88 protein-coding genes and 6 pseudogenes are annotated in these 100,754 nt (G+C 60.1%); 30 read left to right on the top strand and 64 right to left on the bottom strand.

All coding sequences use genetic code 11. The annotated features are described in order from the left end of the window. Positions 1 to 171 (top strand): annotated as a pseudogene (locus AC1D1M_RS26175) (pyrroloquinoline quinone biosynthesis protein PqqE); the annotation flags it as partial. 548 nt (positions 172 to 719) lie between these two features. Here AC1D1M_RS26175 and AC1D1M_RS26170 read toward each other — a convergent pair. The 4 genes and pseudogenes from AC1D1M_RS26170 to csiR form a co-directional block, all read right to left on the bottom strand. Then, a pseudogene (locus AC1D1M_RS26170) lies at positions 720 to 887 on the bottom strand (IS5/IS1182 family transposase); the annotation flags it as partial. Further along, positions 881 to 1,405 (bottom strand): annotated as a pseudogene (locus AC1D1M_RS26165) (transposase); the annotation flags it as partial. The pseudogenes AC1D1M_RS26165 and AC1D1M_RS26170, both read right to left, overlap by 7 nt. A gap of 163 nt (positions 1,406 to 1,568) precedes the next feature. Continuing rightward, positions 1,569 to 1,796, bottom strand: a pseudogene (locus AC1D1M_RS26160) (alpha-E domain-containing protein); the annotation flags it as partial. A gap of 206 nt (positions 1,797 to 2,002) precedes the next feature. Further along, positions 2,003 to 2,701, bottom strand: coding sequence for a DNA-binding transcriptional regulator CsiR (gene csiR, locus AC1D1M_RS26155; protein ID WP_477777883.1), 699 nt, complete (start codon positions 2,699 to 2,701; stop codon positions 2,003 to 2,005). Positions 2,702 to 2,893: 192 nt separating this feature from the next. On the opposite strand from csiR, the gene glaH reads away from it, so the two are divergent. The 3 genes from glaH (at position 2,894) to gabD (ending at position 6,706) form a co-directional block, all read left to right on the top strand. Continuing rightward, a complete protein-coding gene (glaH, locus tag AC1D1M_RS26150) occupies positions 2,894 to 3,871 on the top strand; it encodes a glutarate dioxygenase GlaH (protein ID WP_477777882.1) in 978 nt (325 codons plus the stop codon). An 88-nt stretch (positions 3,872 to 3,959) separates the two neighbouring features. Beyond that, on the top strand, positions 3,960 to 5,240 hold the full coding sequence (gene lhgO / locus AC1D1M_RS26145; protein WP_477777884.1) for an L-2-hydroxyglutarate oxidase: 1,281 nt from the start codon (positions 3,960 to 3,962) through the stop codon (positions 5,238 to 5,240). A gap of 17 nt (positions 5,241 to 5,257) precedes the next feature. Beyond that, positions 5,258 to 6,706 carry an NADP-dependent succinate-semialdehyde dehydrogenase gene (gabD, locus tag AC1D1M_RS26140; protein ID WP_477777881.1) on the top strand — a complete coding sequence of 483 codons (1,449 nt, stop codon included), beginning with the start codon at positions 5,258 to 5,260 and terminating at the stop codon, positions 6,704 to 6,706. Positions 6,707 to 6,772: 66 nt separating this feature from the next. On the opposite strand, the gene AC1D1M_RS26135 is transcribed toward gabD, so the two are convergent. The 3 genes from AC1D1M_RS26135 to AC1D1M_RS26125 form a co-directional block, all read right to left on the bottom strand. Further along, a complete protein-coding gene (locus tag AC1D1M_RS26135) occupies positions 6,773 to 7,441 on the bottom strand; it encodes a TetR/AcrR family transcriptional regulator (RefSeq protein WP_477777880.1) in 669 nt (222 codons plus the stop codon). Positions 7,442 to 7,523: 82 nt separating this feature from the next. After that, positions 7,524 to 7,961 (bottom strand): acyl-CoA thioesterase, encoded by a 438-nt coding sequence (locus AC1D1M_RS26130; RefSeq protein WP_477777879.1) that lies wholly within the window; start codon positions 7,959 to 7,961, stop codon positions 7,524 to 7,526. Next, positions 7,958 to 9,109, bottom strand: a complete 1,152-nt coding sequence (locus AC1D1M_RS26125; RefSeq protein WP_477777878.1) for an iron-containing alcohol dehydrogenase — start codon at positions 9,107 to 9,109, stop codon at positions 7,958 to 7,960. Before AC1D1M_RS26125 ends, AC1D1M_RS26130 begins: the two co-directional genes overlap by 4 nt. Positions 9,110 to 9,475: 366 nt before the next feature. Between AC1D1M_RS26125 and AC1D1M_RS26120 the strand changes: the two genes are divergently transcribed. From AC1D1M_RS26120 to AC1D1M_RS26105, 4 genes are all read left to right on the top strand, one after another. Then, positions 9,476 to 10,915, top strand: coding sequence for a phenylacetate--CoA ligase family protein (locus AC1D1M_RS26120; protein WP_477777877.1), 1,440 nt, complete (start codon positions 9,476 to 9,478; stop codon positions 10,913 to 10,915). A 4-nt stretch (positions 10,916 to 10,919) separates the two neighbouring features. Further along, positions 10,920 to 12,377 carry an acyl-CoA reductase gene (locus tag AC1D1M_RS26115; protein ID WP_477777876.1) on the top strand — a complete coding sequence of 486 codons (1,458 nt, stop codon included), beginning with the start codon at positions 10,920 to 10,922 and terminating at the stop codon, positions 12,375 to 12,377. A 59-nt stretch (positions 12,378 to 12,436) separates the two neighbouring features. After that, on the top strand, positions 12,437 to 13,495 hold the full coding sequence (locus AC1D1M_RS26110; protein ID WP_477777875.1) for an NAD(P)-dependent alcohol dehydrogenase: 1,059 nt from the start codon (positions 12,437 to 12,439) through the stop codon (positions 13,493 to 13,495). Positions 13,496 to 13,621: 126 nt separating this feature from the next. After that, positions 13,622 to 14,629, top strand: a complete 1,008-nt coding sequence (locus tag AC1D1M_RS26105) for a zinc-dependent alcohol dehydrogenase family protein (protein ID WP_477777874.1) — start codon at positions 13,622 to 13,624, stop codon at positions 14,627 to 14,629. Between the two features lie 129 nt (positions 14,630 to 14,758). On the opposite strand, the gene AC1D1M_RS26100 is transcribed toward AC1D1M_RS26105, so the two are convergent. From AC1D1M_RS26100 to AC1D1M_RS26075, 6 genes are read right to left on the bottom strand one after another with little or no spacing between them, the layout of a single operon-like run. Continuing rightward, positions 14,759 to 15,589 carry an SDR family NAD(P)-dependent oxidoreductase gene (locus AC1D1M_RS26100; protein WP_477777873.1) on the bottom strand — a complete coding sequence of 277 codons (831 nt, stop codon included), beginning with the start codon at positions 15,587 to 15,589 and terminating at the stop codon, positions 14,759 to 14,761. Positions 15,590 to 15,643: 54 nt separating this feature from the next. Then, positions 15,644 to 16,423 carry an SDR family NAD(P)-dependent oxidoreductase gene (locus AC1D1M_RS26095; RefSeq protein WP_477777872.1) on the bottom strand — a complete coding sequence of 260 codons (780 nt, stop codon included), beginning with the start codon at positions 16,421 to 16,423 and terminating at the stop codon, positions 15,644 to 15,646. Continuing rightward, complete coding sequence (locus AC1D1M_RS26090; RefSeq protein ID WP_477777871.1) at positions 16,423 to 17,595, bottom strand: acyl-CoA dehydrogenase family protein; 1,173 nt, start codon at positions 17,593 to 17,595, stop codon at positions 16,423 to 16,425. The genes AC1D1M_RS26095 and AC1D1M_RS26090 overlap by 1 nt, the downstream gene beginning before the upstream one ends. Positions 17,596 to 17,617: 22 nt before the next feature. Further along, a complete protein-coding gene (locus AC1D1M_RS26085; RefSeq protein ID WP_477777870.1) occupies positions 17,618 to 18,331 on the bottom strand; it encodes a histidine phosphatase family protein in 714 nt (237 codons plus the stop codon). Next, entirely contained in the window at positions 18,328 to 18,693 is a 366-nt protein-coding gene (locus AC1D1M_RS26080) for a DUF6285 domain-containing protein (protein ID WP_477777869.1), read from the bottom strand. Before AC1D1M_RS26080 ends, AC1D1M_RS26085 begins: the two co-directional genes overlap by 4 nt. Then, entirely contained in the window at positions 18,693 to 19,748 is a 1,056-nt protein-coding gene (locus AC1D1M_RS26075) for a phosphotransferase family protein (protein ID WP_477777868.1), read from the bottom strand. Before AC1D1M_RS26075 ends, AC1D1M_RS26080 begins: the two co-directional genes overlap by 1 nt. 250 nt (positions 19,749 to 19,998) lie before the next feature. Here AC1D1M_RS26075 and prpR point away from each other — a divergent pair, with 250 nt between their 5' ends. After that, the gene (prpR, locus tag AC1D1M_RS26070; protein WP_477777867.1) at positions 19,999 to 21,951 is read left to right on the top strand and encodes a propionate catabolism operon regulatory protein PrpR; all 1,953 of its coding nucleotides are present in this window, start codon (positions 19,999 to 20,001) and stop codon (positions 21,949 to 21,951) included. A gap of 82 nt (positions 21,952 to 22,033) precedes the next feature. Here prpR and AC1D1M_RS26065 read toward each other — a convergent pair whose 3' ends face one another. The 9 genes from AC1D1M_RS26065 to AC1D1M_RS26025 all read right to left on the bottom strand — a co-directional run bounded on the left by AC1D1M_RS26065 (position 22,034) and on the right by AC1D1M_RS26025 (position 36,636). Then, positions 22,034 to 23,221 carry an acetyl-CoA C-acyltransferase gene (locus tag AC1D1M_RS26065; RefSeq protein WP_477777866.1) on the bottom strand — a complete coding sequence of 396 codons (1,188 nt, stop codon included), beginning with the start codon at positions 23,219 to 23,221 and terminating at the stop codon, positions 22,034 to 22,036. Between the two features lie 57 nt (positions 23,222 to 23,278). Continuing rightward, a complete protein-coding gene (locus tag AC1D1M_RS26060; RefSeq protein ID WP_477777865.1) occupies positions 23,279 to 25,390 on the bottom strand; it encodes a 3-hydroxyacyl-CoA dehydrogenase NAD-binding domain-containing protein in 2,112 nt (703 codons plus the stop codon). A gap of 54 nt (positions 25,391 to 25,444) precedes the next feature. Continuing rightward, a complete protein-coding gene (locus AC1D1M_RS26055; RefSeq protein WP_477777864.1) occupies positions 25,445 to 27,088 on the bottom strand; it encodes a fatty acid--CoA ligase in 1,644 nt (547 codons plus the stop codon). 17 nt (positions 27,089 to 27,105) lie between these two features. Then, positions 27,106 to 28,884: an acyl-CoA dehydrogenase C-terminal domain-containing protein gene (locus AC1D1M_RS26050; RefSeq protein WP_477777863.1), complete on the bottom strand. Its 1,779-nt coding sequence runs from the start codon at positions 28,882 to 28,884 to the stop codon at positions 27,106 to 27,108. 7 nt (positions 28,885 to 28,891) lie between these two features. Continuing rightward, positions 28,892 to 31,441, bottom strand: coding sequence for an efflux RND transporter permease subunit (locus AC1D1M_RS26045; RefSeq protein WP_477777862.1), 2,550 nt, complete (start codon positions 31,439 to 31,441; stop codon positions 28,892 to 28,894). A gap of 16 nt (positions 31,442 to 31,457) precedes the next feature. Next, positions 31,458 to 32,546 carry a WD40/YVTN/BNR-like repeat-containing protein gene (locus AC1D1M_RS26040; protein ID WP_477777861.1) on the bottom strand — a complete coding sequence of 363 codons (1,089 nt, stop codon included), beginning with the start codon at positions 32,544 to 32,546 and terminating at the stop codon, positions 31,458 to 31,460. A 156-nt stretch (positions 32,547 to 32,702) separates the two neighbouring features. Next, entirely contained in the window at positions 32,703 to 34,058 is a 1,356-nt protein-coding gene (locus AC1D1M_RS26035; protein WP_477777860.1) for a DUF1329 domain-containing protein, read from the bottom strand. Positions 34,059 to 34,097: 39 nt separating this feature from the next. Continuing rightward, on the bottom strand, positions 34,098 to 35,969 hold the full coding sequence (locus AC1D1M_RS26030) for a DUF1302 domain-containing protein (protein ID WP_477777859.1): 1,872 nt from the start codon (positions 35,967 to 35,969) through the stop codon (positions 34,098 to 34,100). Between the two features lie 112 nt (positions 35,970 to 36,081). Beyond that, positions 36,082 to 36,636 (bottom strand): RBBP9/YdeN family alpha/beta hydrolase, encoded by a 555-nt coding sequence (locus tag AC1D1M_RS26025; protein WP_477777858.1) that lies wholly within the window; start codon positions 36,634 to 36,636, stop codon positions 36,082 to 36,084. Between the two features lie 258 nt (positions 36,637 to 36,894). Here AC1D1M_RS26025 and AC1D1M_RS26020 point away from each other — a divergent pair, with 258 nt between their 5' ends. Beyond that, a complete protein-coding gene (locus AC1D1M_RS26020) occupies positions 36,895 to 37,914 on the top strand; it encodes an AraC family transcriptional regulator (protein WP_477777857.1) in 1,020 nt (339 codons plus the stop codon). A 270-nt stretch (positions 37,915 to 38,184) separates the two neighbouring features. Here AC1D1M_RS26020 and AC1D1M_RS26015 read toward each other — a convergent pair whose 3' ends face one another. From AC1D1M_RS26015 to AC1D1M_RS25965, 11 genes and pseudogenes are all read right to left on the bottom strand, one after another. Further along, a complete protein-coding gene (locus tag AC1D1M_RS26015) occupies positions 38,185 to 39,195 on the bottom strand; it encodes a YeiH family protein (RefSeq protein WP_477777856.1) in 1,011 nt (336 codons plus the stop codon). Then, positions 39,192 to 39,518 carry a Rieske (2Fe-2S) protein gene (locus AC1D1M_RS26010; protein ID WP_477777855.1) on the bottom strand — a complete coding sequence of 109 codons (327 nt, stop codon included), beginning with the start codon at positions 39,516 to 39,518 and terminating at the stop codon, positions 39,192 to 39,194. The genes AC1D1M_RS26015 and AC1D1M_RS26010 overlap by 4 nt, the downstream gene beginning before the upstream one ends. Further along, the gene (locus AC1D1M_RS26005) at positions 39,515 to 40,177 is read right to left on the bottom strand and encodes a DsbA family oxidoreductase (RefSeq protein ID WP_477777854.1); all 663 of its coding nucleotides are present in this window, start codon (positions 40,175 to 40,177) and stop codon (positions 39,515 to 39,517) included. The genes AC1D1M_RS26010 and AC1D1M_RS26005 overlap by 4 nt, the downstream gene beginning before the upstream one ends. Next, complete coding sequence (locus AC1D1M_RS26000; protein WP_477777853.1) at positions 40,174 to 41,505, bottom strand: MFS transporter; 1,332 nt, start codon at positions 41,503 to 41,505, stop codon at positions 40,174 to 40,176. Before AC1D1M_RS26000 ends, AC1D1M_RS26005 begins: the two co-directional genes overlap by 4 nt. Positions 41,506 to 41,613: 108 nt before the next feature. Beyond that, entirely contained in the window at positions 41,614 to 42,666 is a 1,053-nt protein-coding gene (locus AC1D1M_RS25995) for a beta-keto acid cleavage family enzyme (protein ID WP_477777852.1), read from the bottom strand. Between the two features lie 78 nt (positions 42,667 to 42,744). Further along, entirely contained in the window at positions 42,745 to 43,593 is an 849-nt protein-coding gene (locus tag AC1D1M_RS25990) for a TauD/TfdA dioxygenase family protein (protein ID WP_477777851.1), read from the bottom strand. A gap of 14 nt (positions 43,594 to 43,607) precedes the next feature. Beyond that, complete coding sequence (locus AC1D1M_RS25985; protein WP_477777850.1) at positions 43,608 to 44,588, bottom strand: quinone oxidoreductase family protein; 981 nt, start codon at positions 44,586 to 44,588, stop codon at positions 43,608 to 43,610. A 581-nt stretch (positions 44,589 to 45,169) separates the two neighbouring features. Then, positions 45,170 to 46,138 (bottom strand): DNA-binding transcriptional regulator DsdC, encoded by a 969-nt coding sequence (gene dsdC, locus AC1D1M_RS25980; protein ID WP_477777849.1) that lies wholly within the window; start codon positions 46,136 to 46,138, stop codon positions 45,170 to 45,172. 161 nt (positions 46,139 to 46,299) lie between these two features. Beyond that, on the bottom strand, positions 46,300 to 47,652 hold the full coding sequence (locus AC1D1M_RS25975; protein WP_477777848.1) for a D-serine ammonia-lyase: 1,353 nt from the start codon (positions 47,650 to 47,652) through the stop codon (positions 46,300 to 46,302). Between the two features lie 43 nt (positions 47,653 to 47,695). Continuing rightward, positions 47,696 to 49,036 (bottom strand): GntT/GntP/DsdX family permease, encoded by a 1,341-nt coding sequence (locus AC1D1M_RS25970; protein WP_477777847.1) that lies wholly within the window; start codon positions 49,034 to 49,036, stop codon positions 47,696 to 47,698. A gap of 205 nt (positions 49,037 to 49,241) precedes the next feature. Continuing rightward, positions 49,242 to 49,552 (bottom strand): annotated as a pseudogene (locus AC1D1M_RS25965) (transposase); the annotation flags it as partial. 309 nt (positions 49,553 to 49,861) lie between these two features. On the opposite strand from AC1D1M_RS25965, the gene AC1D1M_RS25960 reads away from it, so the two are divergent. Beyond that, entirely contained in the window at positions 49,862 to 51,328 is a 1,467-nt protein-coding gene (locus tag AC1D1M_RS25960) for a flavin-containing monooxygenase (RefSeq protein WP_477777846.1), read from the top strand. Between the two features lie 363 nt (positions 51,329 to 51,691). Here the strand turns inward: AC1D1M_RS25960 and AC1D1M_RS25955 are convergent, their stop codons facing one another. Beyond that, positions 51,692 to 51,943, bottom strand: a complete 252-nt coding sequence (locus AC1D1M_RS25955; RefSeq protein ID WP_477777845.1) for a hypothetical protein — start codon at positions 51,941 to 51,943, stop codon at positions 51,692 to 51,694. Positions 51,944 to 52,161: 218 nt separating this feature from the next. Then, positions 52,162 to 52,254, bottom strand: a pseudogene (locus tag AC1D1M_RS25950) (LysR family transcriptional regulator); the annotation flags it as partial. Here AC1D1M_RS25950 and AC1D1M_RS25945 point away from each other — a divergent pair. The 3 genes from AC1D1M_RS25945 to AC1D1M_RS25935 all read left to right on the top strand — a co-directional run bounded on the left by AC1D1M_RS25945 (position 52,239) and on the right by AC1D1M_RS25935 (position 54,295). After that, entirely contained in the window at positions 52,239 to 52,430 is a 192-nt protein-coding gene (locus tag AC1D1M_RS25945) for a cupin domain-containing protein (RefSeq protein WP_238543203.1), read from the top strand. The pseudogene AC1D1M_RS25950 and the gene AC1D1M_RS25945 overlap by 16 nt on opposite strands. Before the next feature lie 317 nt (positions 52,431 to 52,747). After that, on the top strand, positions 52,748 to 53,554 hold the full coding sequence (locus tag AC1D1M_RS25940) for a lytic transglycosylase domain-containing protein (protein WP_477777844.1): 807 nt from the start codon (positions 52,748 to 52,750) through the stop codon (positions 53,552 to 53,554). Positions 53,555 to 53,944: 390 nt separating this feature from the next. Then, a complete protein-coding gene (locus AC1D1M_RS25935) occupies positions 53,945 to 54,295 on the top strand; it encodes a BON domain-containing protein (protein ID WP_046042568.1) in 351 nt (116 codons plus the stop codon). 444 nt (positions 54,296 to 54,739) lie between these two features. On the opposite strand, the gene AC1D1M_RS25930 is transcribed toward AC1D1M_RS25935, so the two are convergent. The 5 genes from AC1D1M_RS25930 to AC1D1M_RS25910 all read right to left on the bottom strand — a co-directional run bounded on the left by AC1D1M_RS25930 (position 54,740) and on the right by AC1D1M_RS25910 (position 60,969). After that, positions 54,740 to 55,507: an amino acid ABC transporter ATP-binding protein gene (locus AC1D1M_RS25930; protein WP_477777843.1), complete on the bottom strand. Its 768-nt coding sequence runs from the start codon at positions 55,505 to 55,507 to the stop codon at positions 54,740 to 54,742. Further along, a complete protein-coding gene (locus AC1D1M_RS25925; RefSeq protein WP_477777842.1) occupies positions 55,504 to 56,163 on the bottom strand; it encodes an amino acid ABC transporter permease in 660 nt (219 codons plus the stop codon). Before AC1D1M_RS25925 ends, AC1D1M_RS25930 begins: the two co-directional genes overlap by 4 nt. 10 nt (positions 56,164 to 56,173) lie before the next feature. After that, positions 56,174 to 56,821: an amino acid ABC transporter permease gene (locus AC1D1M_RS25920; RefSeq protein ID WP_477777841.1), complete on the bottom strand. Its 648-nt coding sequence runs from the start codon at positions 56,819 to 56,821 to the stop codon at positions 56,174 to 56,176. Positions 56,822 to 56,884: 63 nt separating this feature from the next. Further along, positions 56,885 to 57,673 (bottom strand): ABC transporter substrate-binding protein, encoded by a 789-nt coding sequence (locus AC1D1M_RS25915; RefSeq protein ID WP_477777840.1) that lies wholly within the window; start codon positions 57,671 to 57,673, stop codon positions 56,885 to 56,887. Between the two features lie 248 nt (positions 57,674 to 57,921). Further along, positions 57,922 to 60,969: an aminotransferase class III-fold pyridoxal phosphate-dependent enzyme gene (locus AC1D1M_RS25910; protein ID WP_477777839.1), complete on the bottom strand. Its 3,048-nt coding sequence runs from the start codon at positions 60,967 to 60,969 to the stop codon at positions 57,922 to 57,924. A 139-nt stretch (positions 60,970 to 61,108) separates the two neighbouring features. Between AC1D1M_RS25910 and AC1D1M_RS25905 the strand changes: the two genes are divergently transcribed. Together AC1D1M_RS25905 and AC1D1M_RS25900 are read left to right on the top strand one after the other, a co-directional pair. Then, positions 61,109 to 61,549 carry an Lrp/AsnC family transcriptional regulator gene (locus tag AC1D1M_RS25905; RefSeq protein WP_046042440.1) on the top strand — a complete coding sequence of 147 codons (441 nt, stop codon included), beginning with the start codon at positions 61,109 to 61,111 and terminating at the stop codon, positions 61,547 to 61,549. 223 nt (positions 61,550 to 61,772) lie between these two features. After that, positions 61,773 to 62,045: a DUF2790 domain-containing protein gene (locus AC1D1M_RS25900; protein WP_477777838.1), complete on the top strand. Its 273-nt coding sequence runs from the start codon at positions 61,773 to 61,775 to the stop codon at positions 62,043 to 62,045. A gap of 56 nt (positions 62,046 to 62,101) precedes the next feature. On the opposite strand, the gene AC1D1M_RS25895 is transcribed toward AC1D1M_RS25900, so the two are convergent. From AC1D1M_RS25895 to AC1D1M_RS25875, 5 genes are all read right to left on the bottom strand, one after another. Further along, positions 62,102 to 63,034 carry a LysR family transcriptional regulator gene (locus tag AC1D1M_RS25895; protein ID WP_477777837.1) on the bottom strand — a complete coding sequence of 311 codons (933 nt, stop codon included), beginning with the start codon at positions 63,032 to 63,034 and terminating at the stop codon, positions 62,102 to 62,104. A gap of 64 nt (positions 63,035 to 63,098) precedes the next feature. Beyond that, positions 63,099 to 64,049, bottom strand: coding sequence for an aldo/keto reductase (locus AC1D1M_RS25890; RefSeq protein WP_477777836.1), 951 nt, complete (start codon positions 64,047 to 64,049; stop codon positions 63,099 to 63,101). A 23-nt stretch (positions 64,050 to 64,072) separates the two neighbouring features. Next, positions 64,073 to 65,551 (bottom strand): efflux transporter outer membrane subunit, encoded by a 1,479-nt coding sequence (locus AC1D1M_RS25885; protein ID WP_477777835.1) that lies wholly within the window; start codon positions 65,549 to 65,551, stop codon positions 64,073 to 64,075. 19 nt (positions 65,552 to 65,570) lie between these two features. Beyond that, the gene (locus tag AC1D1M_RS25880; RefSeq protein WP_477777834.1) at positions 65,571 to 67,067 is read right to left on the bottom strand and encodes a DHA2 family efflux MFS transporter permease subunit; all 1,497 of its coding nucleotides are present in this window, start codon (positions 67,065 to 67,067) and stop codon (positions 65,571 to 65,573) included. After that, positions 67,067 to 68,203 (bottom strand): HlyD family secretion protein, encoded by a 1,137-nt coding sequence (locus tag AC1D1M_RS25875; RefSeq protein WP_477777833.1) that lies wholly within the window; start codon positions 68,201 to 68,203, stop codon positions 67,067 to 67,069. The genes AC1D1M_RS25880 and AC1D1M_RS25875 overlap by 1 nt, the downstream gene beginning before the upstream one ends. A gap of 260 nt (positions 68,204 to 68,463) precedes the next feature. Here AC1D1M_RS25875 and AC1D1M_RS25870 point away from each other — a divergent pair, with 260 nt between their 5' ends. Both AC1D1M_RS25870 and mug read left to right on the top strand, forming a co-directional pair. Beyond that, a complete protein-coding gene (locus tag AC1D1M_RS25870) occupies positions 68,464 to 69,090 on the top strand; it encodes a TetR/AcrR family transcriptional regulator (RefSeq protein ID WP_477777832.1) in 627 nt (208 codons plus the stop codon). After that, positions 69,083 to 69,604, top strand: a complete 522-nt coding sequence (mug, locus tag AC1D1M_RS25865) for a G/U mismatch-specific DNA glycosylase (protein WP_477777831.1) — start codon at positions 69,083 to 69,085, stop codon at positions 69,602 to 69,604. The genes AC1D1M_RS25870 and mug overlap by 8 nt, the downstream gene beginning before the upstream one ends. A 144-nt stretch (positions 69,605 to 69,748) precedes the next feature. Here the strand turns inward: mug and AC1D1M_RS25860 are convergent, their stop codons facing one another. After that, the gene (locus AC1D1M_RS25860; protein ID WP_477777830.1) at positions 69,749 to 70,831 is read right to left on the bottom strand and encodes a sterol desaturase family protein; all 1,083 of its coding nucleotides are present in this window, start codon (positions 70,829 to 70,831) and stop codon (positions 69,749 to 69,751) included. Positions 70,832 to 70,908: 77 nt separating this feature from the next. Beyond that, positions 70,909 to 71,571, bottom strand: coding sequence for a hypothetical protein (locus tag AC1D1M_RS25855; protein ID WP_477777829.1), 663 nt, complete (start codon positions 71,569 to 71,571; stop codon positions 70,909 to 70,911). A 151-nt stretch (positions 71,572 to 71,722) separates the two neighbouring features. Here AC1D1M_RS25855 and AC1D1M_RS25850 point away from each other — a divergent pair, with 151 nt between their 5' ends. Both AC1D1M_RS25850 and AC1D1M_RS25845 read left to right on the top strand, forming a co-directional pair. Next, positions 71,723 to 72,094 carry a DUF3302 domain-containing protein gene (locus AC1D1M_RS25850; RefSeq protein WP_477777828.1) on the top strand — a complete coding sequence of 124 codons (372 nt, stop codon included), beginning with the start codon at positions 71,723 to 71,725 and terminating at the stop codon, positions 72,092 to 72,094. A 3-nt stretch (positions 72,095 to 72,097) separates the two neighbouring features. After that, on the top strand, positions 72,098 to 73,057 hold the full coding sequence (locus AC1D1M_RS25845; RefSeq protein ID WP_477777827.1) for an HlyD family secretion protein: 960 nt from the start codon (positions 72,098 to 72,100) through the stop codon (positions 73,055 to 73,057). A 55-nt stretch (positions 73,058 to 73,112) separates the two neighbouring features. Here AC1D1M_RS25845 and AC1D1M_RS25840 read toward each other — a convergent pair whose 3' ends face one another. The 9 genes from AC1D1M_RS25840 to AC1D1M_RS25800 form a co-directional block, all read right to left on the bottom strand. Continuing rightward, on the bottom strand, positions 73,113 to 74,624 hold the full coding sequence (locus tag AC1D1M_RS25840) for an aldehyde dehydrogenase family protein (protein WP_477777826.1): 1,512 nt from the start codon (positions 74,622 to 74,624) through the stop codon (positions 73,113 to 73,115). Next, positions 74,605 to 75,678: an aminoglycoside phosphotransferase family protein gene (locus AC1D1M_RS25835; protein WP_477777825.1), complete on the bottom strand. Its 1,074-nt coding sequence runs from the start codon at positions 75,676 to 75,678 to the stop codon at positions 74,605 to 74,607. Before AC1D1M_RS25835 ends, AC1D1M_RS25840 begins: the two co-directional genes overlap by 20 nt. A gap of 5 nt (positions 75,679 to 75,683) precedes the next feature. Then, a complete protein-coding gene (locus AC1D1M_RS25830; RefSeq protein ID WP_007976122.1) occupies positions 75,684 to 76,028 on the bottom strand; it encodes a cupin domain-containing protein in 345 nt (114 codons plus the stop codon). A 90-nt stretch (positions 76,029 to 76,118) separates the two neighbouring features. Then, entirely contained in the window at positions 76,119 to 76,487 is a 369-nt protein-coding gene (locus tag AC1D1M_RS25825; protein ID WP_223455677.1) for a cupin domain-containing protein, read from the bottom strand. Then, positions 76,480 to 77,763, bottom strand: a complete 1,284-nt coding sequence (locus tag AC1D1M_RS25820) for a nucleotide disphospho-sugar-binding domain-containing protein (protein ID WP_477777824.1) — start codon at positions 77,761 to 77,763, stop codon at positions 76,480 to 76,482. The genes AC1D1M_RS25825 and AC1D1M_RS25820 overlap by 8 nt, the downstream gene beginning before the upstream one ends. 32 nt (positions 77,764 to 77,795) lie before the next feature. Next, positions 77,796 to 78,875 carry an ABC transporter ATP-binding protein gene (locus AC1D1M_RS25815; protein ID WP_477777823.1) on the bottom strand — a complete coding sequence of 360 codons (1,080 nt, stop codon included), beginning with the start codon at positions 78,873 to 78,875 and terminating at the stop codon, positions 77,796 to 77,798. Continuing rightward, complete coding sequence (locus AC1D1M_RS25810; RefSeq protein ID WP_477777822.1) at positions 78,868 to 79,674, bottom strand: ABC transporter permease; 807 nt, start codon at positions 79,672 to 79,674, stop codon at positions 78,868 to 78,870. The genes AC1D1M_RS25815 and AC1D1M_RS25810 overlap by 8 nt, the downstream gene beginning before the upstream one ends. Further along, the gene (locus AC1D1M_RS25805; protein WP_477777821.1) at positions 79,671 to 80,531 is read right to left on the bottom strand and encodes an ABC transporter permease; all 861 of its coding nucleotides are present in this window, start codon (positions 80,529 to 80,531) and stop codon (positions 79,671 to 79,673) included. Before AC1D1M_RS25805 ends, AC1D1M_RS25810 begins: the two co-directional genes overlap by 4 nt. A gap of 82 nt (positions 80,532 to 80,613) precedes the next feature. Next, the gene (locus tag AC1D1M_RS25800) at positions 80,614 to 81,669 is read right to left on the bottom strand and encodes a polyamine ABC transporter substrate-binding protein (RefSeq protein ID WP_477777820.1); all 1,056 of its coding nucleotides are present in this window, start codon (positions 81,667 to 81,669) and stop codon (positions 80,614 to 80,616) included. A 199-nt stretch (positions 81,670 to 81,868) separates the two neighbouring features. Here AC1D1M_RS25800 and AC1D1M_RS25795 point away from each other — a divergent pair, with 199 nt between their 5' ends. The 4 genes from AC1D1M_RS25795 (at position 81,869) to AC1D1M_RS25780 (ending at position 86,026) form a co-directional block, all read left to right on the top strand. Continuing rightward, the gene (locus tag AC1D1M_RS25795; protein WP_477777819.1) at positions 81,869 to 82,801 is read left to right on the top strand and encodes a GntR family transcriptional regulator; all 933 of its coding nucleotides are present in this window, start codon (positions 81,869 to 81,871) and stop codon (positions 82,799 to 82,801) included. Between the two features lie 100 nt (positions 82,802 to 82,901). Then, the gene (locus AC1D1M_RS25790) at positions 82,902 to 84,185 is read left to right on the top strand and encodes a nucleotide disphospho-sugar-binding domain-containing protein (protein ID WP_477777818.1); all 1,284 of its coding nucleotides are present in this window, start codon (positions 82,902 to 82,904) and stop codon (positions 84,183 to 84,185) included. Between the two features lie 70 nt (positions 84,186 to 84,255). Continuing rightward, positions 84,256 to 85,653: an NAD(P)/FAD-dependent oxidoreductase gene (locus tag AC1D1M_RS25785; protein WP_477777817.1), complete on the top strand. Its 1,398-nt coding sequence runs from the start codon at positions 84,256 to 84,258 to the stop codon at positions 85,651 to 85,653. Between the two features lie 13 nt (positions 85,654 to 85,666). Then, complete coding sequence (locus tag AC1D1M_RS25780; RefSeq protein ID WP_477777816.1) at positions 85,667 to 86,026, top strand: cupin domain-containing protein; 360 nt, start codon at positions 85,667 to 85,669, stop codon at positions 86,024 to 86,026. Here AC1D1M_RS25780 and AC1D1M_RS25775 read toward each other — a convergent pair. The 4 genes from AC1D1M_RS25775 to AC1D1M_RS25760 all read right to left on the bottom strand — a co-directional run bounded on the left by AC1D1M_RS25775 (position 86,023) and on the right by AC1D1M_RS25760 (position 88,715). Then, positions 86,023 to 87,090, bottom strand: a complete 1,068-nt coding sequence (locus tag AC1D1M_RS25775) for a GGDEF domain-containing protein (RefSeq protein WP_477777815.1) — start codon at positions 87,088 to 87,090, stop codon at positions 86,023 to 86,025. The two genes, AC1D1M_RS25780 and AC1D1M_RS25775, sit on opposite strands and share 4 nt — an antisense overlap. 125 nt (positions 87,091 to 87,215) lie before the next feature. Next, positions 87,216 to 87,341 carry a hypothetical protein gene (locus AC1D1M_RS25770; protein ID WP_477777814.1) on the bottom strand — a complete coding sequence of 42 codons (126 nt, stop codon included), beginning with the start codon at positions 87,339 to 87,341 and terminating at the stop codon, positions 87,216 to 87,218. A gap of 46 nt (positions 87,342 to 87,387) precedes the next feature. Further along, complete coding sequence (gene cobF / locus AC1D1M_RS25765; protein ID WP_477777813.1) at positions 87,388 to 88,143, bottom strand: precorrin-6A synthase (deacetylating); 756 nt, start codon at positions 88,141 to 88,143, stop codon at positions 87,388 to 87,390. Next, positions 88,143 to 88,715, bottom strand: a complete 573-nt coding sequence (locus tag AC1D1M_RS25760; RefSeq protein WP_477777812.1) for a histidine phosphatase family protein — start codon at positions 88,713 to 88,715, stop codon at positions 88,143 to 88,145. The genes cobF and AC1D1M_RS25760 overlap by 1 nt, the downstream gene beginning before the upstream one ends. Positions 88,716 to 89,279: 564 nt before the next feature. Between AC1D1M_RS25760 and AC1D1M_RS25755 the strand changes: the two genes are divergently transcribed. The 3 genes from AC1D1M_RS25755 (at position 89,280) to AC1D1M_RS25745 (ending at position 92,395) form a co-directional block, all read left to right on the top strand. Beyond that, positions 89,280 to 90,296, top strand: coding sequence for an arginine N-succinyltransferase (locus AC1D1M_RS25755; protein ID WP_477777811.1), 1,017 nt, complete (start codon positions 89,280 to 89,282; stop codon positions 90,294 to 90,296). Positions 90,297 to 90,348: 52 nt separating this feature from the next. Then, the gene (astA, locus tag AC1D1M_RS25750) at positions 90,349 to 91,383 is read left to right on the top strand and encodes an arginine N-succinyltransferase (RefSeq protein ID WP_477777810.1); all 1,035 of its coding nucleotides are present in this window, start codon (positions 90,349 to 90,351) and stop codon (positions 91,381 to 91,383) included. A gap of 142 nt (positions 91,384 to 91,525) precedes the next feature. Beyond that, complete coding sequence (locus AC1D1M_RS25745) at positions 91,526 to 92,395, top strand: isocitrate lyase/PEP mutase family protein (RefSeq protein ID WP_150725242.1); 870 nt, start codon at positions 91,526 to 91,528, stop codon at positions 92,393 to 92,395. 80 nt (positions 92,396 to 92,475) lie between these two features. Here the strand turns inward: AC1D1M_RS25745 and AC1D1M_RS25740 are convergent, their stop codons facing one another. After that, positions 92,476 to 93,549 (bottom strand): diguanylate cyclase, encoded by a 1,074-nt coding sequence (locus AC1D1M_RS25740; RefSeq protein WP_477777809.1) that lies wholly within the window; start codon positions 93,547 to 93,549, stop codon positions 92,476 to 92,478. 198 nt (positions 93,550 to 93,747) lie between these two features. Here AC1D1M_RS25740 and AC1D1M_RS25735 point away from each other — a divergent pair, with 198 nt between their 5' ends. The 3 genes from AC1D1M_RS25735 (at position 93,748) to hglS (ending at position 97,964) form a co-directional block, all read left to right on the top strand. Further along, positions 93,748 to 95,202: a flavin-containing monooxygenase gene (locus tag AC1D1M_RS25735; RefSeq protein WP_477777808.1), complete on the top strand. Its 1,455-nt coding sequence runs from the start codon at positions 93,748 to 93,750 to the stop codon at positions 95,200 to 95,202. A 22-nt stretch (positions 95,203 to 95,224) separates the two neighbouring features. Further along, positions 95,225 to 96,181 carry an alpha/beta fold hydrolase gene (locus AC1D1M_RS25730; RefSeq protein ID WP_477777807.1) on the top strand — a complete coding sequence of 319 codons (957 nt, stop codon included), beginning with the start codon at positions 95,225 to 95,227 and terminating at the stop codon, positions 96,179 to 96,181. A 376-nt stretch (positions 96,182 to 96,557) separates the two neighbouring features. Next, a complete protein-coding gene (gene hglS, locus AC1D1M_RS25725; RefSeq protein WP_477777806.1) occupies positions 96,558 to 97,964 on the top strand; it encodes a 2-oxoadipate dioxygenase/decarboxylase HglS in 1,407 nt (468 codons plus the stop codon). 351 nt (positions 97,965 to 98,315) lie between these two features. On the opposite strand, the gene AC1D1M_RS25720 is transcribed toward hglS, so the two are convergent. The 3 genes from AC1D1M_RS25720 to AC1D1M_RS25710 form a co-directional block, all read right to left on the bottom strand. After that, positions 98,316 to 98,894, bottom strand: a complete 579-nt coding sequence (locus AC1D1M_RS25720; RefSeq protein ID WP_477777805.1) for a hypothetical protein — start codon at positions 98,892 to 98,894, stop codon at positions 98,316 to 98,318. Between the two features lie 132 nt (positions 98,895 to 99,026). Next, positions 99,027 to 100,100: a lipocalin-like domain-containing protein gene (locus AC1D1M_RS25715; protein WP_477777804.1), complete on the bottom strand. Its 1,074-nt coding sequence runs from the start codon at positions 100,098 to 100,100 to the stop codon at positions 99,027 to 99,029. Further along, positions 100,090 to 100,754 (bottom strand): ABC transporter permease (locus tag AC1D1M_RS25710; protein WP_477777803.1); only part of this gene is annotated, 665 nt, incomplete at its 5' end. The genes AC1D1M_RS25710 and AC1D1M_RS25715, both read right to left, overlap by 11 nt.

The following is a 100,754-nucleotide window of genomic DNA, read 5'->3' as shown; positions in this document are numbered from 1 at the left end:
GCGTTCATGCTCACCGGCGATGCAAGCAACGCCGACCCGGTATGCAGCAAGTCGCCACAACATGGCGTGATCCTCAAGGCTCGCGAAGAAGCCGAGCACGCGACCCAGACCATCGACCAACTGGCCTTTCGCAATGAACGAAACTCACGGCTGATCGCCAGGCTTCGATGAATCGCCGCATGGCGCGGTCCTGCCTGACCATTTAGAGCTTCACAGGCTTTAGCTCGCGCTTGAAAAACAACGCGTTTATCTCGGCTCGAATGAAGAAAAACCTATGATGCTTTTGCACAACACACTAGATTTATCGCTGGGCTGCTCGAGAACTCCAAGAAGAAATCGGGCTAAATGTTGATCAGCTCCTGTACATTTTTGATGTTTGATGCAGGCAACACACGCCACCATGTTTTCGAAGCCTCTGTCCCAGATACCGAAAACGCCACGCCTCAAAACGAGATCATCGAGTGCATTTGGCATTCTCTGAACACGTTTCATGACTCAGACACAAGCGATGCTACGAAATCGATTGTCAGATCATTTCTACGTCGCGTTTGACTCCCCCCTGGATCGCTCTGGTTCGCACAAGGGTTAATCGTCTCTTCGCATCACTCTGAGTGCCCGCAATGGGTCCAGGCTGTGTGAAAACGCACTGAATACGTCGAAAACTGAGAGTTGCGTGTGTTACCTGCGAAACCGGCAGGCGAAAGCACGAATTGCCCTAGCAGGAAGTGGGTGGCTCCCATCCAATATTTGAGCGTTCCAAAAGGATGCTCAACAGTCTGTCGGCGAACCTTCATCTTCCCTGGATCATGGTCCAATCGGATCTGCAGGGCATCGACCACCGCTTCATGTTCCCAGCGCTTTACACGGCGCTCCTTACCGGTCGTACAATGCTTTGCTCGATCTGCTGCATGCGTGCCTTCACTGTGCCTTGGGTGAAGTTACGGTCGCGGTTGTTGACGGCTTTGAATTTGCTGCCGTCGATGGCGATGATCGATTGGGAGAAGAGATTAAGGTTGCGGCAAAGCACTACGAATTTCCGGCAGACGCTGCGAATGGCTTTGCCGTTGTCCTTGCGAAAGTCGGCAATGGTTTTGAAGTCTGGGGCCAAACGCCCCGTCAACCACATCAACTCGACATTGCGCTCGGCCTCCCGTTCAAGCCGGCGGCTGGACTGAATCCGATTGAGATAGCCGTAGATATAGATCTTCAGCAAGATCGCTGGATGGTAGGCCGGACTCCCCGTTGCAGCAGGATCAACACCTTCAAATACAAGTGCACCCAGGTCGAGATCATCGACGAAAACGTCGACCACTCGCACGGGATTTTCTTCGGCAACGTAATCGTCCAGGCACTCCGGCAGCAACGTGACTAGCGTCCGAACCTCACCTTCAATAAAACGCTTCATGATCGTCCCCGCCACGATCTCGACGATCAGAAGGTAAGACAATCGCAGGTGTTTTCACACAGCCTGGGTCGGTTGCTGCCCTTAGTGACAGGCAGAAACCGGCCAAAAACAGCCTCTCACTGGGAATAGCGCAAACAGAGATATTGAATGACTAACACAGCCCCCGCTCAAGGAAGGCCCCCAAGCGAATGAAGCAGTAGGCATCGTTGCGCATGATGGTGCCCGAGATTGCGCTACGGTACAGGAGCGAGGGCTCTTTGACCCATTCGCAGAAATGGCTGATGCCATTACGCGCCAGACCGTGGCTGGAGATACTGCGAATCTCCAGCTACGTGGAGTTGATGTGCTCCCACATGTCGGCGGTGATGCGTACGCGCACGGCGTGAGCATTGCCATCGGTGCGCCCGGTGTAGGACATCAAGGTGCTCGAAACGATTGTCGAAGGTAAATCCATCTACTAGGCGCCCACCTGATCAAAGTTTGAAGCGGACAGGTTGCCAGGGCGCACCGGGTAACCCGTCATCTCTGCTGCGATCATCTGTTCGGCTTCCTGAGCAATCTGGGAGCTTTTTTTTCGTTGTATTGGTTTGCCCATTGTCAGGAAAGCTTCGCCCACTCGTCGCGCTGCATCACCTCGACAATGATGGGTACTGGCGTCATCAGGTGGGTGCGCATCAAGGTTGTCGCCCGAACGGTATCGCGGGCAAGAATGGCCTCAACCAGCGCGGCATGTTCCTTGCGCTTCAACGCCAGGGCCTCTTCGGAGAACACCGTTTGCGTCAACCACAAGTGACGATAGCGCTCGGCCTGGTCGAACAGGTAAGTACGCGCCTGAAGTAAATGCTTGGAACCGCAACCCGCCGCAATGGCGCTGTGAAAGGCCTTGTGCCGTTCATCCCAAACGTCGAGCACCTTCTCGCGGGTGGTCACGTCCATGACTTTTGACAAGGTATGAGACTGGGCCACGATCTGGGCTTCCCAGGCGTCATCACCCCGCTCGATGGCCAGGCCCACGATCATCGCTTCAAGATTGGCGCGAGCGTCATAGATGTCCTGCATCTCCTGCAGCGACATGGGGGCTACGCGATAGCCTTTCTGACTGATGACCACCACCAGGTGTTCTGCCACCAGTTGCGAAAGTGCTTCACGCAGTGGGCCGACACCCAGGTCATAGCGCTCCTTGAGCCCGCTCATGAGGAGTTTTTCACCGGGCTTGAATGTGCCACGGATGATGTCCAGCTTGAGCCGCTCATACCCGCTGAATGCAGAGTTGAGCCTGGGGGTGACGCTATCCAAGGTGCTGCTCCAAAACTGGCCAAACCCCAATCATACCCAAACATCTACCAGACGAAAAACAATAGACAAATACATGTTTTGTCGTCCAATTATAAAAATGTAGACATTTTAATATTGTGGCGATATTTTTCACCTGCCAGATCCAGACACTGCTGGAAGGCGCTATTCATTACCTTCTGACCCGGAGTTGCCATGAACGCCTTTACGCAAATTCAGGACCTTGTGATGCCACTGCCATCGGAAACCAAGGGTTTCACCCTTACCCCTTCCAACCAGTCGCCGCGCCTGCTTGAGCTGAAATTCGCCAGGGAAACCGTCGACGCGTTTGTCAAGGCGGTGGCCGAATGGCCGGTTCAGGCACTGGAGTACAAGTCGTTCCTGCGCTTCCGGGTCGCTCAGATCCTTGATGAGTTGTGCGAAGGCACCCTGCGCCCGGTGTTGATCAACACCATCCTCGATCGCGCCACCGGCGGCATGCTGATCACGCCTGAAGGTTTGAACGACGTATCCCAGGCCGATGACATGGTCAAGTTCTCCTCTGCCGTCGCCCACCTGATCGGTCGCTCCAACTTCGATGCCATGAGCGGCCAGTTCTACGCGCGCTTTGTCGTGGTCAACACCGACAACTCCGACAGCTACCTGCGTCAGCCACACCGGGTCATGGAACTGCACAACGACGGCACCTTCGTCCAGGAGCGCACCGACTACGTGATGATGATGAAGATCGACGAGCAGAACATGGAAGGCGGCAACTCCCTGCTACTGCACCTGGATGACTGGGAAGATCTGCACCACTACTACACTCATCCACTGGCTCGTCGTGAAATGCGCTTCACCGCACCACCGAGCAAGAACGTGCGCGAAGATGTGTTCCACGCGGTGTTCGACAACGATGCCGAAGGTCGCCCGACCATGCGCTACATCGACCAGTTCGTGCAGCCCAAAGACTTCGAGGAAGGAATCTGGCTTAACGCCATGAGCGAATCCCTGGAAGGTAGCCCGCAGAAACTGTCGGTACCGGTGCCGGTTGGCAGCTTCGTGCTGGTCAACAACATGTTCTGGCTGCACGGTCGTGACCGCTTCATCGCCCACCAGGGCCTGCGTCGTGAGCTGATGCGCCAGCGTGGCTACATCAGCTATCAGAAAACCCTGTACCAGCGCGGCCAGTAAGGCTTGCCAAATGTGAACCGGCGAGGGCTACCACACGTGGCGGTGCTTCCAACAGAAATGTAATTCAGGTGGGTGCAAGCGAATGGCTGTGTACGACTTCATCATCATCGGTGGCGGCATTGTGGGCATGTCCACGGCCATGCAACTGACTCAAGTTTACCCGGACGCAAAAATCCTCCTGCTGGAGAAAGAGTCCGGCCCGGCCAGGCACCAGACCGGCCACAACAGTGGCGTGATCCATGCCGGCGTCTACTACACCCCGGGTAGCCTGAAAGCGCGTTTCTGCCTGGAAGGTAACAAAGCCACCAAGGCCTTCTGCAACAAGCACAGCATCCCGTTTGACGAGTGCGGCAAACTGCTAGTGGCCACCAACGAGCTGGAAATGGAGCGCATGCGCGCGCTGTGGGAACGCACGGCGGCGAATGGCATCCGGCGTGACTGGCTGACGGCCGCCGAGTTGCGCGAGCGGGAGCCGAACATCGTTGGTCTGGGCGGTATCTTTGTTCCTTCAAGCGGCATCGTGAACTACGCCCAGGTCACCGCAGCCATGGCCCGTGAATTCGAAGCCGCCGGCGGCGAGATCCGCTACGACAGCGAAGTGGTCGCCATCGACGAGCGACCCGATGAAGTGGTCGTCCGAACAGGCACCCTGGAGCACCACGGGCGTTTCCTGATCACCTGCTCGGGCCTGATGGCCGACCGCGTGGTGCGTATGCTCGGGATCAAGCCCAACTTCATCATCTGCCCGTTCCGTGGCGAGTACTACCTGCTGCCCAAGCAGCACAACCAGATCGTCAACCACCTGATCTACCCGATCCCGGATCCGTCCATGCCGTTCCTCGGCGTGCACCTGACCCGCATGATCGACGGCACCGTCACGGTCGGCCCCAACGCGGTGCTGGCGATGAAGCGCGAAGGCTATCGCAAGACCGATTTCTCACTGTCCGACATGTTCGAAACCCTGACCACCCCGGGCATTCTCAAGGTGCTGAAGAAGAACCTGCGCCCCGGCCTGATCGAAATGAAAAACTCGCTGTTCAAGGGTGGCTATCTCAAGCAGGTGCAGAAGTACTGCCCGAGCATCAACAAGAGCGACCTCACCACCTACCCGGCCGGTGTCCGCGCCCAAGCTGTCTCGCTGGACGGCAAGTTGATCGACGACTTCCTGTTCGTCCACACTGCTCGCAGCGTCAGCGTCTGCAACGCCCCGTCGCCTGCCGCGACCTCCGCCATCCCGATCGGTGCGTACATCGTCGACAAGGTCCGCGAACAGCTCACCCGTTCTGGCGCCAGTTTCGTCAAACCCGCCAGCTCCATCCGACCCGCCCCGATGGCGGCATCCATCGCAGCCCCCATTAACTATAACTAAGCAGCGAGGAATTACGCGTGCAACTCAATGATCCGAAACTGTTCCGCCAGCAAGCCTATATCGACGGTGTATGGGTCGATGCCGACAACGGCCAGACCCTCAAGGTCAACAACCCGGCCACTGGTGAAATCATCGGTAGCGTGCCGAAAATGGGCGCTACCGAAACCCGTCGGGCCATCGAAGCCGCCGACAAGGCATTACCGGCCTGGCGCGCCCTGACCGCCAAGGAACGCGCCAACAAACTGCGCAAGTGGTTCGACCTGATGATGGCCAACCAGGAAGACCTGGCCCGCTTGATGACCCTCGAACAAGGCAAGCCGCTGACCGAGTCCCGTGGCGAAATCGCTTACGCCGCCTCCTTCCTGGAGTGGTTCGGCGAAGAAGCCAAGCGCGTCTATGGCGACATGATCCCCGGTCACCAGGTCGACAAGCGCCTGATGGTGCTCAAGCAACCGATCGGTGTCACAGCCGCCATCACTCCGTGGAACTTCCCTTCGGCGATGATTACCCGCAAGGCCGGTCCGGCCCTGGCCGCCGGTTGCACCATGGTCCTCAAGCCTGCCTCGCAAACGCCCTACTCGGCCCTGGCCCTGGCGGAACTGGCCGAGCGCGCCGGTATTCCGAAAGGCGTGTTCAGCGTGGTTACCGGCAGTGCCGGCGAAGTCGGCGGCGAGCTGACCGGTAACCCGATCGTGCGCAAGCTGACCTTCACCGGCTCCACCGAAATCGGCCGCCAGTTGATGGTCGAGTGCGCCAAGGACATCAAGAAGGTCTCGCTGGAACTGGGCGGCAATGCACCCTTCATCGTGTTCGATGACGCCGACCTGGACGCCGCCGTCGACGGCGCGCTGGTCTCCAAGTATCGCAACAATGGCCAGACCTGCGTTTGTGCCAACCGTCTGTATATCCAGGACGGTGTCTACGATGCCTTCGTCGAAAAACTCACCGCCGCCGTGGCCAGGTTGACCATCGGCAACGGCCTGGAAAACGGTATCACCACAGGTCCCCTGATCGACGCCAAGGCCATGGCCAAGGTCCAGGAGCACATTGACGATGCCGTGAGCAAAGGTGCTCGCGTGGTCGCCGGCGGCAAGCCGCACGCCTTGGGCGGGACCTTCTTCGAGCCGACGGTGCTGGTGGATGTACCGCGCAATGCTGCCGTCGCCAAGGAAGAAACCTTCGGCCCGCTGGCACCGCTGTTCCGCTTCAAGGATGAAGCTGATGTGATCGCCATGGCCAACGACACCGAATTCGGCCTGGCTTCCTACTTCTATGCCCGCGACCTGAGTCGAGTGTTCCGGGTCGGCGAAGCTCTGGAATATGGCATCGTCGGCGTCAACACCGGGATCATCTCCAACGAAGTGGCGCCGTTCGGTGGCATCAAGGCCTCAGGCTTGGGCCGCGAAGGTTCCAAGTACGGCATCGAGGACTACCTGGAAATCAAGTACCTGTGCATCGGCATCTGAGCATCCATGCCGCCCGCACTGCGTAACACCTGACGCCCCGCTTGCGGGGCGTCTTTTTTTCCCTGTTCAAGAGTTCGGGTCAGTCAACAGTGCGTGCAGCATGCGCGCCATCATCCTGGGCGTGTCCTCGTCAGTGAGGTAGCCCGGTCTTTCCAACAGCATGGCCCGTGGAAGCACCGTCCATGTCTGATAAACCAGAAACTCGGCCTTTTCCCGATCCTTCACCCGGATGTCGCTGGCGAAGCGCTTCATCAAGGCTGAACTCGCCGTGGCGGTCCAGAGTTGCTTGGCCTTGACCACATCCAGTCGTACCAGCTCGTCGTAATGAGTGGAACGCACGCTGAACGCCGGATCGTACAAGGTTTTCTTGTGATGGGCGGCCAATACGGCCCGCAAGGCCAGCAAAATTCCGTCCAGCAGGCTGGTGCCAGGCGGCAGCGCCATAATGTCGGCGAACAGTTCGATGCGGGCTTCAGTCCGGTAATCATCGAACACCGCAGCGATCAATGCCTCCATCGTCGGGAAGTACTCGTAGATCGAACTGATCGCCACCCCTGAGTCTTCGGCCAGGCGCATGGCATTCAAGGCTTCCCGCCCCTCGCTTTCGAGAATTTGCCGACCGGCCTGTTTCACGGCCGTGACCAGCGCGATCGAGCGTGCCTGGCGCGGCTCCTTGCGCGGCTGGGCAGGTATTTCGACCTGCACGCCCGGTTTGTCAGGGGTTGGTTTGATCATGATGTCCTCTCCAGAATGCTGCTCATTGCCACTGCGGCAGAACCGACAAGCAGCAAACTGGAGTATGACCGAGGCGGCTCGCTTAGTCAGTGAGTCTGGCGAGTGCAGAACGCACCGTTTGCGGGATGGGCACCGAGGTGTTGCTGGCGCGGTCGACGTACACATAGACGATATGGGCCGCTGCGGCCGCTACGTGCTCATCGTTGCGAAACAGTGCCAGCTCGTAGCGTGCGCTGCTGTTGCCCAGGTGAGATATTTTCATCGCGACAGTGATCTGGTCGGGGAAGCCGATGGACGAAAAATAGGTGCAGCCCGAATTGACGATCAACCCGATCACCGGACTATTGGCAATGTCCAGGGTGCCCTGTTCGACCAGGAACGCCGTGACCGCCGACTCACAGTACGAGTAGTAGACCACGTTGTTCACATGCCCAAAGGAGTCATTGTCACCCCAGCGCGTCGGCATTGAGGTGAAACGACGAAACTCGTCCCGGCACGGCCGTTTGAACTTGTTGCTCATAGAATCTCCCTGTAGATCGCGCGCACATCGGCCAGGCAGAGCTCCCGGGGATTGTTGCCGAGCAGGCGCTGCTGCTTCATCGCATCGATAGCCAGCGCCTCGATGTCGGTCTCGACGATGCCCAGGTCACGCAAGCGGGTCGACAGACCCAGCTCACCGGCCAGGGTGCCGAGGTAGTTGGCCAGGGTAGAGGCTTTTTCAATATCGGTACCCAGGATGCCTGGCAGGACGATATCGGCCAGTTGCGCATACAGCGGTGCCACCGTCTCGAGATTGAAGCGCATCACCGGCCCCAGCACCAGGGCATTGGAAAGGCCGTGTGGAATATGGAAACGTGCGCCGAGGGGATAAGCCAGGGCATGCACCGCCGCCACCGGCGCGTTGGCGAACGCCATGCCCGCCAGGCAGGCACCCAGCAACATGTTCTCCCGCGCTTGCAGGTTCGTACCATCCACGCAGGCTTGGAACAGACTGCCGGACAGCAGACGCAGCGCCTCGCGTGCCAGGCAATCGGAAATCGGATTCTTCAGGTTTTTGGTGGTGTAGGCCTCGATGGCATGGACCATGGCATCGATACCGGTCGCTGCCGTGACGTGGGGCGGCAGGCCAAGGGTCAGCTCCGCGTCCAGCACGGCCAGGTCGGGCAACAGCATCGGCGAGTAAACCACGTTCTTCTCACCGGCACCGGTGGTCACGACCGAAACCGACGTCACTTCGGAACCGGTTCCTGCCGTGGTAGGCACCAGAATCAGCGGCAGGCGCGGGCCCTTGGCGTTATTGATCCCATAGACCTCGCTCAAGGACTCGCCACTGCGCGCCAACAACGCGGCCAGCTTGGCGGCATCTAGAGAGCTGCCGCCGCCCAAGCCCACCACGCACTCGGCGCCACAGGCTTTGGCGGCACCCACCGCCGCCAGAATCACCGACTCCGGCGGGTCGGCCTGTACCTGAGAAAACACGGTGACGGCTATCTCCTGGCCCTCGAAGCCAGCGAGCACTGCATCCAGTAGTCGAGCCGCAATAACCCCCGCATCGGTCACCAACAGAACCGATTTGCAGCCCTTGGCACGGACATGATCGGCGAGCCGGGTCGAAGCACCGCGTTCGATGATCATTGATGGAGTGGTTTGAAATACCATTTTCAACATGGAAGCCTCACGAATAGGTGTTTTGCGCTGAGTTTTTCTGGCGATTGCAAAGCACATGCGCCAACCGCAAGCCCCTCACAAATAGTGGTCTGAGCGGCAGCTCGCTCCCCCATTGATATGAGTGAGCGAGACCGAGTGTATGCCAGCCCGCCACCTGATCCCGCCTGAAATCCGGTCACCCGCCCCGAATCCGGAAAGACCTCCGGAAGCATCTCAAAACATTGATTTTTTTCCTTGTATTTCAGCTACTTGAATCAAGTATTCGAGTAGCTGAATCCGGAACAAAATCCACGTCGGCATCCCCATACTTGAGCCACACCTCCCCCGGCCTCGCCGGTTCCCACTAGTCGAGTAGCGAGCCAGAAAATGCCCACTGCACAACTGTCGATAGAACAAAAAACCCAGCAGCTGCTGAACAACCCGGCAGAATTGGTCAACTATTCCCAGCAAGCCTGGAACCATTTGCCCCGCGCCGAAATCGACGCGCTACAGCTCAATGCCCTGAAGCAACGCTTCGAAGAACTTCGCGAACGCATACCGGTACTCAAGAAACTCGCCGACGCCCAGGGCGTGGAAAAGATCGAGCAACTCGACGACGTGGTACCGCTGTTGTTCGAACACACCGTCTACAAGTCCTACCCACCATCGTTGCTGGAGAAGCGCAGCTTCGGCCAGATCAACAAATGGCTGGGCAAACTGGTGACGCCAGAGGTGGCCGACGCCATCGCCGCGGTTAACGTCAGCGATTGCCAGGGCCTGGATGACTGGTTCGAAACCATGGACGAGGGCGTGCCGCAACTGCGCATCAGTCACACCTCGGGCACTTCCGGCACCCTGTCGTTCCTGCCCCAGGGCGTACATGAGTGGGAAAAATTCGCTCAACTGCGCAAGATGATGGTGTGGAACATGGAGGGTCCGGACACCCCGGAGCCCAACTTGCACACGATCTACCCTTACTACCGCAAGGGCTACCTGAGTCATGTGCGCGTCCACGCCGCCATGATTCCAGCGCTGCTGCCGGACGAATCGCATTTCCATGCGGCTTACCCGACCACCCTCAGCACCGACGTACTCCACCTTGGCGCCAAGCTGCGCGCGGCACAGGCCAAAGGCACCCTCGATCGCCTGGTGATCAGCCCGGAACTGCTGGAAAAGAAGAAGGCGTTCGACCAGTTGCAGGCCGAGATGCCACAGCATCTGGCGACCTTCTTCGATCACATGTCCACCCAGCTCCAGGGCCAGCGCGTGTACATCGGCGCGACCTGGAATTTGCTGCACAGCATGGCCAAGGCGGGTCTGGAGCGAGGCCTGGAAGGTGTCTTCCACCCTGACTCGTTCGTGCACACCGCCGGTGGCGGCAAGGGTGTCGTCCAACCCGAGGGCTGGCGCGAAGACGTGCTGCGCTTCACCGGTGCCAAGACCCTCAACGAATCCTATGCGATGTCCGAAATCGTCGGCGGCGCTCATGCGCGCTGCGAAGAGGGGCATTTCCACTTCGCCCCCACAGTCATCCCTTACCTGCTCGATCCAGAGACCAGCAAGCCACTGCCGCGCAAAGGCCGCGTAACCGGTCGTGCAGCCTTCTTCGACCTCGGCGCCGAGATCCGTTGGGGCGGCTTTATCACCGGCGATGAAATCACCGTCGAATGGGACAAACCGTGCGCTTGCGGCCGGCCGAGTTGCTACGTCGTCGGACCGATCCAGCGCTACAGCGAACTCAATGGCGGCGACGACAAGATCACCTGCGCAGCAACAGAAGACTCCCATCGCCAGGCGATGGATTTCCTGAACACATTAGAGGGCTAACCCCATGAGCAAACCGATTGCGCCAATGATCATCCGTGGCAAAGTCATCACCGACAACCTGATCGACGTAGGCGGCCGTGGCGGCGACCTGGTGTTCCAGACCCCGGATGCGCACAAGTACATCGACCAGTTACCGCTGGGTAATCCGGCCAGGCTGGCCGACCTGTACACTCTCAGTTTCAAGGACATCCTCGACTACGCCGAAGCCCTCGGCGAACGTCTTGAATTCGACAAAAACCCCTACCTGCAGGAAGCCTGCGAGCTGTCGTATCTGACTGCGCCGGTCACTCCGAGCATGGTCAAGGGCAGCTACATGGGGCTGCGCCACATGCTCACCCGTGAGTCCGTCACCGAACAGGTGGAGAATTCAGTGGGCGTCAAATACCTGGAAGGCTGGGTCAAGCAGCGCTTGATCGACGGCACCGAACTGGATGTGCGCTGCTTCGGCGCCCGCACGCTGCATATCGTCGCTGGCAATGCGACCGGGCTGTCTCTGCTGACCATCCTGCGCAACATGGTGCTGCGCAGCGACGCGATCATCAAGGCTCCGTCCAACGACCCGTTCACCGCCCTGGCCATCGCTCGCACCATGGTCGAGATGGCGCCGGACCATCCACTGACCAAACACCTCAGCGTCGCCTACTGGAAAGGTGGCGACCAGGCCTTCGAAGAACGCCTGTACCAGCCGCAGAACCTGGAGAAAATCGTTGCCTGGGGCGGCTTCAATTCGATGAAGCATGTCACCCGCTACATCCAGCCGGGTCTGGAGCTGATCTCCCTCGACCCGAAACGCAGCGCCAGCATCATCGGCAAGGGCGCTTTCGACAGTGAAGCCACCATGCGCGAGGCCGCCCTGCGCCTGGCCAGCGACATCGGTGCATTGAACCAGAAGGCGTGCGTGTGTGCCCGGGTGGTCTATGTGCAGAGCGGCACCGACGAGGCCGGCCTGGCGAATCTGAACACCTTCGGCCGCTATGTCTACGACGCCATGCAGACCCTGCCCAACACCCTCAGCACCGTGCCCAAACGCTACGACCAGGGCCTCAAGGCCGAAGTCGACGCGCTGCGCCTGGATGATGAGTGGTACCAGGTGATTGGCGGCCAGGACGGTGAAGGCGCGGTCATCTGCTCGCAGATTCCGGAGTCGGTGTCCTTTGCCACCCGGCTCGATGACCGCACCGCCAACCTGGTGCCGGTCGATGACCTGACCGAGATGATGGATGCCGTGGATGCCTATACCCAGACCGTCGGCGTCTATCCGGAAAGCATCAAGGAAGATCTCAAGGACATTCTGCCTCTGTATGGCGCTCAGCGAATCGTCTCGCTGGGCTACGCGGCGGGGCTGAAATGGGCGGGTCCGCAAGACTCCATCGAGCCACTGCGGCGCATGGGCAAGTGGATCGTCAACCAGATCGCCTCGCCGGAAACGACCCCGGCGCCCTGGTTGCGCCCGTCGATCTAACCCCTCCTGTACCCCTGGCCATTGCCGGGGGTACGCCTTGATTCCTACAGGACTTACCCATGACCACTTGCCTGGGATTTGCCGCCCATGAGGCCCACTCCGCCCTCGCGCCGTTTCGTTTCGAGCGCCGGGCCTTGCGCGCCGATGACGTCGCCATCGATATCGCCTATTGCGGTGTCTGCCATTCCGATGCCCATCAGGTGAATAACGACTGGAACAACACGGTCTATCCCATCGTACCCGGCCACGAGATCGTAGGGCATGTCACTGCCGTCGGCAGTCACGTCAGCCGTTTCAAGGTCGGAGACCGGGTCGCCGTCGGTTGTCAGGTCGACAGCTGCCTGCAATGCGCACCTTGCGAAGAGCATCAGGAACAACTGTGTGCCCATGGTCCGACGCCCACCTACAACGGCAAGGATCGTCACACCGGAGAGATCACCTATGGCGGTTACTCCGAGCATATCGTCGTCCGTGAGCAGTTCGTTCTGCGCATGCCCGAAAGCCTCGATCCGCGTTTCGCCGCACCGCTGCTGTGCGCCGGTATTACCGTGTGGAACCCGATGCGCCGCTACGGCGTAGGCAAGGGTTCGAAAGTCGCGGTGGTCGGCCTCGGCGGGCTCGGGCATATGGCGGTGAAGCTGGCCGTGGCGCTCGGTGCCGAGGTGACCGTGATCACCACTTCACCGGGCAAGGCCGACGATGCCCGCGCCCTGGGTGCCAAACACGTACTGTTGTCCAACGATTCGCCGGCCATGACGGCGGCGGCCAATGCCTTCGAATTCATCATCGACACCATTCCCAGCCGGCACAACGTCAACCCCTACCTTATGTTGCTGGGTCGCGAAGGCGTACTGGTGCTGGTCGGCGCCATCGAACCGCTGGAGCCCATCCATGGTGGCTTGCTGATTCGCAACAACCGCAGCATCGCCGGCTCGCTCATCGGTGGCATCCAGGCGATCCAGGAACTGCTGGATTTCTGCGCCGAACATCAGGTATTGCCCAGTTGCGAAATGATTGATATCAAAGACATCAACACCGCCTTTGACCGCCTGCAGCGCAACGACGTGAAGTATCGCTTCGTGATCGACATGAACAGCATGCGTGACGTTATGCGCTAATCAAGCTCAGGCTGCGGTGCGCATCGCCGCAGCCTCCCCTTGAGGCAAGGTTCTGCAGGTGGGTACGGTTGTCGCAGACGAACAAATTCCAATCCTCCCGTCGCACGGACTGACTCAAGGACCATCATGAAAGCCATTCAACTCCAACACCCCGCTGGCCTGGACAACCTGCGCCTGGTCGACATGGCCGCCCCCGGCGCACCCGCAGTCGGCGAGATCCAGGTACGCATCCATGCCAGCTCGCTCAACTACCACGACCTCGGTGTGGTCACCGGCCACGCCCGTACAGAGGATGGCCGCATTCCCATGTCCGACGGCGCCGGCGTCGTCACTGCCGTGGGCGAAGGCGTGACGGAATTTGCCGTGGGTGATTGCGTCGTGTCGTGCTTCTTCCCCCACTGGCAATCCGGCCGCGCCGTGCCCACCACCTTCCAGACCGTGCCGGGCGATGGTGTGGACGGCTTTGCCCGCAAACGGATCAACCTGCCCACCGAGGCCTTCACGCTGGCGCCCAAGGGCTACACCCATGAAGAAGCCGCCACGCTGACCACGGCCGGCCTGACTGCCTGGCGTGCATTGGTGGTCGACGGTCACATCCAGGCCGGCGATACCGTATTGGTGCTGGGCACCGGCGGCGTGTCGATCTTTGCCTTGCAAATGGCCAAGGCGATGGGCGCACGGGTGATTGCCACGACGTCGTCCGAGTCCAAGAAAGAGCGCCTGCTGGCATTGGGGGCCGACCATGTCATCAACTACAAGGATCAGCCCGAATGGGGCGATGCGGTTCTGGCCGCCACCGATGGCCGCGGTGTCGACATCGTGGTGGAAGTGGGTGGTCCGGGCACGCTGCCGCAGTCCATCCGCGCCTGCGCAGCCGGCGGCCACATTGCGCTGATCGGCGTGCTCACCGGGTTTGCCGGCAGCGTGCCGACCCTGGAGTTGATGCGCAAACAGCAAACCCTGCGCGGGCTGATCGTCGGCAGCCGTGAGCAGCAACGAGACATGGTGCGGGCGCTGGAGAACTTCAGCTGGCGCCCAGTCATCGACAGCCGCTATCCGCTGGAACAGATTGCCGAGGCCTTTGCCCATCAGCAGGCTGCCGGGCATTTTGGCAAGATCTGCCTGCACTATTAACCCTGTAGGAGCGAGCTTGCTCGCGATGGTCTTCAACGAAAACGCGTGTTTACCGGTAAAACGCGGCGCTCTTGAGTCCATCGCGAGCAGGGCTCGCTCCTACAGATGCGCCGCTGGCAGGCAGATACTTCAGCGCGAAGTTTTTCCCGGGCTGCGTTCTTCGAGGATGTCACCCATGCGCACCTCGATCAGGCTCTTGATCTTTTGATGCGGCAAAATGTAGAAGTGGTTTTCCTTCACCGCATCAAGGGTGATGCGCGCGATATCGGTCGCGCTGAGCTTGCCGGCCTGGGTTGCCTTTCGCGTCTGTTCTTCGTACTTCTCTTTCAGCGGATTGGCGGCAGCCAATTCGGCCGGCCTATTGCGTCCGGCATCGGCGATGCCCGTCGGGACGAAGGCCGGGCACAGCACCGACACGCCGATCGACGCGTTTTCCTCCTGCAATTCAAGCTGCAGGCATTCGGACATCGTCACCACCGCATGCTTGGTCGCACAGTAGATGCCGTTGCCCGGCACCGACAGCAGGCCGGCGACCGAGGCGGTATTGACGATATGGCATCGATCCTTTTGCGCCAGCATCCGCGGCACAAAACTGCGGATGCCATGGGCGACGCCCATCACGTTGATACCGAACATCCACGCCCAATCCTGTTCGGTCGTGGTCCACAGCGGGCCGCCGACCAGAACCCCCGCGTTGTTGAACAGCAGGTGCGCGGCGCCGAAGCGCGCGTAGGTGGCAACCGCCAATTGCTCGACTTGCTCGGCACGGGCGACATTACAGGTCATCGTCAGCACTTGCGTGCCCGCCGGCAGCAACTCAACCGTGCCTTGCAGATTCTTCTCATCGATATCGGTCAACGCCAGGCGCATGCCTTCGTTGGCGCAGACTATCGCCAGTTCGCGACCGAAGCCGCTGGCGGCCCCGGTGATCACCGCGACTTTGTCGTGCAGTGGGTTCATGTTGGTTTTCCAGTCCTGTCAGTTCAAGGCGTGCGGCATTCGTTAAAAATCCCGCTACAACGTGCTGCACAAGTGCCCGGCATCCACGACAATTTCACTGCCGGTCATGCCACGGCTGGCATCGGAGGCAAGCAGTAGCAAGGCACCGTCCAGGTCGGCCGGCGTGCAAAAACGCCGGGTGGGAATACGGGCGCGCAACTTTTCGCCTGCCTCACTGCGCAGGAAATCGCTGTTGAGTTCAGTCATCACATAGCCGGGGGCGATGGCATTGACCCGGATCTCGTGACGCGCCAATTCCAGGGCCAGGGAACGGGTCAAATGGCTCAAGCCGGCCTTCGCCGCGACATAGGGGCTCAGGCTGCCGGCAACGCGGCTGGCCAGGATCGACGTCACGTTGATCAGACTGCCGCCGCGCTGCGCCTCGACCATGCGCCGCGCCACTTCCTGGGCGACGATCCAGGCCCCCTTGAGGTTGGTGCCGACCACCCGGTCCCAATCATCATCGGTGTACTCCAGCACATGGAGGCTGTCGCTGACGCCGGCGTTATTCACCAGAATGTCCAACGGCCCCAGTTCCTCGGCAACCCGCGCCAGGCAATTGTTGACCGATCCCCGGTCGGTCACGTCCAGGGCAAAGGCACGGGCGCGCCCGCCCTCGCCTTCGATTTCTTCGACCAGGGCTTGCAACTGCTCGACCCGACGCGCCGCAACCGCCACCTCGGCCCCCGCCGCCGCCAGCGTCCGGGCGAAATGCCGGCCAAGCCCGCTGGAGGCGCCAGTGACCAAGGCTCGACGGCCAGTCAGATCGAAAAGCTGAGTGATTGCAGGTTTCATCAGGAAAACTCCTTGTGTCCGTCGAGGATTTTTTTCGCCAGGCTCATGCGGTGAACCTCGCTTGGACCGTCGTAGATACGGAATGGCCGGATGTCGCGGAAGATGCGCTCGACCACGGTTTCCCCGGTCACACCGCGTCCCCCCAGAATCTGTACGCAGCGATCGACCACATGCCACAAGGCTTCAGCACTCAGCACCTTGGTCATGCTCGACTCGACATTGCCCCGACCGCCTTCGTCCAGGACCCAGGCGCAATGCCAGATGGCCAGGCGGGTGCTGTGCAGCGCCATCTGGTTGTCCGCCAGCATGAAGCCGACACCCTGGTGCTCCCCCAGGGTTTTACCGAACGAATCGCGGGTCCTCGCGTAGTCGCAGGCGATATCGTGGGCACGGCGGGCAGCGCCCAGCCAACGCATGCAGTGGGTCAGCCGCGCGGGCGCGAGGCGCACTTGCGCATAACGAAAACCCTTGCCGATTTCGCCCAGCACATCGGTGGCCGGAATCCACACATTTTCGAATCGCAGTATTGAATGGCCGCCTGCGAAACAGCTGTCCAGGGTCTTGAGTTGCCGTTCATGGATAATCCCGGGCGTGTTCATGTCCGCCAGGAACATGGTTGCCGAGCCATCCTCCATGCGCGCCATGATGATCGCGAACCCGGCCCCGTCGGCCCCGGTAATCAGCCATTTACGACCGTTGATGACATAGTGGTCGCCGTCGCGCACGGCGACAGTCTGCATCATCGACGGATCGGAACCTGCACCCGGCGCTGGCTCGGTCATGGCAAAACAGGAGCGGATCCGGCCACTGACCAAGGGACGCAACCAGCGATCTTTCTGCGCCGCGGTGGCCACCTCGTCCATCAGGTGGATGTTGCCTTCGTCCGGTGCATGGATGTTCAACGCAATCGGACCTAGCGGCGAATAACCGGCTTCTTCGAAGACGATTGCCTTGGCGAAGTGGCTCAAGCCTGCACCGCCCATTTCACGACTGGCGTGCGGGCACAACAGACCGGCACGACGGGCCTTGTCCAGCAGCTCTTGGCGCAACGCTTCGCTGGGACCGTGCGCTGTGAGGCGCGGATCGGTCTCCATGGGGATCACCTGTTCGGCGATAAAGGCGCGAGTCTTTTCGCGCAGGTCCAGCAACTCTTGGGGGATGGTGAAGTTCATGGTGGTCCTGGTTTCTGTTCGACTAGGGTCGTTGTTCGGCAAGAGGCGCGAGCTGCGCGTAGATGCGCTCCATCACGGTTTGTCGCTGGCGGGTCTTGGGGAGGTCGTAAGGCGTCAGGTTCACGACACGCACGTAGCAGCGCAGGACGCGACCGGCCTGCATGTCGATATCGATGATGTTCAGGCAGGCGTTGTCCTGTTCCAGGGCCGCGGCGCAACCACTCGGGCCACCCAGAGCCCAACCCAGCAGCAGGCGATTGACGGCGTCATGAGTGACCAGCAGCAAGCTCTGCCAGTCGGGCTCGGCCAGGACCTCTTCGAAGCGGGCCATGATGCGGCGGTCGAAATCGCTCCAGCGCTCCCCGCCCATGAAGCTGCCCTCAGGATCGGCAAAGCTGTCGTAGGCGTAGCTGACCTGCTGTTGCAGTTGCTGCGGGGCAATCTCGCGCAGACGGCCGGCACGCACTTCCCGTAGCTGCGCGCACGCCTGCAGTTCGATCTGGCGATCGCCCAGCAGCCCTTCAGCGGTCTGCCGCGCGCGTGGGTAATCGGAACACAGCGCACGGTCGAAACTGATCGACTTCATCACCTGCGCCAACTGCCGCACCTGATCTTCTCCCAGGTCGGAGAGCGGCACGCTGCGCGGGTCCAGCGGCTGGCCTTCGGGGGAGAAATAGTCCACATGGCCATGGCGTACCAGGTAGCAACGACGTCGCAAAACCGCTGGAGCACTCATTGGCCAAGCGCCTTCGGATTGCTGATGGACAGCCGTGCACGGGTGATCGCCGAGAGCGCCGACAACAGGCGATCCTGTTCACTCCCGGGCTCATCGAAACGACCCAGGCGAATAGCCCGGCACAGCGCCTGACGGGCATCCATCAGTGACGCCTGGTCATCGTCCGACAGTCCCGCAAGCAGTCGAGCCTCGGTAGCCTGCGCGGTCTCGCCATCAAGGTATTCGCGCCCGGCAATGGCCATGGCCTTGGCGACCATCAGCGCCTGGTAGCGCAGGTCACCCGGTAGCTGCGGCAGTAACTCATCGAGCAGGGTCTGGCGGGCAATCGCCAACAGTTCATTCGCATCGGGACGGTTGTTCATCAGTGCAGCCCTCCGGTCATTCGCAATATGTCCAGTTCCAGTTCGGGGACCAGCGTGCCGGTCAGGGCCAGTTCCAACGAAGGCTCCTCACCGGACAAATGCCGCTGAGCTTGCTGCTGGGCGATGACCGCCCAACGCAACGTCGCCATGACCTGCCAGAAGATCAGCTCTTCAGGCTCGATATTGAGGGCAGACACCTCGGTGTAACCCCGCATGAAGTGTTCCAGCGTGCCGATACCGCCCGCCTCCAGGTCGGGTCGGGCGAACCGCCAGCAGCGGGCGGTGAACCAGCCGATGTCTTCGCGCGGATCGCCCCAGCCGGTGAACTCCCAATCCAGTACCGCCTGCAACCGGCTGGATTCGGCCAGGTAATTACCGGTGCGGAAGTCACCATGGAGCAAACAGCGGGCTGTGCTTTTCGGCGCGTTGGACTCACACCAGCGCAGGCCCCACTCCAGCACAGGCTGAACCGCCCCGAGGCGGTCCAATACGGCACGCAGGGCATCAATCGACGCTTGCACCGAGACCCGCTGCGGATCACCAAGGAAATCCAGGCCGGCCTCGCCAGGCGCGATGCAATGGATACGTGCCAGGTTGGCGCCCAGGTCGGACACCAACTGCATATCGCCTTGCGCTCCCAGCGCACTGGTGAGCCGATGGCCAGCCGTGATACCGGACACCCACTCCATGATGAAAAAGGCCCGCCCGTGCACCGCGGTGTCTTCGCACAACCAGAGTGGTCGGGGCACCTTTACCCCGACACGGTGGACCGTGCTCAACACCGCGAATTCCTGGGCGCGGCTCAGGCTCTCCTGCACGGCCGATTGCGCGTCGCTGCGCAGGACCCAGCGCTGGCGGCCGGCATACGCGCCGCCCTCCACATTCACGTCAAGCAACCAGTTTTCCTGGATGGCGCCGCCAGACAGGCGCTGCTGATTGTCGACGGTCACCCGTTGTGCGCCAGCCTGGGCGCACAGGAAGGTTTCCAGCCTGGTTTTTTTCAGTTGTGCTTCGGGCTGCGGCACTGTCACCGCTGCTACGTTCGGACCACTCATTAGACGCCGCACCTGACCTGTTGGAATTGTTGTTGAAGAGGATGGCTTCACTGCAATCATTGACGGAGCAATTGCCGGGCCAGCTTTTGCTGCATGTCCTGATCGTCTGCTGGACGCCAGGTAACGCAGGCGCTGCAGCCATTTCACCGGGTGGCGGCGAGGCGTTATAGCGCCGACAAACGTTGCATTTCTGCAACATCTGCATTCAACTATGAAACCTTCCTGCAACACTCATCAGAGCTCGCTCGCCATGCAGCCCCGCCAACCCCGGATCATCGTTCTCATCAGCCATCTGGAACGCCCGCTGCAACAAAGCCGCCTGGCGCGCGTGGTGAACAGCGTGATGGCTGACTATTCGGCCGAAACCAGCATCCGCGTGCTGGACACCACCGTCGCCGAGTCATTGCAACTGGCCCGCGAGCTGGAGCAGAACAACGAAGTCGAAGTCTTTATTTGCGCAGGCGCTACCGCTGCCTACCTGCGCAGGCACCTGACCCGCCCGGTGCTGTCGATGCGCGTGGGCGGCGCCGATCTCCTGCGCGCCCTGGAACAAGCACGCCTGCGTTCACCGCACATCGCTGTCATCAGCTATGCGCGAATCAACGCCGACCTCGAGTCGATGGCAGCGCTGTTCACGGTGCAGATCCACCAGGCGTGCTACCTCACGCTCGAAGAGGCTCGACAGGCGGTGGAGCACGCCCGCAGCCTGGGTTACCAGACGGTGATTGGCTCATCGACCGTGGTTGAACTGGCGGAACGTATCGGCTTGCACGGCGTGCTTTCATTAAGCCAGGACACCGTGCGCAAAGCGCTGGAAGAAGCGCTGGGCATCTTGCACAGCCAGCGCCTCGAAATTGCCAAACGCCGGCATTTGAACGGTGTGTTGCAGCACATTCCGACAGGCGTTGCAGCCGTGGACAACCGGGGAATCGTGCAATCGGCGAACCCGGCACTGGAAGCCCTGTTGGGCATGCCGGCAAACCTCATGCTGGGCCGTCCCCTGCAGGAGCTCTGTCCGGAACTGGCGCTGGACGAAGTGCTGCGCAGTGGAGTCGGCGAAGAGAACACCGTCATCCGCCTGGGCCAGAACCTGGTCGTCAGCAATATCCTGCCGATCCTGGAAGACGGCCAACGCACCGGGCTGGTGTTGACTTGCCAGGATACGTCCGCGGTACAGCGCGCCGACCAGCGCATCCGCTCGACGCACCGTCCTGGCGGGTTCTCGGCCAAATACCGCCTGGAGCAAATCAACGGCAAAAGCCTGGCGACCCGACAGCTGCTGAAACTGGCCGAACGCTATGCAGCCACCTCCTCTACCGTGCTGATCACCGGCGAAAGCGGTACCGGCAAGGAGTTGCTGGCGCAAGGCATGCACAATGTCAGCAACCGCCAGCGTGGTCCGTTCGTCGCGATCAACTGCGCGGCGTTTCCCGAATCGCTGCTGGAGAGCGAACTGTTCGGCTATCAGGAAGGCGCCTTCAGCGGCTCACGCAAAGGCGGTAAACCCGGGCTGATCGAAGCCGCCCATCGCGGCACGTTGTTCCTCGACGAAATCGGCGACATGCCGGTGTCACTGCAGACCCGCCTGTTGCGCGTCTTGCAAGAGCGTGAAGTCCTGCGCCTGGGCGCAACAGAACCGATCAGCATCGACATCCGAATCATCGCCGCCACCCATCAGGACCTCTCCCGATCCATCGAGGCCGGAGAGTTTCGCAGCGACCTTTACTATCGCCTGAACATCCTGCGTCTGCAGACGGTGCCTTTGCGGGAACGCGGTGAAGACATCGCAGACATCGCCCGCGCCATTCTGCTGCGCCTCAATGCAGACAAACGCCCGCCGCGATTGCAGGAACGAATGCTGGATGCACTGCTGCCCAAGCTCATGGCGTATGCCTGGCCAGGTAACATCCGTGAACTGGAAAACATCGTTGAACGTGCGGCGCTTTCGGCACAGGACCTGCTGCAAGGCGCCGCGATCGATGAGCCGGGCCTCGCCCTGGTAATCCCCGAACTGCTGAAAAGCCAAGCCCTGCCCCATGCATCAGGTCAGGCAACACCGGCAGTCAGCGACTTGAAAAACATCGCCAAGGAAAAGGAAAAGCAGTACATACGCGAAACGCTTCTGGCCTGTAACGGCAATCTGGCGCAAACGGCTATTGAACTGGGTATCAGTCGCTCCACGCTGTGGCGGCGCCTGCAATAAAGACTCTGCGCACAGGGTGTGAGCCGTGTGCGCAGTGATTGGATTTACCGTCGGCGTTGCCGCAGGCCTGGCACCCGAGTGCTTACTGGAACACCTCGAAGAGTCCCGCCGCGCCCATGCCGCCGCCAACGCACATGGTCACCACCACATACTTCACGCCGCGTCGACGGCCTTCCAGCAAAGCGTGCCCGACCATACGTGCGCCACTCATGCCGTAAGGGTGGCCGATGGCGATGGAGCCGCCATTGACGTTCAATCGGGCGTCGTCGATGCCCAAGGTGTCGCGGCAATAAAGCACCTGGCAGGCAAACGCCTCGTTGAGCTCCCACAGGCCGATATCGTCGACCTTCAGGCCGTGTTGCTTGAGCAGTTTGGGAACCGCCAGCACCGGGCCGATGCCCATTTCTTCCGGAGCCAGGCCGGCGACCGCGATGCCGCGGTACAGACCCAGCGGCTTGAGGTTGCGCTGCTCGGCCAGACGCGCATCCATCAGCACGCAGGCGCTGGCGCCGTCCGACAGTTGACTGGCGTTACCGGCAGTGATGCAGCCGCCCTCGATCACCGACTTGAGGTTGATCAGGTCTTCCAGCCGGGTCTGTGGACGATTGCCTTCATCCTGACGCAGGGTGACTTCCTCCAGGCGCGCCTCGCCAGTGGCTTTGTCGATCACCTGGCGCATACTGCTGACCGGAACGATTTCGCCGTCGAACAGCCCGGCCTGCTGCGCCGCTGCAGTGCGTTGCTGCGATTGCAGGGCGTAGGCGTCCTGCGCCTCGCGACTGATGCCATAGCGTTGAGCAACCAGCTCGGCGGTTTGCAGCATGGGCATGTAGGCGTGGATGGCGTTGCGCTCCACCTGCAGGTCGCGCTCGGCGTAGGCCCATTCCATGTTGCGGTTCTGCACCGCGCTGATGTTTTCCTGACCAGCACCGATCGTGGCCGGCATGCCGTCGACGATAATCTGCTTGGCGGCCGTGGCGATGGCCATCAGGCCCGAGGCGCACTGGCGATCCAGGGTCTGCCCGCTGACCGACAACGGCAGGCCCGAGGCCAGTGCCGCCATGCGTGCGAGGTTCAAACCGGCAGTGCCGCTGGTCAGTGCGGTGCCCATGACCAGGTCTTCGATCTCCCCGGCTTCGATACCGGCACGTTCGACCGCCGCACGGATCGCGTGGCTGGCCATGGTCGGTGACTTGATGGTGTTGAACGCGCCCCGGAAAGCCTTGGCGATGGGGGTACGGGCGGTGGAGAGAATGACGGCTTCTTTCATGTTGCAACTCCTTGCGTGACGGGTCGGGGCGGCCAATGTGCAGTGGCCGCCGAAAAGTCAGATGCGTTCGATGCGGGTCTTGCCGCTGGCCACCAGGCGCTCAAGCAGTGCTGCCGGCTGGAACCACATCGCTCCGTATGCGCCGAGTGTCTGGCGGTAATGGTCGATACGTTCCAGCACCTGTGCCAGCCCCAGCCTTTCGGCGTAGTGCAGCGGGCCACCGCGCCAGGCCGGGAAGCCGTAGCCGTTGATCCAGACCAGGTCGATATCGCTGCTGCGCCGAGCAATGCCTTCGTCGAGCAACTGGATGCCTTCGTTGATCAGCATCAACAAGCAACGGTCGTGAATTTCCTGATCGCTGATGACGCGGCGCTGGATGCCCAATTCGCCAGCGATCTGCCCGGCCAGTGCGACCACTTCAGGGTCATCCTTGCGCTCGCGGCCTTCGTAGCGGTAATAGCCGCGACTGCTCTTCTGGCCAAAACGGCCCAGTGCGTAAAGCGCATCGGCAAGCTTGCAGTAGCCGGGATCGTGGGCGATGACGTCACGGCGCGATTCGCGTACCAGGAAACTGACATCGATGCCCGCCAGATCGTGCATGGCCATGACCCCCATCGCCATGCCAAGGCCGGTGAGCACACTGTCAATCTGCGCAGGCGTGGCGCCTTCCAGCAGCAAACGGTGGGCCTCGCGGGAATAGGGTTCGAGCATGCGGTTACCGATGAAGCCGAAGCACACCCCGGACACCACCGGGATCTTGCCGATGCGCCTGGCGATTTTCAGCGTGGTGGCCAGAACATCGGCGGCCGTGGCCGTGCCGCGTACCACTTCGAGCAGGCGCATGACATTGGCCGGGCTGAAGAAGTGCAGGCCGACGACCTCCTGCGGCCGGCGCGTGACGGCGGCAATGGCGTTGACATCCAGGGTGGAGGTATTGCTGGCGAGAATCGCGCCTGCCTTGCACACCTCGTCCAGAGTGCGAAACACCTGCTGCTTGATCGACAGGTTCTCGAAAACGGCTTCGATCACCAGGTCCGAGTCGGCGATATCGGCGTAGTCCAGGGTGCCGTGGATCAGCGCCAGGCGCTCGTCCATCTGCCCGGCCGTGAGCTTGCCGCGCTGGATACTGGTTTCGTAGTTTTTGCGAATCAGCTCAAGGCCACGTGCCAGGGCATCGGCCTTGAGCTCCAGCAACGTTACCACCATGCCCGCATTGGCGAAATTCATGGCAATCCCGCCGCCCATGGTGCCGGCGCCGATCACCGCAACCTGAGTGACAGGACGGATCGGCGTACCAGCATCCAGCCCCGGCAATTTGCCGACTTCACGCTCGGCGAAAAACACATGGCGCAGGGCCTCGGACTCGCTGGAAGCCTCGGCCTCCTTGAACAGCTCGCCCTCCCTGGCCAGGCCCTCGGCCAACGGCAGGTTGCAGGCTGCTTCGATCGCCGTCACCACTCGCTGCGGCGCGCTCTGGCCTTTCCAGCGAGCCTGATTGGCGGCGCGATAGTCGGCGAAATAATTCGCCGGCAGGGCTGCGCCCGGGTTTGTGTGCGGCCAGGTCGGGCGAGCCGGCGCCTGCCCGGCAATCAGTTCTGCGGCCAACGCCTTGGCCGTGTCGAGCAAGCTGTCAGCGCTATGTGCCACGCGATCAAGCAGTCCCAGCGCCAGTGCCCGATTAGCATTGATCGGCTGACCGGAGGCAATCATCTCCAGCGCCGCCTCGGCACCGATCAGACGCGGCAAGCGCTGAGTACCACCGGCACCGGGTAGCAAGCCAAGCTTGATTTCCGGCAGGCCAAGCCGAGCTCCGGCTTCAGCCACGCGGTAGCCGCAGGCCAGGGCTAGCTCCAGTCCACCGCCGAACGCCAGACCACCGATGGCGGCGATCAGTGGTTTGTCCAGCTCGGTCAAACGGATCAGCAGGCCTGGCAGGTCTGGCCTGGCGAACGACGCCGGGCTGCCGAACTCGGAAATATCCGCGCCCGCGCTAAACGGCAAACCCTCGCCGTAGAGCACAATCGCTTTCACGCTGGCATCGGCAGCGGCGCGGTCACAGGCCTCCAGCAATTGTTCGCGCAAAGCCTGGCCCAGGGCGTTGACGGGGGCACGGGCGAGGCCGATCAGGGCCAGAGGACCTTCGTTTTGATAATGGATCAAGTCATTCATGGATGTTTTCTCGTTCGGAAAAAGCAGTGGGTGCCGTGGAATAGCTCGATTCCCTCAGCTCAACTCGCTTTCCCGAATCAGCTTCTTGTTGATCTTGCCGACGCTGGTCTTGGGAATTTCCGCGACGAACTTGAACTGCTTGGGGATTGCCCATTTGTTGATGCGGCCACAGGCCACAAACTGTTGCAGGTGGGCTTCGAGCATCTGTTTGTCGACGAACTGCCCCGGTTCACACACCACCAGAGCCATGGGCCGTTCGCCCCATTGCTCATCGGCAATGCCCACCACGGCAACAGAGGTGACCGACGCGTGCTCGCTGATCAGGTTCTCCAGGTCCAGCGAACTGATCCACTCGCCACCCGTCTTGATCACGTCCTTGATGCGGTCCTTGATTTCCACCCTGCCTTGCGAATCGATGGAAGCCAGATCGCCGGTGTGCAGCCAGCCGCCGTGCCACAGTTCTGCACCCTTTTCCGGGGCCTTCAGATAGCCTTGGGTCAGCCATGGCGCGCGGACGACGATTTCGCCCAGGGACTCGCCGTCATGGGCGACCGCATGGCCGTTGGCATCAATGATGTTCAGGTCGACCATGGGTATCGGCATACCGGTCTTGATGCGAGCGGGTAACTGCGCCGGCATGGACTGTTCAAGTTCCTCGCCCCGCAGGAAGCTCAGGCAAAGCATCGGACAGCTCTCGGACATGCCGTAGCCACTGTGGACCTGAATGCCTTTGGCACTTGCCTGACTGGCGATGCCCAACGTCAACGCACTGCCGCCCAAGAGCATTTTCCAGCCGTCGAACCGGGTCGCCTTGCCTTCCTCACAGTTGAGGACCATTTGCAGGACTGTCGGTACGCAATGAGAAAAGGTGACCTTCTCTTCACGAAAAAGCCGCACCAGACTGTTGGGCTCGTAACGGCCGGGGTACACCTGCTTGATGCCCATCAAGGTCGCGACATAGGGCACGCCCCAGGCATGCACGTGGAACATCGGCGTGATCGGCATGTACACATCATTCGAACGCAGCAATGGCAGGCTTTGGTAAACGCCCAGGGTGCCCACGGCATTCAGGGTATGCAGCACCAGTTGGCGATGACTGAAGTACACCCCTTTCGGCTCGCCAGTGGTGCCGGTGGTGTAGAACAGTGTCGCCACCGAGCTCTCATCAAAATCGGCAAAGTCATAGTGGCTAGCTGCCTGGGACAACAGGCTTTCATACTCCCCCAACACGGGCAGTCCGGTGCTGGTCGCGACGTCGTCAGAGAGCCGGATGTAGCCCTTGACGGTGCTCAGGCCAGCATGAATCTGCTCAATCACGGGCAGGAAATCATCATGCACCAGCACCAGGTCATCCTCGGCGTGGTTCATGGTGTAGAGCACCTGCTCCGGCGACAGGCGAATATTCACCGTGTGCAGCACCGCGCCGATCATTGGCACGGCGAAGAAACATTCCAGGTAGCGATGGCTGTCCCAGTCGAGCATGGCCACGGTATCACCGGCCTTGACCCCGGCCGCCGTCAGCGCATTGGCCAGGCGGTGGATGCGCTCGATAAGGGTCTTGTAGCTGTAGCGTAGCTTGTCGGCGTAGACGATTTCATTGGCGGGCTCGTATCGAACCCCCGATAGCAACAAGCTCTTGATCAGCAGCGGGTAGGTGTATGCGCCTTGTGCTGGCGGAATTATTTTTGTCTTCAGCATGGTCGTGACTTCCTGGTTCAGAATTGCGCCGCATCCAGCAAATAGAGGCTTTCGCTACCGGCCATGACCGAAGCGCTCAGAGAATGGATACGCGGTAGCAGGCGGGCGAAGTAGAAACGTGCCGTGCCCAGCTTGCTGGCGTAGAAGTCATCCTTGGTCTGTTTCCCCAGCGCCGCTTTGGCCATCAGGGCCCACATGTAGGCATACGCGGTGTAGCCGAATACCTGCAGGTACTCGACCGAGGCCGCGCCGATTTCATTCGGGTTGCCCTGGGCCCGGTCCAACAGCCACGCCGTCAGTTCGTCGAGGGTGTCCATGGCGGCGTTCAGCGGTTGGGTGAACTCGCCAAGCTCTGCGCTGGCGTTGGCGGTGAAGTGGCGAACTTCAGCGGCAAACAAACGGTAGAGCGCCCCGCCGCTGCCGACGATCTTGCGCCCGGCCAGGTCCAGGGACTGGATACCATTGGTGCCTTCGTAAATCTGGGTAATGCGCACATCGCGCACCAACTGCTCCTGACCCCACTCACGAATGTAGCCATGGCCGCCGAAAATCATCTGCCCATGCAGGGTGGTTTCCAGCCCCATGTCGGTGAGAAACGCCTTGGCGATCGGGGTCAGCAAGGCCACCAACTCTTGGGCGCGGGTACGCGCCGTCGGGTCTTCGCTGTACTTGGCGGTGTCCAGTTGCAGGGCCACGTAGCTGGAGAACGCCCGCCCGCCCTCGTTCAGGGCTTTCATGGTCAACAGCATGCGCCGCACGTCCGGATGCACGATGATCGGGTCGGCGGCCTGATCCTGGTGCTGCGCACCGGTTGGCGCACGGCTCTGCAGACGATCACGGGCATACTCGACGGCGCTCTGGTAGGAGCGTTCGCCCTGCGCCAGGCCCTGGATACCCACGCCCAGGCGTTCGTAGTTCATCATCGTGAACATCGCCGCCAGGCCCTTGTTCGGCGCGTCGACGATCCAGCCCGTCGCCCCGTCAAAGTTCATCACGCAAGTGGCGGAGGCCTTGATCCCCATCTTGTGTTCGATGGAACCGCAGGACAGCGAATTACGCTCGCCCAGCGAACCGTCGTCATTGACCATCACCTTGGGCACCAGGAACAGCGAAATGCCTTTGGGCCCCGCGGGTGCATCCGGCAGTCTGGCCAGTACCAGGTGAATGATGTTTTCGGTCAGGTCATGCTCGCCACCGCTGATGAAAATCTTGCTGCCGCTGATCTTGTAGCTGCCGTCGGCCCGGGGCTCGGCCCTGGTGCGGATCATGCCCAGGTCGGTGCCGGCATGGGCCTCGGTCAGGCACATGGAGCCGCTCCAGACGCCGGCGTACATGTTCGGCAGAAAGCGCTCCTTGAGTGCCTCACTGGCGTGGGCGTTGAGCGACAGACAGGCACCCGCCGTCAGCATCGGGTAGGTGCCGAAAGACAGGTTGGCCGAGGTCACCATCTCCTCGACCTGGGCGGCGATCGCCTTGGGCATGCCCATGCCACCGTACCGCGGTTCACCGCCGACACCGACCCAGCCGCCTTCGGCAAAGGCCTGGTACGCCGCGATGAAACCATCCGGGACTTTCACCGCACCGTTGTCCCAGGAGCAACCTTGCTCGTCGCCACTACGGCGCAGCGGGGCAATGCTGCCTGCGCTGATCTTGCCGGCCTCTTCGAGGATGGCGGCGGCCGTTTCTTCGTCGACCACCTCGGCAAGGCTGGGCAGTTGAGCCCATAGCCTGGAGACCTCGAAGACTTCATTGAGCACGAAGCGCATGTCGCGCAAGGGGGCTTTGTAATCAGACATGGTGGGCTTACTCGGTCAATTTGAGGGCATGAGGCATGCCTGTTTTTTGGGGATGGCCGGTCTCACTGACGGGCAGCAGCGACTCATGCACCACTGGCTCATCCGAGGCCGTACGACGGTTCAGCGAGGGCCCGCGCAACAGGAAGTACGACAGGGCAGGAATCAGAATCAGCGCCCCCAGCATGTTCCACAGGAACATGAAGGTCAGCAGGATGCCCATGTCGGCCTGGAACTTGATCGGCGACCAGACCCAGCACACCACGCCGGCGGCGAGGGTGATGCCCACCAGCCCGACCACCCGACCGGTGAACGACACCGCTTTTCGGTAGGCATCCGCCAGCGATAGCCCCTGGCGCTGGTGGTACAGCTGCACGCTGAGCAAATACAGCGCGTAATCCACACCGATCCCGACGCCAAGGGCGATCACTGGCAAGGTCGCGACCTTCACACCGATGCCCATCACCACCATCAAGGCTTCGCAGAGGATCGAGGTCAGCACCAGCGGCAACAGGGCCACCAGCGTGGCGCGCCAGCTACGAAAGGTGATCAGGCAGAACAGCGTCACCGCGGCATACACGTAAAACAGCATGGTGCGATTGGCTTCGCGCACCACGATGTTGGTCGCGGCCTCGATGCCGGCACTACCGGCGGCCAGCAGGAACTGGCGATCCTTAGTGCTGTTTTCCTTGGCGAACTTGTCGGCAATCGCCACCACGGCGTTCAGCGTCTCAGCCTTGTGGTCAGTGAGAAAAGCAATCACCGGCATCAGCGAGCAGTCGTTGTTGAACAACTCAGGCGAGTTGACCGAGGCTTGTTGCGCGGCATAGTTCAGCACGTCCTGGTTGCGCTGGATGCTGTTGAGCTTTGGATTGCCTTCATAGGTGCCGGCGGTGATCTGCCGCACCGCGTTGACCAGCGAAGACGTCGCCTGCACGCCCGGATACTGCTGCAGCTCCCAGGCCAGACGGTCGGCGAGGACCAGGGTCTGGTAGTTCAGGCAGCCTTCCGGCGCGGTCTTGATCATCACCGCGAACATATCGCTGGACAGTGCGTAGTGGCTGGTGATGTAGGCGTTGTCGCGGTTATAGCGCGAATCGGCGCGCAACTCCGGCGCCCCGCTGTCGAGGTCGCCGATTTTCAGTTGCAGGCTGATCATGAAGCCGCCGATGCCCATCAGCGTGGCCACCAATACCGCCCCCGTGGCCCACTTGCGCGTGGTGAAGCGATCGAGCGCGTCCCACAGTTTGCCGAAGCCTTTGTGCTTTTCTGCACGGTTGTCGATTTTCAGCGCACGCTCGGCGGCCTTGGCGCCGACACCGATGTAAGACAGCGCCACCGGCATCAACAACAACGAGGTGAAGATCAGCACGGCGACACCAATACTGGCAGTGATCGCCAGATCCTGGATCACCGGGATATCGATCAGCATCAGCACGGCGAAGCCCACGGCGTCAGCCAGCAGCGCAGTGACGCCGGCGATGAACAGACGGCGGAAGGTGTAGCGCGCGGCGATCAGCTTGTGGGTGCCGCGGGCGATGTCCTGCATGATGCCGTTCATTTTCTGCGCGGCGTGGGACACGCCGATGGCGAAGATCAGAAACGGCACCAGCACCGAGTACGGATCGATGGCGTAGCCGAGCCAGGCGACGATGCCCAGTTGCCAGACCACCGCAATCAGCGAGCAGCCGACCACCAGCAAGGTGCTGCGTACACAACGGGTGTAGGCATAGATAATCACCAGTGAAGTGACGACCGCCAGACCGAAGAACATCATCACCTGGATCAGGCCGTCGATCAGGTCGCCCATGAGTTTGGCGAAACCGATCACCCGCACCTTGTACTGTCCCGTGCCCTCTGCCCCGGCCTTGCGCGCGGCGCTGTCGCCAGCGAACTCGATCTTGTCGCGCAGCTGTTCTTCGAGCAACCGCGAGAACTGGTGGTAGTTGATGCTCTGGCCAGTGGCCGAGGCCTTGTCCAGCAATGGCACGATCAGCATGCTCGACTTGTAGTCGCTGGCCACCAGGCTGCCGACGATGCCGGCGCGGGAAATGTTCTGGCGCAACTGTTCGATTTGCTCAGGCTTGCCCTGGTAGGCGTCGGGCATCACCGGCCCACCCTGGAAGCCTTCCTGAGTGACTTCGGTCCAGCGCACCCCAGGGCTCCATAGCGACTTCATCCAGGAGCGGTCGACGCCTTCAGTGAGGAACAACTGGTCGTTGACCTGCTTGATTACGTCCAGGTAACCGGGGTCGAAAATATCGCCCTGGGTGTTTTCGACCACCACCCGCACCGAGTTGCCCAAACCGCGCAGCGACTGGCGGTTCTCCAGAAAATTCTGGATGTACGGCTGGCTCTGCGGAATCATCTTCTCGAAGCTGGGACGCAGTTCCAGACGGGTCAGCGCCATGTAGCCCAGCACCACGGTGGCCAGTGCCATCAACAGCATGAACAGCGGGCGGAAGTTGAACACCAGCCGTTCCAGCCGGTTGCCGGAGCACCGATCGAAGTCACGCAGCTCGCGGATCACCGGCATGGCGTCTTGTTTGATATTGCCCATGTCTGGGTTCTCGCTCTTAGGGTTCGAGGGCTGGGTCGACGGACAACGTCCGCGTACCACGGCTGCCGGCCAGCACCAAGGTGCCGGCCGCGGACTGGCTGGCGCCGGCTATCGGGGTCGGTGCCGGTTGCTGCACCAGATGCAGTTGCGCGCCCGTCCCTTGGCTGACCAGCATCTGCCCACCTTGGGTGAACAAGCGGTAATGGCCACGGGCATCGATCAGGCCGGCGGTGATGCTGACGTGCAGGCCGGTGTCCAGCGCGGTCCAGCTCTGGCCGCCATCGGTGCTGCGCAGCACATTGCCGCGCAAGCCGTAGACCAGCACTTCGCCGGGCTTGCCGAGCACGCCGAAGAAGCTGCCCTGATAAGGCGTCGGCACGGCGGCGAAGCGTTGGGCGCTGTCGTCCCATTTGAGCAACAGGCCTTGCTCGCCGGCGATGTACACACTGTCGCCGGTGGAGGCGATGGCGTTGAGGTGGAAACCCTGGGGGTTGTCGGTGTGATCCTGGAACGGGGTCCAGCTCTGGCCACCGTCCTCGGTGCGCAGGATCAGGTTGAACACACCGACCACATAGCCAAGCCTGTCGTTGGCGAACCACACATCAAGGAACGGCTTGTCGGCGCCCTGCTCGACCAGACGCTGACCTTCAGCGACCAGCAGCGGCCATTGCTCGTTGGCCGGCTGGGCACTGGCCAGCGCTGCATAATGCTTGACCAGCAAGGCGCCGATCTGACGACCGTCGAGCTGCTTGCGCCAGGTGGTGCCTGCATCGCTGCTATGCAGCACGACACCGTCGTTACCGACCGCCCAGCCCTGTTTGGCAGAAGGAAAAAACACCGCGGTCAGATCGCTGCTGACCGGGACGCCAGCCTGCAGCCAGTGCTTGCCAGCGTCATCGGAATAAAGAATATGGCCACGCTGGCCAACGGTGACCAGGCGCTCACCCGCGCGAGCGATGCCGATCAAGGGGTTACGCACGGCCAAGGGACTCGGCTTGGCTGGCAGATCCAGCACATCAACATAACCGGCCGCCTGAGCGACACCCTGCAATAGCGCCAGCATCGAACATAGCAGCGCCAGCACGAAATTTTTCAAGGAACCCATACCGCACCTTCTAGGAAAACGGCACCGCAAAGTACACGAGGTACAGTCCGGCGTCGGAGTCGGTAACCCAAGACGAACGACGCTCAGGCCGTCCATCTTCCAGTCACTCTGCCGGGGGATCTCTACCGATCGCCCCGGTCTTTTATCGCCTGACGCTTAGCGGATACCGGACGCTGCCAGCGCATCCGGAGCCCACTGCGCCTTCGATAGAGACTCGATGTACTTGATGCCGCCGTACGCGCCCGTGATGCCGTTGATGTTGTAGGAGCCGCCCACCAGGTCGTAGATCATGAAAGGCGAGACATCAGGGATGTTTTTGTCGTAGCTCTGGCTGAGGAAGGCGAAGGAGCCACGGTAGAGTTTGCCGCTCGAGTCATACTGGTCAGAGGCCAGAGCGATCCAGCTGTCTTCATCCAGGTACATGCGGCGCTTCTGGTAGATGTGCCGCGCAGAGGATTTGAGCGTGCCCTCCACCACCCAGACGCGGTGTTTCTCCCAACGCACATAGTCAGGCGCGATGTGGTTGGGGGTCGTAAGCTGCTTGGCGTCCACGGCGTAGGTCAGCTTGTAGGTGTTGTAGGGGATGATCACTTCCTGCTTGCCCACCAGCTTCCAGTCGAAGCGGTCCAATGCGCCATTGAACACAAACACATCGTCGTAGGTACCCGCACCGCCCGTACCGGGGTTAGGCGTGTCGTAGGCCAGGTCTGGCGCCAGCTTCACTCGCCGCTGGCCAGGCAGGTACTGCCAGCTGCGGCGTGGCTGCGCCAATGGGTTGGCCGTGTCCTTGAGCATGATGGCCTCTCCCGCACGGCGCGCGGGACCGGTGTAATACAGCTTCATCTGAAAGAACACGTCAGTGCTGTTGAACGGCTTCGACATGTCGTCGTAGATCGGATAGTTCGAAAACGACAGCGCCGTGGTGGACAGTGTCGGCACACCCGCCGAGTCGACGTTCCAGGAGTCATACTTGACGTTGCGGTTGCCACCGACGCGCAGCAGGTGGTTCCACATGGCCTCACTGCCGGAGGTCGGGATCGGGAACGGCACGCCAGGCAACAGGTTATCGATGGCCAGGCCGCCATCGAGGGACTTGGTACCGATGGCATTTTTCACGCTGTTGTCCAGCACCGCCTGAGGCAGGGCGACAGTGCGATGGGTCGGATACACATTGATGTGGTACGTGGGATAGCGCTTGGCAAGCTCTGCCGTGGTGGCCGTCAACTGGCCCTTGTACTGGTCAAGGTTCTTGCCATCGATGACCAGCAGCGGCTTCTCGTCGGCAAACGGATCCGGACGCATGCCGTCGCCCGCCTTGAAGCCGGCTGGCGGAGTGGTCAGGCCGCCTTTGTAGGCTGGAATCGAACCATCGGCGTTAGCCGCCATCTCGGCGCCCACACGGGTCAGGCTGGTGCCCAATTTGGCGGCTTCCTGAGCCGATACGGCCGCTTGGGCCTGACCGGCAATGATAGCTGCCAGGGAAGCTGCCAACACACTATTTAGCAATCTCATCTGAATTCTCTCCACTTGTATTTGTAATCCGAGCGTCAGTCAGAAGGTGGTTTTGAACGAGGCCGTGAGCATCCCGCGATCCTTGAGCAGCGGCGCCAGGCCGGCCTGCGAAGTGATCTGGCCAGGAATGCAGCGGTACTGCCCACTACTGCCGGGGGTGTTGTTATCGATCCCGGTTTCACAGGTATTGAAAGGACCAAAAGAATCCACGTACTTCAGGTCGAACTTGTACTTTTGATAGACGTCTGCAGCGACGCCTATGGAGTAGCTCCCGGCGTTTTCGCTGCCACCGAGCTGGACGGCCGAGTTGCCCTTGAGGCCGACGTTGTAGGAAACGGGCATGGACATATCCACCCCCGGGAACACCTGGAACCAGGTCGGGGTGAAGTTGGTCGCGATGGAGTAGGCATTGGTGTCGACTTTGTCGACGCCCTGGTAACTGGAGTTACCCTTGAAGGACTGCTGGCCCTTGTCGACGCTGACCAGATGGGTCATGGCACCTTCTACTGCCAACGAGGACGAGTCCCACAACGGGGTATTGCCAAAGCTCACCAGACCGTTGAGTACCACGTCGAAAGTCTTGCCACGGGCCGTTCCGGTGTCACCTCTGCCCGGCACGGCACCGATAAGGTTGTCGCCGTTGACCAGCCCCTGCGCAGCCTGTGCACTCAATGTCGGGTTGATGGTGGTGAAGTTGCTCAGCAGCGGCATGTTTTCGCGATAGTTAACATCAAGCCCGACGCTGACCGGCCCCACATTTTTCGACAGGCTGATGCCATAGATGTCGATGTCATCGGCATAAGCGGCCAGGTATTCAGCACCCGCGAGCCCCGGCAGGCCTGGCTGTTGCAGGTTGGGCGCATTGACCAGTACCACTGGCATCGGGTCCGAGGTGTTGCGGTAGTAGAAGCCCAGGGTGCCGTCCAGCCATTGCGGGCTCCACTTGGCCATGAGCCCGAAGTCGCCGGTGTTGTGCGGCTTGACGTCGTGCCCGCGCGGAGTGCCGTAAAAAGCACCGGCCCCGCCCAGCGCCGTCGGCACCGGCAGCCAGAACACATCCCCGCCTTCGCCGAACATGTCATAGCCGCCCATGTAGGTCCCACCCTCAGGCAGACGGGTGTTGCGGAACTCCAGGAAGTACTGCGCGCCCAGGGTCAGTTCCGGATTGACCGTGAACGACATGGAAAGCTGGTTGCGCGGCAGGAACAGTTCCTTGGTTTCGGTGCCCGGCACGTTGTACAACTTGGCCAGGTCCAGGGCCGACTGACCGTAGTTGATACCGTTGGCCGCGTTGAACAGGGTCTCGCCCCAGAACATGTTGTGCCTGCCGAGCTTGGTGCTGAACATCGACTCCTCGCCGACCTCGGTGCTGTAGAACACAAAGGCATCAAGGATCTCACCGGAGGGGCCGTTGTAATAACGGTCGGTGTAGCTGCTCAGCCCATGCTTGCGTGCAACGTGGCCATTCAGCGAGTCGCCCGGCTGGATGGAACCGGACTGACGCGCCGCTACCAGGTTACCCGCATTGCCCGCCTGCCCTGGAAAAGGGTTGGAGTTAGACCCGACATCGTCATAGGCATGGTCATACCAACTCGCGGCACTGACACGAAAGCCCATCTTCCGTTGGTAGACCACATCGAGCTCGGTCAGCAGATCGACCCGCTGGGTCACAGCACTGCCGACACTGAAGTTTTTGTCGCCGTCGTTATAGTTGGCGGCGTTGGCAATCTTCGAATTCTGACCTTGCACCCGTTGACCGTAACTGGCCTTGAGGGTGTTATCGAAGCGCACGGCCCAATCTTCACTGCCATTGCTCAGTTCAAAGGCATGGGCAGCCGGCATGGAGGCGAGCAGCATGGCATTAGCCAGCAGACTGCGACGCAAAGGGCTATGCCCTGTCGTGGTATGCATTACGTTGTCTCCGTTTTTTGTTGTTTTTGTTTTTTTTGCTCTAACAACGGCTCACATCAGATCCTGGCAGTGATGCGAGCTTCTTCAGGCGGTTCTATTCAGGTGTTTGCGTCTAGCGATCCAGCGTGCGGATAAAGTCTTCGGCCTGCGGCCACGCGCCGTAGCCGGCGGCTGGATTGAGGTGGCCTACAGCACCGAGGTTGACCAGTTCACTGCCCCATTGACGGGCCATTTGGGTCACCGACTCCAGGCTCGCAAGGTGGTCGTTGGTACTGGCCGCGACAATCGTCGGGAACGGCAGCGGCCCTTTTGGTAGCGGGTCCCAGCCATTGGCCCGCAGGCTTTCAGGGGGCGGATAACCGGCTGGCCATTTGGCCTCGAGGTCCGGTGGTGCGGCCAGCAAAGCGCCCTTGATCGGGCGGTCATGACAGGCGGCCCAGTGCACCACCATCAGCACACCGGCACTGTGGGCCACCAGGATCACCGGACCGGAAATCTGCTCCAGCTCGCCCTGGATCGCATCCACTCGTGCTGCCAGACTGAGTTTGTTCTCTCCCAGTGGTGGTACTGAGCGGACCTTGTCCAACCTGGCTTCCAGCAGCGTTTGCCAATGCGCTGGCACGTGATCGCGCAAGCCCGGAACTATCAAAATCGTGGTGTCATTCATCGCGCTATTCACCCTTGAACAATCCATCGAGCGGGTCCGCGAATGTTTCGAACCCTGCCAGCAGCACAGTAGGATTCGCCTTGTCGGAGCGGGTTACATTTAGCGTCAGCCACTTCCCTTTTGATGACAGCGTCCGTGAGTCGGCCCGGTTGGATTTACCGCACCCGGCGCTTTTCATTTCACGATCAAGTCTCTATAACTGGCAGGCAACTGCGACAGCGAGATCTCATTTGTCACAACGTGGAATGTATGCACGCCATGCCCGCACAAGCACGAACCGCCGTACTGACCAACTACCTGGATGTGGCTCACCATCTACGGCTGAACGCGATCACGCTGTTAGCCGAGGTGGGCTTGAGTCCCGCGCTTCTGAGCGATCCGAGCCAACGCATCCCGGCCACCGCCAGCATCATCCTGCTGGAGAAGTCGGCGCGCCTGAGTGGTTGTGAAACCCTCGGCCTGCGTATGGCCGAGCTGCGTCAACTCGCGGACTTTGGTGAAGTGAGCCTGCTGCTCAGTCACCAGAACACGCTTCGCGATGCGCTGAATGTGATCGTGCGTTACCGTCAGCAGATCAATGAGTCACTGGCGATTTTCGTAGAGGAAAGTGGCAGTACGGTGATCATTCGCGAAGAACTGGTTACTGACATGGGCACGAACAACCGCCAATCCATCGAACTGGCCATCGCCGTGATGCACCGCTTTTGCGCCGCCATGCTCGGCGCGCACTGGCACCCGATCAATGTCTGTTTCTCCCACGACGCTCCGGCAGATCTCTCCGTGCATCGACGGATCTTCGGCTGCAAGGTGGAGTTCGGCTGCGAGTTCAACGGCATCGTTTGTCCCGCCACCAACCTCGACGCCGCCAATCCTCTGGCCAATGCGGCCATGGCCCGACATGCGCAGCGCTACATGGATTCGCTGCTGGGCAAAAACGACCATTCCGTGGCGTTTGAGGTGCGCAAATCCATTTACCTGTTGCTCCCCATGGGTCGCGCGACCATTGCGCAGACTGCTCAGAGCCAGGGCATGAACGTGCGCACCCTGCAGCGCCGCCTGGACGAAGAAGGGGCCAGTTTCAGCGAGTTGATCAATAGCGTGCGCCGCGACCTGGTGATTCGCTACCTGGAAAACCCCGGGTACTCGCTGGGACGGATCGCCGACATGCTTGGCTACTCCATGCCCAACTCATTCACTCGCTGGTTCGTTTCCCAGTTCGACATGCCGCCAGCCGCCTGGCGCAGCGAACACAAGATCGTGCCGCGCAAAGACAACTGATACGCCCTGCAGCCACCCGGTCATGATTCGACAGCAGCACCTGCGTCGCCAGCGGACACCGGATACATTCATAAAAAACGAGTCGGCTGTCAGGCCGCCATCGCTGGCAAGCCAGTTCCTGCAGGGGAACTCGTACACCTAGGGATCGTGCCAAAAAAAACGGCCATCTGCCGAAACGGACGACCGCAAAAAGGAGCATATCCGGGGGGTGACGCTTCACTCACGCTCAACCCGTGTGCTGAATTCCGCAACCCTCGATAGAGCGCCCGTCTATAAGCCCCAGCGCATCAGCAACAGCACCAGAACAACCAGGAAGACAGTCTCCCCCACCATCAGCAGGATGGGCTTGATACCCACCGCAGCAAGCTCCTTGAGCTGGGTCTTCATGCCTAGCGCGCTGATGGCGATGACCAGGCACCAGCGCGACAGTTCGTTGGTGAATCCCTGCACGGCCGGTACGACCCAGCCGGTACTGTTGACGCACGCGAGAATCAGAAAGCCCACCGCGAACCAAGGCAGCAACGGCGGTCGTTTGCCCGTCGGGTCGACGCCCTGTCTGCGGGCAATCATCGCTGCGCAAACGATCACCGGCAGGAGCATGGCCACACGCATCAACTTGACCACCGTGGCGGTATCGCCGGTCTCGGTAGACAGGCTGTAACCGGCACCCACCACCTGGGCAACGTCGTGAATGGTGGCGCCGAGGAACACCCCGGCCATCTGCGGATTCAGCTCGAGCCAGTTGGCGATCATCGGGTAGAGAATCATGGCCAAGGTCGACAGTGCCGACACGCCAATCACCGTGAACAGCGTGGCACGCTCTTTCTGCGGATGGCTGGGAAAAGACGCCGCCAGCGCCAACGCCGCGGAGGCACCGCAAATGGCCGTAGCGCCACCGGTGAGCATGCCGAACAGACGCTGGAACCCCATGGCCTTGGCCGCCACCATCGAGACGAGGATGGTCACCACAACCGAGATCACCACCAGGGCCGCCGGTTTCCAGCCAAGCGCGGCGATCTGTTCGAGGGTGATGCGCATACCCAGCAACGCCACGCCGATGCGTAACACGGTACGTGAGGTGAACTCGATACCGGCCTTGCACTTGCCGTCGCCAGCGAGAAAATTCAGCGCCATACCGAGCAGCAGCGCGAACAACATCACCGGCGCACCATAGTGCTCGGAAAGGAAACTCGCCGCTGCGGCAACAATCAGACTGACGATAAAACCGGGGACCCGTTCTTGTACACGGCAGTGAACATAGGCCAAAGCAATGGCACTCATGATGCGGGTTCCTTGGCAGCGATGACGATGAACACCTGGCCGTCGACCACCTCGACAGGGTAGTTGCCGACCTTCACACTGTTTGAGTTGAGCAGGTAGCCGTTCGCCAGGTCGAAGCGCAGGCCGTGGGCACAGCACTGGATCACCCGCCCCTCAAGGCGGCCACCACATAGCGAGGCGCCCTGATGCGGACAGCTGTCATCGATGACGTAGAGCTGGCCGGCGACATTGAACAGCGCCAGGCTGTTGCCCTCAGGCTCGAACAGCGAACGCATGCCCGGTGTCGGGACTTTCTCGGCCGGTACTGCAATGCGCCGACTCATGCCGATTGACTCCCGGTCGCGTCCTGCTCAAGGGTCTGCTGCATCGCCCGCAACAGTACCTCGGCCGGCTGCGCACCGGACAACGCCTGGCGACGGTTGAAGATGAAATACGGCACCCCCCTGGCGCTCATCCCACCATCGTTGTAGGGGTTGCGAGCGCCCTCCAGGCAGTCGACCAGCGCCTCGCGCGGGTAGCCACAGGACTCGGCGATCGACAGCAAGGTGGCACTGTTTCCGAGGTCCTCGCCTTGATGAAAATAGGCGGCGAACAGCCGTTCCAGCAAGGCATCGCGCTGCGCCACGCTGCCCAGTTCAGCGGCACGCTCTAGCAGACGATGGGCATCGGCGGTGTTGGGCATGGTGTTGATGCCACTGAAGTCGATGCTCAAGCCGACGCTGGCTGCGGCCTGCCGGACTTGCGCCTGGCGCGCTTGCACCGCCTCGGCACTGCCCAGTCGCTGGCGGTAGAACTCGACAAAAGGCGCGCCCTGCGCCGGCAGGTGCGGCAGCAGCTGCACGCCATGCCAGGCCAGTTCCAACTCGACTTCCGGGTAGCTGGCGCGCAACTGCGTGAGTGCGCGTTCGAGTTGACGCTTGCCAATCAGGCACCAGGGGCAAATGAAGTCGAAGAACACATTGATACGCAATGTCCCCGTCACGACGACACCTCCATCGCGGCTTTGGTGGGCGCCTCTGCGACCGTCTCACCCTGCACACGGGCAATGTCGTCGAGATAGTGACAGCGGATAAAGAAGAACACCGCCGCTGCCGCGATGCTCATCAGCGGCACCAGCTGGAAGGCCCCGTGCAGGCCGATAAGGTCCGACACCTTGCCGGTGATGAAGGGCCCCGGGGCCAGGCCGAGCAAGTTATTGACCAGGGTCAGGGTGGCAAAAGCAGTGCCATGCACTTTGTAGTGGGTCAGGTTCGCGATCGTGGCAATGGTCGGGCCGTTGACGCCAGTCACCAATAGCATGGCCAGGCCGATCAGCCCCAACTGCACAGGACCGGTCGACTGAACCAACGCCAGCGACATCAGCAGGCAACTGCCCAGGCAGAACACCATGGACATCTCGATCTTGCGCAATGGAGATTGACGGCACAGGCGATCACTGAGCATGCCGCACAGAATCGCCCCGGCGCCGCAGCACAGCACCATGACGCCTGCCACAACCCCTGCCTTGCCCTCGCCCATCCCGTAATAGCGGTTAAAATAGCTCGGCATCCACACAATCATGCTGCCGGCAACGAACGTCTGCAGGCCGCTGGCGACATAAGCGGCGATCACCGAACGCGTGCCGTACAACGTGCGCAGCGGACGCTTGACCGCCGTTTTGGCATTGCTCCCGACCGTGGCGAGGCGCTGCGGGGCAATACGCGCTTCCTTGACGATGATCGGGTAAAGCGCCGCCAGCAGCAGGCCAAACAGCGCCATGCTGGCGAACGACCAACGCCAGCCCAGCTTGACCGCAATCGCCCCGCCGATGGAGATGCCCAACACCGAGCCGAACATGGCACCCGCCATGAAGGCACTGGCGAGGGTCGCACGCATGTTTTTGGGGAACACCGACACCACCACGGCGATGCCGACGCTACCGTAGGCAGCCTCGCCGACGCCCACCATGAAGCGCGCAAACAACATTTCCGGGTAGTTCTGTGCCAGGGCGCAGCCCAGGGTGGCCAGGCTCCAAAGCATGGCCATCAGCGCCAGACTCTTGACCCGGCCAAAGCGGTCGGCCAGCAGCGACAGGGGAATGGTCAGGAGGCCCACCATCAGCGCGACAATGCCGCTAAGCAGGCCGAGTTGGCCGTCGCCCAGCGTCCACTCGTTCTTGAGAATCGGGAACACGGCATTGAGTACCTGCCGTGACATGTAATCGGAAATCAACAAGCCAAAGGTCAGCACAAACACAATCCAGGCGTACCGTCGCGGAATGCCAATTGAAGTATCCATTTCATCGGCCACTGTACTGTGGTGAATCGCCATGCTGCCTCCTCGGTGTCTAGCACCCGTTTTGTTATTGTTTTTGGTCTTGCTCACGCGTTCAGGTGGGCAGGGGCAGAACGCCATTGGCTTCCTGCCCCGTCATCTGGATTACCCGCGCTGTGGTACACCCTTCTGACTCGGCTTGCGGTTCGGTGCCATGCCGTTGGCCAACAGGGTTTCTTCAACAGTCTTGTACTGCACACCGATACGGTAGATGTCGCGCGCCTCTTTACCGGTGGCGATTTCACGCCCCAGCTCGTGAGCGATACGCACCGTCTGCTTGACTTGCTCAACGGAAGAGAAGCGCTTGCCGTGTTGATCGATAATGGTGTCTTCATTACCGAGTCGTGGGTGCAAGCCCATGGCCAGGGCAATGGTGTTGAGTGGCAGGACGTTCTTGAGCAGCGACTCGGCAGTCAAGGTGCAACGATCCGGTACGCGATTGATGAAGTTCATCAGGTTCATCGGGTTCGGGCCGTCGAAACCACCGCCAATGCCGATCCAGGTCAGGTTCAAAGGGCCCTTGTAGATGCCCTTGCGCACCAGGCGCTCAAGGGTTTCGTAGGCATGAATGCCGGTCAGCTGGAAGTGCGGCTGGATATTGCTGGCTTGCAGGCGCTTGAGGTGTTCGGCGACCCAGGCAGGACCTGCCGGTACGGTCATTTCGCTATACGCGGCATTGGTCACCGGATCAAGCAGGGAGGTGCCTTCAATGCCTTGCGGGAACAGCAGCTCCGCGATATTCATCTGAATGGTGTTGATGGCGATGGTGACCTGATCCGGCTTCGGCGTCAGGTCCGCCAGCATGTGCCGGGTATCATCGGAGAGCCACAGGGCTTCTGCGCCTTCGCCTTCAGGGGCAAAGGAAATCGAGCCGCCGACCTGGATGATCATGTCTGGGACGGCTTCACGCACACCGGCGATCAACTCGTTGAACTTGGACAGGCGCTTGGAGCCTTTACCGTCCAGTTCGCGCACATGCAAGTGCAGCACCGTGGCGCCTGCTTCATAGCAGTCGACAGCCGCCTGCACGTGCTCGTCCATGGTCATCGGAATATCTTCAGGGAAGTCTCCCGGCATCCACTGTGGGGCGTAAGGGGCGACGGTAATCACCACTTTTTCCATGTTTTCCGGGTGCAGGGAATCGTCGAAAAACTGCATGCTAATCTCCTGTTTTTATTGTTGCCCGCCCGACGATCTGTACGGAGCGGGCGCTTGCACGGGTGTCGGTGAGGTTGCTCAGTAGGTCTTTTCGCCAATGATCGTGGCACGCTCCATCTTGCGATGGCAGGGTGGGTAATCCATCACGGCGTAGTGCTGGGTGCTGCGGTTGTCCCAAATGGCGATGCTGTTAGGCTTCCAGCGCCAGCGCACCTGATACTCCGGAATGTGGGCTTGGCTGGTCAGGTGACGCAGTAGCTCGGACGAGCCCTGGGTGAAGTCCTGGCCGACACGCACACGCTCGGCCGTGTGGAAGTTGGTGAAGTGAGTCGTGAAAGAGTTGACGAACAGCACCTTCTCGCCAGTCTCTGGATGAGTGCGCACCACGGGGTGCTCAGCGTCCGGGTACTGGGCCTTGAGCGCCAGGCGCCGTTCGATCGGCATCGCTGCACCGAAGGTCGCCTCGATGCTATGACGGGCACGGAGACCTTCGATCTTCGCTTTTATCTCATCCGGCAGATGCTTGTAAGCTTCCACCATGTTGGCCCACATGGTGTCACCACCGACTGGCGGGCACGCCAGGCAACGCAGCACGCTGCCCAGCGGCGGCGCCTCGCGCCAGGTGGCGTCGGTGTGCCAGGAGTTCTCGTAACGGTCGATCGGGCTGTCCGGGTTCTTGTAGACCTGGACCAAGCCCGGGTGATCTGGGTGGCTGCCGATGACCGGGTGATCCTCCAGCTCGCCGAAGCGACGGGCAAAAGCCACGTGTTCAGCGCGATTGATGTCCTGGTCGCGCAGGAACAGCACGCGATGCTTGAGTAATTGCGCGCGGATCTCGGTGAACAGGCCGGTGTCATGAATGGCATCGGCAAGGTTGACGCCAATCAGCTCTGCGCCAATGCTGCAGGTTAGTTGTTCGACTTGCATGGCGGCAGACCTCCTTAAATGACAAAGATCGATGAGCCAGTGGTCTTGCGCGACTCAAGATCACGGTGAGCCTGCACGGCGTCCTGCAAGCAGTAATGCTGGTTGATCTCGATCTTGATCTTGCCACTCCCGACCAGGCCGAACACCTCACCGGCCAGGTCAGCCTTCTCTGCCGGGTCGGCAATGTAGTCAGCCAGTGCCGGACGCGTCATGAACAGCGAGCCTTTCATTGCCAGTTGCGCTGGACTGAAGGGTGGAATCGGACCGGATGCTGTACCGACGCAGACCATCAGGCCACGACGTTTGAGAGAGTCCAGCGAGCCCTCGAACGTGCTCTTGCCAACGCTATCGAACACCAYGTTGACACCGACGCCGTCGGTCAATTCACGCACGCGCCTGGCCACATCCTCATGACTGTAATTGATCACATGATCGCAACCATGAGCACGGGCGAGTTCAGCTTTGGCCTCGCTGGACACGGTACCGATCACGTTCAGGCCCTGCAGCTTGGCCCACTGCGAAACGATCAGGCCGACACCGCCGGCGGCGGCGTGCAGCAGGATGCTGTCACCGGCCTTGAAATCATAGATGCGACGCATCAGGTACGCCGAGGTCAGCCCGCGCATGGTCATGGCCGCTGCGGTCTCGAACGAAATATCTTCCGGCAGTTTGATCAACGGCGCGGCCGGGATCAGTCGCTCGGTGCTGTAGGCGCCGAGGGTGTTGATAAAGCCGGTATAGGTGACCCGATCGCCGACCACCACATTGCTCACGCCCTCGCCCACTGCCTCCACCACACCGGCGGCTTCAACGCCGATGCCATTGGGCATCGGGATCGGGTAAGTACCATTGCGAAAATAGGTGTCGGCATAGTTGAGGCCGACCGCTACGTGGCGAAGTCGAACCTCACCAGGACCTGGGTCGCCGACCTCTACCTCTTCAAAGCGAAGAACCTCGGGACCACCGGTTTCGTAAAATCGTACGACTTGGGCCATGCTTTTTTTCTCCAATCAGCGTTCTGGGTGCACTACGGCGATGACGTTGACTGGAATGTAAGCTGCAGGCCTTTTGAGCGCGTCTCATCAGACGACACCGTCGGCACATTTCATGACAAACGGCGTCGCCCGACACCTTCCCCCTCCGCGACTTCCATACCTGCATACCTGACTCAGGCCGGGCGCTCGATAGCTGCGGCTTGATTGCCAGCCTTGTTATCGCCCAATCAGACTTTGGACTGAGTGATCAACTCGCGTTGCTGGTCGGCCAGAGTAGCCAACTCAATACGGTATACCATAATACGACACACCTCACAGCCACTTTGCTACGCGGTCGTCTGTGCGTACCAGCGGGCAGCGGACTGCTGCGCCAATCAGCTTATGAAACTGGATCGGAGCAGCGAATTGGAGGTCATCAAGGTGAAAGAGGATCGGGCAAAGTACGGCTCAACGGGCATGATCCGCAGGCTTACTTGAAGGTCGCGCTCTTCGTAGTCGTAACGCGGCGAAGCAATCGAAGGACAGGTAATGAGCAAACCGACTGGAGGCTGGCCTGACCGCCCACCTGTACGCATGCCTCATCAGAACAGGTCGTCGTTCTCATCCAGAGGTGATGATTGATGTGCGCATTCTCGTAGCCAGTTCATGAAAACCAGCAATCGCTTGGGGATAGTGCCGAGCGACGGGTGAACCAGATAGTAATCGTAGTGGCCTGAGCGGCTGAATTCAGCGAGCGGCAGAACGAGCTCGCCGCGATCAACCCGCTTCTGCACAAGCTGCTGACGGCCAATCGCAATGCCGGCGTGGTTCATGGCTGCGGTCACACATAAATCAGAGCGATCGAAGGTCAAGCTACGTTTGGGAAGTGCCGTGAGCATGTTGTGTTGCTCTGCCCAAAGCGTCCACTCGGCATCATAGGCCGCATGATCCCAGGCCAGGGAGTCATGCAAGGTTGTGCAGTTCCTTAAGTTGTCCGGGTTCTCCTCCAGGCGATGGCGTCGCGCATACTCGGGACTGCACACCGGGGCCAGCCGCTCGCGCATCAACCGATGGCTCGTCAGCCCGGGAAACTCGCCATTGGCGTAGTACAGGGCCAAGTCGATTTTACGGGTTCGAAAGTCGACATTGTCATTGCCTACCCGCAGGTCCAATGACACCAAGGGATATCGCTCGATAAAGTCCGCCAGCCTGGGAACCAGCCAGCATTGGGCAATGGAAGGCCTGACATAGAGCGCGATCGAGCCGGCAATTTCCGCCTGTGACGATTGCTCGAGTGCCTCGGACAATTCTCCCATCGCATTCTGGAGTATATCGAAGATACGTTCGCCTTCGTCCGTCAGGCTGACCTGCCGGGTCAGGCGCTGGAACAGCTTCATGGATAAGGCGGTTTCCAGCCGACTTATACGGTGGCTCACGGCGCTTGCGGTCAAACACAGCTCCTCTGCCGCACGGGCGAAGCTCAGATGACGAGCGGCAACCAAAAAGGTGTGAAGGTTCGCGAACTGGCTGCTGTTGAGCCTGGAGCTGATACGTGGAGGAAGGTTGAGCACGACAGTTTTCCCTCAAACCCAAAAGCCGCCTTGCGTTGTACGCATTTCCAGCGGGCAAACGTAACGTATGTGGCAAGACGTTCATCTTGCCACATTCGGTTTACGCTTAAATCAGCGAGAACTCTGTCGAGTCCAGACAATTCGGGACCATTCAGGCCCGATTAACCTTCGGCGAGCAATTTACGGCCCTTGGCCAGATAAGCCTCCATCTCGTCGCAAGGCACCATATTGCCGCCCGTTGCCCAAACCAGATGGGTGGCTTGCGCCATGGCCTGGCGGTCCAGGCGCGCGCGCGCCAAGTAGCCCTGCTGGTCGGCCTGGACTCTGGCGATGCCGGGCACGCCGGCGAGCGCGGATGGCTCCAGGCGCATACCTTCGCTGCGCTCCATCAGTGCCAGCAGACTGTACATTTCCTCGTCGCTGACCGTGTAGAAACCATCAAGCAAGCGCTGCATGGCCTTGCCGACAAAACCTGAAGCGCGTCCGACGGCGAGGCCGTCAGCAGCCGTCACGTTGTCAATGCCGAAGTCTTGCACGCTCACTTCGTCGTGCAGGCCGGTATAGACGCCCAGCATCATGCATGGCGAGTGTGTGGGCTCGGCGAAGATACAATGAACAGCGTCGCCGAAGGCCAGCTTCAGGCCGAAGGCCACGCCGCCAGGCGCGCCACCCACCCCACAGGGCAGATAAACAAACAATGGATGTTGCGCATCCACGGTGATGTCAGCCGCTGCCAATTGCTTTTTCAGGCGCTCGGCAGCCACCGAGTAGCCCAAGAACAAGTTGACCGAGTTTTCATCGTCCACAAAATGGCAGGCTGGATCGGACTCCGCTTGTTGGCGGCCTTGCGCAACGGCCACGCTGTAATCGGAGGAGTACTCAATAACGGTAACGCCGTGTGAGCGTAACTTGTCTTTCTTCCATTGCCGCGCATCCGCCGACATATGCACGGTCACCTGGAAACCCAATGCCGCCCCCATGATGCCGATGGACATGCCAAGGTTTCCGGTCGAGCCAACAGCTATTTTGTATTGGCCGAAAAAGGCACGCGCTTTATCGCTGTCCAGCACTGCGTAGTCGTCGTCAAGCGTCAACAGATTCGCGGCCAACGCCAGGTCTTCGGCATGCTTGAGCACTTCATAAATGCCACCGCGCGCCTTGATTGAGCCCGAAATCGGGAGATGGCTGTCCCGCTTGAGCCACAGCGCCCCTTCCAACGCCTGACCGTAGCGCTCGCCAAGCAACTGCTGCAGTTGAGGCATGGGCAGAATGTCCGATTCGATAATGCCGCCACTGCATTCCGTTTCCGGAAACGCTCGCCGCAGGTAAGAAGCAAAACGCGTCAGTCGCGCGCTGGCATCGGCGACGTCTTCGGCCGTCAACCCCACATCGCCAATCGACTCCGCGACAGGAGCCACGGCAGGGTTAAACCAAGTGGTCTCTTGCAGCGCGACCAGATCGCGAATCAAAGGATAACTGGCGTACCAGCTTTCAAGGGGTCTTCCCAAAATCATGACGCGGTCCCTTTAAATAATCAGGATGAAAATGCGGGTGAGATCAAACAAATTGCGAAAGCAGCAGGGTCAGCCCCAACGCGATCAATGAAGCCAGTACGGTGGCCGAGGTGAACTTCTTCAACGCCTCGGCTAGCGAGACACCCAGGTACTCCTTGACCACCCAGAAAGCAGAGTCCGTCACATGGGTCCAGCCAATGGCGCCGGCACCGATGGCAATGCAGATAATTTCCTTACTCACGGTTGGATGAGCGCTCAGCATCGGCATCACCATGCCGGCGGCGCTGATCATTGCCACCGTCGCTGAACCGACGGCGAAGTGCATCAACCCTGCCACCAACCACGCCAGGACGATGGGATTCATATTCAATTGCGTCAACGAGCCGGACAGCGCGTTACCCACGCCGCTGTCGACCAGGATGCCGTTAAATGCCCCACCGGCACCGATAATCAGCAGAATGCTGGCCAACGGAGGAAAGCTCTTCTGAGTGTGCGCGAGCAAGTCAGGCATTGATAAGCCGCGGCGCAAACCCAGCGCCCAGTAAGCGAACACCACAGCAATGGACAGTGCTATCAGCGGCGTCCCCAGGAACGAAACGATGCTGAAGAGCCCGGAGTCATGGGGCAGTCCGGCCGCAAAACTTTTGCCGACCATCAGCAGAAGTGGCAACAGGATGGTCAGCAGCGTCAAGCCGAGGCCTGGCAAGTCCCGGGTCGCGCTGTCATCGCAATGTTCGTCCAGAAAAGCTTCTTGAGTGTCAGGCGCTTCACTCTTGCAGACCAGTTTGATCCACAGCGGCCCGGCAATGATGGCGGTAGGCAGCGCGATAATGAGGCCATACACAATAACCTTACCGACATCGGCTCCCAGCAGCCCGGTAATGGCCATCGCGGCAGGGTGCGGGGGCAACATGCAATGAACCGCCATTAGCGACACGGCCAAGGGCACGCCCAGGTACAGAAGGTTGATCCGGGTCTCTTTGGCGACCACATAGATCAGGGGAATCAGCAGAACGAATCCAACCTCGAAGAACACAGGTATGCCCGCGATAAACCCCACAAGCATCATGGCCCATGAGGCACGCTCTTTACCCAGGGCGCTCAATAGCGTCTGGGCAATGCGCTCCGCGCCACCGGATTCTTCAAGCATCTTGCCGAGTATGCCGCCAAGGCCAATGATCGTGGCCAGGAACCCGAGTGTTCCACCGACACCTTTTTCATATGAAGAGGCAATTTGCGCCAGTGGCATGCCTGAACCGATGCCCACCACAAAGCTCGCTGCGGTCAAGGCCAGGAATGCGTGGACACGAACTTTGACGATTAGAAAAACGATCAGAATGATGGCGGAAAACAACACCAGCAATAGAGTGGGACCACTGTGCATACAATCTCCTGAAAGAGCTTTTATTGTTGAAATAAGTGATCGGGGTCACTCAGCTTTTCGGCATTAGAGAGCGCAACACAGGGACCTGACAAAGGATGGATTTTCAAGGGATGGATGACATGAGGTCATCTATGGTGAGTGTATGGCGTGAGGTGATAAAAGTTCGAGCCTGCGGTCCCATCACGCATCAAGCCAAACCTTACGATCTCCGAAAGTAGGCAATGCTTTTGAAATCGGGAGCCAAACGCCCCGTCAGCCACATCAACTCGAGCTTGCGGCTGGACTGAATTCGATTGAGATAGCCGTAGATATAGAACTTCAGCAAGACTGCTGTGTGATAGGCCGGATGACCTGTTGCAGCGGTTCGACGCCCTCAAACCCAAGTGCCCCCATGCCGAATTTATCGACGAAAATGTCGACCCCTCGCACTGGATTTTCCTCGACTACGTAATCGTCCAAGCACTCTGGCAGAAGCATGATTTGCGTCCGAGCCACACCTTCAATAAATCGCTTCATGATCGTCCCCGCCACGATCTCGACGATCAGAAGGTTAGACAGTCACAGGCACTTTCACACAGTCTGGACCCAAAGCTGACGGTCCGCATCGGCAGAAATTGGCCGTTCTCAACCCATCATGGTTACAACGCGTGCTGGTCAAACCCGATGCAATCGGGCGTTCAGAACGAATGCAAATGAATGGTCAGGTCGAATTAAAACGGGTGGACAAGTGTGCCGAACATACTACTTGCGGCGAATCTGGCAGGTATCGGGCTTGTGGTCTTGAATCCATGGATCGCACCCAGGCCCATCGACAGAGAAACCCCCATGTTTGTTGAACATCTGGACGTACTGATCATCGGCGCCGGCCTGTCCGGCGTCGGTGCTGCCTATCACTTGATGCAGCAGTGCCCCGGCAAGAGCTTCGCCGTCCTCGAAGGGCGTTCCGCCCTCGGCGGCACCTGGGACCTGTTCCGCTACCCGGGCATCCGCTCCGACTCGGACATGTACACCCTCGGCTACAACTTCAAGCCTTGGAGCGACCCGCAGGCCATCGCCGACGGCCCGTCGATCCTCAGCTATATCGAGCAAACGGCGCGGGAAAACGGCATCGACCGCAAAATCCGTTACCAGCACAAAGTGCTCAAGGCCGACTGGTGCACCGACAGCGCGACCTGGACCCTGGAAGTGCAGCGCGGCGACGAGCCAGAGCCGCTGCGGCTCAGCTGCCAGCACCTGCTGATGTGTACCGGCTACTACCGCTACGAAGCCGGCTACACCCCCGAATTCCCCGGCCGCGAACAGTTCAAGGGCAAACTGATCCATCCCCAGCTGTGGCCCGAGAATTTCGATTACACCGGCAAAAAAGTGGTGGTGATCGGCAGCGGCGCCACCGCCGTCACCTTGGTGCCGGCGATGACCGACAAGGCCAGGCACGTCACCATGTTGCAACGCTCGCCCTCCTACGTGATCAACCTACCCAAGGAAGACGTGGTCTCCAACGTCCTGCGGCGCTTCCTGCCGGAAAAATGGGTTTACCGCTTGGCGCGCGGGCGCAACGTGGCCCTGCAGATGGTCTTTTTCTACCTCTCCAAAGCCTTCCCCGACCAGGTACGCAAGGCGCTGCTGGACAAGGCCCGGCGCCAACTCGGCCAGGGTTTCGACATGCGCCATTTCAGCCCGAGCTATAAACCGTGGGACGAACGCGTCTGCGCGGTGCCCGACGGCGACCTGTTCAAGGTACTGCGCCAAGGCAAGGCTTCGGTGGTTACCGACCATATTGACACCTTTACCGAAACCGGCATCCGCTTGAAGTCCGGCCAAATGCTCGAAGCCGACGTCATCATCACTGCCACCGGCCTGGACTTGGTGTTGTTCGGTGGTATGCAAGTGGCGGTGGACGGCAAACCCTTCGACGCCGCGCAGAGCATGGGCTACCGCGGCATCATGCTGCGCGACCTGCCCAACGCCGCAGTGGTGCTCGGCTACACCAACGCCAGCTGGACGCTCAAGGCCGACCTCTCCAGCGAATACTTCTGCCGCCTGATCAACCACATGGACGCCATCAGCATGCGCCAGTGCACGCCGTGCAACACCACCGGCGAGGTCAAGACAGCCCCCTTCCTCAACCTGAACTCCGGCTACATCCAGCGCGTAGCGGACAAGCTGCCCAGCCAGGGCGACCGCGCACCGTGGAAGCTGTACCAGAACTACGCCCTCGACCTCGTCCTGTTGCGCTTCGGCAAAGTCGAGGATGGCTACCTGGTGTTTTCCTCGCCGAAAGGACAGCCATAACCGCGAGCTGCGCTGATGGTTCCCACGCTCCGCGTGGTAACCCAACCGTTCTACGGCTACTACCCCATGGCTGCCTCAGGCGGCAGTTCTGCGACGGTATCTGCATTTTCACCTACTGAGCTGCCATTGACTGAATCCGAACGCGCCGATCATGCGTTGGTGCGCGAGACCCGCGAGAGTAGCTTGGCGAACTACGCAGGCAGTCCATCCGAGCTAGGACATGGTCCAGCCCGGTCGGTGTCACCAGTGACACGCAAACCTACGGTTTCAGAGTGACTGCGCCAACAGCGAGCCCGTCGCGAACTATCGTGAAAAGGCCGTCTCGCGAGACGGCCTAGTTTCTCAGGATCGGAACAACCCGACCTATTCGCCACGATGGCTTTCCATGTCGGCAATGACCTGTGCAGATACGTCGAACACGAGGTGGTGGTTGTCGAACAGATCGTCCTGATCCGATACGAGGTCGACGGCGATATGCCCGCTGTTGAACATCAGCAATAGTTGACCGCCGTCCGGCAGCGGGATGATACGAATAGCTTCGGCTTCACCTGTGGTAGAGATGATGGCTTTGGCGATAAGCAGACGGGTGTGTGAATCAATCGAAAGGGTAGGCATGGTAGCTACTCCGCTTTAGCGAGTATTTCTCAAGCGCCCCCGCAAGTAGGATTAAATCGGCGCACCTTTGAGTGTAGCCCATGCGCACAGACTGCCTAGAGGGATCAGGATCGGCGACCGGCAGAGAACGACCCAATATAGACGGTGGCGACAGGCAGAAATCGGCCAGAAGGAGACATTCGTTTGCGTCGGGATGCCCCCTATCCAGTCGTCAGGCATTAAGCACTGTTGAGATGGTCGCGTATGAACACGATGAACCGCTGGGTCTTCGCAGGAAGCAGCCGTGTTTCGGTCAGTGCGTAGACCGAGATGCGAGTGCGACTACGACGAGATGTGCCACATCCTCGAAGGCACCGTGCGCCTGACCGATGCGGACGGCGTGGCGAAGACCTTCGGACCGGGGGATTCGTTCGTGGTGGCGGCGGGGTTCAAGGGAACCTGGGAAAACATCACGCCGGTGCGCAAGGTGTATTTCATTCTCGGATGAGTTCGGCCCGGGCGGATAACGATGACAACTTTGCCGTCGCCTACCTGGGCCTGTCCCGCCCCGGCTCCGGGTCCGTCACCCGCGGATCGGACTTGCGCCCGGCCCTGGCAAGCCGGGACGACGCGTCGTGCGAGCAACCAGGCCTGCGCCTCGCCTGGGAACGCCGGCAGCCCATACGTCAACGCAAGTTCCAAGGCTGGTTACAAGGGGTATAACTATCAGAACAACAGGCGGGTCACCCAGAATAGGCCCTCCAAAGGCAGCGCCCGGGCCAGGCGCTCCAGGCCTGATCGGCGCCTGCGGCGCGGAGCGATGTGATGAGTTCCAGAGCATGGCGATGGGCTCGCAAGAGCCTTCTTGGCTGCATCGAGCTGGCCTTGCTGGTCGCTCCACTGTGCGCCAGCGCCATGTTCAAGTGCCAAGCCAGGGACGGAGCCATCAGCTACACCAGCCAAGCCATCGCCAGCGCCCGCTGCACTCGCCTCAATGGCATGGCGGGCGCCGGTGTCGGCGCCAAGGCAATGGCCCTGCCACGGCTTGTGCGGGACGACAACTCAGGCGCGGTGCGGATTCGGGTGTTCACCTTCATCCACAAGGGTATTCGTCAATATGTGAGCCGGCGCCCCGTCGGGATCTCCGCACGGGTCGATGTCCTTGAGCTCTATTACATCAAGGGCTGCTATCTATGCATGGCGCCGAAGGATTTCAAGGTCGCCTCACTGCGCCTGGACACCCATTCCTATCGGCGGGAGATCGAAGCCGCTTCGGGTCATTATGGTGTCGACAGGGCGCTGGTCCGCGCAGTGATACATGCCGAATCGGCGTTTCGCCCCAACGCCATTTCCGAAGCCGGCGCCCAGGGGCTGATGCAGTTGATGCCCGCCACCGCCGAGCGCTTCGCCGTGGACGATCCGTTCGACGCACGACAGAACATTCGTGGCGGCGTGCGCTACCTGGCCTGGCTGCTCAAGCGCTTCAACGGCAACCAGGTGCTGGCGTTGGCAGGTTACAACGCCGGCGAAGCGTCCGTGGTCGAGTACAACGGGGTGCCTCCCTACGCCGAGACGCAATCCTACGTCACCCTCGTGCAGTCCTTGACCGAACGCTATCGCAACCATCGCTAGTACCGTAGGGCGCATAACCCGGAATAGGTAATACGCCGGCCCCTCCACGGCGGATAGCGCTGGCGCGTTATCCGCCCTGTTTTTCAACAGAATCGGCCGTTTTCTGCCGGTCGAGATCGGCAGCTATGGGTTGATCAGGGCTAATCGCAATAAGGACTGTTTGGAGTGCTCTGTAGGTGTTGCGCCTGGCACAGAGCGACCAAGGCGGACATTCACGGGGACAGCGTTCTGACCGCAGGCAACGGCCGTACTATAATTAATTTCTGTCAATGTTTGCGTGGCGAGCGCTCCAAAACGAATCAGGTATCCATAGCGTTCACCTGACAGGCGGAGGGCGGCACAGCAAATGGGATGGACAGTACGTCTGATTACGCGAGAGAGGGTTCAGCCATGAAAATTCACTCCTTCCAGCATTACTCTCATGGTCTGGAAATGGCCGTTCACGATGCATGGATTACCGCCAGGGTGAAGTCGGCCCTGGCATTTTCCGATCCGACCCTTAGCCTGCATATCAATGTCAAAACCCATGCGGGCATAGTGGGGTTAAGCGGCCGCGTCAACACTCATAGACAGTGTGAACAGGCCATTGGTCTGGCCCGTTCGGTTCATGGTGTCGCCGAAGTCGATGCCAGCGACTTGCAGACCCATGTGTTCACGCCAGGGAGTTTTCCAGAAGCGCCCAACGCCGAAGAGAGCACTGAGCGCCGGCCACAATCGTCAACAAAGATGGACGACAAATGATAATGGCAACTTTGTAGGCGCCGCGCTCCCAGTCGGGAACCGAGGGCGGAGGGAAGCTGAATGCCTGTGTGCCCAAGAGTGAGTCGCACATGGTTTCGTGGACATTTCCGACTGGCTGCTTATGGCTGATAGCTGCCCTCCATGACAGGCAGCTTTGGGTTTTTCTGCTGGTCAGTACTAGAGACTAGTTGCCAAAATCCGATAAAAATTGGCGGTTATGTCAAATACAGATCAGTTGAAAGCCCTGTAACAGTATCCATCTAATCAATGGGGGGGGACGTGCAGCTTTCGTTTTAAATGAGTAGCTTAATCGTCAGCTGCACCAGACGAAGCAGCCATCAGCCACGCAAAAACAATTACCTGTAGGAAAACTCACTAGCACAATACATATCAACGGCGTTGATTCGAATACGTGAAAGGATGTTCGAGAAGTGAAAGCGTAACTTATCTATCGTGCAGGTGCTTTTTCAAGAATGACCGGGTTCGTTCGTGGACAGGGTTTTGCAGGATCTCTTGCGGCGCCCCTTCCTCTACTACAACCCCGCCGTCCATAAAGACAATCCGGTCTGCAACTTCGCCTGCAAAGCGCATTTCATGAGTAACGATCAACATTGTCATGTGCTCCGCAGCGAGTTGCTTCATGACCAGGTTGACCTCTTCGACAAGCTCAGGGTCCAGTGCCGATGTAGCCTCATCGAACAGCATGACTTTTGGCTGCATCGCCAGTGCTCTTGCTATGGCAACGCGCTGCTTCTGTCCGCCCGACAGGCGAGAAGGATACTCATCGATTTTGTTGCCCAATCCAACTTTTGACAAATATTCCATTGCCAGTTCACGAGCTGCTTTTTTCGTAACCCCCTTAAGTTTTATCGGGCCAAGAGCAATGTTTTCACACACGGTCAAGTGCGGAAATAGATTGAAGTGTTGGAACACCATGCCCATCTGCTGACGCACAGCGTTTATGTGTTTTTCAAACGCACGACCTTTCAATGGTCGATTGACTTGCTCACCCTCTAGCCAGATCTCGCCATCGTCAAGCACTTCCAGATGGTTGATCGACCGCAGAAGCGTGCTTTTGCCAGATCCACTTGGGCCGATGATGGCGACGATTTGTCCGCGGGATACGGAAAGATCGATTCCCTTGAGTACTTCAAGTGCTCCGTAAGCCTTACGAGCGCCCTTCACCTCAACCATGAATTCCTTTCTGATCATCGTGACATCTCTACCTTGTTTTCGAGAAGATGCAGGCCGGCCTCGAGAACAAGATTGGCTGCATAATAAATAACCGCAACAGTCAGATAAAACTCAAACGGGCTATAGGTCTCGCTCACGGCAAGCTGCGCGCTGTACACCAACTCCGCAATACCGATTATGGAAACCAGAGAGGTATCCTTTAAAAGGACAATCAGATTATTTCCCAGCGGTGCAATAGTCCTGCGAAGCGCTTGCGGCACGATGATGTAACGCTGGGTCTGCCCACGGCTGAAGCCAATAGACCGGGCACCCTCAATCTGACCAGAGTCTACTGACATCACGCCGGCACGAATGACGTCGGCGTTATAGACGGCGAAATGCAGGCTAAGACCTATGATGCCTGCCACCAGCGCAGGAATATCGATCCCTACTTGCACAAGACCATAATAAATCACGTACAACTGAAGCAGGAGTGGAGTCCCCATGAGCAACCACGTAATGAAGCGCACGGGTAGAGCCAACAACTTAGGCGCATAAAGAACAATGAGTGCAAAGGCTACCCCTGCCATCAAGCTCAATACGCTGGAACTTAAAAACATTACAACCGTCCACCAAAGACCCGTCGCAAGCAGCTCTGAATAAGGTGTAACTATACTAAGATCCAGGCTTTGCATTTTAACGCTCTCACCTTGCCGCGAATCGATTATCGAGATAGTCAACAATAAACCTGACAAAGTAGACCATCACGATGTAAAGCAGCGCAGACATCATGAACATCTCAAAAGGTTTGAACGTTGAACTGATAAAGCGTTGCGCTGTATATGAAAGTTCAACAAGCGAAATCGTCGACACCAGTGCAGAACCTTTGACAAGTGCGACAGCGTTAACGCCTAGCGGCCTTATCATCAATTTTGCAGCTTGTGGCAGCGTGATAAGCCATAAGGTTTGACCACGCCCGAAGCCAATTGAACGTGCAGCTTCTTCCTGGCCGGGGTCAACGTTGATGATTGCGCCACGAATAGATTCCGCCATGTAAGCGGCGATGTTCAGGCCCAAGCCGATTACGCCTGCAGCAAATGGCTCCAACTCAAGCCCGATCTGCGGCCCACCAAAGTAGATGATGAACAGCTGAACCAGGCAGGGAGTGCCGCGGAAAACGCTTATGTAGACTCTTGCGAGGTATCGAAATATGAGAACAGTGGACAACCGCGCAGCAACCAGCACGATAGCGACCAGCAAACCAAGTAGAAGTGCGAGTACAGAGATCTGAACCGTAATCCAGGCTGCCTCCAGGAAAAATGGGAATGTGCGCTGTATGAGTGTCAGATCCATGGGAACGCTCAGAAAAGTCCGATTGGCCGGCTCGACGATCAGTCGAGCCATGCTGAATACGAATTAGCGAATATCGTTGCCAATCCACTTCATCGAGATCTTTTCGTAGGTGCCATCGGCGAGCATATCTTCAAGCGCTTTTTGCATCGTCGCCTTGAGTTCAGGGTTATTTTTGCGCAGCGCAATACCCATTCCCTCAAGAGCACCATCGCTATCCGGTGGAGTAATGATGCGAACCTTCTGCCCTGTTTCCTTGACGGCGACCAACACTGGAACACTGTCCATCACAATCGCATCGATACGTCCGGCGTCCAGATCGACAAGCATTTCGGGAAGACCTTTATACGCTCTCACCTTCAGGTTGCCGCGAGCCCTGGCCCATTTATCGTGTGCATCCCCAAGCGTTACGCCAACAGTTACATCTTTAAGATCATCCAGGCTTTTGATCGAAGAGTTGTCCTTCACTACGATCGTTCGGCCAGCGTGGTAATAAGGCCCAACAAAATCCACTGCTTTCTGGCGTTCCGGGGTAATGGTCATGGAAGCGATGATGGCGTCATATTTCTTCGCGAGAAGGCCAGCAATTATCCCGTCGAATGGCGTCGTAATGATCTTCACTTTTACCCCCATCCGCTCAGCCAGTGCCTCGCTGATGGAAGCGTCGAATCCGACAATCTGGTTCTGCTCGTTTGCAAAGCTGAAGGGCGAGTACTGACCGCTCATCGCGATACGGATCTCTTTGGAATCCTGGATCGACTTCAAATCATCAGCGTGAACAACTGAGGTGGAAAGTAGTGCCGCAGCCGCCACAGTGGAAGCGACAATCAAACCCTTGAGCTCTTTAGTTAGCATTGGATGGCACCTTCGAAGAATTATTTTTTCTTTTCCTTGGGCTATTCACCCAGACTTCACGAAGAGCTTTGCATAGCCCATTTTGGAAAGCACCAAGCAAGGTGCCAGCCTGACTGACACATTGCCGGAGTTGGCCGACACTATGTCGGGTAGCCTTGAAAAGCTCGTTCTGAAACACCGACACATGCGACAAGACTGAGCTGGTAGTTCCCGCCAAACCTCTTGTCGCACGCCCCGACTTCTACGATTTACTCGAGTGCGGCCTTAAAACTTTCGTCCAGGACCTCAAGTAGAAAATCAGCGTTTGTTTGACTGAAAATCATCGATGGGCGCATTTTCAGAACATTGTCATGTGGGCCTTCAGTACCGATCAAAACACCTCGCTCCCTGGCACCATCGGCTACTTTCCTGGCCAGCTCCGTGGCTGGAACCTTCGTTTTGCGATCCGTGACAAGTTCTATTCCAAGAAAAAGACCCAGCCCGCGCACATCGCCTATTGCATTGTATCGCTGCTGCAGCTTACGGAAGCCGTCGAGCAGATAGTTGCCAACGGTAAGTGCGTTGAGTTTCAAATTATCGCGCTCAATCACATCGAGCACGGAGAGCCCCACAGCACATGAAACCGGACTACCGGCGAAGGTATTGAAGTACTCCATGCCATTGTTGAAGCTGTCTGCAATCTCACGCGTGGTCACAACCGCCGACATGGGATGGCCATTGCCAATGGGTTTGCCCATGGATACTGCATCGGGAACGACACCCTGGGCTTCAAAAGCCCACCAGTGGCTACCTACACGACCAAAGCCGACCTGGACTTCGTCAGCCAGGCAAAGACCGCCCTCTGCACGAACCATTGCATAGACTTCTTTCAAGTAGTTTTCCGGGAAGAACAGTTGCCCGGCGACACTTGGAATGGACTCCGCCAAAAAGAACGCCGGGGATCTGCCCTGCTTGCGCATGATCTCGATCTGATCCGCCACGCTTTCAGCGTAACGCTTGCCTAGTTCTTCGAACGGCCAGTGATCCACACCACGATAGGCATCCGGGACGGCCGCCTCAAACACATGGTCTGCACGCCCTTTACCGGCTTTACGCTTGTATTTGTAAGGGCTGAGGTCAATCAGCTCCTGCGTAGTGCCGTGGTAAGCCCAATCCAGCACAATTGCATCGTTACGCCCCGTGTGATTGCGCGCCATACGGAGCATGAGGCTGTTTGCTTCACTTCCTGAACACCCGAAGGAAGCGACCGCCAAACCTTCAGGTAACGTAGCTGTAAGCCGCTCTGCATACTCCACAATATTATCGTGGAGGTAACGCGTGTTTGTGTTCAGGCGTGAAGCCTGCCGCGAAAGAGCTTGTACCACATCTGGATGGGAGTGGCCGAGATGGCACACGTTGTTGAAGCAGTCCAGATACGCTCTACCAAAGTTATCGATCAACCAGACCCCATCACCGCGAACGAACTTGATCGGATCTGAATAGGAAATCGACAAGTTTGGAAGCAACAACTCCTTACGCTTCGCAACAATCTCTGCCTTGGTGCGTCCGTCCTGGCTGTAAGTTTCCGCAGGAATCCCGGCGAGAGCCGATGCATCGGGGAAAAGGTCGGCCCATACCTCAAGATAAGCCCGTTCACCGACACCGATGAACTCGCTCGCTTTCAACTCGGTGTCTGTAGACATTTGAAAATGCACATGGGGAATCCACCCACCATTTTCCTTGTCCGCCCCCATGTATCCTACAAGCGCGCCGGCCTCCAGGCGGTCACCGGGCTTCAGGCGAGCCAGAGCTTCATGAGCCATGTGCCCCCACAGCGTCAGGAATGGCGGGCAACCTTCAGGCGAGTGCTCGAGCATGATCAAACCACCATAGCCAAGCGGCTCATGCTCGACCTCGACGCTCTGCACCACACCGGCAACAGGCGTATAGAGAGGCGTTCCAGCCGGCATGATCAAGTCGACACCAACGTGAATGATCCGACGCTGCCCTTCAATGAATCGCGATTCAAACGCCGTGTCGGTGTAGATGGTCCTTTCCTCGCCCCATGGACCGATGCCGAGCGGCACCTTGTGCTCGGCAGAAAAATCATTCCACCACTTCGTTGCCTCCGCTGGACGCTGCTCGGCTGAAGCGATAGTCATCACATGCGAAGCATCTGCGAACGGAGCAATAGCCTTGTTCATGGTTGCAGCAGATGGACACACGATATCCGCGAAGGACTTACTGTTTTCGGCAACCCAGCGGCGAACCGCGCCAGCGCCTTCGATCGCATCAAAACCACAGGCTTTGCGCAGGATCGCCGTCGCCAGTCGAGGGTTCATGCGATCCATCCTCTCGAGAAGGCGCCAGGCCGGCGCTTCGCTGATGCCAAGGTAGGGATTGTCTTGCGTTCGGTCGTATCGCGATGCCGACAAGGTGACGCTTGTGACCAGGCGCATCGCGATGAGATTGAAGAGGACGTCAAGCTCTTCCGGCTGCAGAGGATACTTCTCATGGAAACCGGCAGTGAGGGCGGCGGCCGCGCCGATTGGATCTTCCATGTCGAGAATGGAATAGGCGCAGGTAATGGCTACTTCGGCAATCAGAATCGTATGGACCGCATCGCCAAAATCGATGACGCCTGAGACTTTCTGATGGTTTTGGGAATCGACGAGGATGTTCCAGTCATTGCCGTCATTGTGAATGACCTGTGCACGCAGACGCGAAAGCTTCGGTTGAACCGTTTTTTCGAAACGCTCAATGAAGCGTTCCAGAATGGCCCTTCTGCCAGGGTCTTTCACGAAGTGCAGGCGTGATCGCGAACGTGCGGCGTGACGCAAATCCCAGTCGAGATCACGTACCGCGCCCGGATGCATGAAGCCTTGAAGTGCACGATCCATCTCACCGAACGATTGGCCAAGGCTGTGCATCAATTCGAACGTACGCTCGACCTCGGCAAGCGGCGTTCCGTGCAACCAGCTGACCAGGCGGACCGCATGGGTTTCGCCGGTGTGCGCTACTGCCGAGGCCAGATATTCACCCGCAAGGCTTTTCTTGAGAAAAGGCACGGTAAGCTCGGGACTGTTACTGGCGAGATGACTGAGAATGGCCGTCTGAAATTCGCTTTCAACTCGCGGCTCGGTCGAGTTGACGACCTTCAGAATCCATCCCGCATCGGTTCCGGTATTCAACCGGTAGTTGCGGTCGCGCTCGCCATCCAGAGGCGTGGCTGTACCAATAACGTTGAAAAGCTGCTCACTCAGTTTTTCGGCATCCCCGGTCGAGAACTGGGGGGCAGGATGGGAAAGATTTGTCATGGTAATTGTTTTCCAAGCCATTTTTTTCAGATAGCTTGGCACGCAACGCCCAGGACGGCAGTAGGTATACGGTCGGCTTCCGCCTGCATATTGCCGGAATCGACCGGCACAATTTCGGTAGCAAAATTAGGGAGTTCTGATGCGCGACCTGGACACGAAAGATCGCGAAATACTCGAAATTCTTTCTAAAGAGGCTCGAATTGCCCTGAAGGCCCTGGCAGCGAGAATCGGGCTTTCAAGAAGCGCTACCAGCGAGCGAGTCATCAACCTTGAACGCAATGGTGTGATCAGAGGCTATCGAGCTGATATCGGCGAAATCGATGCCAACGTGATTCGCGCAATCCTTCTTGTATGCCTGAAACGCACACCCGCAATCAGCTTGCTGGACCTGCTTGCCCAAAACTCGCAGGTACGACGAGTCTCCTCGGTCAGTGGCCAGCTCGATCTGGTCATTGAGGTCGAATCGCGAACTATTGATGACCTGAACCGGGTCAGAGATGCAGTAGCCAGTCACGAATCCGTTGAAGACATCACCACCGCTGTCGTTCTGCGCCGCGATATTGATCGGCAGAGTTCCTGATTTGGCTGGGGGGAGAAGACCTGAGACCGACTCCCCACCAAAGCCCCCCTCCCCTCGATTCATGAGCAATCCGGCAACAGTGTTTATCCCGCCGACCGATATTTGCGCCCCTGCCAAACGCCTAACATCGGCTCTACCCAAGTGAGTAAAGCCAAACAGGCGCAATCCACTCACGCGGGAAAAATCGTTCAAGGGATAACGCTTTAACCACGAGGTGAAGATCATGAAACTGCTGAAAGTCGCACTCTTGTTAGCGCTTGCCACCGGCGGCACCCAGGCCTTTGCAAACGACAGCCACTCGACTGCCGCCACCGGCCAAACGCCGCTTGAAACCTACACATACGGCACCAGGCTTGATATCAAGCGCGTCATCGAAGTATCGGAAGTTGCCAATGAATGCGGACCGGTCCCGGCGCGCATGACCTATGAAGATTCCCAGGGTCAACGCCGCACCATTGAGTACCAAGTAATGGGCACCGGATGCTCGAACGGTTGAACACTGTATGGACGATGGAGGGTCGACACTCCATGCGTACAGCGCCAGCCACAACGCTACACAGATGCACCGACAATTTTTTCATCAGCTGCCAGCAAACCCGGAATGGAATGCTTTAGAAATTCCACCCAGGTTTTTATTTTTGCATCCACGAACTTGCGTGACGGGTAGATGGCAAACAGGTTCAACTCCTCAAGCCGATACCCCGGCAATACCCGCACCAATGTCCCCGCCCGCAGGCCTTCGACGGCCGAAGCAATCGGTTGAATGCCAATCCCCATCCCGTTCTTGATCGCGAAGGTCATGGCGTCGGCCGTGTTGACGTGAAAGGGCGACGCCGGTGTGCTGAACGTTTCTATCCCCTGCGGACCTTCGAATACCCAGTTCTCGGCCGGCATGACCGTGTTGACGATTCGCAGGCAATCATGGCCGCCAAGATCACTTGGCGACTCGGGAGTCCCGCGTTTGCTCAGGTAGGCCGGCGAGGCGCAGAGAATGCTGTAGGTGATACCCAGCCGCTGGGCGACAAACCCGGAATCGGGCAGATCCCGCGCCAGCACGATCGACATGTCATAGCCCTCCTCCAGCAAATCCGGCAGCCGATTGGTCACGGTCAGATCAAACAGAACCGAAGGATAGGTTTCTCGGTAGCGGGCAATGGCACCGATCACGTAATGGTTGCCAATGGCCGACATGGCATGGATTTTCAGCCGGCCTGCGGGCATGACCTGGGCCGTGCCCGCCTCCTCGTCAGCCTCGCGTATGTCCTGCAGAATCCGCTCGCAGCGCTGCAAATAGCGCACACCGGCTTCGGTCAGTGCCAGGCGCCGAGTGGTGCGGTTGATCAGCCGCGTTTGCAACCGGGCCTCCAGGCTGGAAACGGCTTTTGAAACGTTGGTCGTGGTGGTGTCCAACATCGCGGCCGCGGCCGTGAAGCTGCCGCTTTGGGCGACCGCAGTGAAACAGCGCATAGTCTGGAACACATCCATCGTTTTAACCTCAAGGGATCAGCAAACAGGACGGCCCCGTGACGGGCCGCCCTGACGTCAGGCACTACTGCTTGCGCGGAATGAATCCGGGGACGCCGGTCTCAACCACCGAGTTGAAGCGTATACGGGTTGTGATGTCTTGCTGAATCTCCATCATGGCCCTGAGCGGCAAGGTCGAGATGTCGATATTTTCCCGGATATGGCTCGGCGTAGCCGAGGTGGTCAGGAACGCCACCCCGCGTTGTACCGACCAGGCCAGTGCCACCTGGGCCGGGGTTTTCTGCAGGCGCCGGGCGATGCCAGTAATCACCGGGTCCTGCAGCACATTCGGTTCCATGCCATGCCCCAGTGGCGCAAACGCCAGCACGATAATCCCGTGCTCTTTGCAGAATTCAAGCAACTCCCACTCCGGCAAATAGGGATGGGACTCGACCTGCACCACCGCGGGTTTTATCCGGGCAGCGGCGACCAACGTCTTCAGCGCCTGTAGCGTGATATCGGACACACCGATGGCCCTCGCCCGCCCCTCATCCGCCAGCCGCTCAAGCGCCCGCCACGTCTCGATCAGCGTCACGCCGTTGTCGTAGATGACATTGCCCTGCTCGTCACGCGGGTCCTGGTTGTCGCCGGGTTGAAAGGCAAACGGCGTGTGGATCAGGTAGCAGTCGATGTAGTCCACTTGCAGGCGTTGGCAACTGGCTTCGAACGCAGGCTCGACGCGCTCGGGACGATGGTTGGTGTTCCACAGTTTGGTGGTGATGAACAGATCCTCGCGGCGGATCTTGCCCGCTTCCAGCACCTCCATCAGAGCAACACCCACCTGTGCTTCGTTGCGATAACGCTCGGCACAATCGAAATGGCGGAAACCGGCGGCCAGCGCCTCCTTCACTGCTTCAGTCGTGGTACGGAGATCGCGGAACAACGTACCGAACCCAGCCGCCGGCATCTCGACCGCCCCATGATTGAGCGTGAATCGGGTCTCGCGCAGTCCGTCGTGAAAGGCTTCATAAGTCATGTGATTACTCCAGGCCGCAGCCATTATTGATACGAAGGTTTCTGCACGTCGCCCGACGCGACGCGTTGCTCAAAGGCACCGACGGCATTGCCGCCCAACGCGATAAACAGCTGCACGGTGTCGAGGTACTGCGCGGTATTCACACGGATCTGTCCCAGCAGCGCCTGCTCATAGGCACGCTCCGCTTCCAGGACCTGGAGAATGCTGTTCTCGCCTTGCGCGAAGGCCTGCTGGTTCAACTGCAAACTGGTTTCGGCCGCGCGCAATGCGTCGGTCTGGGCCAGATGTTCCTCAGCGTCATGGTTGATCGCCTGCAAGGTGTCGGCGACCTGGCCGAACGAGGTAATGACCGTCTGTTGGTAACCGGCGAGTGTCGCCTTGTAGCCGTCGACGGCAGCTTGTTGTTCAGCCTTGAGCGTGCCGCCATCGAAGAGCGGCCCAGCCAACCCGGCAGCGAAACCCCAGAGTGCCGCGCCGCCATTGCCGGAAGCCGCCTGCGCCAGGGACGCTGACAGCGTGACATGGGGATAGAGATTCGCCGTCGCCACGCCCACCGCTGCGCTGGCCATGTGCAGTTGCGCCTCGGCTTGCAGCACATCCGGCCGGTCATGGGCCATCTCCGAAGGCAGACTCACCGGCATGTTCGACGGCAGGGCAAACTCGCTCAAGTCAAAGTCGGGAGCGATCCAGTCCGCCGGCCCCTTCCCCGTCAGAATCGACAGTGCGTGGCGTGCCGCATCGCGCTGTTGAGCGAGGGGCGGCAACAAGGTGCGGTCCTGGGCGAGACGGGTCTCGGCCAGCGACACATCGATCTGCGTAGTGGAGCCATTGAGGTGGGCCATGCGCACCAGCTCAAGGTTCCTTGCGTCATTGGCCAGCAGCTTTTCTACCGCTTGTATCTGCGCGTTGGCGGAGGCCACCAGCAACGCCTGGCTGGCGACATTGCCGGTCAGGGTCAGGTACGCCGCTTCGTAGCGGTGCCTTTGCAGGTCGGTAAACGCCTGCTGTTGTTCAACCAGCCGCTTATTGCCGCCGAACACATCAAGGTCGAACCCCACCCGTGGACCAATCGCATAGAAATTTGAAATGGAGGGCTCCTTGGCGTTGTGCAGCCGTTGACGACCGGCCACGGCAGCGAAATCGACCTGCGGATACAGCGCACCCTGCGCCGCCGCCACAGAAGACGCGGCCTGGCGGATCGTGGCATCGGCGGCCACCAGATCCAGGTTGCCGTCGATGGCTCGACGAACCACGTGGTCGAGCTTCTGCGAGCGAAAGGCTGTCCACCAGTCACCACTGACCTTCTTGCCCAACTCGATGCGTGGGTTGTGACCGTCAGCAAGGCGCTGCTCGGCCTGTGGGTCATAGTGCTGCGATGCAGTCGCTTGCGGTGCTTTGTAGTCGGGGCCAACGGTGCAGGCCGTCAGCAATACCAGCAGCGACAACGCCGCGAGCTTCGTTTGCATCCGGTAGCGGTTGATGACCAGCGCATAAGATTTCATTTGGCAAACTCCACGAAAACTAATTGGCCGCAACGGGCTTGCGAAGAAACAACACCAGCGGGCTCACCACCAGCATCACCACCATCAAAATCTTGAACTGGTCGATCACGGCGATGAACGCGGCCTGGCCGGTGATCATTTCGTTGAGCCCGCCCAGCACCTGCAACGGCGCCGAAGCCAGCGAATGCGCAGCGGCGCGGTACGGCGTCAGGTCGCTGGCCAGCGCCATGTGCATCGCCTGGGTGTTGTTGAAGAAGAACAGTTGCACGATCGCCACCCCCAGCGTGCTGCCGTAGACACGGGCCAGGTTGAACAGACCAGTGCCTTCGGGGCGCAGCGTAGGGTCGAGCGTACTGAACGCGACTTTGCTCACCGCCGGCATCAGGATGCCCAGGCCCGCGCCCTGGATCGCACCGGCGACCGCCACGGGCCACTCGTCCATCAGCGGCGAATATCCGAGCATCAGCCAGTTGGCATAAACCACGATGGCGATACCCGCGGCCACGAAGAGACGGCGGTCGAAGCGCTCGGGCAGCCGCTCCATCAACAGAAAAGCACCGACCAGGCCCATACCTCGGGGAATGGTCAAGGCGCCGGTGATGTCCGGCGGGTAACCGAGAATCTCGTCCAGCATCGGCGAGGTCAGGGCCATGGTCGACAACAGCACGAAACCGAGGGCGAAAAAGATCACCGTCGACAACACGAAGTTGCGGTCCTTGAGCAGGCGCTTGTTGAGGAAATGCACCTTCGAGGTCAGCACATGCACCACGAACAGGTAGAGCCCCAGCGCACAAGCCACGGCTTCGATCCAGATTTCCGGCGCGGCGAACCAGTCCAGGCGTTCACCACGGTCGAGCAGCATTTGCAGGCTGATCATGCCGAGGGTGAAGGTGCCGAAACCGAAGAAATCGAACGCCGGAGGTTTCTCGGCTTTCTTCTCGGTCAACAACAGCGCCATCACCAGGAAGATAAACGCCGACAGTGGCACGCTGAGGTAGAACATCGGCCGCCAGCCAAAATGCTCGGCGATCCAGCCACCGATACTCGGGCCGCTGACGATGCCGAACAGCACAATGGCGGTCCAGCTCGCGCCGAACTTCGCACGCTTTTCCAGCGGCAAGGTTTCCATGGCGATCGCCATCGACAGTGGCGCCAGCACACCACTGGCGATGCCTTGAACAATGCGCGCCGCCACGAACTCCAGTGGCGTCGTCGCTGCCGTGCCAAGTAACAAGCCCAGGACGAACAACGCCAGCGCCGCCTGATACACGAGCTTCAAGCCAAAGCGCCCGGCCAGCCACTGCGCGAGCGGCATGCTGATCGCACTCGCGGCCAGGTACGAAGTGAAAATCCAGCCCGCCTGATCGTCGCTCATCGACAGGCTGCCCTGAATCAACCTGAGTGCCGAGTTCGGCAGCGGCAGGTTCGCCGACTGCATATAGGTCGCCAGCAAGGCGGCGAACCTGAGCGAGCGCGCGCCCTCCCCACCAGGGCTTACCATCGATTGGCTATTCATCAGGAGTTACCTGCGCTCAGCAATGCCTTGAGCGGGTGCCACCAGGGGCTTTGAAACCGGGTATCGATCCGCACCGTGGCGCTGGTCCCGGAGAACAGCGGCAGCGCCGGGTCCACTTCGTCGAGTTCAAGCCGTACCGGCACCCGCTGCGTGACCTTGACCCAGTTACCGGTCGCATTCTCCGGCGGCAGCAGGGCGAAATCCGACCCGGCCCCCGGGCTCATGCTGGTGACGTGGGCCTTGAACACGCGATCCGGGTAGGTATCGATGCGGATGGTGGCTTCCTGGCCCGGGCGCATGTGGGTCACGTCGGTCTCGCGAAAGTTGGCCTCGATCCAGACCTCGTGACCGGACAGCAAGGCAAAGGCCGGCGCGCCGTTGTTCACATGGTTGCCCACCTGCAAGTCATCGACCTTCGCCACGATGCCATCCTGCGGCGCATACACCGTGGTGTACGAGAGGTACAACTGCGCCTCGTCGAGCTGCGCCCTGGCCTCAAGAACCGTCGGGTGACTATCGGCGTCGATGTTCGGATTGCCGTTCAGCGCAACCACGGTGCTGGCGATCTGTTGCTCGATGGACGCGATCCGTTGCCGCGCCACTTTCACATCGGTGTCGGCCCGTTCGTAAATCGACTTCGAAACGAACTCGGTCGCGACCAGGGCCTTCTTGCGGGCAAAATCCTTTTGGTCGAAGTCGGCCGACTCTTTCGCCGATTGCAGTTCCGCCTGTTGCTGGCGATAGCTGGCCTTGAGCCCGTCAATACGCAGGCGCGCCACGCTGAGCTGCGCTTGAGCACGGTCGACGGCGATCTGGAACGGTTTCGGGTCGATCCGGAACAGCACCTGGCCCTTGTGGACCTGCTGGTTGTCCTCGACGGCAATGTCCACCACTTGCCCGGAGATCCGCGCATTGATCGACGCCTTCGCCACCCGGGCGTAAGCGTTATCGGTCGAAACATACGCCTGCCCCGACACATAGTGGGCATAGCCCAGCGCCGCGAAGAGGATGGGAACACCCACCATCAGCCAGGGGCGCAATCTCTGTTTCAGTGGTTTGTTGATACGCGAGTCAGCCGGGTTTGGGCCAGGGTGCTCGAAGGCCTGCGAAGCCGGGATATCGAACTGTTTAGTCATGATCGAGTTCACCTTTAGCCGGGTAATCGGGCCGGCATCGGCAACAAGCGCCGGCGGCCCGGAGGTCAATAAATGCTGGAAACAAGCAAGCCCGTGCGCGGTCAGGAGGATCGCTCCCACCGCGTCGGTTTCGTCGCCGCAACACTCAGTTCGCGCTCGGCTACAACAAACCCTGGATCAAGGAATTTCTGATTCCTTAATTTTGTGCGATGGTGTAAGAATATCGATCGACCGACCTTCTCACAAGGATTTTGTACGACATGGCACAAAATAAATCGACAGAGGGTAAAGGCCGCGGCCGCCCTCGGGCCTACGACCCGCAGACAGCGTTGCAGCAGGCACTCGGTGTGTTCTGGAACACCGGCTATTCCGGCGCGTCCCTGGACAGCATCGCCACCGCCGCCGGCATGAATCGGCCCAGCCTCTATGCGGCATTCGGCGACAAGCACGCGCTCTATATCAAAGCGCTGGAGCAATATTGGGAGTTTGCCGCAGCGTCCATGCACGAGGCGTTGACGGACCTGGACGTGCCGTTGGCCGAAGCCTTGCTGCGTTTCTACGAGGGGCAGTTATCGATTTACTTCTCGGGAGACGGCCAGCCCCGCGGTTGCTTCGCCATTGGCACGGCAACCACCGAAGCCGTCGAGGACCCGGAAATTCGTGAGGTGCTGTCCGACCGGTTGAGTCGGCTGGATGCTGATCTGGAAGTTCGCCTGCAAGCGGCAAAAAATGCCGGCGAGTTGAAAGGCGATGCAGACCCGGCGGCCCTTGCCGTGCTCGCCTCGTCTCTGCTGCACAGCATTTCGATACGTGCCCGCGCCGGCAAATCCCGAGCCGAGCTGACGGAGCTGACACGTCAGGCGATCAGAGTGATCTGCGGTGAGTGAAAAACTCGAAGATATCCTCGCCGGGCAGTTGGCCGTGATCTTCTGCGGCATCAATCCCGGAATGACTGCCGCCACCCAGGGGCACCATTTTGCCGGGCGCAGCAATCGCTTCTGGCGCACGCTGCATCTCGCCGGGTTTACCCCAGAGCTTGTGCAACCGGAAAACGATCGGACGATCTTGAGCTATCGATGCGGATTGACCGCGGTGGTCGAACGGCCGACGGCCAGTGCGGATCAGTTGTCCTTGCACGAGTTCAGCGCCGCCGCAGCGGCCTTCGAACAGAAAATCGCACGCCATGCGCCGCGTTTCGTGGCGTTTCTGGGTAAGGCGGCGTATTGCGCGCTGTCCGGTCAGCGCGACATTGCCTGGGGTCTTCAAGCGAAAACCTTCGGCAATGCTTCGGTCTGGATCCTGCCCAACCCCAGCGGGAGAAATCGTGGGTTCAGCCTTGAGCAACTGGTAACGGCGTACCGTGAACTGCGGTTGGCGGTCGACGGGAATCGGTCGGAGTGATCACGCTGGAGGAATCGTCGCGAGCACACCGATCAGGATGGTCAACAGCAGAAAACCGCCGAGAAAAATCGTCATCTTGGCCATCGGGCCTCCCACACTATGAATTGGCGGTACAGGGGCGTCGTGCGCTGCCGTACCGAAGATTTATTGTGGGCTGGCGGCTGTATCCGTTACAGAGGCAGATTGCGCTGAAAAATACGGATCAGATCCGCTCTCAGGCTGTGCGTTCGGGCGTTTTGCAGAAAGGAGTTTGCGCGCGATGTCCACAAAAGGCGTGACGATCAAACCGTGCAGCGTCAGGTAACGCTCGTGATCCTGTTCCCCGGTGCCGAAATGAATGACCTCGGGTGTGGTCCGGGTGACGTACAGCGTGCCGAACATCCAGTCCCACAGTGACAGATTGATGCCGAAGTTCTTGTTGAAGTGTCGCGGCGCATCGCTGTGATGAATCTGGTGTTGCGCCGGGCTGCTCAGAACCCGCTCAAGCAGCGGCCCGAAGGAAAACCAGACATGGCTGTGACGCAGGTTGGCCGCCAGGCTATTGAAGATGAACACCATGTAGGTCACGCCAAACAGCGTATAGCGGCTGATCTCCCCGCTGCAGGCGTACCAGAAGACACCGGCAAACGCGCCGACGCAGATGATGTCCGTGAGCTTTTCGACCACTTCTTCCAGAAAGTGCACCCGGCTGGCCGTCGCCGGCACCAGCACGGGCGCCGAATGATGGACTTTGTGAAAGGCCCACAGATACCGCGAATGAAAAGCGCGATGACCCCAGTAATGGCTGAAATCCTTGACCAGAAATACGCCCAGCCCATAGAGCAGGGTCAGCGCTAGGTGCTCCTCCACTTGCGTACGCGCGCCCCACAGGTGGGTGAAGAACGCGATGTAGTCCGCTGAACGCAAGACATACGGATCGACCAGGCCGACGATGGGCAGCACCAGGGCAACCTTGAGGATGGCGAGTACGAAGTAATAGCGGTAGTCGAGCAATGCCGAGCGATGCAGGTAAACCCGACGGCCGCCGATGAACTGTCCGAACGAGCGTGCGTCGGTCAAGCCCCGGGATTTGCGCCAGCGGAACAGGCAATAAGCGACGCCGTAAGACATGCAGAGAAAGGATAGACCGAGTCTGCCGTTGAAGTCGAAAATGCCCAGGAACTGCCGGGTGACCGGCTCGATCACCCACTGGGATAAATAAAGATGGATAGCGGCAAGAACATCCATACCAGGCTGCCCGACGTAAATGGAAGGGCAATAGTAAATGAGAATGAGTCTTTAGTGTGTTGAATTATGCCCAGTTGTCAGCCACCGAGCGCAATGATTGCCAGGATCAGCACAGCCCCCGTGGCGGCCATGATCACCCCACCCTGCCATTGCGTGGCGCCAGCGTATCTGGCGAGCATCCAGCCGGCGATGAACAGCACCACGAGGCCGATCAGGTTGGACAGGCGGATGGCGAGTGCCGTCTGATCGAGCAGTATGAACGGCACCACCAGCGGAAATGTCGAGCACACGACCAACAGGAAAACACCGAGAGCCCCCTTGAAGTCGTTCCAGCCCAGGCCTGCCCTGGTCGGCAAGGGGGGCTGCTCGAGCAGACGACAGCGCAACAACTCCAGGCCCTCGCTGCCGGCCGCCGTCGCGAACTGCAACGGCAACACTTGCGCAACGAGCGCCTGACCGGCTGCGGCGTCCGTGCCATTGCGCAGGTCGAGGTACAGCTTGATCCTGCGCGTGCGCTCGACCAGTGCGCGCAACAGGTACATGACCGCATCGGCCAGTCCCCAGGCGAGATTGCAACCGAGTGCGGCGATCATCATCGTGCGTTCGGCGGCCTGGTCTGCCGTGGCCACGCTGATGGTGCCGGTGAACGTCATGGCCATCAGCAGGCCGAAGATCACCTCGGTAATGCGCTCGACCGGGTCAAGTACAGGCACCCTTTCGAATTGACTATTGCTTGGCATGATTTCACCTCGTCGGGGTGTACTTGCACGATACCGGTCGACGCTTCGGCCAGGCACCGGTTGCTCAAACTGGATATCCGCGTCCCCGTCAAGTGTAGATTGAACGGCTACACTCATGCGCACACGTCACCTGTTTCAAGAGGAGTGATTCATGCTTGATTACTTCGCGCTGGGCCTGCTGATCTTTGTCGGGCTCATCTTGTTCTACGGGGTCATCCTGCTCCACGACATCCCCTATGAAATTGCCGTCCACCGCAACCACCCCCACCAGGATGCGATCCACGCCACCGGCTGGGTCAGCCTGTTCACCCTGCATGCGCTGTGGCCGTTCCTGTGGATTTGGGCGATGGCCTATCGAGAGGACCGGGGCTGGGGTTTCAGTGACGGTCATTCAGCAAAAAGTCATGTGGTTCACCTCGAACAACAGGTCGCCGAACTGCAAGGCCGGATAGAGCGCCTCGAGGCGGCGACGGGCACTGCACAAAGCAGGCTGCCAACGGACAATCTCGGCGAGGGCCTCTGAGCCATGGATCTTTTACTCATTCTGACGTATGCGGCACTCTGCGTAGCCATCTTCAAGATCTTCCGCATCCCCCTGAACAAATGGACGGTGCCCACGGCGGTGCTGGGCGGGATCGTGATCATCGGCGCGCTGATTTTCACGATGAACTACAACCACCCTTACTCCGAGGTGGCGCGTTCCTATTTCGTATCGGTTCCGGTGATACCCGTGGTCAGCGGCCAGGTGATCGACGTGCCGGTGAAGACCAACCAGCCCCTGGAAAAAGGCGATGTGCTGTTTCGCATCGATCCCGCGCCGTTCGAATACCGGGTGAAATCCCTCAAGGCACAACTGGTTGCCGCCCAGGCTGATCGAGCCCGGATCACCGAGCTGATCAAGCGTAATTTCGGCACCCAACGGGAACTGGATGCGATGGTCGCTCGCAGTGATGACCTGAAGGCACAACTGGACAGTGCGCAGTACGAACTCGACAACACCACGGTCCGTGCGCCGAGCAAAGGCTTCGTCACCCACGTTTCGTTGCGTCCGGGCATGATGGCGACCAAGTTGCCACTGCGCCCTTCGATGGTCTTCATTCCCGCCGAAGGGCATTACTTCGCGGCGTGGATGCGGCAGAACAGCCTGTTGCGCCTGACCGAGGGCGACGAGGCCGAAGTTGCATTTGACGGCATTCCCGGGAAGGTTTTCGAAGGCAAGGTCAAAACCGTCGTTTCGGTCATCGCCGAAGGCCAGATTCAACCTTCGGGCACGCTGATCGGCTTCACCGGTTCACCACCGGCCGGCCGGGTTCCGGTGATCATTGAAATCACCGATCCCGACTATGCCCAGTACGCCGACCAGATGCCGGGCGGGGCCTACGGCCAGGCGGCGTTGTACAGCCAGCATTTCCATCACATCGCGATGATGCGCAAGATCCTTCTGCGCATGGCGGCATGGATGAACTACATCTTTCCGTTCCACTAACCCGGCAGCACCGGCAACTGGCTCAATCCTTGAATTGGGTCAGTTGCCGGTACAGCTAACCGGCCTGATCGCGATAGAACACGTCATCGGCGTACGGATACCACCAGTCCTGAATCTTCGGCTGGTGGTCGATGATGACCATTTTCGAGCGGCGGAACGCTTCCAGCCCCTGACGCCCGAGTTCACGCCCCAGGCCCGACATTTTCCAGCCACCGAACGGCAGCGCATCGTTGTCGATCAGCGGATTGTTGACCCAGACCATCCCCGCCTCCAGACGCTCGGCGGCCTCCATGGCTTCGGCCAGGTCCGTGGAAAACAGCGAGGCACCCAAGCCGAACGGCGAGTCGTTGGCCAACCGCACCGCCTCATCGAAATCGCTGACCCGGCAGATCGCCGCCACCGGGCCGAAGCACTCTTCCTGAACAATCGCCATGTCGCTGGTCACGCCGGTGAGGATGGTCGGCTCATAGAACCAGCCGACGCTGTGCTCGGGTGGTATCCGCCCGCCACACAGCACTTTCGCGCCCTTGGCCACGGCGTCATCGACCAGGCGCATGACTTTATTACGCGCGGCTTCGCTGACCATCGGCCCGATCTCCGAGCGTTCCAGGCCATGGCCGATACGCAAGGCACGGGTACGCTCGGCGAACCTGGCGACAAATTCGTCATGGATCTCGTCAACGACATAGAAGCGCTCCGCCGAAGTGCAGATTTGCCCGCTCAAGTGGAACGCCGCCGTCACCGCTCCCGCCGCTGCCACTTCCAGCGGTGCATGCCTGGAGATGATCAGAGGATCGCTGCCACCGGCCTCGATTACGCAAGGTTTCATCCGTTCGGCGCAGGCCACGGCCACCGCCTTGCCTGCCGCCACACTGCCGGTGAAGGCCACCGCGTGGGTCTGCGCCGACTGCACCAGCAATTGCGCGGTGAGCGCATCACCCGGCACACAAGACACCAGCCCGGGCAGCAACGCGGTGAAATGCTCCATGAACTTGAGGGTGCACAGCGTCGTGGCTTCCGCCGGCTTGATGATGCAGGCATTGCCCGCCGCCAGCGACGCGGCGACCGTCCAGCACATCAGCAGGATCGGAAAGTTGAACGGCATGATGTGCACGCTGACGCCATACGGCTCGTAACGCACATGCTGGAACGAGCCGATCTGCGTAGTGCCGGCGACCTTGCCGGCATCGTCCCGGGCCATTTCCGCGTAATAGCGAAAGATCGGCGCGCAGTTGGCCAGCTCGCCCATGGCTTCGGGAAACGGCTTGCCCATTTCCAGGGTCATCAGGCGTGCGACTTCTCGGTTGCAGGCCACGTTCTGTTCGATGGCGTTGGCCAGTTGATGCAGGCGCGCGGCGCGGCTTTTCGCATCCACTACGCGCCATTGTTTTTGCGCGGCGGTGGCGGCATCGATGGCGGCCTGCACTTCGGCTTCGCCACACACGCCGACTTGTCCGACCGCTTGCAGCGTCGCCGGGTCGAGTACTTCGCGCACACGACCATCGGTAAGCGGCAGGAACTCAGGGTTGATGAAACGCAATGCGGTGTCAGGGTTGAACGTGGCCATGGGATGATCCTTGAACCAATCGATAAGGGGTTTCGCGCAACGTCGCCAGGGTCTCGACGGGCAGTTCATCACGCCAGCCCGGCACGTGCCGGTCGAGCCACTGGCGCAGCGGCGCAAAGGCCTCGGCGTCCAGGGCGCGGACAAACAAACCCAGGGTGCGCGGCAGATGCGCCAGGTAACCGTGCTTGCCGTCACGACCGGCCAGGCGCACGAAAATCCCCAGCACCTTGGCGTGACGCTGGGCGGCCAGGCGCCGGTAATCTTCGAGAAAACCCGGCGCATCCAGCTCCGGGCGCTGCAACAAGTAATGCCTGATCAGTGCTGCCCGCAGCGCTTCGGGCACATCGCGCCGGGCATCTTCGAGAAGCGACATCAGGTCATAGGCCGCCGCCCCGACCAGGGCGTCCTGGAAATCCAGCAAGCCGCAGGCGGCGACACCTTCACGGCCTTGCAGCAGCATCAGGTTGTCGACGTGAAAGTCGCGCAGCACCAGGGCTTCGCGGCGTTTTGCGACATCGCGACAAGTGTCGGCGAACAACGCCAGATACTCATCGCGCAGGTCTTGCGCCGCGTCCTTGCCGATCAGCAGCGGCACGTACCAGTCAATGAACAGCGCGTACTCGTCCGCCAGTCGCTGCCCGTCGTAAGGCGCCAGTTCCGTGGCTGGCGTTGCGCGATGCAAGGCCACCAGCGTATCGACCGCGAGGTGATACAACGCCGACTCCGAATGCCCGGCCAGCAGCAGCCGGGTGTAGGTGTCGTGACCGAAATCCTCGATCAACGCCAGCCCCACCGCCTCGTCCACCGCCAGCAAGGCCGGTGCGGACAGGCCCAGCCCCTGCAACTGCCGGGCGATCCGCACGAACGGGCCGATGGGTTCGCTATGGGGCGGCGAATCCATCAGCAACAGGCCCGCGCCGTCCAGGCGGAAATAACGCCGGGTCGAAGCATCCGCCGGCAAGGCAACCAGCAAGGCCCCGGCGTAACCGGCGCGGGCCAGAAAGGCGGCGCGCTGGTCTTCACGGGTTGGCAATGACGCCAATGCATCTGTCATGGCAGTCACCGGATCATGTAGACCTTTTTGATGGTCTCGTGGACGGTACACACACCCTTCCAGTCCTTGCCAAAGAACGCGGCGGTGTCAGGCTTGATCTCGATCACTTCGCCGGATTCATGGACGTAGGTGCATCGGCCCTCGAGAAAGTGACAGAACTCGTCGCTGGTGACATGGCAAAACCATTTGCCCGGGGTGCAGATCCAGATACCGCATTCGGACTGGCCTTCCGGGCCTTTGTGCAGCACCACGCCGGAAACACGGGACTCGCCTTCGAGCATGGTCGGGATCACGCCCCAATCCTTGACGTCGGTGATGCTCAGCGGGTCGTACAGAAACGGGGTCGTCATGTGTTGCTCTCCAAAAAATCAGTTCAAAAGGACTATCAATAAACCTGTGGCGAGGGAGCTTGCTCCCTCGCCACAGGTCCGGTTTCAGGTTCAAGCCAGCATGTACACGTTGCGCAGGGTTTCCCGGACGTGGCATTCGCCGGTCCAGCCAGCCGGGAACAGCACCAGGGTGTTGGGGCGCACTTCGATCACTTCACCGTTGTCGTTACGGTAAGTGGCGTGCCCCGCGATGAAATGGCACAGCTCGTCCCGGGGAATCGACAGCCGCCAGCGACCGGGGGTGCACACCCACAATCCGGTTTCCGGGCTGTTGTTCGGGCCCTTGAACAGCAAGCGGCCGCTGGAATGCGAGACGCCTTCGATGGCATCGCTCTGCACGCCCCAGTCCACCAGGTCGGTGCGGCTGCTGACGGCTTCTAGGTACGGCGTGATACCCGCCGTGGTGGATGAATCAGGCATCGTTAAGCACCTTGTCGAGAATCGCGGCCGCGTCTTGCGGCCCCTTGCGGGATTGCATCTGCGCGCTGGTGCGCTGCAGGCGTTGGCGCATCGCCTCGTCGTTGAGGCACGCGTGGAGTTTTTCCGCGAGCTGTTCTTCGCTCCATTCGTAGCGATCGAGCTTGAAGCCGTGGCCGCTTTCTTCAGCGCGCATGGCGTTGTCGTGGCCGTCCCAGACGTAGGACATGACGATCGCCGGTTTGCCGAAGAACAGGCACTCGGTGAAGCTGTTGTTGCCGCCGTGGTGGATCACCGCGTCGACCTGGGCAATCACCGAGGGCTGCGGGAACCAGTTGGAAATCTGCACGTTGTCCGGCAGGTCCGGGTATTCGTCGAGGTGTTCGCCGACGTTGAACAGCGCCCGATAAGGCAGCTTGCCCACCGCCTCGATGAGGCGTTTGAGCAGCTCGACATCGCCGGAACCGAGGCTGCCGAAACTGGCGTACAGCAGCGGCTTGTCGTTGTGGGCGCGGAACGGCGGAATCTCGTACGGCGTGTCGTGGCGCACGCAACCTTGCAGGTAATGGAAACGCTCGGCCGGCAATGGATGACGCCGGTCGAACTTGACCGCATCCGGGTACAACAACAGGTTCATGAACGGCGAGGCTTCAAAGAATGTGCCCAGCGGATAGGGCTCCTCACCATGGGCTTGCAGGAACTGGTTGAAGTCGTCGTGGATCGGCCCGACCACTTCCTCGAAACGCTGGCGAAACTGTGCGTGGCCCGCCTTGTCGTCGATGCTCATGCCCGACAGATGCGGCGGGATATCCGGGTCTTCGATCTCGTTTTCCGAGCAGGAAATGATCCGCACCCACGGCTTGCCGTATTGCTTGATCGCCGGGAACAGGATCACGTTGTCAACGCAGATCAGGTCGGGCTTGACCTTGTCCAGCACCGCCGGCAGGTCCTTTTGCGCCCACTTGGCGGTTTCGACAATGGCGGCCCAGCATTCCTTGACGTAGTTGTCGATCTGCTCCAGCGGCGACTTGCGGAAGTTCGGAATGTGGCCGTTGATGAAATCCACCCAGTAGCGGGCCATCTCTTCGGCCGGCATCGGCGCCGACATGTTGACCATGTGCTCTTCAAAACCATAACCGGCATACACACCGCTCATGCCCGGGTCGGTGAGGAACACCGCTTTATGCCCCAGGGCTTCACAGGCCTGGGCGATACCGACTGAGTTCAGCGCCGGGCCATAAGCGGCTTCCGGAAAGAATGCGATCACTTTCTGTTTCATCGAGTGCTGCTCCTGCCTGGTCTTTTTATTGTTCAGCGTGTCAATACGCGGGCATGCCGGGCTTGCCAGCCCAGCCGGATGGTCGTGTCGATTGCGAAATGGGCGAATTCAAACTGTGAGGACGGCACGCGGACGATCAGCGGTTTGTCGCTGAGGAGTGTCTGCACATGCAGGTTGGTGTCGAGGCCGTGGTAGGCGACTTCGACGATTTTTCCGCTGACCTGATTGGGGCAATCGCTGCCCTGCTCCGTCAGCACTTGCAGGCGTTCGGGGCGAACCACCACGGCGACGGCTTGGCCGGTCACCAGCGGCGCGTCAGTTTCAACGTTCAACTCCTGGCCGTTGACCCGCACCGAGCGCTGGCCCGAGCGCACGCCTTCGAGCAGGTTGCTGACGCCGATGAAGTTGGCCACGAAACGGCTGTTGGGGTTTTCGTAGAGTTCGGACGGGCTGCCGCACTGGCAGACCTTGCCGCCATCGAGCACCGCCATGCGGTCGGACATCACCAGGGCTTCTTCCTGGTCGTGGGTGACGATGATGAACGTGATGCCGCTCTCGTGTTGCAGGCGCTTGAGTTCCAGCTGCATCTTTTCCCGGAGCTTCTTGTCGAGGGCGCCCAAGGGCTCGTCGAGCAACAATACCCGCGGACGTTTGACCAGTGCCCGGGCCAATGCCACCCGCTGACGCTGGCCGCCGGAAAGCTGATCGGGCTTGCGCTCGGCCAGCTCGCCGAGTTGCGCGGTGCTCAGCACTTCATCGACCCGACGGCGGATTTCGCTTTCCGGCAGGCGCTCCATTTCCAGGCCGTAGGCAATGTTCTTGCGCACAGTCATGTTGGGAAACAGCGCGTAGGACTGGAACATCAGGTTCAGCGGACGCTTGTTGGCCGGCAGCGGCGAGATGTCATGGCCGTCCAGGTAGATACAGCCACCGCTGGGAGTCTCGAATCCGGCGAGCATGCGCAGCAGCGTGGTCTTGCCGCAGCCGGACGGCCCCAGCAGCGCGAAGAACTCGTTTTCGCGGATGCTCAGCGACACCTCGTTGACCGCCAGACTGTTGCCATAAGACTTGCTGACCTTATCCAGGATCAGTACCGCAGATGAATTATTCATGGGTGCGAGGAGCCTTGTTGAGACGCTGCGAAGCCAGTAGCGCGGTGATGCTGACCAGCATCACCAGCGTCGCCAGAGCGTTGATTTCCGGGGTGACGCCGAAGCGGATCATGGCGTAGATCTGCATGGGCAAGGTGGTGGAAGCCTGGCCGGAACCTGAGTTGAAAAAGGCGATGATGAATTCGTCCACCGACAGGGTGAACGAGAGCAAACCGCCCGCCAGCACACCGGGAAAAATCACCGGCAACAGCACCCGGCGCAAGGTGGTGAACCAGCTCGCTCCGAGGTCGATCGAGGCTTCGAGAATCGAATAGTCAAAGTGCTTGAGCCGGGTGCGCACCACGGCGCAGACGAAGGCGATGTTGAACACCGCGTGGCTGATGATGATCGAGTGCAGCCCCAGACCGACCTTGAGCAGGTTGAAAAAACTCAACAGCGCAATCGCCAGCACGATGTCGGGAATGATCATCGGCGCCATCAGCAAGGTATCGACCACCTGGCCCTTGTGGTTGTCCTTGCGGCGCAACTCGATGCCCAGCGCCAGGAACGTGCCGAGTACGCAGGCAATGAAGGTTGCCGACAAGGCAACGATCAGGGTGTTGAGCGCCGCCGACAGAATCGCCGTGTTGTGCGCCAGTGCCGCATACCACTTCAGCGATACGCCGCCCCAGGCGGTGGGCAAGCCGGATTTGTTGAACGACAACAGGATCAACACCAGGATCGGTATATAAAGGAAGGCGTACACCAGCCCCAGGTGTGAACCCAGCACGGTGCCGCTGACAGAACGAGACTGACTCATGAGCGCGCCCCTTCTGCACGACGGGCCACCAGTGCCTGGATGAACAACAGGATCAACATGATCGCGATCAGGAAGAAGCTCAGCGCCGCACCGAACGGCCAGTCCCGCGCCGTGAGGAACTGCGAATAGATCAGGTTGCCGACCATCTGCACCTGCTTGCCGCCCAGCAGGTCGGCAGTGATGAAGTTGCCGATGCTCAGCACGAAGACAAACACCGCGCCCGCCGCGATACCCGGCACGCTCAGCGGCAGGATGATCCTGCGGAAGGTCATCCAGCCCGAGGCACCGAGGTCCTTCGAGGCGTCCCACAGTTCGTTGTTGATCCGCGACAGCGACGAGAAAATCGCCAGGATCACAAAGGGGATGTAGTTGTAGACCAGCCCCAGCACCACGGACGACTCGGTGTACAGCAGGCTGATGGGTTCACCGCTGTAGCCGAACGCTTGCAGCATGCGGTTGATCAGGCCTTCGCGATTGAGCAGGACGATCCAGGCGTAAGTACGGATCAGGTAATTGCTCCAGAACGGCAGCATCACCAGAAACAGATACACCGCCTGACGCCGCCGTGGCGCGCGGGCAATCGCATAGGCCGCCGGGTAGCCGATCAACACCGCAAACACCGTGGCCAGCCCGGCGATTTTCGCCGACTTGAGCAGGATGCCCAGGTACAGCGGATCAAACGCGCGCTGGTAGTTTTCCCAGGTGAACAACCAGTCGATGCCGCCATACGCGCCGCGTTCGACGAAGCTGTAGACCAGCACCAGCAGGCACGGAATCACCAGAAACATCAGCAACCAGCCGAAGCCGGGCGCAAGAAGCCAGGCCGACAGACGCCTGTCAGCATGCAAAGCACTCATTAACCCTATCCTCCCGCCTCAGGACAGAGGCGGCTTGCGAACGTGGCGAGGCATGCCGGGCATGCCTCGGATCGACGTGGCGTTAGTTCTGCGCCGCCATGATTTCGGTGACGGCCCGGGTGTAGGCCTTTTGCGTGGTGCCGCCCAGGTCGCGCAATTGCTCCATTTTCAGCAGCTCGGCGGGGGCGATGGTCAGGTTGGGGTATTGCTTGAGCAGATCAGCAGACAACCCGGCCATGGCTGCCTGGTTGGGGACTTTGTAGAGGATGTTTTCAGCGACCCAGGCGTGGTTTTCCTTGGCCAGCATGAAGTTGATGAAGTTGAAGGCCTGGTCCTGGTGCTTCGAGTTCTTGAGCACCACCATGGTGTCCACCCAGAGGTCGGAACCTTCCTTGGGCACCACGAATTTGATCGCCGCGTTGGCTTGCGTGCCGTAGTTGCACCAGCCGTCCCAGGCGTGGGCCATCAGCGATTCGCCGGAGGCCAGCTTGGAATAGAAGGTGGTGTCATCGAAGGAGAGAATGCGTTTTTTGGTGGCGATCAGTTGATCGCGAACCGCGGCAATTTGCGTGGGGTCGCTGTCGTTGACCGACCAGCCCTTGGCGAGGAAACCGGCGCCGAGCATCCAGCGGTCGGTGGCGAGCATCGTCACCTTGCCCTTGAGGGCATCGCTCGGATTGAGCAGCTCGTTCCAGCTTTGTGGCGCCGGCGTCACCTTGTCGGAGCGGTAGCAGATGCCGGTGGTGCCCCAGGTGTAAGGCACGGAGAACCGGTTGCCCTGGTCATATTCCAGGTGCGTGGCTTCGGGGTAGAGGTTTTTCAGGTTGGGGACTTTGACTGGATCGATGTCCGCCAGCAGCCCCTGCTTGTGCAGGACTTCGGCGAAGGGCGAGGAGACGAACACCACGTCATACCCTTCACCGCCGGACGCCATCAGCTTGCCCATGATTTCTTCGTTGGTGGCGTGCAGCGCCTTGTCGACGTCCACACCGCTGGCAGCCTTGAACTTCTCCAGCGCATCCGGGGCCATGTAGCCGTCCCAGATGGAAATCACCATGTCTTTCGCACTTGCAGCCTGTGAAGCGATCGCCAGGGAAACGGCCAATCCCACGCACAGAAGATCATTCAGCTTGCTCATAAATACTCACCCGACGATTGTTTATTGTTGTGTTCGAAGGCAGTACGGCAAAACGAGAAACGATTGCTGGTGTTTTTTTTTAGAAATTAGGACCAGCATCAAAAGATGTCAACGCATTTTTTCCAGCCTGACGCTTCGCCGGCGCATGACATAAGATGGGCAACTGAGTCCGACAGCGGATCACAACGAGAAAAGACGCTTGAGCACGACAGCCGAAAAAAAACCGCGCACCAATCACCTGGAACTGGCCCGGCGCATCCTCGACCACACTCAGGAAAGCGGCCTGGTGGCCGGCGACCCGGTGGCCGAGCAGGCCCTGGCCCGGACCTTCCAGGTCTCGCGCACGCTGATTCGCGGCGCGCTGAAAGTGCTGCTGGAAGAAAACCTGCTGAGCCACGAAGCCGGCAAGGGTTACCGATTGCTGGCCTCGCCGGCAGGCCAGGCATTCAACGCCGCCCTGCCGCAAGCCGAAGAAGAAGAACTGGCCGCCTCAGTGCTGCGCGACCGCATGGCCGGGCGCCTGGGCGACAGCATCAGCATCAGCGAACTGATGCGCCGCTACGACATCGGCCGGCCGGCGGCACAAAAGGCCCTGCAGCAATTGAGCGAAAACCAGGCCATTGAGCGCGGCCCCGGCCAGTCCTGGCTGTTTCGCCCTTCACTGAACAGCCTCGCAGCCCTTGAAGAAAGCCTGAAATTCCGCCTGATCCTTGAGCCCGAAGCCCTGCTCAGCCCGAGCTTCAACGCCGACCCGCAACGCCTTGCGCTGTTGCGCAGCGCCACGCAAAGCCTGCTCGCCCGCCCCGTGGAAGACTTCGATATCCAACAGTTTCGCGAACTGGACATCAGCTTCCACGAACTGCTGGCCCAAAGCTGCGGCAACCGCTTCATCAGCGACGCCCTGCTCCAGCACCAGAGCCTGCGCCGCCTGCCGAACCTGCTGCCATCGGTCAGCGTGCACCGCCTGCAGGAAGCGCTGCGCGAACACCTGCAAATCATCGCGCACATCGAACGCGGACAGATGGAGATCGCCGCCGACCTGCTGCGCCTGCACCTGCGCCTGAGCGCCGCGCAACGCCCGCAAACCGCCAACCGTGGCATCCCGCAAAGTCATCTGTTCGGGCGTCGCTAATCGGCCCGTAAAAACATGATGATTTTTTTTTGAAAATAAGACAGCATCAAAAACACCTTCAGGAGCGGCGGGTCTGACCCGCCATGGACAGTCCCTCGCCATGCAAAAACAAAAACTGATCGCCCTGTTTCCGGAAGCCAGTTTCGGCGCGGCCTTGAACTGCATTGGTATCGCTCAGTCGCTGCGTGAGCTGGGCGCGAATCCGGTGTTCATCTGCCATGAGCATTTCCAGGGGCTGTTCGCCGAGTACGGTTTCGACGAATACCCGATTCCGCAAGCGAGTCCATTGTCGGCGGCGGAACACCAGCACTACTGGGAGCGCTTCATCGAGCGCAGCATTCCCTACTTCGACCAGACCCCGCTGGCGCAGATCGACAGCTACGTGGCGCCGGCCTGGGAAGCCATCATCGACACCGCGATCGAAGCGGAAAAACCCTTGCAGCAGTTGCTCGGCCGCCTCAAGCCCGACGTGATCGTGCTCGACAACGTGGTGATGTTCCCGGCCATCGCCAACGCCGGTTGCCCCTGGGTGCGGATGGTGTCCTGCGCCGAAACCGAACTGCCGGATGTGGCCGTTCCACCGTACCTGTCCGGATGCCTGGCCAGCGACACCCAGGCCTGCGAGCGTTACACCGAGCAGTACCTCAAAGCCGTCGCACCGGCCCATGAACGCTTTTCGCAATTTCTCCTGAGCAACGGTACTGCGCCTTGCCCACCCGGACAGTTCCTCACTGACTCGCCATGGCTGAACCTGCTGCTGTCGCCGACGCCAGTGCGCTATGAACGCCAGCAACCGCTCGACCCGCAACGCTACGTCTACCTCAATGGCTGCGTGCGCCGCGAAGCGCCGTACATCGTCCCGGACTTCCCACGGCACAACGACGCGCCACTGATCTACCTCAGCTTCGGCAGCCTCGGCGCCGCCGACACCGGGATGATGAAGCGCCTGATCAGCACCATCGAAACCTTGCCGTACCGTTTCCTGGTCAACGTCGGTGCCTACCGCGACATGTACACCACCGTGCCGGACAACGTGTACCTCGACAGCTGGTTTGCCCAGCCGGCGGTGCTCAAGGAATGCGATGTGTTCATCCACCACGGCGGCAACAACAGCTTCTGCGAAGCGCTGTACTTCGGGCTGCCGTCGCTGATCATCCCCTATTGCTGGGACGGCCACGACAACGCCGCCCGGGCCGAGGAAGTCGGTGTCGGCCGCTACCTGCCGCGCTTCGCCGATCCCCTGGCCGCCCTGCCCGCCGCCCTCGAACAACTGCTGGCCGACCAATCGATGAAACAACGCCTCAAAACGTTCAGCGAGCGCATGCAGGCGACCCGCGGCACCGAGATTGCCGCTCGCGCGATCATGGCGCTTCCAGACCTCTAGCCATAACAACAAAAACCGTCGGGCAACCGAACGCAATCGTCGCTGCCCGACACACCGCCGGAGTTTCAGCATGAATGCCCCACCGCGTCTCGATTCCCTCGACCACGTCCTGCCCCATCCCTTTTGGCAGGACACCGTCACCCCACCGCCCGCCGCAACTTCCGTCACCGGCACGGTACATTGCGACCTGGCGGTGGTCGGTGGTGGCTTTACCGGATTGTGGACGGCGTTACTGGCGCACCAGCGCAACCCCGGGCTGGGCATCGCGATCATCGAGGCGCGACGCTGCGGCGGTGAGGCCAGTGGACGCAATGGCGGCTTCTGCGCACCCAGCATTTCCCACGGAGTGTCCAACGCACTCAAGCGCTGGCCGGATGAAGCAGAGCAACTGATCCGCCTGGGCCGGCAGAACCTCGATGAACTGGCCGCCGACCTGCAACGCTTTGGCATGCACGTCGAGTTCGAACGCCAGGGCAAACTCAACGTCGCCAGCCAGCCGTGGCAAATCGACGGGCTGCGCTCAATGCAGCGCAACTATGCGCGGTTCGGCATCGACTGCCAGTGGCTGGAAGGCAGCGACCTGGCACAGAAGCTTGATTCACCGGCGTATGCGGCCGGCCTGTTCGAACCCAATTACGCCCTGCTCAACCCGGCGAAAATGGCCGCTGAACTGCGCCGCATTTGCCTTGAACAAGGCATTCAACTGTTCGAAAACAGCCCGGTCCTGCAACTGGATGCGGACAAAGACAACTTGCGCCTGCGTACAGAAAGCGGCGAAGTGATCGCCGGGCAAATCGCCCTCGCCACCAACATCGCCCCGCCGCTGCTCGGCCATCTGGCATCGAGCGTGATCCCGGTCTACGACTACAGCCTGGTCAGCGAACCCTTGAGCGATGCGCAGCTGCAAGCCATCGGCTGGACCGGGCGCTACGGCATCGCCGACGCCGGCAACCAGTTCCACTACCTGCGCAAGACCGCCGACAACCGCATTCTCTGGGCCGGCTTTGATGCCATCTACCATTTCGGTGGACGCCGCGACGAAGCCCTGACCCAGCGCCCGCAAAGCTTCCAGCGCCTGGCCGAGCAGTTTCACCAAACTTTCCCGGCCCTGGGCGATGTGCGCTTCAGCCATGCCTGGGGCGGCATCATCGACACCTCCGCGCGCACCACGATGTTCACCGGTTGCGAGCAACAGGGCCGCGTCGCCTATGCCTTGGGCTTCACCGGGCAGGGGGTGTCCGCCAGCCGCTTTGCCGCGCTGAACATGCTCGACCTGCTGGCCGGCGAGCGCACTGAACGCACTGAACTGCTGATGACCTCCAAGGCGCCCTTCCGCTTTCCGCCCGAACCGTTGCGGTATGTCGGCGTGAAACTGGCCCAACGCTCACTGGCGCGCGAAGACCGCGACGGTCACCGCGACCTGCTGCTCAAGACTTTCGATGCCTTTGGCATCGGCTTCGATTCCTGATCCGGAGACCACCATGTCCACAGCCCTGCCCCGGCACGTCATCGACTTCGCCAGCGAACTTGCCCCCCGTGAAACTGAAATCAACGACCCTGCCGTGGTCGACGCGCCTTATCGCAGCAAGAGTTGGCGGCACTTTGTGGCGCCTGAGAAAAACGCCGTGGCCGGCATCTGGGAGGCGGGACCGCACCGGGAGCGTTGCCAGTGCGATTACGATGAGCTGTGTCACATCCTCGAAGGCAGCGTACGCCTGACCGATGCCGAGGGCGTCGCGCGCACGTTCGGCCCCGGCGACTCCTTCGTGGTCACCAGTGGATTCAACGGCACCTGGGAAAATCTCACCACGGTGCGCAAGGTCTATTTCATCCTCGGTTAACGGGCCTCGACCGCTACGTCAGGCTGCTGACGTACCTGATTACGCCCATTGCGCTTGGCCTGGTACAGCGCGTCGTCGGCGCGGGTCAACAGGCTTTCCGGTGTGTCGTCGGGTTGTGCATGGGCCACGCCGAACGACGCGGTGATGGTGTCCAGCACCGTGTCGGTGCCCCGGGCCTTGACCCGCAGCGACTGGATTTTCAGGCGCAGGCGCTCGGCAAAAGCGCCGGCAGACGCCAGACCCGGGCAATCCTTGAGTACGACACAGAATTCTTCACCACCGTAACGCGCGGCAATGGCCTCGGCCGGCAGCGAGTCTCGCAACACCTGGGCGACATGCTGAAGCACGCGGTCACCCAAGGGATGGCCGTACTGGTCGTTGAATTGTTTGAAGTGGTCGATATCCAGCATCACCAATGCCACACCGGTCGCCGCGTTGTTCATCGCCTGCTCGAGCTTGCGGTTGAAGGTGGTGCGGTTGAGCAATTCGGTCAGGCCATCGAGGGTCGCGGCCAATTGGGCGCGCTCAAGCTTGTCGCGCAGGCTTTTGATTTCATGCTGCGCGGACTGCAACTGGGCGAGGAAATGCTCTTGCTGCCCCTGCATCAACCGGGTGCTCTGTTGCAGCTGGATCAGGATGCTCGGCAAGCACTCGCTGGCCGGCTCTTCGAGCATTTGCAGGTATTGGCCGAGGCTGGCCTGGAAGTTCTGGTTGCCTTTCACGCTGCGCGAAACATCGCGCTCCATGTCGTCGACCAGGTTGATCGCTTCCTGCTGCCCGGAGCGGGCGTCCGCCAGTTCGTCGCGGATGATGTACTCGCGAAACAGTTTGGCGGCCGACTCCGGCGGGAAACAGTCGAAATCGTTGACCACCCGGTCCAGCTGCCGATTGAGTTCCGGCTCCTGGCCTTTGCTGTAGGTGTACCAGAGCGCGTAGTGCACCGGGTTGGGGGGAATGTTGTGACGAACCATCAACGGCACTGCCTGCTTGAGCAACGCCGCCGCCTCGCGGGAGTCTTCTGGATACAGCGCTAGAACAGTCGCACGCGTGTCTGATTGGCTCATGGTTTCACTGTGGTTGTTTTTATTTGGCGATTGGCAAACGCGCTGAGCATAACCATACGCCCGAAAAACGGCCATCCCTGGCGCTCACAACCGCTCAATCTGGTACATCTGTTCCAAATACCCGATCAACCGCCGGTTGGCATCAACCCGGCCTGCGGGCCTTGCGCCGAGTGCAGCGCCATCAGCACGCCGCCGACCAGGTGGCCGACGATGATCGCGACAATGCCCCAGACCAGGTCCAGGTGAATCAACTGCAGCCGAGCTGCGCCGGTGACGTCAGCCTGATCGCCTCAGAGTTCAAGGCTTACGCAATAAATAAGTATCCATGATCCAGCCATTGGCCAACCGCGCGGCCTTGCGCACCCGTTCGATTTCATCCGCCACATCCTTGAGCTTGCCGCTGATCAGGATTTCATCCGGCGTCCCCAAATAGGCGCCCCAGTAAATCTCGGTGTCCTGATCCACCACCTGACGGTAAGCATCCTGAGCATCGAGCATCACCACCAGACTGTCGGCATCGCTCACCTGCCCCGCCGCCAAACGCCGGCCTGTGGTGATTTCAACCGAGCGGCCTATCTGGTTGAGCGTCACCTTGTGCTGTGCCGCCAACGCCTGGACGCTGGTAATGCCGGGGATGACCTCGAACTCGAACGCGCAGGCACCTGAAGCCTGGATCGCCTGAAGGATACGGATGGTGCTGTCGTACAACGCAGGGTCGCCCCACACCAGAAAACCACCACACTGGCCGTCGGACATTTCCTCGTTGATCAGCCGTTCGAAGGTCTGCTGCCTGGCCAGGTTCAAGTCGTCGACACTGGTCTTGTAATCCACCTCACCGCGCTCGCGCTCCGGGCTGTGGGCTTCGACAAAACGGTAATCGCGGTCGGTGATGTAGCGTTCGCAGATTTCGCGCCGCAAATCGATGAGTTTGTTTTTGCTCTCGCCCTTGTCCATGAGAAAAAAAACGTCGACCTGATTCAGCGCCTTCACCGCTTGCATCGTGATGTAGTCGGGATTGCCGGCACCGATGCCGATGACCAGGAGTTTTTTCATCACAACAGGTCCTCGGGGTCGGTGCCCGGCAAGCGCAGCCGCCAGCGACCATGGAACCTCAACTCGACCGCCGACAGGGGTTCGACGTCGATCAGGCTGGACGACGCGCCTTGCAACACCTGCTGCAGTGCGGCGCGGATGACAAAGGGATGGGTAATGGCAACGATGTGCCCCGACGTCGACTGCAACGTTGTCATCCACGCGCCCACTCGCTCGCCCAGTTGAACCAGCGACTCACCACCGTGGGGTGCCGAAGCCGGATCCCCCAGCCAATGCTGGAGTGCTTCGGGATCGGTTTTTTGCAGATTGCCGATGCGTTCACCGCCCCAGCGCCCGAAATCGCAGTCCTTCAGCGCGTCAACAATCTCCGGCGCACTGCCGAACAGTTCAGCGGTTTGCCGGGTGCGCAATTCCGGGCCGCAGACAAGACGCGCAGCGCCCTTGAACTGATTGCAACGGGAAAGCCTGAGCGCTTGCCAATCCATCTCCAGAGGTTCGTCCAGAGGAAAACGCGCCAATTTCTGTGCGACGGTTCGAGCGTGACAAATCAGGGTTAAACGGGTCGCCTGCACCAGCAATCACTCTATGAATGGAAAGGAACGACGGCGTCAGGTGACCGCCATTGCGCAATTGTGCCGCAAGAAAGCAGACCCGGGGGGTGTTTAATTTTCCTGTTTGAAACGGATTCCTTCAGTCATTTCCTGGCAGATTTTCTGTAATGGCTGACCGTAATAAAGGCAATCACCTACAAGACTTTACGACATCGGCGTAGCCCCTTGGCACAGGCATTTCGCCCCTTTTTCGGACACGGACAAACCACGCGAAAATTAACTAGACAGGCAGCGCGCGATAATTAAATACTCCTTTCAACGGACTGTTAAAACACGTACCACGCTCATCCAGCAGGAGCCTGGATGCCCTTTCTCGAACACCCGATCAACGCGCCTGGCCAGGCATCGCATCCGGCGCAATCGCCCATTCCTTGTTTAATGCGGTCCATCCCAAGAAACATCTGACAAGAAAAAGAGTGGCGCCTGACAACGTTCAGACGACCACCCATTTAATGTGTGGAAAAACCGACAGTGATAGTCAGGTTCGGCTCAATCCGCCGAATCGTTTGATACAGGAGTGTCTCCATGCTGGTCTTGCGTCCAGTCGAGTTAGCCGACCTGCCCCAGTTGCAGAGGCTGGCTCGTGAAAGCCTCGTCGGCGTTACATCCCTGCCCGACGATAGCGATCGGTTACACGGAAAAATCCTCGATTCCTGTGCGTCGTTCGAGAAGGACGTCGCGGGTCATGGCCCGGAAAACTACTTCTTTGTACTCGAAGACCTGACGACGCAGCGTCTGGTCGGCTGCTCGGAAATCCTCGCCACGGCGGGGTTCAACGAGCCGTTCTACAGCTTGCGCAACCGGCACTTCACCAGTACCTCGAGGGAGCTGAACATCGAGCACGGTGTACCGGCCTTGTCGTTGTGTCACGACCTCAGTGGCCACACCTTGCTGCGGGGCTTCCATATCGATGCCGCGCGGGTGCGCAGCGCGCATTCCGAATTGCTGTCGCGGGCGCGCCTGTTGTTCATCGCCGCCCACGCCCGGCGTTTTTCCGAAACGGTGATCACCGAAATCGTCGGCTACAGCAGTGATGAAGGCCACTCGCCTTTTTGGGATGCCGTGGGCAAGCATTTCTTCGACTTGCCCTACGTCGAGGCCGAACGGCTTTGCGGCCTGCAGAGCCGCACCTTTCTCGCCGAACTGATGCCGCAGTATCCGATTTACGTGCCCATGCTGCCCCAGGCGGCACAGGACTGCATCGGCAGCATCCACCCCGACGGCCAGGAAGCCTTCGACATCCTTGAACGTGAAGGCTTCGAAACCAACAGCTACATCGATCTGTTCGATGGAGGCCCGACCCTGTATGCGCGCACGTCGGGCATTCGCTCCATCGCCCACAGCCAGTGCGGAGTAACGCAGCCTGGCCCGGTGATCGATGCCCGTGGCAGCTTTCTGGTGAGCAACGAGTCCTTGAAGGATTACCGGGCCATCGTCGCCGATCTTGATTACATCCCCGGGCAGCCCGTGACGCTGGACGCCACCATGTGCGAGGCGCTGAAGGTGACCGAGGGCAGTCCGATCAGGCTGATCGCCCTGTGAATACCCGCCAGCGACGTCACCGCCCGAGCACTCGCGAACAAGGAACAGCCGCATGATTGTCCGTCCGGTCCAGATCACCGACCTGCCCGCCCTGTTCACGCTGGTGCGCCAGGCCAGCCCCGGGCTCACCAGCCTGCCGGCCGACGAAGAACGCCTGGCCCACCGGGTCCGCTGGGCGCAACGCACTTTCGCCGGACAGGTAGATCGGGCCGATGCCGATTATCTGTTCGTGCTCGAGGACGACGAGCAGCAAGTGGTGGGCGTCAGCGCCCTGACGGGTGGCGTCGGTCTGCGCGAGCCCTGGTACAACTACCGGGTCGGACTGACGGTCAGTACTGCACCGGACCTGGGTATCCAGCGCCAGATCCCGACCCTGTTCCTGAGCAATGAACTGACCGGGCAATCGGAAGTCTGCTCGCTGTACCTGCGCCCCGATCAGCGCCAGGGAAGCAACGGCCGTTTGCTTTCGCTCGGGCGTTTGTTGTTTGTGGCCGAATTTACGCAGCTGTTCGGCAACCGGCTCATCGCCGAATTACGCGGCAGTACCGACGAACGAGGCGGCTCGCCGTTCTGGGACAGTCTCGGCCGGCACTTTTTCAAGATGGATTTCAGCCATGCCGATCACTTGTCCGGGCTGGGCAGCAAATCATTCATCGCCGAACTGATGCCGCGCCAGCCGCTGTACACCTGCCTGCTTACCGAACAGGCCCAGGCGGTGATCGGCAAGGCCCACCCGAATACCGAGCCGGCCCTGAAAATCCTCAACGCCGAAGGGTTTGCCCACAAGGGCTACATCGATATCTTCGACGGCGGACCGGTCCTTGAAGCCCAGGTTTGCGCGATCCGCACCGTGCGCGACAGCCAACCACTGTCACTGGCCATCGGTTCGCCGGACGATAAAGCGCCCCTCTGGCTGATCCACAACCGCCGTCTGGAAAACTGTCGCATTACCTGCGCACCGGCCCGACAGATGGGCAACAGCCTGGTGGTCGATCGTCTGACCGCCAAGCGCTTGCAGCTGCAACCCGGTGACTCGGTGCGCGCCGTGCCGCTGCTTGACCAACGGCAGCAGGCCGAGGCGGCGTGACTTATCAGTTCCATCGTTGCGACGTCAATCGGCCTTACCCAGCAAATTCGTCATCATTCTCCCCCTGCGCGCGTGATAGCCTTTTATTTCTTCGGCGTTGACACTTTTGCTCAAGCCCTTCCATTCCATTGGTGGAACTCATATGTCCAGGCTTTCCCATCAAGATTTGCGCCGCAATTTTCGCCAATTGTTCGCCTCCGACACCTGCTACCACACAGCCTCGGTTTTCGACCCGATGTCGGCCCGCATCGCCGCCGACCTGGGCTTCGAAGTCGGGATCCTTGGTGGTTCGGTCGCCTCGTTGCAAGTGCTGGGCGCCCCTGACTTTGCCCTGATCACCCTCAGCGAATTCGCAGAACAGGCCACCCGCATCGGCCGTGTCGCCCAGTTGCCGGTGATTGCCGACGCCGACCACGGCTACGGCAACGCGCTCAACGTCATGCGCACCATCGTCGAACTCGAACGTGCCGGCGTCGCTGCGCTGACCATCGAAGACACCCTGCTGCCTGCGCAGTTTGGCCGCAAATCCACCGACCTGATCACGGTCGCCGAAGGTGTCGGCAAGATCCGCGCGGCACTGGAAGCCCGCTGCGATACGGAAATGGCGATCATCGCCCGCACCCACGCCGGGATTCTGCCGGTGCAGGAAATCATCAGCCGCACCCGCCAATACCAAAGCGCCGGAGCTGACGGGATCTGCATGGTGGGCGTAAAGGACTTCGACCATCTGGAGCAAATCGCCGAGCACCTGAGCGTGCCGTTGATGCTGGTGACCTACGGCAACCCGCTGCTACGCGATGACAAGCGTCTGGCCGAACTGGGTGTGCGCGTGACCATCGACGGCCATGGCGCTTACTTCGCCGCGATCAAGGCGACCTACGACAGCCTGCGCGAGCAACGCCAGATCCTCACCCAGACGTCGGACCTGAGCGCGACCGAGCTGACTCACACCTACACGCAACCCGAGGAATACATCCGCTACGCGGAAGAGTTCATGAGCGTGAAGGAATGACGGTTTAATGCCGTTGACAGTGTGAATTGACACGACGCCATCGCGAGCAAGCTCGCTCCCACAGGTTTTGCGATGGACGGTCACACCGAGTCGAGCAGTTCGTGATGGGGTTTCCCGTTCCCGCAACAGATCACACGATTACGCCCGGTGGTCTTGGCTTCGTATAGCGCATGATCGGCGTCGTTGAGCCAAAACGTCGCTTCGCCGTGGGCCGGATTGAATGACGCCAGGCCAATGCTCAGGCTGACTTTCAGCGCCGGATTCTGCTCGTACCCCAAGGTGGCGAAGCGAACGCGCAGGGCATCCATGACGGCGATGGCGCGGTTCAGGGGCAGGTCCGGAAGGATCACGCAGAACTCGTCACCGCCGTAGCGCCCGGCCACATCGGTCACTCGCAGGTTCTGCCTGAGCATTTTGCTCAACTGACGCAGGACGATGTCGCCAGCAACATGGCCGTAGGTGTCGTTGATGACTTTGAAATGGTCGATGTCGATCAGCGCAATCGCCCCGCCTTTTTGCTGGCGTTTGCAACGCTGGAACTCGACCTCCAGCTGGTCCTTCCAGGTGCCATGGTTGAGCAGGCCCGTCAGGCTGTCGGTGCGGCTCAGTGCCAGCAGTTCACGCTTCTGACGGCCGAGGGTATGGGTCTGGCGGAAGCAGATCCAGCCCAGCGCCAGCGGATACAGGCACAACAACGGCAAACAGGCATAGAGCTGTACCGGGCTGGTAGCAGGAATGAACGCCGGGGTGAAAATCTGCAGGCCAACACAGAGGCCCAGCACTTGTGCGGCCGTCCCGGCCAGCAGGAAGCGCAAGCCGCCGATGGCCACGTTGTGCATGGCCATCATGGAGATGGTGGTCGCGCTGGGCAGTGGATTGAATTGCATGGCGGCAATCCAGAAGCCGCCGAGAAAGGCATCGATCAGCAGATTGCGGTGTTCGGCATGATAGGGCGTCCTGGCCCGGCGTGCCCATTGGTAAGCCAGGTGCGGCCAGATCAGGCCATTGAACCACATGAATCCCCAGACCCAGGGCGCCGGATCGAGTGGATACATCGCCGCGCTCACACACACCAATCCCAGGGCCACCCCCAGGATTCGCGATGTGTAGAGCCTCCTGGCCAATGAAACCCCCTTTCCTCCCGTTTTTGCCATAAGGCCTCTGTACCACTCGACGGAATGCGATAACAGCCTGAGCCTATGCGCTGGAGTCTATCAGGGCGAGATCAAATAGCCATCACCGACTGACGGACTGAATATCGCGACATCACGCTCGCATAAAAGCAAAAGCCTCGTCTCCAGAAACGGCTATACATGAAAGAAGGGTTGATCAATGACCATAAGAGGAGGCCCATGCAGACCTTTCAAGTATTGATCATCGGCAGCGGGTTTGGCGGACAATGTGCCGCAATCAATTTGCTCAAGGCCGGCATCGACGATTTTCGCCTGCTGGAACGACGGGATTTCTTCGGTGGCACCTGGTGCCAGAACACCTACCCCGGCGCGGCAGTCGATGTGCCATCGCCGCTGTACTCCTTGTCTTTCGCCCCGTATCGCTGGACGCAAATGTTCGCCGAACAGGCCGAACTGCACCGCTACACCCGCCATGTTGTGGAACACTTCGGCCTGCGGGACAAGGTGGAACTGAACGCGAATGTCGAGCGCGTCGAATGGGACGACGCCAACAAGCGCTGGACGGTTTACACCGCCGGCAAAGGCACGTTTTGCGCGCAGTTCCTGATCAACGCGACCGGGCCGCTGAGTCAACCGGTGGTTCCGCACTTCAACGGACAGGAACGCTTTCAGGGCAAGACTTTTCACACCAACAACTGGGATCACAGCTACGACTACCGGCAAAAACGCGTGGCCATCGTCGGCAGCGGCGCCAGTGCGGCCCAGGTCATTCCGGCCATTGCCCCGGACGTCGGGCACTTGCATGTGTTCCAGCGCACGCCCCACTGGGTATTGCCCCGGGCTGATCGCAGGTTTGGCCGCTTCCAGCGCTGGCTACTGGGCCTCAAACCCGCCTACAAGTTGCTGCGCTGGGGTATCTACTGGCAATTCGAAACCCGGGTGTTTGGCTTCAAGTATTCGAAGCCGGCCGTGCACATGGTTCAGCGCCAGGCCCTGCACTTCCTCAAACGCCAGGTGCCGGACGCCGAACTGCGGCGCAAACTGACGCCGGACTACACCATCGGCTGCAAACGGGTGATTCTGTCCAGCACGCTGTACCCGGCCCTGGCCCGCCGCAACGTGACTCTGCACAGCCGCGAGCAAGGCATCGCGTCCATCGACGAAACCGGCATCGTTACCCTCGATGGCCAACACATCGACGTGGACCTGATCGTCTGGTCCACCGGCTACGATGCCACCGACGGGGTGATTTCCTACCCGGTAACGGGAAAAAACGGCACCTGTCTCAAGGAGGTCTGGGCGCAATACCCGCGGGCCTACCTCGGCACCGCCCTGCCGGACTTCCCCAACCTGTTTATCGTCACCGGGCCGAACACCGGCATCGGCCACACCTCGGCGCTGTTCATCATCGAATCCCAGATGAATTACATCCTCGATTGCATTCGCACCTTGAAGGATCAAGGTTTACGCAGCATCGAAGTTCGCCATGAGGCGGAACGTACCTACACTGAAATGATCCACCGGGAAATGGAACGCACCGTGTGGAAGTCCGGTGGTTGCCACAGTTGGTATCAAAGCAAGAGCGGTCATGTGATTGCCATGTTTCCGGGGTTCAGTTTCAGCTTTCATCGCTTGACCCGAACGCTGAAGCCCGCCGATCACATTTTGTCCTGAGCAGATACAAGGGAGACGCGTGATGCTTTTGTTGTTCGTCGTTCTCGCAGTGTTCGTCGCCTGGAGCTGGCTGACCTACCCGGCCATCGGCTACTGGCTCTATGACTTGAACATGGCGGCCGAGGCCAAGCTGTACCGGCTGCACAAAATCGTCGTGCCCATCCCCGAGATGACCGTCTCGACCTGGCAAGGCGGGCCGTACGAGGCCACCAGCAATGTGCTGATGCTCCATGGCTTCAGCGCCGACAAGAACCTCTGGCTGCGTTTCGCCCGGCACTTTGTCGGCAGCCATCGGGTGATCATCCCGGACATCGCCGGCCATGGCGAAACCGGCTTCAAGGCGGGTGGCGGCTATGACATCCCCCTGCAGGCCAAGCGCATGATCCAGCTGCTGGACGTGTGCGGGGTGGAGAAAGTCCATGTCATCGGCAATTCCATGGGCGGCTACATGGCCGCATGGCTCGCGGCTACTTACCCGGAGCGCATTGTGTCGGTGGCGCTGATCGACCCGGCGGGTGTCACCGCGCCCGAGCCCAGTGACCTCGAGCGGCATTTGGCCAAGGGCCACAACCCGTTTCTGATTCACTCGCGGGAAGAATTCCAGCGTTTCTACGCCATGACCATGGCTTCGCCTCCCTGGGTACCGAAGCTGGTTCTCGATGCCGTCGCCCAGCGCTATGAACAGTCCCGCGATGAGCTGGAGGAAATCTTCCGCGAATTTCGCGCCAGTCCGCCGATGGAACCGCACCTGCCCGACATCACCGCCCCGGCCCTGTTGCTGTGGGGGCGCAAGGACCGGCTGATCGATGTCAGCAGCGTGGCGGTCTGGAGCAAGGGCATCGCCGACCTGCGCGTGCATATCTGGGACGCCGTCGGGCACATGCCCATGGTGGAAGCCCCCACCGGCTCGGCGCGGCTGTATCGCGAGTTTTTGGCATCGCTGCGCTCGGAGAGCCCGCAGGATCAACGACTGCACTAGGGGGGGGCGTTCTCAATTAGTTTCCCTACCGCGCCGGGTCTGCTGTTGTGCAGGGCAAGGCGCGAGAAGCGCAGTTTGGTCATTCCAAATCAGCTTCGAGCAACACAGCCCTGCACAACAGCAGGCCCGGCCCTTCGGGTTGTGCCTTAAAGCTGGCCAGGCTGCGTTGCAGGCCTTGGAAAGGGAACAACCATTCCCAGCGGCCTACGCCTTGCCTGGCCAGCTTTAAGGCGACAACGCGGTGGGGAAACTAATTGAGAACGCCCCCTCGCAGTCCTTTGCAGAATGAAGTTCGTCAGAAACTTCGTTTGTCGGCGTCACTGAAGGCTGCGATCTTTCGTCCATCCTTTACGTCACCGCGCCAGGAATCCTGTTCATGAACCACCCGAACTTCGTCAGCCCTGACCTGATCCGCCAACGCTTCTCCAAAGCGATGTCCGACATGTATCGCGAGGAAGTGCCGTTGTACGGCGCGTTGATGGAACTGGTGGAACAGACTAATCGTCACGTGCTGGACAGCGATGCGCAAATCCTGCAGCAGCTCACGAGCACCGGCGAAATCGAGCGCCTGGACCTGGAGCGTCATGGGGCGATCCGCGTCGGTACGGCCGCTGAGCTGGCGACCCTCGCCCGCCTGTTCGCGGTGATGGGCATGCAACCGGTGGGTTACTACGACCTGACACCGGCCGGCGTGCCGGTGCATTCCACGGCTTTTCGCGCGGTGCATGAAGCGTCGTTGCAGGTCAGCCCGTTCCGGGTGTTCACCTCGCTGTTGCGCCTGGAACTGATCGAAGACCTGGAACTGCGAGCATTCGCCCAGTCGATGCTTGACCAGCGCTCGATCTTCACCCCCATGGCCCTCACGCTCATCGAACGTGCCGAATCCCAGGGAGGCCTGACCGAGCATGAAGCCCTGGCGTTCGTCGAACAGGCACTGGAAACGTTTCGCTGGCACCACAGCGCCACCGTCACTGCCGAGCAGTATCAACAACTCAGCGCCCAGCATCGTCTGATCGCCGACGTGGTGGCGTTCAAGGGCCCGCACATCAACCACCTGACACCGCGGACCCTGGACATCGACATCGTCCAGTCGCAAATGCCGGCCCACGGCATCACCCCCAAAGCGGTGATCGAAGGCCCGCCCCGCCGCCAGTGTCCGATCCTGCTGCGCCAGACCAGCTTCAAGGCCCTGGACGAGCCGATTGCTTTCACCGATCAAAACGAGGCTCGCGGCAGCCACAGTGCCCGTTTCGGCGAGATCGAACAGCGCGGTGCCGCCCTCACGCCCAAAGGCCGCGCCCTTTACGACCGCTTGCTCAATGCCGCCCGGGACGAACTCAAGGACTTCCCCAACGAAGCCAACGCCGCGCGTTACAACGTGCTCATGGCGCAGCACTTCAACGAATTCCCTGACACCTGGGAAGGCATGCGCCAACAGGGCCTGGCTTACTTCCGCTACTTCGTGACGGAAAAAGGCCTGGCGGCGGGTGACCTGACAAACTCCGCCCTGGAAGACCTGCTCAGCAGCGGTTGCCTGCGGGTTGAACCGCTGGTGTACGAAGACTTCCTGCCGGTCAGCGCGGCGGGGATTTTCCAGTCGAACCTGGGGGACGCGGCGCAAACCCGTTACGGCGTGCACTCCAACCAGCAAACCTTCGAAAAAGCCTTGGGGCGGCCGACGATCGATGAACTGGAGCTGTATGCCGACAGCCAGCGGCGTTCGATCGAACAGTGTTTCGCGGCGTTGGCCGATGTTGTTCAAGTCAATAAAAAACATGACTGAACGACTTCTCACCACTCAATAAAAAAAACGGGCGACCTGTAGGTCGCCCGTTTTTTATATCCGAAACTTTCAATACAGCAAAAAAAGTGTTCGCCCAGTGCAATGGCCTCGGCAATCCATGCACTGGTAAAGAGCCCTGACACTGGGCGAACGGAAAGTATTTTAGTAGAAGCGAATTAATATGTCCGTGCCGCAAAGATGAAATTTATCGACACAATGTTTAACAGGATGTCGATTTAAATACTATGCAACACGGCAGCTCAAACTCACCAGCTCGACCATTATGAGCTGATTATTCCTATACAAAACTTGCACAAAAATAATCAGCCCGTATAGAGCCATTACTCGATATCAGTGCTTGCTGGTCACCGTCAATACATCGGTATAAACCACGTTCACGCTTTGCCCGACTTTCAAGTCCTTGAGTTTGGCCTGGACCTCAGGTCGTTTCACGTCGACCGTCTTGGACTGGCCTTCCGGGTTTTCGAAGGTCACCTGGTTTTTCTTCAGGTCAATGTGGGTGATTTTCAGCTGCACTTTCACCTGACGGTAAGCTTCGCCGCCGGGGTTGGCGCTACCTGGTGCAGCGCGCACTTCACCGGTGGCTTCGGCGGTGCCGGGCAGGCCTTTGTCGACATCGGTGTCGAGGTAGGCGGCAACGGCGCTGGTGACCCTGATATCGACCGTATCGCCGGCCTTGAGGTTTTTGAGGTTTTTCGCCTTTTCGGTCAGTTGCACAGGGAACTCATTACCCTGCGGGCCTTTAAGGACCACGGAATGGTTCGCGGTATCTACCGAAACGACTTTGGTGGTGACCTGATCGACCACCACAACTTCGGACAACGGAATATCGGCGGCAACCGCGCCAAAACTGGCGGCAGACAGCAAGGTAGCGAGGGTGATGGCTTTGGTCAGTGCATGGCGTTTCATAGGCAGAACATTCCCTGTGATAGATGGCAACAGACGGCGTTGAAACCAGGCTCAACGCCATGTGTGCGAGTGAGCATAGACGCTGTTCTGCGAGTGGTCGCGCCGGGGCGGTGATTTTCCTTGCACAAGCGCCTAGTACCCGGTCATTTCCAGATAGCCTTCCCCGCCATGACTGCCACTGAGGCGCACCGGGCCTTCCCAGTACGGAATGCGCAAGTCCATCCAGGCTTGGGGATTGAGCGCGGTGATGGCGATATCGAGATGTCTGGCGGGGATCTTGATCGACCAGCGAACGGGCATCTCGCGTCCTGCCACGCGGGCGGTGTCTTGCGGCGTGAGGCTGATGTCGCTGGCGTGCAGCAATTGTGTCTGGCCCCGGGCGTCGATCCAGGTGCCGGTGAGGTAAGGCTCGCCGTTTTTTTGCCGCATGCGATACAGCATCACCTGCTCGCCGCTGTCCAGGTGCAGGGAGAACCAGTCCCAACCGCTCTGGTTGGCCGTCAGGGGCTGGCTGCTCCATTCGCGGTCAAGCCAGGCCGGGCCACTGACCTGAAAGGTTTGGCCGTCGATGTCCAGCGTGCCGCTGGCCTGGAAAAACGGCTGGCTGTAGTAATAAGAGGCCTGACCCTGCTCGGATTTTTGGCTGAATCCCTGGTCCCCCTGAAGCACCAGCGGACCTGTCGAGGTCAATCGCAACCGATAGCTGAAACGCGGGGCGCGGGCGCTGAGCAGCAGGTCGGCCAACGGGTCGTCGGCGGTCGCCTGACTGCGCAACTGCCAGTCGTCGATCCACGCATTGAACGGCGCAACGCTGACACCGGCCTGACCGACGCCGCCACGGGCATAACGTTCGGCCGCGTGATGCGCCGTCGCCGACGTCACCGCCGCGTGGCCGAGCCAGATCGTCTGATTCTGCCATCCCGCCACTTCGGGGATGGCTTTCAAGGCGCTGCGGAACAACGTCCACTGCGCGCCGAATTCATGCCCCTGATCGTCCTTCAGGTTGGCCGTGACGTACCACCATTCGATGCGAAAGCCGTCGTGCGGACCGTGATCCGTCGGGAACCTGAACGCCCGCCCGGGCACCACAGGGGTGAACGCAGCGGCCTGGTTGCCCAGCCCGGCAAAACCCTTTTCTACCGGCGCCGGTTGATCGCAACCGCTCGACAGCAGCGCCAGGAGCAATACGCCGACCTTAATCTTCATGGGCGAACGTCCGCAGCAGGTCCGCCGGTTGCGTGCGGTACAAACGGTACAACGGCCAGGCCGAAGCCAATAACGTCGCCACCAGCGCCAGCCCCATCAATTGCAACAGTTGCCATGGAAACACCCGCAACGGCAGACGCCAGCCAAAAGCCTGCACGTTGATCACCGTGTCCAGGCACCACGCCAGGGCGATGCCCAGCGGCAATGCCAACACCAGGGTCAACAGAGCCAGCAACCAGGTTTGCCCGAGGTTGAGCAACATCAAATGTCGACGTGTCACGCCCAGCGCCCACAGCGGCGCCAGTTGCCCGAGACGGCTCTGGCTTTGGGTCAACAGACTGATGAACAGCGCCACCCCTGCCACGCACAGCGTAAGGCTATTGAGCGCGGCGGTGGCGGCGAAAGTGCGCTCGAACACTTGCGTGGACCAGCCCTTGAGCCGCGCCTGATCGACGATGCGGCTGTCGTCCAGAGTAAACCGCGTCTGCAATGCCGTGACGAACGCCGGGATCGACGCCGGCTCGATGCGCAGGTTGAAGCGGCTCGGTGTCAGTTGCGGCCAGCCGCGCAGCAGGTGATTGATATTGACCAGAATGTGGCCCTTGGGATTGCCGTAGTCGGCGTAGATCCCGACGATCCGCGGCGACCAGGGGC

It is taken from the genome of Pseudomonas sp. P1_F7 (assembly GCF_056405655.1).
This window is presented reverse-complemented; position numbering and strand designations above follow the sequence as displayed.

Excerpts from the sequence above, each read along its gene's own strand:
- AC1D1M_RS26020 (WP_477777857.1), top strand. The coding sequence starts at position 36,895 with ATGCCCGCACAAGCACGAACCGCCGTACTGACCAACTACCTGGATGTG.
- AC1D1M_RS26015 (WP_477777856.1), bottom strand. The coding sequence starts at position 39,195 with ATGAGTGCCATTGCTTTGGCCTATGTTCACTGCCGTGTACAAGAACGG.
- AC1D1M_RS25870 (WP_477777832.1), top strand. The coding sequence starts at position 68,464 with ATGGCACAAAATAAATCGACAGAGGGTAAAGGCCGCGGCCGCCCTCGG.
- AC1D1M_RS25810 (WP_477777822.1), bottom strand. The coding sequence starts at position 79,674 with ATGAGTCAGTCTCGTTCTGTCAGCGGCACCGTGCTGGGTTCACACCTG.
- AC1D1M_RS25755 (WP_477777811.1), top strand. The coding sequence starts at position 89,280 with ATGCTGGTCTTGCGTCCAGTCGAGTTAGCCGACCTGCCCCAGTTGCAG.
- AC1D1M_RS26040 (WP_477777861.1), bottom strand. The coding sequence starts at position 32,546 with ATGGGTTCCTTGAAAAATTTCGTGCTGGCGCTGCTATGTTCGATGCTG.
- AC1D1M_RS25995 (WP_477777852.1), bottom strand. The coding sequence starts at position 42,666 with ATGCAGTTTTTCGACGATTCCCTGCACCCGGAAAACATGGAAAAAGTG.
- AC1D1M_RS26110 (WP_477777875.1), top strand. The coding sequence starts at position 12,437 with ATGACCACTTGCCTGGGATTTGCCGCCCATGAGGCCCACTCCGCCCTC.
- AC1D1M_RS26135 (WP_477777880.1), bottom strand. The coding sequence starts at position 7,441 with ATGATCAAACCAACCCCTGACAAACCGGGCGTGCAGGTCGAAATACCT.
- hglS (WP_477777806.1), top strand. The coding sequence starts at position 96,558 with ATGAACCACCCGAACTTCGTCAGCCCTGACCTGATCCGCCAACGCTTC.
- AC1D1M_RS25915 (WP_477777840.1), bottom strand. The coding sequence starts at position 57,673 with ATGCTAACTAAAGAGCTCAAGGGTTTGATTGTCGCTTCCACTGTGGCG.
- AC1D1M_RS26025 (WP_477777858.1), bottom strand. The coding sequence starts at position 36,636 with ATGAATGACACCACGATTTTGATAGTTCCGGGCTTGCGCGATCACGTG.
- astA (WP_477777810.1), top strand. The coding sequence starts at position 90,349 with ATGATTGTCCGTCCGGTCCAGATCACCGACCTGCCCGCCCTGTTCACG.
- AC1D1M_RS26105 (WP_477777874.1), top strand. The coding sequence starts at position 13,622 with ATGAAAGCCATTCAACTCCAACACCCCGCTGGCCTGGACAACCTGCGC.
- AC1D1M_RS25715 (WP_477777804.1), bottom strand. The coding sequence starts at position 100,100 with ATGAAGATTAAGGTCGGCGTATTGCTCCTGGCGCTGCTGTCGAGCGGT.
- AC1D1M_RS25905 (WP_046042440.1), top strand. The coding sequence starts at position 61,109 with ATGCGCGACCTGGACACGAAAGATCGCGAAATACTCGAAATTCTTTCT.
- AC1D1M_RS25935 (WP_046042568.1), top strand. The coding sequence starts at position 53,945 with ATGAAAATTCACTCCTTCCAGCATTACTCTCATGGTCTGGAAATGGCC.
- AC1D1M_RS25790 (WP_477777818.1), top strand. The coding sequence starts at position 82,902 with ATGCAAAAACAAAAACTGATCGCCCTGTTTCCGGAAGCCAGTTTCGGC.
- AC1D1M_RS26030 (WP_477777859.1), bottom strand. The coding sequence starts at position 35,969 with ATGCATACCACGACAGGGCATAGCCCTTTGCGTCGCAGTCTGCTGGCT.
- AC1D1M_RS25885 (WP_477777835.1), bottom strand. The coding sequence starts at position 65,551 with ATGAAATCTTATGCGCTGGTCATCAACCGCTACCGGATGCAAACGAAG.
- AC1D1M_RS26090 (WP_477777871.1), bottom strand. The coding sequence starts at position 17,595 with ATGAACTTCACCATCCCCCAAGAGTTGCTGGACCTGCGCGAAAAGACT.
- AC1D1M_RS25820 (WP_477777824.1), bottom strand. The coding sequence starts at position 77,763 with ATGAAACAGAAAGTGATCGCATTCTTTCCGGAAGCCGCTTATGGCCCG.
- AC1D1M_RS25955 (WP_477777845.1), bottom strand. The coding sequence starts at position 51,943 with ATGCCTACCCTTTCGATTGATTCACACACCCGTCTGCTTATCGCCAAA.
- AC1D1M_RS25975 (WP_477777848.1), bottom strand. The coding sequence starts at position 47,652 with ATGATTTTGGGAAGACCCCTTGAAAGCTGGTACGCCAGTTATCCTTTG.
- AC1D1M_RS25785 (WP_477777817.1), top strand. The coding sequence starts at position 84,256 with ATGAATGCCCCACCGCGTCTCGATTCCCTCGACCACGTCCTGCCCCAT.
- AC1D1M_RS25960 (WP_477777846.1), top strand. The coding sequence starts at position 49,862 with ATGTTTGTTGAACATCTGGACGTACTGATCATCGGCGCCGGCCTGTCC.
- AC1D1M_RS25880 (WP_477777834.1), bottom strand. The coding sequence starts at position 67,067 with ATGAATAGCCAATCGATGGTAAGCCCTGGTGGGGAGGGCGCGCGCTCG.
- AC1D1M_RS25720 (WP_477777805.1), bottom strand. The coding sequence starts at position 98,894 with ATGAAACGCCATGCACTGACCAAAGCCATCACCCTCGCTACCTTGCTG.
- AC1D1M_RS25800 (WP_477777820.1), bottom strand. The coding sequence starts at position 81,669 with ATGAGCAAGCTGAATGATCTTCTGTGCGTGGGATTGGCCGTTTCCCTG.
- AC1D1M_RS26050 (WP_477777863.1), bottom strand. The coding sequence starts at position 28,884 with ATGTCTGATTACAAAGCCCCCTTGCGCGACATGCGCTTCGTGCTCAAT.
- AC1D1M_RS25735 (WP_477777808.1), top strand. The coding sequence starts at position 93,748 with ATGCAGACCTTTCAAGTATTGATCATCGGCAGCGGGTTTGGCGGACAA.
- AC1D1M_RS25780 (WP_477777816.1), top strand. The coding sequence starts at position 85,667 with ATGTCCACAGCCCTGCCCCGGCACGTCATCGACTTCGCCAGCGAACTT.
- AC1D1M_RS25895 (WP_477777837.1), bottom strand. The coding sequence starts at position 63,034 with ATGGATGTGTTCCAGACTATGCGCTGTTTCACTGCGGTCGCCCAAAGC.
- AC1D1M_RS25890 (WP_477777836.1), bottom strand. The coding sequence starts at position 64,049 with ATGACTTATGAAGCCTTTCACGACGGACTGCGCGAGACCCGATTCACG.
- cobF (WP_477777813.1), bottom strand. The coding sequence starts at position 88,143 with ATGAAAAAACTCCTGGTCATCGGCATCGGTGCCGGCAATCCCGACTAC.
- AC1D1M_RS25910 (WP_477777839.1), bottom strand. The coding sequence starts at position 60,969 with ATGACAAATCTTTCCCATCCTGCCCCCCAGTTCTCGACCGGGGATGCC.
- AC1D1M_RS25740 (WP_477777809.1), bottom strand. The coding sequence starts at position 93,549 with ATGGCAAAAACGGGAGGAAAGGGGGTTTCATTGGCCAGGAGGCTCTAC.
- AC1D1M_RS25940 (WP_477777844.1), top strand. The coding sequence starts at position 52,748 with ATGAGTTCCAGAGCATGGCGATGGGCTCGCAAGAGCCTTCTTGGCTGC.
- AC1D1M_RS25920 (WP_477777841.1), bottom strand. The coding sequence starts at position 56,821 with ATGGATCTGACACTCATACAGCGCACATTCCCATTTTTCCTGGAGGCA.
- AC1D1M_RS25970 (WP_477777847.1), bottom strand. The coding sequence starts at position 49,036 with ATGCACAGTGGTCCCACTCTATTGCTGGTGTTGTTTTCCGCCATCATT.
- AC1D1M_RS26075 (WP_477777868.1), bottom strand. The coding sequence starts at position 19,748 with ATGAGTGGTCCGAACGTAGCAGCGGTGACAGTGCCGCAGCCCGAAGCA.
- AC1D1M_RS26125 (WP_477777878.1), bottom strand. The coding sequence starts at position 9,109 with ATGTTGAAAATGGTATTTCAAACCACTCCATCAATGATCATCGAACGC.
- AC1D1M_RS26035 (WP_477777860.1), bottom strand. The coding sequence starts at position 34,058 with ATGAGATTGCTAAATAGTGTGTTGGCAGCTTCCCTGGCAGCTATCATT.
- AC1D1M_RS25840 (WP_477777826.1), bottom strand. The coding sequence starts at position 74,624 with ATGGCCACGTTCAACCCTGACACCGCATTGCGTTTCATCAACCCTGAG.
- AC1D1M_RS25855 (WP_477777829.1), bottom strand. The coding sequence starts at position 71,571 with ATGCCAAGCAATAGTCAATTCGAAAGGGTGCCTGTACTTGACCCGGTC.
- AC1D1M_RS26120 (WP_477777877.1), top strand. The coding sequence starts at position 9,476 with ATGCCCACTGCACAACTGTCGATAGAACAAAAAACCCAGCAGCTGCTG.
- AC1D1M_RS26060 (WP_477777865.1), bottom strand. The coding sequence starts at position 25,390 with ATGAATGACTTGATCCATTATCAAAACGAAGGTCCTCTGGCCCTGATC.
- AC1D1M_RS26130 (WP_477777879.1), bottom strand. The coding sequence starts at position 7,961 with ATGAGCAACAAGTTCAAACGGCCGTGCCGGGACGAGTTTCGTCGTTTC.
- AC1D1M_RS26010 (WP_477777855.1), bottom strand. The coding sequence starts at position 39,518 with ATGAGTCGGCGCATTGCAGTACCGGCCGAGAAAGTCCCGACACCGGGC.
- AC1D1M_RS25930 (WP_477777843.1), bottom strand. The coding sequence starts at position 55,507 with ATGATCAGAAAGGAATTCATGGTTGAGGTGAAGGGCGCTCGTAAGGCT.
- AC1D1M_RS26045 (WP_477777862.1), bottom strand. The coding sequence starts at position 31,441 with ATGGGCAATATCAAACAAGACGCCATGCCGGTGATCCGCGAGCTGCGT.
- prpR (WP_477777867.1), top strand. The coding sequence starts at position 19,999 with ATGCAGCCCCGCCAACCCCGGATCATCGTTCTCATCAGCCATCTGGAA.
- AC1D1M_RS26115 (WP_477777876.1), top strand. The coding sequence starts at position 10,920 with ATGAGCAAACCGATTGCGCCAATGATCATCCGTGGCAAAGTCATCACC.
- AC1D1M_RS26080 (WP_477777869.1), bottom strand. The coding sequence starts at position 18,693 with ATGAACAACCGTCCCGATGCGAATGAACTGTTGGCGATTGCCCGCCAG.
- AC1D1M_RS25860 (WP_477777830.1), bottom strand. The coding sequence starts at position 70,831 with ATGGATGTTCTTGCCGCTATCCATCTTTATTTATCCCAGTGGGTGATC.
- AC1D1M_RS25990 (WP_477777851.1), bottom strand. The coding sequence starts at position 43,593 with ATGCAAGTCGAACAACTAACCTGCAGCATTGGCGCAGAGCTGATTGGC.
- AC1D1M_RS26085 (WP_477777870.1), bottom strand. The coding sequence starts at position 18,331 with ATGAGTGCTCCAGCGGTTTTGCGACGTCGTTGCTACCTGGTACGCCAT.
- AC1D1M_RS25900 (WP_477777838.1), top strand. The coding sequence starts at position 61,773 with ATGAAACTGCTGAAAGTCGCACTCTTGTTAGCGCTTGCCACCGGCGGC.
- AC1D1M_RS25730 (WP_477777807.1), top strand. The coding sequence starts at position 95,225 with ATGCTTTTGTTGTTCGTCGTTCTCGCAGTGTTCGTCGCCTGGAGCTGG.
- AC1D1M_RS25805 (WP_477777821.1), bottom strand. The coding sequence starts at position 80,531 with ATGAGTGCTTTGCATGCTGACAGGCGTCTGTCGGCCTGGCTTCTTGCG.
- AC1D1M_RS26000 (WP_477777853.1), bottom strand. The coding sequence starts at position 41,505 with ATGGCGATTCACCACAGTACAGTGGCCGATGAAATGGATACTTCAATT.
- AC1D1M_RS25830 (WP_007976122.1), bottom strand. The coding sequence starts at position 76,028 with ATGACGACCCCGTTTCTGTACGACCCGCTGAGCATCACCGACGTCAAG.
- AC1D1M_RS25745 (WP_150725242.1), top strand. The coding sequence starts at position 91,526 with ATGTCCAGGCTTTCCCATCAAGATTTGCGCCGCAATTTTCGCCAATTG.
- AC1D1M_RS26100 (WP_477777873.1), bottom strand. The coding sequence starts at position 15,589 with ATGAACCCACTGCACGACAAAGTCGCGGTGATCACCGGGGCCGCCAGC.
- AC1D1M_RS25825 (WP_223455677.1), bottom strand. The coding sequence starts at position 76,487 with ATGCCTGATTCATCCACCACGGCGGGTATCACGCCGTACCTAGAAGCC.
- AC1D1M_RS25850 (WP_477777828.1), top strand. The coding sequence starts at position 71,723 with ATGCTTGATTACTTCGCGCTGGGCCTGCTGATCTTTGTCGGGCTCATC.
- glaH (WP_477777882.1), top strand. The coding sequence starts at position 2,894 with ATGAACGCCTTTACGCAAATTCAGGACCTTGTGATGCCACTGCCATCG.
- AC1D1M_RS26095 (WP_477777872.1), bottom strand. The coding sequence starts at position 16,423 with ATGAAACCTGCAATCACTCAGCTTTTCGATCTGACTGGCCGTCGAGCC.
- AC1D1M_RS25815 (WP_477777823.1), bottom strand. The coding sequence starts at position 78,875 with ATGAATAATTCATCTGCGGTACTGATCCTGGATAAGGTCAGCAAGTCT.
- AC1D1M_RS25835 (WP_477777825.1), bottom strand. The coding sequence starts at position 75,678 with ATGACAGATGCATTGGCGTCATTGCCAACCCGTGAAGACCAGCGCGCC.
- AC1D1M_RS25775 (WP_477777815.1), bottom strand. The coding sequence starts at position 87,090 with ATGAGCCAATCAGACACGCGTGCGACTGTTCTAGCGCTGTATCCAGAA.
- AC1D1M_RS25845 (WP_477777827.1), top strand. The coding sequence starts at position 72,098 with ATGGATCTTTTACTCATTCTGACGTATGCGGCACTCTGCGTAGCCATC.
- AC1D1M_RS26055 (WP_477777864.1), bottom strand. The coding sequence starts at position 27,088 with ATGCTGAAGACAAAAATAATTCCGCCAGCACAAGGCGCATACACCTAC.
- AC1D1M_RS25925 (WP_477777842.1), bottom strand. The coding sequence starts at position 56,163 with ATGCAAAGCCTGGATCTTAGTATAGTTACACCTTATTCAGAGCTGCTT.
- AC1D1M_RS25875 (WP_477777833.1), bottom strand. The coding sequence starts at position 68,203 with ATGACTAAACAGTTCGATATCCCGGCTTCGCAGGCCTTCGAGCACCCT.
- AC1D1M_RS26065 (WP_477777866.1), bottom strand. The coding sequence starts at position 23,221 with ATGAAAGAAGCCGTCATTCTCTCCACCGCCCGTACCCCCATCGCCAAG.